General features: G+C 51.1%; 89 protein-coding genes, 17 tRNA genes, 1 rRNA gene and 2 riboswitches (1 of these 109 running past the window's edge). Of the genes, 85 read left to right on the forward strand and 22 right to left on the reverse strand.

All coding sequences use genetic code 11. The features are described from left to right. The 18 genes from GSF01_RS15440 to GSF01_RS15525 form a co-directional block, all read left to right on the forward strand. Positions 1-228: ribosomal RNA gene (locus GSF01_RS15440) — 23S ribosomal RNA — on the forward strand; the annotation flags it as partial. A gap of 102 nt (positions 229-330) precedes the next feature. Then, a tRNA-Asn gene (locus tag GSF01_RS15445) sits at positions 331-406 on the forward strand. A 3-nt stretch (positions 407-409) separates the two neighbouring features. After that, positions 410-498 (forward strand) — tRNA-Ser (locus GSF01_RS15450). A 17-nt stretch (positions 499-515) separates the two neighbouring features. Then, a tRNA-Glu gene (locus GSF01_RS15455) sits at positions 516-587 on the forward strand. Positions 588-615: 28 nt separating this feature from the next. Further along, positions 616-691, forward strand: a tRNA-Val gene (locus tag GSF01_RS15460). A gap of 19 nt (positions 692-710) precedes the next feature. After that, a tRNA-Met gene (locus tag GSF01_RS15465) sits at positions 711-787 on the forward strand. A gap of 11 nt (positions 788-798) precedes the next feature. Further along, positions 799-875, forward strand: a tRNA-Asp gene (locus tag GSF01_RS15470). A 157-nt stretch (positions 876-1,032) separates the two neighbouring features. Then, positions 1,033-1,108, forward strand: a tRNA-Phe gene (locus tag GSF01_RS15475). Between the two features lie 5 nt (positions 1,109-1,113). Then, positions 1,114-1,189, forward strand: a tRNA-Thr gene (locus tag GSF01_RS15480). An 11-nt stretch (positions 1,190-1,200) separates the two neighbouring features. Continuing rightward, positions 1,201-1,286, forward strand: a tRNA-Tyr gene (locus GSF01_RS15485). Positions 1,287-1,293: 7 nt separating this feature from the next. After that, positions 1,294-1,367 (forward strand) — tRNA-Trp (locus tag GSF01_RS15490). A 16-nt stretch (positions 1,368-1,383) separates the two neighbouring features. Then, positions 1,384-1,459 (forward strand) — tRNA-His (locus GSF01_RS15495). 15 nt (positions 1,460-1,474) lie between these two features. Then, positions 1,475-1,546, forward strand: a tRNA-Gln gene (locus GSF01_RS15500). A gap of 9 nt (positions 1,547-1,555) precedes the next feature. Further along, positions 1,556-1,630, forward strand: a tRNA-Gly gene (locus GSF01_RS15505). A gap of 7 nt (positions 1,631-1,637) precedes the next feature. Beyond that, positions 1,638-1,711, forward strand: a tRNA-Cys gene (locus GSF01_RS15510). A 7-nt stretch (positions 1,712-1,718) separates the two neighbouring features. Continuing rightward, positions 1,719-1,807, forward strand: a tRNA-Leu gene (locus tag GSF01_RS15515). Positions 1,808-1,821: 14 nt separating this feature from the next. Next, positions 1,822-1,898, forward strand: a tRNA-Arg gene (locus GSF01_RS15520). 3 nt (positions 1,899-1,901) lie between these two features. Continuing rightward, positions 1,902-1,981: transfer RNA gene (locus GSF01_RS15525), tRNA-Leu, on the forward strand. A gap of 92 nt (positions 1,982-2,073) precedes the next feature. Here the strand turns inward: GSF01_RS15525 and GSF01_RS15530 are convergent. The 3 genes from GSF01_RS15530 to glpX all read right to left on the reverse strand — a co-directional run bounded on the left by GSF01_RS15530 (position 2,074) and on the right by glpX (position 5,216). Then, positions 2,074-3,015 (reverse strand): polysaccharide deacetylase family protein, encoded by a 942-nt coding sequence (locus GSF01_RS15530; protein ID WP_159885792.1) that lies wholly within the window; start codon positions 3,013-3,015, stop codon positions 2,074-2,076. A gap of 334 nt (positions 3,016-3,349) precedes the next feature. Further along, positions 3,350-4,168: a sulfite exporter TauE/SafE family protein gene (locus GSF01_RS15535; RefSeq protein ID WP_159885569.1), complete on the reverse strand. Its 819-nt coding sequence runs from the start codon at positions 4,166-4,168 to the stop codon at positions 3,350-3,352. Positions 4,169-4,232: 64 nt separating this feature from the next. Further along, complete coding sequence (gene glpX / locus GSF01_RS15540; protein WP_159885571.1) at positions 4,233-5,216, reverse strand: class II fructose-bisphosphatase; 984 nt, start codon at positions 5,214-5,216, stop codon at positions 4,233-4,235. Between the two features lie 250 nt (positions 5,217-5,466). Between glpX and GSF01_RS15545 the strand changes: the two genes are divergently transcribed. The 3 genes from GSF01_RS15545 (at position 5,467) to moaA (ending at position 7,996) form a co-directional block, all read left to right on the forward strand. Then, positions 5,467-6,087 (forward strand): helix-turn-helix transcriptional regulator, encoded by a 621-nt coding sequence (locus GSF01_RS15545; protein ID WP_268893715.1) that lies wholly within the window; start codon positions 5,467-5,469, stop codon positions 6,085-6,087. 33 nt (positions 6,088-6,120) lie between these two features. Continuing rightward, positions 6,121-6,927, forward strand: a complete 807-nt coding sequence (locus tag GSF01_RS15550) for a pyruvate, water dikinase regulatory protein (protein WP_159885573.1) — start codon at positions 6,121-6,123, stop codon at positions 6,925-6,927. Positions 6,928-6,988: 61 nt separating this feature from the next. Next, positions 6,989-7,996: a GTP 3',8-cyclase MoaA gene (gene moaA, locus GSF01_RS15555; protein ID WP_159885574.1), complete on the forward strand. Its 1,008-nt coding sequence runs from the start codon at positions 6,989-6,991 to the stop codon at positions 7,994-7,996. 59 nt (positions 7,997-8,055) lie between these two features. Here the strand turns inward: moaA and GSF01_RS15560 are convergent, their stop codons facing one another. Then, positions 8,056-8,148 carry a YjcZ family sporulation protein gene (locus GSF01_RS15560; RefSeq protein ID WP_159885575.1) on the reverse strand — a complete coding sequence of 31 codons (93 nt, stop codon included), beginning with the start codon at positions 8,146-8,148 and terminating at the stop codon, positions 8,056-8,058. A 147-nt stretch (positions 8,149-8,295) separates the two neighbouring features. Continuing rightward, on the reverse strand, positions 8,296-9,525 hold the full coding sequence (locus tag GSF01_RS15565) for a C40 family peptidase (RefSeq protein ID WP_159885576.1): 1,230 nt from the start codon (positions 9,523-9,525) through the stop codon (positions 8,296-8,298). A gap of 444 nt (positions 9,526-9,969) precedes the next feature. Between GSF01_RS15565 and GSF01_RS15570 the strand changes: the two genes are divergently transcribed. The 8 genes from GSF01_RS15570 (at position 9,970) to GSF01_RS15605 (ending at position 16,246) form a co-directional block, all read left to right on the forward strand. Further along, positions 9,970-11,157 (forward strand): GNAT family N-acetyltransferase, encoded by a 1,188-nt coding sequence (locus tag GSF01_RS15570; protein ID WP_159885577.1) that lies wholly within the window; start codon positions 9,970-9,972, stop codon positions 11,155-11,157. A gap of 295 nt (positions 11,158-11,452) precedes the next feature. Continuing rightward, complete coding sequence (locus GSF01_RS15575; RefSeq protein ID WP_159885578.1) at positions 11,453-11,752, forward strand: LiaF transmembrane domain-containing protein; 300 nt, start codon at positions 11,453-11,455, stop codon at positions 11,750-11,752. Positions 11,753-11,793: 41 nt separating this feature from the next. Next, positions 11,794-12,474: a PspA/IM30 family protein gene (locus tag GSF01_RS15580; RefSeq protein WP_159885579.1), complete on the forward strand. Its 681-nt coding sequence runs from the start codon at positions 11,794-11,796 to the stop codon at positions 12,472-12,474. Further along, positions 12,471-13,055, forward strand: coding sequence for a PspC domain-containing protein (locus GSF01_RS15585; RefSeq protein WP_159885580.1), 585 nt, complete (start codon positions 12,471-12,473; stop codon positions 13,053-13,055). Before GSF01_RS15580 ends, GSF01_RS15585 begins: the two co-directional genes overlap by 4 nt. A gap of 2 nt (positions 13,056-13,057) precedes the next feature. After that, entirely contained in the window at positions 13,058-13,753 is a 696-nt protein-coding gene (locus tag GSF01_RS15590) for a PspA/IM30 family protein (RefSeq protein ID WP_159885582.1), read from the forward strand. Between the two features lie 120 nt (positions 13,754-13,873). Continuing rightward, on the forward strand, positions 13,874-14,524 hold the full coding sequence (gene liaF / locus GSF01_RS15595) for a cell wall-active antibiotics response protein LiaF (protein ID WP_159885584.1): 651 nt from the start codon (positions 13,874-13,876) through the stop codon (positions 14,522-14,524). Positions 14,525-14,541: 17 nt separating this feature from the next. Further along, positions 14,542-15,618 carry a sensor histidine kinase gene (locus GSF01_RS15600; RefSeq protein WP_159885586.1) on the forward strand — a complete coding sequence of 359 codons (1,077 nt, stop codon included), beginning with the start codon at positions 14,542-14,544 and terminating at the stop codon, positions 15,616-15,618. After that, on the forward strand, positions 15,599-16,246 hold the full coding sequence (locus tag GSF01_RS15605; protein ID WP_159885588.1) for a response regulator: 648 nt from the start codon (positions 15,599-15,601) through the stop codon (positions 16,244-16,246). The genes GSF01_RS15600 and GSF01_RS15605 overlap by 20 nt, the downstream gene beginning before the upstream one ends. Positions 16,247-16,378: 132 nt before the next feature. Here GSF01_RS15605 and GSF01_RS15610 read toward each other — a convergent pair whose 3' ends face one another. Both GSF01_RS15610 and GSF01_RS15615 read right to left on the reverse strand, forming a co-directional pair. Further along, positions 16,379-16,801, reverse strand: a complete 423-nt coding sequence (locus GSF01_RS15610) for a DoxX family protein (RefSeq protein ID WP_159885590.1) — start codon at positions 16,799-16,801, stop codon at positions 16,379-16,381. Positions 16,802-16,828: 27 nt separating this feature from the next. After that, a complete protein-coding gene (locus tag GSF01_RS15615; RefSeq protein ID WP_159885592.1) occupies positions 16,829-17,596 on the reverse strand; it encodes a DODA-type extradiol aromatic ring-opening family dioxygenase in 768 nt (255 codons plus the stop codon). Between the two features lie 174 nt (positions 17,597-17,770). Between GSF01_RS15615 and GSF01_RS15620 the strand changes: the two genes are divergently transcribed. Together GSF01_RS15620 and GSF01_RS15625 are read left to right on the forward strand one after the other, a co-directional pair. Beyond that, positions 17,771-18,079 carry a winged helix-turn-helix transcriptional regulator gene (locus tag GSF01_RS15620; RefSeq protein ID WP_159885594.1) on the forward strand — a complete coding sequence of 103 codons (309 nt, stop codon included), beginning with the start codon at positions 17,771-17,773 and terminating at the stop codon, positions 18,077-18,079. A gap of 140 nt (positions 18,080-18,219) precedes the next feature. Further along, positions 18,220-18,630 carry a VOC family protein gene (locus GSF01_RS15625; RefSeq protein WP_235941533.1) on the forward strand — a complete coding sequence of 137 codons (411 nt, stop codon included), beginning with the start codon at positions 18,220-18,222 and terminating at the stop codon, positions 18,628-18,630. A gap of 219 nt (positions 18,631-18,849) precedes the next feature. On the opposite strand, the gene GSF01_RS15630 is transcribed toward GSF01_RS15625, so the two are convergent. Next, entirely contained in the window at positions 18,850-19,236 is a 387-nt protein-coding gene (locus GSF01_RS15630; protein WP_159885596.1) for a hypothetical protein, read from the reverse strand. A gap of 191 nt (positions 19,237-19,427) precedes the next feature. On the opposite strand from GSF01_RS15630, the gene GSF01_RS15635 reads away from it, so the two are divergent. The 3 genes from GSF01_RS15635 to GSF01_RS15645 are packed head-to-tail and all read left to right on the forward strand — an operon-like array spanning position 19,428 to position 22,046. Beyond that, positions 19,428-20,006 (forward strand): RNA polymerase sigma factor, encoded by a 579-nt coding sequence (locus GSF01_RS15635; protein ID WP_159885598.1) that lies wholly within the window; start codon positions 19,428-19,430, stop codon positions 20,004-20,006. Next, the gene (locus GSF01_RS15640; RefSeq protein ID WP_159885600.1) at positions 19,984-21,747 is read left to right on the forward strand and encodes a DUF4179 domain-containing protein; all 1,764 of its coding nucleotides are present in this window, start codon (positions 19,984-19,986) and stop codon (positions 21,745-21,747) included. Before GSF01_RS15635 ends, GSF01_RS15640 begins: the two co-directional genes overlap by 23 nt. Further along, complete coding sequence (locus GSF01_RS15645) at positions 21,744-22,046, forward strand: hypothetical protein (RefSeq protein ID WP_159885602.1); 303 nt, start codon at positions 21,744-21,746, stop codon at positions 22,044-22,046. Before GSF01_RS15640 ends, GSF01_RS15645 begins: the two co-directional genes overlap by 4 nt. 141 nt (positions 22,047-22,187) lie before the next feature. Here GSF01_RS15645 and GSF01_RS15650 read toward each other — a convergent pair whose 3' ends face one another. Beyond that, the gene (locus tag GSF01_RS15650) at positions 22,188-22,868 is read right to left on the reverse strand and encodes a hypothetical protein (RefSeq protein ID WP_159885604.1); all 681 of its coding nucleotides are present in this window, start codon (positions 22,866-22,868) and stop codon (positions 22,188-22,190) included. Positions 22,869-23,235: 367 nt separating this feature from the next. On the opposite strand from GSF01_RS15650, the gene GSF01_RS15655 reads away from it, so the two are divergent. Continuing rightward, positions 23,236-23,700, forward strand: coding sequence for a GNAT family N-acetyltransferase (locus GSF01_RS15655; RefSeq protein ID WP_159885606.1), 465 nt, complete (start codon positions 23,236-23,238; stop codon positions 23,698-23,700). A gap of 67 nt (positions 23,701-23,767) precedes the next feature. Here the strand turns inward: GSF01_RS15655 and GSF01_RS15660 are convergent, their stop codons facing one another. Beyond that, positions 23,768-24,136 (reverse strand): hypothetical protein, encoded by a 369-nt coding sequence (locus tag GSF01_RS15660; RefSeq protein ID WP_159885608.1) that lies wholly within the window; start codon positions 24,134-24,136, stop codon positions 23,768-23,770. Between the two features lie 190 nt (positions 24,137-24,326). On the opposite strand from GSF01_RS15660, the gene GSF01_RS15665 reads away from it, so the two are divergent. From GSF01_RS15665 to GSF01_RS15690, 6 genes are all read left to right on the forward strand, one after another. Further along, positions 24,327-25,094 (forward strand): YwmB family TATA-box binding protein, encoded by a 768-nt coding sequence (locus GSF01_RS15665; RefSeq protein WP_159885610.1) that lies wholly within the window; start codon positions 24,327-24,329, stop codon positions 25,092-25,094. 94 nt (positions 25,095-25,188) lie between these two features. Then, positions 25,189-26,718: a glucose-6-phosphate dehydrogenase gene (gene zwf / locus GSF01_RS15670; RefSeq protein WP_159885612.1), complete on the forward strand. Its 1,530-nt coding sequence runs from the start codon at positions 25,189-25,191 to the stop codon at positions 26,716-26,718. Between the two features lie 243 nt (positions 26,719-26,961). Continuing rightward, complete coding sequence (locus GSF01_RS15675; protein ID WP_159885614.1) at positions 26,962-28,026, forward strand: metallophosphoesterase family protein; 1,065 nt, start codon at positions 26,962-26,964, stop codon at positions 28,024-28,026. A 34-nt stretch (positions 28,027-28,060) separates the two neighbouring features. Next, positions 28,061-29,644 (forward strand): peptide chain release factor 3, encoded by a 1,584-nt coding sequence (locus GSF01_RS15680; protein ID WP_159885616.1) that lies wholly within the window; start codon positions 28,061-28,063, stop codon positions 29,642-29,644. A 316-nt stretch (positions 29,645-29,960) separates the two neighbouring features. Next, positions 29,961-30,728, forward strand: coding sequence for a YheC/YheD family protein (locus GSF01_RS15685; protein ID WP_159885618.1), 768 nt, complete (start codon positions 29,961-29,963; stop codon positions 30,726-30,728). A 192-nt stretch (positions 30,729-30,920) separates the two neighbouring features. Next, positions 30,921-31,985 (forward strand): LacI family DNA-binding transcriptional regulator, encoded by a 1,065-nt coding sequence (locus GSF01_RS15690; protein ID WP_159885620.1) that lies wholly within the window; start codon positions 30,921-30,923, stop codon positions 31,983-31,985. Positions 31,986-32,115: 130 nt separating this feature from the next. Here the strand turns inward: GSF01_RS15690 and sspI are convergent, their stop codons facing one another. After that, entirely contained in the window at positions 32,116-32,319 is a 204-nt protein-coding gene (gene sspI, locus GSF01_RS15695) for a small acid-soluble spore protein SspI (RefSeq protein WP_159885622.1), read from the reverse strand. A gap of 177 nt (positions 32,320-32,496) precedes the next feature. Between sspI and GSF01_RS15700 the strand changes: the two genes are divergently transcribed. The 14 genes from GSF01_RS15700 to GSF01_RS15765 all read left to right on the forward strand — a co-directional run bounded on the left by GSF01_RS15700 (position 32,497) and on the right by GSF01_RS15765 (position 60,095). Next, positions 32,497-33,156 carry a potassium channel family protein gene (locus GSF01_RS15700; protein ID WP_159885624.1) on the forward strand — a complete coding sequence of 220 codons (660 nt, stop codon included), beginning with the start codon at positions 32,497-32,499 and terminating at the stop codon, positions 33,154-33,156. A gap of 21 nt (positions 33,157-33,177) precedes the next feature. After that, positions 33,178-34,005, forward strand: a complete 828-nt coding sequence (locus GSF01_RS15705; RefSeq protein WP_201305409.1) for a TrmH family RNA methyltransferase — start codon at positions 33,178-33,180, stop codon at positions 34,003-34,005. A 256-nt stretch (positions 34,006-34,261) separates the two neighbouring features. Further along, complete coding sequence (locus tag GSF01_RS15710; RefSeq protein WP_159885626.1) at positions 34,262-35,743, forward strand: sensor histidine kinase; 1,482 nt, start codon at positions 34,262-34,264, stop codon at positions 35,741-35,743. Continuing rightward, positions 35,737-37,275, forward strand: a complete 1,539-nt coding sequence (locus GSF01_RS15715; RefSeq protein ID WP_159885628.1) for a response regulator — start codon at positions 35,737-35,739, stop codon at positions 37,273-37,275. The genes GSF01_RS15710 and GSF01_RS15715 overlap by 7 nt, the downstream gene beginning before the upstream one ends. A gap of 90 nt (positions 37,276-37,365) precedes the next feature. Further along, positions 37,366-38,397, forward strand: coding sequence for a DctP family TRAP transporter solute-binding subunit (locus GSF01_RS15720; RefSeq protein WP_159885630.1), 1,032 nt, complete (start codon positions 37,366-37,368; stop codon positions 38,395-38,397). 30 nt (positions 38,398-38,427) lie between these two features. Continuing rightward, positions 38,428-39,783 (forward strand): ABC transporter substrate-binding protein, encoded by a 1,356-nt coding sequence (locus GSF01_RS15725; RefSeq protein ID WP_159885632.1) that lies wholly within the window; start codon positions 38,428-38,430, stop codon positions 39,781-39,783. Positions 39,784-39,872: 89 nt separating this feature from the next. Then, the gene (locus GSF01_RS15730) at positions 39,873-40,751 is read left to right on the forward strand and encodes a carbohydrate ABC transporter permease (RefSeq protein ID WP_159885634.1); all 879 of its coding nucleotides are present in this window, start codon (positions 39,873-39,875) and stop codon (positions 40,749-40,751) included. Next, a complete protein-coding gene (locus GSF01_RS15735) occupies positions 40,748-41,536 on the forward strand; it encodes a carbohydrate ABC transporter permease (RefSeq protein WP_159885636.1) in 789 nt (262 codons plus the stop codon). The genes GSF01_RS15730 and GSF01_RS15735 overlap by 4 nt, the downstream gene beginning before the upstream one ends. A 26-nt stretch (positions 41,537-41,562) precedes the next feature. Beyond that, on the forward strand, positions 41,563-43,041 hold the full coding sequence (locus tag GSF01_RS15740) for a sulfatase-like hydrolase/transferase (RefSeq protein ID WP_159885638.1): 1,479 nt from the start codon (positions 41,563-41,565) through the stop codon (positions 43,039-43,041). 196 nt (positions 43,042-43,237) lie between these two features. Further along, the gene (locus GSF01_RS15745) at positions 43,238-45,310 is read left to right on the forward strand and encodes an immunoglobulin domain-containing protein (protein ID WP_159885640.1); all 2,073 of its coding nucleotides are present in this window, start codon (positions 43,238-43,240) and stop codon (positions 45,308-45,310) included. Between the two features lie 470 nt (positions 45,311-45,780). Continuing rightward, positions 45,781-52,509 (forward strand): CBM96 family carbohydrate-binding protein, encoded by a 6,729-nt coding sequence (locus tag GSF01_RS15750; protein WP_159885642.1) that lies wholly within the window; start codon positions 45,781-45,783, stop codon positions 52,507-52,509. A gap of 241 nt (positions 52,510-52,750) precedes the next feature. Continuing rightward, a complete protein-coding gene (locus tag GSF01_RS30190; protein WP_159885644.1) occupies positions 52,751-54,718 on the forward strand; it encodes an alginate lyase family protein in 1,968 nt (655 codons plus the stop codon). A gap of 211 nt (positions 54,719-54,929) precedes the next feature. Continuing rightward, a complete protein-coding gene (locus GSF01_RS15760) occupies positions 54,930-57,062 on the forward strand; it encodes a glycoside hydrolase family 52 protein (protein ID WP_159885646.1) in 2,133 nt (710 codons plus the stop codon). 18 nt (positions 57,063-57,080) lie between these two features. Then, positions 57,081-60,095 (forward strand): glycoside hydrolase family 2 TIM barrel-domain containing protein, encoded by a 3,015-nt coding sequence (locus tag GSF01_RS15765; RefSeq protein ID WP_159885649.1) that lies wholly within the window; start codon positions 57,081-57,083, stop codon positions 60,093-60,095. Positions 60,096-60,158: 63 nt separating this feature from the next. Here the strand turns inward: GSF01_RS15765 and GSF01_RS15770 are convergent, their stop codons facing one another. Continuing rightward, positions 60,159-61,004 (reverse strand): AraC family transcriptional regulator, encoded by an 846-nt coding sequence (locus GSF01_RS15770; protein WP_159885651.1) that lies wholly within the window; start codon positions 61,002-61,004, stop codon positions 60,159-60,161. A 152-nt stretch (positions 61,005-61,156) separates the two neighbouring features. After that, complete coding sequence (locus GSF01_RS15775) at positions 61,157-62,473, reverse strand: ABC transporter substrate-binding protein (protein ID WP_159885653.1); 1,317 nt, start codon at positions 62,471-62,473, stop codon at positions 61,157-61,159. 230 nt (positions 62,474-62,703) lie between these two features. Between GSF01_RS15775 and GSF01_RS15780 the strand changes: the two genes are divergently transcribed. From GSF01_RS15780 to GSF01_RS15860, 17 genes are all read left to right on the forward strand, one after another. Further along, positions 62,704-63,834, forward strand: coding sequence for a glycoside hydrolase family protein (locus tag GSF01_RS15780; protein ID WP_159885655.1), 1,131 nt, complete (start codon positions 62,704-62,706; stop codon positions 63,832-63,834). A 126-nt stretch (positions 63,835-63,960) separates the two neighbouring features. Beyond that, on the forward strand, positions 63,961-64,911 hold the full coding sequence (locus tag GSF01_RS15785; protein WP_235941541.1) for an ABC transporter permease: 951 nt from the start codon (positions 63,961-63,963) through the stop codon (positions 64,909-64,911). A gap of 181 nt (positions 64,912-65,092) precedes the next feature. After that, entirely contained in the window at positions 65,093-65,785 is a 693-nt protein-coding gene (locus tag GSF01_RS15790) for a carbohydrate ABC transporter permease (protein ID WP_235941534.1), read from the forward strand. 164 nt (positions 65,786-65,949) lie between these two features. Next, the gene (locus GSF01_RS15795) at positions 65,950-67,440 is read left to right on the forward strand and encodes a type 2 periplasmic-binding domain-containing protein (protein WP_159885661.1); all 1,491 of its coding nucleotides are present in this window, start codon (positions 65,950-65,952) and stop codon (positions 67,438-67,440) included. 203 nt (positions 67,441-67,643) lie between these two features. Further along, complete coding sequence (locus GSF01_RS15800) at positions 67,644-69,419, forward strand: sensor histidine kinase (RefSeq protein WP_159885663.1); 1,776 nt, start codon at positions 67,644-67,646, stop codon at positions 69,417-69,419. 13 nt (positions 69,420-69,432) lie between these two features. Further along, the gene (locus GSF01_RS15805) at positions 69,433-71,049 is read left to right on the forward strand and encodes a response regulator (protein ID WP_159885665.1); all 1,617 of its coding nucleotides are present in this window, start codon (positions 69,433-69,435) and stop codon (positions 71,047-71,049) included. Between the two features lie 116 nt (positions 71,050-71,165). Beyond that, positions 71,166-74,261: a heparinase II/III domain-containing protein gene (locus GSF01_RS15810; RefSeq protein WP_235941535.1), complete on the forward strand. Its 3,096-nt coding sequence runs from the start codon at positions 71,166-71,168 to the stop codon at positions 74,259-74,261. A 3-nt stretch (positions 74,262-74,264) separates the two neighbouring features. Beyond that, positions 74,265-76,520 (forward strand): glycoside hydrolase family 95 protein, encoded by a 2,256-nt coding sequence (locus GSF01_RS15815; RefSeq protein WP_159885669.1) that lies wholly within the window; start codon positions 74,265-74,267, stop codon positions 76,518-76,520. 472 nt (positions 76,521-76,992) lie between these two features. Next, a complete protein-coding gene (locus GSF01_RS15820) occupies positions 76,993-78,852 on the forward strand; it encodes a sensor histidine kinase (protein ID WP_159885671.1) in 1,860 nt (619 codons plus the stop codon). After that, on the forward strand, positions 78,827-80,350 hold the full coding sequence (locus GSF01_RS15825; protein WP_159885673.1) for a response regulator transcription factor: 1,524 nt from the start codon (positions 78,827-78,829) through the stop codon (positions 80,348-80,350). The genes GSF01_RS15820 and GSF01_RS15825 overlap by 26 nt, the downstream gene beginning before the upstream one ends. A 55-nt stretch (positions 80,351-80,405) precedes the next feature. Beyond that, on the forward strand, positions 80,406-81,701 hold the full coding sequence (locus tag GSF01_RS15830) for an ABC transporter substrate-binding protein (RefSeq protein ID WP_159885675.1): 1,296 nt from the start codon (positions 80,406-80,408) through the stop codon (positions 81,699-81,701). Between the two features lie 63 nt (positions 81,702-81,764). Continuing rightward, positions 81,765-82,637, forward strand: a complete 873-nt coding sequence (locus tag GSF01_RS15835) for a carbohydrate ABC transporter permease (RefSeq protein WP_159885677.1) — start codon at positions 81,765-81,767, stop codon at positions 82,635-82,637. Between the two features lies 1 nt (position 82,638). After that, entirely contained in the window at positions 82,639-83,466 is an 828-nt protein-coding gene (locus GSF01_RS15840) for a carbohydrate ABC transporter permease (RefSeq protein WP_159885679.1), read from the forward strand. A 103-nt stretch (positions 83,467-83,569) separates the two neighbouring features. Then, positions 83,570-86,365, forward strand: a complete 2,796-nt coding sequence (locus tag GSF01_RS15845; RefSeq protein ID WP_159885681.1) for an alpha-L-rhamnosidase — start codon at positions 83,570-83,572, stop codon at positions 86,363-86,365. Positions 86,366-86,695: 330 nt separating this feature from the next. Beyond that, entirely contained in the window at positions 86,696-87,118 is a 423-nt protein-coding gene (locus GSF01_RS15850; RefSeq protein WP_159885683.1) for a BlaI/MecI/CopY family transcriptional regulator, read from the forward strand. Positions 87,119-87,124: 6 nt separating this feature from the next. Beyond that, complete coding sequence (locus GSF01_RS15855; protein ID WP_159885685.1) at positions 87,125-89,080, forward strand: M56 family metallopeptidase; 1,956 nt, start codon at positions 87,125-87,127, stop codon at positions 89,078-89,080. A gap of 58 nt (positions 89,081-89,138) precedes the next feature. After that, positions 89,139-90,437 carry a DUF4179 domain-containing protein gene (locus GSF01_RS15860; RefSeq protein WP_159885687.1) on the forward strand — a complete coding sequence of 433 codons (1,299 nt, stop codon included), beginning with the start codon at positions 89,139-89,141 and terminating at the stop codon, positions 90,435-90,437. A gap of 532 nt (positions 90,438-90,969) precedes the next feature. Here the strand turns inward: GSF01_RS15860 and GSF01_RS15865 are convergent. The 3 genes from GSF01_RS15865 to GSF01_RS15875 are packed head-to-tail and all read right to left on the reverse strand — an operon-like array spanning position 90,970 to position 94,351. Continuing rightward, a complete protein-coding gene (locus GSF01_RS15865) occupies positions 90,970-92,883 on the reverse strand; it encodes a carbohydrate-binding domain-containing protein (protein WP_159885689.1) in 1,914 nt (637 codons plus the stop codon). Positions 92,884-92,913: 30 nt separating this feature from the next. Continuing rightward, positions 92,914-93,615 carry a DUF4956 domain-containing protein gene (locus GSF01_RS15870; protein WP_159885691.1) on the reverse strand — a complete coding sequence of 234 codons (702 nt, stop codon included), beginning with the start codon at positions 93,613-93,615 and terminating at the stop codon, positions 92,914-92,916. After that, complete coding sequence (locus GSF01_RS15875; RefSeq protein WP_159885693.1) at positions 93,608-94,351, reverse strand: polyphosphate polymerase domain-containing protein; 744 nt, start codon at positions 94,349-94,351, stop codon at positions 93,608-93,610. The genes GSF01_RS15870 and GSF01_RS15875 overlap by 8 nt, the downstream gene beginning before the upstream one ends. A 209-nt stretch (positions 94,352-94,560) precedes the next feature. Here GSF01_RS15875 and GSF01_RS15880 point away from each other — a divergent pair, with 209 nt between their 5' ends. Both GSF01_RS15880 and GSF01_RS15885 read left to right on the forward strand, forming a co-directional pair. Beyond that, a complete protein-coding gene (locus GSF01_RS15880) occupies positions 94,561-95,238 on the forward strand; it encodes a response regulator transcription factor (RefSeq protein WP_159885695.1) in 678 nt (225 codons plus the stop codon). After that, positions 95,238-96,527, forward strand: a complete 1,290-nt coding sequence (locus GSF01_RS15885) for a sensor histidine kinase (RefSeq protein WP_159885697.1) — start codon at positions 95,238-95,240, stop codon at positions 96,525-96,527. The genes GSF01_RS15880 and GSF01_RS15885 overlap by 1 nt, the downstream gene beginning before the upstream one ends. A gap of 41 nt (positions 96,528-96,568) precedes the next feature. Here the strand turns inward: GSF01_RS15885 and GSF01_RS15890 are convergent, their stop codons facing one another. Beyond that, positions 96,569-96,742: a hypothetical protein gene (locus GSF01_RS15890; RefSeq protein ID WP_159885699.1), complete on the reverse strand. Its 174-nt coding sequence runs from the start codon at positions 96,740-96,742 to the stop codon at positions 96,569-96,571. Positions 96,743-97,089: 347 nt separating this feature from the next. Here GSF01_RS15890 and GSF01_RS15895 point away from each other — a divergent pair, with 347 nt between their 5' ends. The 5 genes from GSF01_RS15895 to GSF01_RS15915 all read left to right on the forward strand — a co-directional run bounded on the left by GSF01_RS15895 (position 97,090) and on the right by GSF01_RS15915 (position 103,663). Next, positions 97,090-97,392 (forward strand): helix-turn-helix transcriptional regulator, encoded by a 303-nt coding sequence (locus GSF01_RS15895; protein WP_159885701.1) that lies wholly within the window; start codon positions 97,090-97,092, stop codon positions 97,390-97,392. Between the two features lie 349 nt (positions 97,393-97,741). Beyond that, the gene (locus GSF01_RS15900; protein ID WP_235941543.1) at positions 97,742-98,671 is read left to right on the forward strand and encodes an ABC transporter permease; all 930 of its coding nucleotides are present in this window, start codon (positions 97,742-97,744) and stop codon (positions 98,669-98,671) included. A gap of 1 nt (position 98,672) precedes the next feature. After that, complete coding sequence (locus tag GSF01_RS15905) at positions 98,673-99,539, forward strand: carbohydrate ABC transporter permease (protein WP_159885705.1); 867 nt, start codon at positions 98,673-98,675, stop codon at positions 99,537-99,539. 40 nt (positions 99,540-99,579) lie between these two features. Beyond that, positions 99,580-101,124: an extracellular solute-binding protein gene (locus GSF01_RS15910; protein ID WP_159885707.1), complete on the forward strand. Its 1,545-nt coding sequence runs from the start codon at positions 99,580-99,582 to the stop codon at positions 101,122-101,124. 202 nt (positions 101,125-101,326) lie between these two features. Then, positions 101,327-103,663, forward strand: coding sequence for a helix-turn-helix domain-containing protein (locus GSF01_RS15915; protein WP_159885709.1), 2,337 nt, complete (start codon positions 101,327-101,329; stop codon positions 103,661-103,663). 156 nt (positions 103,664-103,819) lie between these two features. On the opposite strand, the gene shc is transcribed toward GSF01_RS15915, so the two are convergent. Continuing rightward, positions 103,820-105,739: a squalene--hopene cyclase gene (gene shc, locus GSF01_RS15920; protein WP_159885711.1), complete on the reverse strand. Its 1,920-nt coding sequence runs from the start codon at positions 105,737-105,739 to the stop codon at positions 103,820-103,822. 258 nt (positions 105,740-105,997) lie between these two features. Next, a riboswitch (cyclic di-AMP (ydaO/yuaA leader) is annotated at positions 105,998-106,193 on the forward strand. A gap of 90 nt (positions 106,194-106,283) precedes the next feature. Continuing rightward, positions 106,284-106,460, forward strand: a riboswitch (cyclic di-AMP (ydaO/yuaA leader). Between the two features lie 148 nt (positions 106,461-106,608). Between shc and GSF01_RS15925 the strand changes: the two genes are divergently transcribed. From GSF01_RS15925 to GSF01_RS15950, 6 genes are all read left to right on the forward strand, one after another. Then, entirely contained in the window at positions 106,609-107,415 is an 807-nt protein-coding gene (locus GSF01_RS15925; protein ID WP_268893714.1) for an alpha/beta fold hydrolase, read from the forward strand. A gap of 95 nt (positions 107,416-107,510) precedes the next feature. Beyond that, complete coding sequence (locus GSF01_RS15930) at positions 107,511-108,233, forward strand: YheC/YheD family protein (protein ID WP_159885715.1); 723 nt, start codon at positions 107,511-107,513, stop codon at positions 108,231-108,233. 261 nt (positions 108,234-108,494) lie between these two features. Next, positions 108,495-108,947 (forward strand): MarR family winged helix-turn-helix transcriptional regulator, encoded by a 453-nt coding sequence (locus GSF01_RS15935; RefSeq protein ID WP_159885717.1) that lies wholly within the window; start codon positions 108,495-108,497, stop codon positions 108,945-108,947. Positions 108,948-109,021: 74 nt separating this feature from the next. After that, positions 109,022-109,420: a DoxX family protein gene (locus tag GSF01_RS15940; protein ID WP_159885719.1), complete on the forward strand. Its 399-nt coding sequence runs from the start codon at positions 109,022-109,024 to the stop codon at positions 109,418-109,420. A gap of 95 nt (positions 109,421-109,515) precedes the next feature. Then, positions 109,516-110,466, forward strand: coding sequence for a ring-cleaving dioxygenase (locus tag GSF01_RS15945; protein ID WP_159885721.1), 951 nt, complete (start codon positions 109,516-109,518; stop codon positions 110,464-110,466). Then, positions 110,463-111,068: an alpha/beta hydrolase gene (locus tag GSF01_RS15950; protein WP_201305410.1), complete on the forward strand. Its 606-nt coding sequence runs from the start codon at positions 110,463-110,465 to the stop codon at positions 111,066-111,068. The genes GSF01_RS15945 and GSF01_RS15950 overlap by 4 nt, the downstream gene beginning before the upstream one ends. A 119-nt stretch (positions 111,069-111,187) precedes the next feature. On the opposite strand, the gene GSF01_RS15955 is transcribed toward GSF01_RS15950, so the two are convergent. The 4 genes from GSF01_RS15955 to GSF01_RS15970 all read right to left on the reverse strand — a co-directional run. Continuing rightward, a complete protein-coding gene (locus GSF01_RS15955; RefSeq protein WP_159885723.1) occupies positions 111,188-112,048 on the reverse strand; it encodes a VOC family protein in 861 nt (286 codons plus the stop codon). Between the two features lie 93 nt (positions 112,049-112,141). After that, positions 112,142-113,515, reverse strand: coding sequence for a DUF4179 domain-containing protein (locus GSF01_RS15960; protein WP_159885725.1), 1,374 nt, complete (start codon positions 113,513-113,515; stop codon positions 112,142-112,144). Continuing rightward, positions 113,512-114,048 carry an RNA polymerase sigma factor gene (locus GSF01_RS15965; RefSeq protein ID WP_159885727.1) on the reverse strand — a complete coding sequence of 179 codons (537 nt, stop codon included), beginning with the start codon at positions 114,046-114,048 and terminating at the stop codon, positions 113,512-113,514. The genes GSF01_RS15960 and GSF01_RS15965 overlap by 4 nt, the downstream gene beginning before the upstream one ends. A gap of 160 nt (positions 114,049-114,208) precedes the next feature. Continuing rightward, positions 114,209-115,343: the 3' portion of a hypothetical protein gene (locus GSF01_RS15970; RefSeq protein ID WP_159885729.1), read on the reverse strand. The gene runs 2 nt beyond the window's last position; only the last 1,135 of its 1,137 coding nucleotides appear in the window; only part of the start codon is in view: it crosses the right edge, with 1 base visible at position 115,343; its stop codon occupies positions 114,209-114,211.

A 115,343-nucleotide genomic window follows, 5' to 3' on the forward strand; every position in this document is an offset into this window, starting at 1 on the left:
GACCGGGATGGACGTACCGCTGGTGTACCAGTTGTCTCGCCAGAGGCACGGCTGGATAGCCAAGTACGGCAGGGATAAGCGCTGAAAGCATCTAAGCGTGAAGCCCCCCTCAAGATGAGATTTCCCAGTAAGTAAGACCCCTTGTAGACGACGAGGTTGATAGGTTCGGGGTGGAAGCGCGGCAACGCGTGTAGCTGACGAATACTAATCGGTCGAGGGCTTATCCAAATAGCTTTACGGAGTACACCACTTCGTAAGCGACAAGCTAACAGCATTCAGCATGCTTAGTTTCGCATCCAGTTTTCAGGGCATAAATGTCTTGAGTCATATTCCCTGATAGCTCAGTTGGTAGAGCACTCGACTGTTAATCGAGTTGTCACAGGTTCGAGTCCTGTTCGGGGAGCCATATGGAGAGGTGTCCGAGTTGGCCGAAGGAGCACGATTGGAAATCGTGTAGGCGTCACAAGCGTCTCGAGGGTTCGAATCCCTCTCTCTCCGTAGCAATACACTTAGATGGCCCGTTGGTCAAGGGGTTAAGACACCTCCCTTTCACGGAGGTAACAGGGGTTCGAATCCCCTACGGGTCATACGGTGAGCATCTTGCTCACTTCCCATGGAGGCTTAGCTCAGCTGGGAGAGCATCTGCCTTACAAGCAGAGGGTCGGCGGTTCGATCCCGTCAGCCTCCACCATAGTACTTCCAAAGAATGACGCGGGGTGGAGCAGCCCGGTAGCTCGTCGGGCTCATAACCCGAAGGCCGCAGGTTCAAATCCTGCCCCCGCAACCAATTTAATGTGTGGAGCCGTGGTGTAGAGGCCTAACATGCCTGCCTGTCACGCAGGAGACCGCGGGTTCGAATCCCGTCGGCTCCGCCATGATTTACTTCCTGTGTAAACGGGATGAGAACCATTTGGGTTCGCCGGAGCATAAGCTTCGATAGCGCTACATCGCAGTCTCGTAGTGTAACGAAGAGTATCCCGTCGGCTCCGCCATTTATTACTTCATGTTTGGACGTAACGAATCATTTCATTAGGCTCGGTAGCTCAGTCGGTAGAGCAGAGGACTGAAAATCCTCGTGTCGGCGGTTCGATTCCGTCCCGAGCCACCATCTTTGCCGCTGTAGCTCAACTGGTAGAGCAACTGACTTGTAATCAGTAGGTTGGGGGTTCAAGTCCTCTCGGCGGCACCACAGTTTCATATGGAGGCTTAGCGAAGTGGCCAAACGCAGCAGACTGTAAATCTGTTCTCTGACGAGTTCGGTGGTTCGAATCCATCAGCCTCCACCACTTTCATAGGGGCATAGTTTAAAGGTAGAACAAAGGTCTCCAAAACCTTTGGTGTGGGTTCGATTCCTGCTGCCCCTGCCAAACAAATTTTAATATGGCGGTCGTGGCGAAGGGGTTAACGCACTGGTCTGTGGCTCCAGCATTCGTGGGTTCAAGTCCCATCGATCGCCCCATTTTTATTCCTGTATTGGGGATTAGCCAAGCGGTAAGGCAACGGACTTTGACTCCGTCACGCCTAGGTTCGAATCCTAGATCCCCAGTTTTATTTTGCGGAAGTGGCTCAGCGGTAGAGCATCGCCTTGCCAAGGCGAGGGTCGCGGGTTCGATTCCCGTCTTCCGCTCCAATAATATGGCGCCATAGCCAAGTGGTAAGGCAGAGCTCTGCAAAAGCTTTACCCCCAGTTCGAGTCTGGGTGGCGCCTCCATATTTACGCCGGAGTGGCGGAATCGGCAGACGCACAGGACTTAAAATCCTGCGGTAGGTGACTACCGTACCAGTTCGACCCTGGTCTTCGGCACCACTCCAATTGCATATGTGCCCTTAGCTCAGCTGGATAGAGCGTTTGACTACGAATCAAAAGGTCAGGAGTTCGAATCTCTTAGGGCACGCCACTAGCTGGTATGGCGGAACTGGCAGACGCGCGCGACTCAAAATCGCGAGGGAAACCGTGGGGGTTCAAGTCCCTCTACCAGCATCAAGAGCACAGAGAGCGATTAATCGCTCTCTGTGCTTTTTTATGGATTAGCTTGTTTAGGAACCTAGCCGGAGCTCTCGGCAAGGTTCTTTTTATTTTTTCCCTTTGGTCACACGCAAAAGCTCAGGCAGGGTAACTATACGGAAGCCTTGCCCTTGAAGAGCTTCAATAACTTTAGGTAAAGCTTGGACGGTTCCCCTTAGGTCCTGATTGGTCCCTCCACCCGAATGCTGTAGTACGATAGAGCCGGCTTTCGCATGCTTCAAAATATTGCTCGTTACTTGAGCTTCCCCTAGCTGCTTCCAGTCAAGAGAATCTACATTCCAGTTCACCATTAAATATCCTTGTTCGGAGGCCCAAAGAAGTTGAGCTTCCTTGATTTCTCCATAGGGCGGACGTATAAGCCTGGGCGTATAGCCGACTAGAGGTTTTAGAATTTGCTGGGTTTTCTGAATCTGCTGCTGGAACCCATCCTGAGAAAGCTTCGTGAACAAAGGATGAGAATAAGAATGATTTCCGATCACGTGGCCTTCTCTAACGATTCGTTTAACGATATTCGGATATTTTTCCGCCTGAGCCCCGATCAGAAAAAATGTCGCTCTTACTTTATGCGCTTTGAGAATATCCAGAACCTGCGGTGTATAGACGGCGTCAGGAGCGTCATCGAACGTTAAAGCGATCTGCCGGCTGCTGGAACGTCCATGTAAAAGAAGAATATCAGGGTATTTTCGGGCAAGCTGGGATAAGGTTAAGCTTGGGGCTTGTGAGCCTTGACGTTTCATTTGCTTGACGCCCTGCGTAGCGATAGGCTTGGGCCTGTTAGCTTCTGCAGCCGCAGGTGCAGGTACGGAAATCGGTAGCTGCGAGGGCGGGGCCGGGGCCGGATTGGAATTTGCTAAGGGCGGTGTTGGTAATGGAGTGGGTAGCGGCGGGCCGGAAGGAACAGAGGTCTTATCAGCGGATTTCTCACTGCTAGCCATATTCCCTTCCTTATTGTTATCCAGCAGTCCGGGCTGGAGTGAAGCAGGCGGCATATGCTCCAACGTACTTTGCCTCGGTGCAGGGAGTGAGCTTATGCCTGGCGGCGCAGTTTGTATCGAAGGCGCAGGCTTCTCCGCTGTGCAGGCAGTAAGCAGCAAACAACAGGTCAGTACGCCTGCATATCGCTTGTAAGCTTGTGAAACCAAGAGGACTCCCCCTTACATCCTGTATTAAAGTTAGTTTGGGATAGGAGAGGGGGTTTTATGCTTAGCGGCATTTTTAGATTTTTCCCAATACAATAGCTTCAGTTTATTAGAGCTACCTGATGCAAACAGAAAAGCCGCTCGGTATGACCGAACGGCCTTTCTCACACAAGGAGCCCGCTATTCATAAAATATGGAGTCCTTCCAGAATCATTTTGGCGGCAATGATCACGAAAGATATGCGCAGCACCCAGAGCAGCTTGTCGCTGCTTAACATACTGGCAATTTTGGCGCCGAGCCATCCTCCGATGATTGCCGTCGGTGCCAAGTATAACACCATCCAGAGGTCGACTTGTCCAAGTGAAAGCTTGGTAAAGGATCCCATCAGCGACGAAAGCAGGATGACAAACATCGAAGTAGCCGTAGCCACGTGAGGAGGATAGCGAAACAACAGGACCATCGCAGGAACGAATAGCGATCCGCCTCCGATTCCGAACAGGCCGGATATAAACCCGACGGCCAGCCCAAGTATAAGCGCAGGGAGCAGACTGTACCCGTACTCGAAGGTTTTGCCGGTGCCGTCCGTGTAGGTGCGATTGACGTTCCAACGAACGTTCAATGGCTTCATGTAGCCACGGGCGATTAGTAGAATAGCCATAAATAGCATGAAAATACCAAAGCTGAGCTGAAAGGAATCAGCGTTCACAAACTGGGTGACATAGGAACCGAGCATGGCGCCCGGGGCACATGTCAAAATGAACAGCCAGCCGCTTTTGAAGTCGACGCGCTTTTGCTTGACGAAGGTTATTGTCGATGACAGTGCTGTAAATATAAGCACGGCAAGCGAGGTCCCTACGGCGGTTGAAACCGAGATCGATTGGCCGACAAATACAGGCCCAAGGTAAACGAGCGCAGGGACTATAATGACGCCTCCGCCAAGCCCGACAAGACTTCCGAAGGTGGCCGCGAACAAACCGACGGCCGTAAAAAACAAAATACTCATGAGGTTAACCTTCTTCCTGGTCAATAGTTTATCTAGATAGATATTAACACAGGAAGGAGCAAGATCAATGCTGCAGCTCAAGAATATCGTTCAACAGCTGTTTATTCGGCAAGTAATGACTGGATTTAATAAAGCGAATCGTGCGGGTTTTGGCACGCATGACGATGGAATGCGTCTCGGCGCGATGGTCGGACGTATAACGGATGCCGCTCAGGAATTCTCCCGCGGTGATACCGGTAGCGGCGAAGATGACATCGCCGGTCCCGACCATATCGTCCATGCTGAGCACCTTCAGCGGGTCTTGAATCCCCATAGCTAGACAGCGGGCAACTTCATCTTCATCAGCCGGCATTAATCGCCCGAGCAGCTCGCCTCCCAGGCAGCGCAGCGCCGCTGCAGCCAAGACGCCCTCAGGAGCTCCTCCGGAGCCGACATAAAGATCGATGCCGGACTCGGATAGAGCTGGAGCCATCGCTCCGGCTACATCGCCGTCACTCAGAAACTTAATGCGTACGCCTACGCGGCGCAGGGTGGCGATCCGCTCCTGATGGCGATCCCTGTCCAGGATCATCACGGTCAGATTACTGAGGGGCTTATCCAGAATATCGGCAGCCTTTTGGAGGGTCGTCTCAAGCGGATCGTCCAAGCTGAGCTTCCCCGTCAGGGCGGGGCCGACTGCGAGCTTCTCCATATACATATCGGGGGCATGCAGGAGCTGGCCTTTACCCGCGATCGCAATAACGGCTAGAGCATTATTCAAGCCTTTGGCCACCAGCTCCGTACCCTCCAGAGGGTCGACGGCCACATCCACCTCCGGACCTTGTCCGTTGCCGACAGCTTCTCCTATATAAAGCATGGGGGCTTCATCCATCTCCCCTTCGCCGATAACAACCGTTCCCCGAATAGAAACGGAATCGAACATAGCTCGCATAGCAGCGGTAGCTGCTCCGTCCGCCTGATATTTATCTCCTCGGCCCATCCAGCTCGCGGCTGATAGGGCAGCAAGCTCGGTAACTCTAACAATCTCCAGGGCTAGTTCTCTTTCCAACAGATTCCCACTCCTCTTATGTATAATGAAGGATGATAACTTCTAATATAGTATAATTAATCGATATATAATACGCAATATATACACAATAAAAATATATATTGTGCCAATCGTGCGTCATTATAGGTGAAAATAAACGGTTCTATGAGAAATGGCCGATTTTTGTTACAATTGAAGTGGCAAAGCAGCTGGAACAGGCTGCAGATATGAGGAGGGACGAGTCATCGAACTGACTGCGCGCCAATTACAGATTGTTGAGCTAGTGAAGGCACATGCGCCGATTACCGGCGAACAAATAGCGGAGCTGCTCGGCCTTAGCCGGCCAACCTTGCGGTCCGATCTCGCGCTTCTGGTCATGCTGGGCTTGATCGACGCCAAACCAAAGGTAGGTTATACCGCGGGGTCCTCAGTTAACCTAGGTTCTCATCTATCCCGTAAGCTGCTGGCTTTGAAAATACGTGATGTACAGTCCATGCCTGTCATCGTAGGAGAGCAGGCAACCGTACACGACGCGGTCGTTTCGTTATTTATGGAGAATGTAGGCAGTCTGATTGTTGTGGGAGAAGACGGCTGTCTCTCCGGAGTAATCTCCCGGAAAGATCTGTTGAAATTTACACTTGGCCATACAAATGGAGCTTCAATGCCGGTCAGCATGGTCATGACGCGAGAGCCGAATGTCGTCCACGTATCTCCCGATGAATCGATCATTGATGCGGCCCATAAAATGATCAACCATCAGGTCGACAGCCTCCCGGTCGTTATCCCTGCCAAAGCCGAGCAGTCGGGCAGCCGGGCACGCTGGGAAGTCGTCGGGCGGATTACGAAGACAATCATGACTCAGATTTTGCTCGATCTGGCTGTAGATCGATAAGCTAGGGATTCGGACATTAAGGAGAAAACCCGGATGAAGGAAGATAGGCATTATCAAATTACCATTTGCTCAGATTCAGTCGGGGAAACGGCTGAAGCTGTCGTTAAAGCGACGATTCGCCAGTTCGATGCCCACCAGGTGACGACGAAACGGATCGGTCATATCAAGAGCGAGGATGAAATCCGCTCCATCGTAGAGTCTGCAGCGCAGAAAGGCGGATTTGTCGCTTATACGCTGGTTCAACCGGAGCTGCGCGAGACTATGAAGGAAGAGGCCTTGCGTCTCGGGGTAAGAGCCATCGACATTATGGGACCTATGATGGAAGCCTTCGTCGAAACGTTCAATGACGCCCCCAGGCGCGAGCCGGGCTTGCTGCACCGGTTGGACGAGGATTATTTCCGCCGCGTGGAGGCTGTAGAGTTCGCGGTGAAGTGCGATGACGGGCGCGATACGAGCTCGCTGCTTAAAGCCCAATTGGTGCTGATCGGCGTCTCCAGAACCTCCAAAACGCCGTTAAGTATCTTCCTCGCGCATAAAGGAATCAAAGTATCTAACCTGCCACTCGTGCCGGAGGTTAAGCCTCCTAAGGAGTTGTTCCTTGTACCAGGCGACCGGATCGTGGGCTTAACGATGGATGCCGAGAAGCTGTTCAAGATCCGCACGGAACGGTTGAAGGCCGTCGGGCTTCCCTTTGGAGCTAAGTATGCGACGATGGAACGGATTGAGGAAGAGCTGGAGTATGCGCGGGTCTTGATGAAGCAGGTGGGGTGCTTGGAAATCAACGTGACGGATAAAGCGATCGAGGAAACCGCAGGCATTATTATGGGGGAATTGCGTTAGAGGAGCCGGTCTGGCTGACCCAGAACCGGACTATATTTTCAGGGAGTGGTGGTGACCGGGGATGACTCAGAACTTGGTTGATCGTTACGGTCGTGTACATGATTATCTTCGCATTTCCGTAACGGATCGCTGCAATTTGCGCTGTGTGTACTGCATGCCGGAGGAAGGCATGCAGTTCGAGCCGGAGGAGAATATTCTATCCTTCGAGGAAATTCACGAAGTGGTACGCGTACTTGCCGGCTTCGGGGTCCGGAAGTTGAGGCTGACCGGCGGAGAGCCGCTGGTGCGAAGGAATCTGGAGAGATTGGTCGGCATGCTGCATGAGATTCCCGGCATCGATGATATTGCCTTGACCACGAACGGTATTTACTTTGCTTCGCGGGCTGAAGCATTCCGGGAGGCGGGGTTGACCCGTATCAATATCAGTATGGATTCGCTTCGCGAAGACCGCTTCCGGATGATTACCCGCGGCGGAGATGTCGAGCGTGTCCTTCAATCGCTGAAGGCAGCTCGAAGAGTCGGGTTAGCCCCGATCAAGCTGAACGTCGTGCTGATGAAGGGGATCAACGAGGATGAGATCGAGGACTTCCTGCGGCTCGGCCTGGAGGATGACCTGCATGTCCGATTCATCGAGTATATGCCGATCGGTCACGACGACCAGGGCTGGAAGTCGAGATATCTACCGCTAACCGAGGTGCTTCAAAGATGTTCCGCCCAAGGCTGGACCGTGGAGGAACTGCAGGATGAGGTGCGGGGAAACGGACCTTCGCAAAATTTCCGAATCGCAGGGGCTGCAGGTTCCTTTGGGCTGATTCATCCGGTAAGCGATCATTTCTGCCAAACATGCAACCGGCTGCGCTTGACGGCGGACGGCAATATCAAGCCGTGTCTGTACTGGTCGGACGAGTTTAATGTACGCAAGGCTATCGGAGACGACCGCAAGCTGGCGGAGATGTTCTTCCGAGCGTTGGATGTGAAGCCGGAAAGCCATGAGATGGCTAAGGCGCTGGAGAATGAGAGGCAAAGCCATACGCCGACAGAGCGCCGGATGTCGCAAATCGGCGGTTAGCTCATCGGCAAACCCCCGGTAAAGCTTGGGTGAAGCTTAACCGGGGGTTTTGTCATGACTTAGATAAAGAAGGTACGCGAAACGATAACCAGCAAGATGAACAATACAAGAATCACAGCAGTAGTTGTATGAAATCCGCCGACACAGCTCATATGACATCCCCCTTTCAGAAGACATGGTACACCATATGAGGGGGGGATTTTTGCTGTATGGACCCCTGCCTGTTCCAAGTTAAAAAAGTCCGTCCTTCGGAAAGGACGGGCAAGATGAGGAGTATATAAAGGTTAGAGCTACCGCTATTAGTAGGTACTCCCTCCGAAAAGGAAGCGATATTCCCAGGCATTGCCCTGGATGGAGTCTATCCGTACCCCGCCGGATTCCTCCGAGTAGGTGTGCAGGATCTGGCCGTTGCCGAGGTAAAGACCAACATGGGTAATGGTGGCTCCAGCCTTGTCAATTCCGCTATAGCTTGACGCTGTGGAGCCTTTATAAGACATGAAAAACATCAAATCGCCCCGCTTCAATTGCCGCCAATCCTGGGAGAGCTTACCTATGGATTTGACGTAGGAGCCTTGGGTACGCGAATCGCCCGGCAGCTGTTGTTTGATGCCGTCGATGAAAGCTTGACGAACAAAATCAGAGCAATCGAAGGTGCCGGTGTCGTATCGGCTGGAGCCGAATTCGTAAGGGACGCCTATATACTTCATGCCTGCCCGGATCACCATCTCGGCTGCGTCCGCCGGATCAAGCTGTTTATAAGGTTCGACGAAGGATGTGCTTATGTATTTGGAGCTGGTGCTGATATAGCCGATGACGCCGTTTTTATCTTCGACGTTATACCAGTAATCATTGGTTTTGTCGAGCACAAATACCTTTTCACCGGCAGACAGATAGCGGATCTTGGCTTCATCCGTGCCGGGGCCGGTACGGAATGAGACGGAGCTCAGGATCGTACCGTTAGGAGTGGACTGGAACAGCTCTTCCTCTCTGTCCTCCACCGGGGAGGGCTCTGGAGTGGGCTTTGGACCGGCGGACCCCAGCTTAATGTATTGGGAGCTTGTACTCACATAGCCGATCACTTCATTCTCATCCATCACTCGGTACCAGAAGCTGTTGACTTTGTCCAGAACCAATACTTGCTCGTCTTTCTTGAGATAACGCATGCGGGCACTGGATGTATCCGGTCCTGTACGGAAGGAAACCGAGCTGACGATCGTAGCATTTGGCGCAGCCGGAACCTTAATCGTCACATCCTGCACATAGGTGGAGGATGAAGATACATATCCCGTTCGTCCGGTAGAGTCTCGTACAAGCAGCCAGCTGCCGTTATACGTGTCGACTAGATCGAGCAGTTCTCCTTTTTGAAGCATGCGAATTTTACTGCCGCCGGTCGAAGGCTGTTCCCGAAAGTTGACGCCTTGCGTAACTTTGAGCTTGGGGGCTTCCAAGTAGTAGCCGAAAGCTTGGAAAGGAATAGCGGTTGCAGATACTATAGCGCTTAAGAGAATGGCGAGCAGCTTCTTTGTCATGAGTCGTAAACCTCCAGATGTAGGAAATGGGGATGAAGAACGAAGTTTTCACGATCATGATAGCATAGGCCAATTGGAAAAATTAGCGGGAAAACTTTACAAATCCCAAGTCATCAGATGAACAAATAGGGATCAAAGGCATATTGTTTTTAGACAAAGAATCGGCATTCATAATCATCAAGGGTATAAATGATTAAATTGGGTTTAGAAATATAGGTAATATATGGGGTATTTAACGAGGCAAACGTTTAAGGGGATGAAGAATGGTAGATAAGTCACGGACAGAAATTCGATCCTGTCATCCGAAATTCGATGCTCGCCAGACAAGAAGCAGGGTCACGATTGAGGCGTTTTTTTGCAGCTTGACATGGAAAAGGGATTCCAAGTAAGGTACAATGTCTGCAGACATGGATCTATACAGGAAAAGAAGGGTGGAAACAGCCCATGCACAACGATAACCGTGTAGAAATTCGTAAAATTCAAGAGGGACAGTTTGCCGAATCGCTCGAAATGTCGGCATTCGCTTTCCAGTATGAATTGTCCGAGGAGGAACGCATGCACCGGGAGGCTCTGCTGCACGCCCAGGAGCAATGGGGTGCGTTTGTGGAGGACAAGCTTGCCGCGAAGCTCGCAATCTTTAATTTTGAGTGCTATATACAAGGGCATTCCTTGGCGATGGGCGGTATTGCCAGCGTGGCTACATGGCCGGAATATAGACGCGGGGGCCTGGTGACGCAGCTGCTCCGGCAGGCGCTTCGTTCGATGAAGGAAAAAGGGCAGATCTTTTCATTTCTGTACCCTTTCCAGTACGGTTTTTACCGTAAATTCGGCTGGGAAATGTCCGCGGAGCAAAAGCAGCTGGACATTCCGGTCCATTTGCTGCCCAAGTGGCCGGCAGGGGAAGGCAGAGTTGTGCGTACGGATCGCCACTGGGAGCTGCTGCACCGCATCTATTCGCTTTATGCCGTTCGATACAACGGGATGATGAACCGGAGCGAGGCATGGTGGAGGCATCGCATTCTGCCGAAAAAGGGAGGAACCGCAGCGGTGTACTATAATGAAGCGGGCGAGCCGACCGGATACGTTCTGTACCAGGTCAAGGAGCGATTGCTCACGGTACATGAGCTCGTCAGCTTGAATCATCAGGCTAAGCTGGGATTATGGCGTTTTCTTGCGGATCATGACTCGATGATTGAACGCCTGGTATGGAATGCGCCTGCTGACGAACCGCTGCCGTTCCTCTTGGACAACCCTCGGGTGAAGCAGGAGCTCGTTCCGACCTTTATGGCGAGGGTTGTGGATGTCCCCGCATGCTTAGAGAGGTACGCTTTCGCTTCGGGTCAGGAAGGAGCCCTTCTTCTGGACATCCAGGACCAGCATGCTCCGTGGAACCAGGGGGTCTGGCTTGCAGAGGTGGACGAATCCGGGAAAGCCGCCGTTTCCCGGCCGACCGGGGCTTTGGATCTGCCGACAATCTCCTGTTCCATTCAGACGCTGTCGGCCTTGCTGATGGGTTATCAAAGACCCCGCTTCTTACACGAGATCGGTAGGCTTGGCGGTCCGGAGGAAGCGATAGAGCTGCTGGAGCGGCTGGTAACGAACCGGACGGCGTTTATAACCGATTTTTTCTAAAATTAGGATGACAGGGTCCCGGTGCACATCGTTGTGCTCCGGGGCTTTTTTAGGTTATGGACGAAAGGCTGCCCGGTATCATGAGGATTCCGAACCGACTGCGGAGGTCTGGAAGGTTCAGCCTTCGGAAGCCGAGGACGAGGTGGCATCCGTCGTTCTGCCCCTGGCCGGGCAGGGCACTGGACTTTAGTCGAGTGGCAAAACCCGCCGCAGGTTCGTTTTGGGCGAACGTATTTTTAACTAGAATAAAGACATAAGCAAGAGACATACCAAGAGAGGCGGTGAATCGAATCACATGAGAATGAATAAGCATACCGGCATCGCATTGCTGATGATCTTCTTCGGCGTCATGATTCTGCTGAACAAGATGGGGATGCACGTAAGCGGCCATTTCATGAGCTACTTGTTCCCAATCGCTATGGTCGGCTTCGGATTCCTGGGGCTGAAAAACGGCAAGTCGGTGATCGGCCTGATCCTGATCGGAATCGGCGGCCTGCTCCTGCTAGGCAAACTATCCGGATTGATCGGACTTCTGTTCGCCGGCGCATTGATCTGGTACGGGGTTTCGCTCATCCGCAAAAAGTCGGTCTACTAAGTGCAAATTGATATCTGATAGAAAAGGTGGTTGAGTCCGATATGAGTCTAGGCAAACGATTCCGTGATATCACGGTCGCACACTTCAACGAAATGTTAGAGAACTCGGAAGATCCGGTTCGCCTGATCGACAAATACTTAAGCGCACAATCGGAGCAAATCCGTGAATCGGAGAAGCTGCTCCAGCAATGTCTAAGCCATGCCGCGTCGCTTCGGCATCAGTACAGCTCGGCGGAGCAGTTAAAGGAGCGCCGCGAGCATCAAGCGATGCTGGCGCTGCGGGCCGGCGAGGACGAGGTCGCCCGAATCGCGCTGCAGGAGAAGATGGCGCAGGAAGAGAAAGCAGCGCAATACAAAGCGCTGTATGAGCAAAGCAAGCTTGGCATCGTGGAGCTGGAGGAGCAGGTTCAGCAGTTGAAAGCCGACTTCGATGAAATTGCCTCCAAGCGCAGCTACTATATCGCAAGACTCGAATCGGTCCGTCTGCAGCAGCGGATGAACGAACGGCTCCGCAGCATGGGGGCCGGGCCGTCCCCGAGGATGTTCGACCGCCTGGATGAACGGGTGTCGGACATGGAGATGACGGCGAGAACGCTGAGGGAGGTCCGCGGACATCTTCGCGAGGCTTGGAATACGGCGAGCGGAGCGGCTTCCCAAGCGGTAGATCAGGAACTGGCTAAGCTCCGCAGTAAACTACAGCAGGAGGGATGGAATCGGCCATGACGAAATTGTACCGTTCCCGAACCGATCGTAAATTAACCGGCTTGTGCGGCGGTCTGGCTAACCTGATGGGGATCGACTCAACGCTGCTTCGGCTTATCGTCGTACTGGCGACTGTATTCACATCCGGCGTCATCCTTGCCATCTATGTGCTGGCGGCCCTCGTTATACCGAGCGAGCCGTATCCGGGCGGCCCCTACGGTCCAGGACCCGGAGGCCCCTATGGAGGACATGGCGATCACCACTTTGACAGCTGGAAGGATTGGAAGCGTGCCGAGAAGCATTACCGGAAAGCCCAGAGATACGGTTGGAGCGCCGGCGGTCAAGGCTCGAATGGCTATCGTACGTATGAAGCCGAATATGCTTCCGGCCAGCATCAGTCGAATCCTCATGCAGGCAGCTATGCGCACAACCCGAACCAATCCGACACGACTGGCAGCGACCTCGACGATATGATGAAGGACATTGAGAAAAAAGCGATGTGGAAAGAAATCGAGGAGCTTCGCGCCAAAGTCGCCAAATATGAGAAGCAGCAAGGCCAACAACCGAACCAACCAAACCAAACAACTAAAGGAGAGATCTAATCATGGGAGTATTTTCCAGAATTAAGGACATGACGAAAGCGTCGCTGCACGAGGTACTGGACAAGGTCGAGGATCCGATTATTATGCTGAACCAATATATCCGCGACATGGAAGAGGAGATTGCCCAGGCGGAAGTCACGGTAGCCCGTCAAATCGCCAGCGAGCGCAAGCTGAAAGAGCGTCTGGACGAAGCGGTACGCCTTGCCGCCCAATTCGAAGCTCAGGCGAAGGATGCTTTGAAGAACGATCAGGAAGCAACGGCTCGCCAGGCGCTGGAGCAAAAGCTGTACTACGACGGTAAAATCGTGGAGTACACGGATATGCACGAGCAGGCTAAAGCTCAGGCGGCCGAGCTGGTAGCTCAATTGCATGAAATGAAGGATTCGTTCTATCAAATGCGCAATAAGCGCAGCGAGTTGATCACACGCGCCCAACTGGCCAAAGCGAAAAAGCAAATGGCTGAGGTCACGGCAAACAATGTGATCGAGGGCGGCAGTGCGGCAAAAGGCTTCCGTCGTATGGAAGAAAAGATTATGACGCTGGAAGTGGAAGCGGAGATTGCCCGCAAGCCATATGTCGGCTCCGCTTCGTACGGCGGCTCGGTCTACAGCAACGGCGCGGCGGCCGATCCGGCCAAGCAGCAGAAGCTTGACGAGCAGCTGAACCTGCTGAAAGAAAAGATTTCCTCGGAGCAGTAAACAGCCAGTGGAGCGAAACGGACAGTTGTGATATGCTAGGTAAGGCAAAAGCCATGGGGCCAAGAACGCCACTATGGCTTTTGCCTTCAGTCGGGGAGATGCTCGAAAGGGGGCGGCAGCATGAACAGCAAAAGGAACCGCAACATTGCGATATTGTTGATTGGTGCGGGCGTGTTTTTATTGGCTGACGATCATCTTAGCTTCATGACGATTGTCGCCCTCTTTCTGCTTTTGTTCGGGGTGTACAAAATCCAGTCGGGCTCCGGGCGCAAAGGCTATGTGTTGATGATCATCGGGCTGCTCCTGCTGATCGGAGGGAATTTGCCGCTGGTCATTGCAGTCATTCTGATTTCCCTCGGATTTTTCTATAACAAGTCGCGCAAGCTCCACCGGGATGACCAGCACTACCGCAAGCAAAGCATCATCGACAGCATTCGCTGGGGACGCGAACCTTGGATTCTGCGCAATATGTCGATCTGGAACGTACTTGGCGAGATGCATATGGATCTAACCTATGCGATTCCCGAGAATAAAGAAACAACGATCTTCCTGCAAGGGGTGATCGGAGATATTGACGTCATTGTTCCCGAGGACGTGGGACTTTCCATTACCGCTTCCGTGGTGTTCGGACAAACGAACATCGGCAATGACAAAGAGGCCGGTATGATGAACAAGCTCGTGTGGCAGTCGCCCAATTACTGGACGGCAGACCGTCAGGTGAAGCTGGAGATGTCTTATGTCATCGCGGATATCGATATAAAAATCGTATAGCGCTGGAGGATTCGGATATGGACGGACATGAAAAACGTCTAACCAATATGATATGGCGGAATATGGCGGAGTCCATGGGGCTCAGCCTTGTTTTATTTGCCGTCATCGTATACTTCCTCCAGGCTAACGGGTACTTGCGGCCATTCGAATCCTGGAAGGAAGGCGTAAGCCTAAGTCTGACGCTGATCGTCATTACCGTCGTAATCGGCGCCGCCTACGGGCTATGGTCGGCCAATCGGATCAAGCGCAGGCTGGAGCTGCTGCGGGAGGTCATGCTCTCGCTGGAGAAAGGAAATCTGAGCCGCTCCGTACCGCCGCTCGGCGAGGATGAGATCGGCCGCCTCGGCGAACAGCTCAACCAGATCACGAAGAAATGGGAAGAGCAGGTTTCGTCGCTTCAGCGTCTGTCCAGCAATAATGCCCAGCTCGCCCAGCGGGCCAAGTATTCCGCTATCGTAGAAGAACGGCAGCGGCTCGCCCGCGAGCTCCACGACGCGGTCAGCCAGCAGCTATTCGCTATCTCGATGACGGCCACGGCTGTCGGTCGGACGCTGGACAAGGATTTCGATAAAGCACAGCGGCAAATATTCCTGATCGAGGAGATGGCTTCCGTAGCTCAATCGGAGATGCGGGCGCTGCTGCTCCATCTGAGGCCTGTCCATCTGGAGGGCAAGCGACTGTCGGAGGGGCTCGTCGAGCTGATGCAGGAGCTGTCGGCCAAGGTGCCGATGAAGATCGATTGGGAGTTCGCGGAAGGGATCAAGCTGCCGCGGGGCATTGAGGATCACTTGTTCCGGATCGCCCAGGAAGCGATGTCGAATGCGCTGCGGCATTCCAAGGCGTCCAGGCTTGAGGTGAGGCTGACGAAGCCGTCGCTGGATGCCGTCAAGCTTATGATCCGCGACGACGGGGTCGGGTTCGATCTGGATACGAAGAAGCAGGCCTCCTATGGGATTGTAACGATGAATGAACGTGTTAACGAGATTGGCGGATCGATGAATTTGATTACGGCCCCGGGCAAGGGGACGCGTATTGAAATCCGAATTCCGATAGTGGCGGAAGGGGGGAACCATCATGGAAGAGATGACGATTAAGGTGCTGCTGGTGGACGACCATGAGATGGTTAGGATCGGCTTGGCAGCTGTGCTCGGTACGGAGGAAGATATCGAGGTGGTAGGGGAAGCAAGCGGCGGACAGGAGGGAATCCGGCTGGCGCTTGAATACCGTCCCGATGTCGTGCTGATGGACCTGGTGATGGAAGGGATGGACGGCATCGAGACGACGCGCCGCCTGCTGGAGCAGCACCCGGATTGCAAGGTCATTGTGCTGACAAGCTTTATCGATGATGAGAAAATTTATCCGGTGATCGAAGCGGGCGCGTTCAGCTACTTGTTGAAGACGTCTCGCGCTGCAGAGATCGCTCAAGCGATCCGTTCGGCCGTCAAAGGACAATCCGTTCTCGAGTCCCAGGTTGCTTCCAAGCTGATGAACCGATTCCGCCAACCCAAGCAGGCTGCCATGCCGCATGAGGAACTGACCGAGCGGGAGATGGAGGTGCTGAGGCTTATCGCCTCCGGCAAGTCCAATCAGGATGTGGCGGACGACCTGTTCATCGGCGTGAAGACGGTCAAATTTCACGTGACTAATATTTTGGCGAAGCTTGGAGTCGAGGATCGTACCCAGGCCGCAATCTACGCTTATAAAAAGGGGCTCGTCGAGTAGGATAAATCGATGAAAAACCCCGTACAAGCACGCTCCCGGCTTAAGGGAGCTTGACTGTACGGGGTTTTGCTTGGTAACCGAATCTTACGAGGACGGACGAGTCCTGGTCGCATACTCCGTGAAGGAGCGTAATCAGGCTTCAGAGACGCTGGATTCCTCGCTTCTTGTAATCATGCGCTCAACGGCGAGCAGAGGACTGCCGGTGAATGCGAGGCCTGCAGACAAAATGAGCAGCACGAGATCGAGCTCGTAGCCAGGCGCCTCTGCACTGCCGAAGAAGCCGGCGGCCAGCTTGACTTTGAAGATAGCGACGACCATGATGATGGCGAATAGCGCGGAAATAAAGCGCGTCCCGAGTCCGAGGATGACTGCGATGCCGCCTACCAGCTCAATGACGGCGACCAGGTAAGCTGTGAAGCCCGGCAGTTGAATGCTTTGAAACCAGCCGGATATGTTGTCGATTCCTCCTGCGAACTTCTGATAGCCATGAATGGCGAAGGTGAGGCCAAGAACAACCCGGAACAGCAGCAAACCGATGTTCGTATTCAGTTTCATAATATGAAATCACTCCTAGTAGAAAATTTAAAATTCAAAGCTGGCATAGCTTAGCGTTCCAAGCTCATAGCTGCGGTGGATGACCTTAGGCTTGCTGTCGGGATCCCCGGCTCCGAGCGCGATGAAGAAGGGGACAAAGTGCTCGGGCCGAGGTACGGCCGCCCGGGCATTCGGTGCAGCTTGTTCATACTGAAACAGAGCTTGCACATCCTGCGCCTGCAGCTTCTCGATCAGCCAGTCATCGAAGGCTACGGCCCAAGGCTCCGGCGTAGTCTGGTTCCAGTTCACCATGCGCAGGTTATGCACGGTAACCCCGCTGCCGATCACCAGAATATCTTCTTCGCCCAGACCGCGCAGCGCTTCACCGATCTTGTACTGCTCTGCGGGCGGCAGGTACGGATTCACGGATAGCTGGATGACGGGGATATCGGCCTTCGGGTACATACGGTACAGCAAGGTCCACGAGCCGTGATCGAGGCCTCGGGTGTAGTCGGTATGAACGGCGATGCCCTGGGATTCCAGCCGCTGTTTAACGTCTGCGGCGATGCGGGAGGAGCCTTTGGCCGGGTAAGTCAGCGTGTACAGCTCGTCCGGGAAACCGCCGAAATCATAGATCGTCTCGTATACATCGTCGGAAGCGGAGACGGTGGTCGTCTGCGTTTCCCAGTGGGCGGTGAAGATGACGATGGCTTTAGGCTGTATCCGTCCGGCCAGCTTTTGCAGAAAGTCGGTGTATCCGGTTTGTTGAAGGGCAAGCATGGGCGAGCCATGCGCCAGGAAAAGAGAAGGTGTCATCGGTTATGTTCCTCCTGTCATTGATGAACGATAGTTTATTGGTTACTTTATGTAAGTTAGTATATGATAATAAGCTAAAAAGGTCAAGTAACTAATTTATGAATATAAACTATATAATATTTAGTTAAATTCGGTTATACTAGTTATATTAGCGAATTAGCGAGGTGAAGCCATATGAATCCACCGGGACTCTGTCCGAGGATGGAGAAGGCGACGCAAATCATCAGCAAGCGCTGGTCTATCCTTATTATGTATCAACTGCTCAACGGCCCCCAACGGTTCTGTACGATCGAGACTTCGCTGCCAATCAGCGGACGGCTGTTGTCCGAACGGTTGAAGGATCTGGAGCAGGAAGGGATTGTACGGCGCGACGTGTATCCGGAGACGCCGGTTAGAATCGAATATTCCTTGACGGAAAAAGGCTACGCGCTGGAGCCTGTGATAAGAGGTATCGAATCATGGGCACAGGCCTGGTTGCAATAGGCAAAGAGCAGGCGCCTGCAAGATGCGCTTAGGATCGTTTAGAATCGGCTAGACGGTTGCTGAATTTCCAGGTTGAGTAACTCCTTCAGACAGGCTATACTGAGGTTGATTTTAACTTGATGAAGGCAGGTGTCTGCATAGTGGGCAATTCAGTTCTACAAGGCGGCGGATTCCATCATGTAGCAATCCGAGTGTACGATTTCGAGGCGACGGTTAGCTTCTATACGGAGGTCCTCGGCTTTACGATCCGGCACCAATGGGGTGAAGCAGATGGACGCGGTATTATGCTGGATACGGGCGACGGCAATTATCTGGAGGTATTCGCGGGCGGCAAGGAAGGACCTAAGCCCGAGGGAGCCTTCTTGCATCTGGCGCTGAGAACGGAAGATGTGGATGGCGTAACCGAACGGGCACGGGCGGCAGGCGCCGAAGTTACTGTAGAGCCGAAGAACATAGATATCAATGGCATCCCGGTAAGGCTTTCTTTCTTTAAGGGACCGGATGGCGAGCTGATCGAGCTGTTCCAAAGCACCGGCGATAACAAGCTGTAAAAGCTTCTCTAGCAGTTGGATCGTTGAATCGGTGCTGAAAACGGACAGGCCCCCTCTAACGGGAATCCTCTCTAGTATGCTCGTATTCAGGTAAACGATACAGGAAAGTTGACGGGACTCATACCCGTACTCAAGTAACCAAAAAAGCGGTTAGGCCGGAAAATTCCGGTCTAACCGCTTTTTTGTCTGCCGCACATCGTATATGGGAGCTTTATTTCTTTATTTCTTGGTCTGAACCAGTTCCTTCAGACGGAACCGCAGCGCCGACCATGTATCATCGATCGCTACATTGCTCACGGGCCGGTAAGGCGTTGTATCCTGCACGAGGGCAGCCAAGATATCCCGGTTGATATCCGGCTTTACCTTGGACCCAGGAGCCTTCTTGGGATAGGCGATCCAAAATACGGCATCGTGCTCAAGCAATCCGGTTGCGGTAGGCAGCAAGTCTTCCGCCTCCCGGACCGAGCCTACGAACACGAGCAAGGAAGTGTGGAGGCCTTCCGGCGTTCCGTTACCCTCCAAGCCCAGTCCATATCCCTCCGGGGCGTTCAGGACTACGGCTTGGCCTTCCTTAAAGCGCAGTTTTTTCAGCAGCTCGTCTTTCATGAGTACCCCCGATTGGCCCGCTAAGACTATGGCCTGGATGTTTGACCTTATTATAGGCGGCCTTGGCCAAGGATTCAATCTCTAGTTCCAAAGGTGTAATTATTAACTTTTCTTAAGAAGTGAGTGATTTCAGGCCTCTAAAACGTCTATTACATATGAGGAAAATGCAGGAGAAGCGTACGGAGGCCGGAATGAAACCAATTTCCACCGACGATCAGTTGGTAAGCGAGGCGTTGGGCGGAAGTAAGGAAGCTTTCGCCGAGCTGGTAAATCGATATAAGCACAAGGTATACGGTCTGCTCCGGGGGATGGGCGCGAGCGTCCCGGACGCGCAGGATGCCGCACAGGAAACGTTCATCAAGGCTTATAAGAGCCTGCCCCGGCACGACCGGGAACGGAGCTTTGCTTCCTGGCTGTACACGATAGCAGGCAACACGCTGCGCGATGCAAGGCGGAAGAGCTCCCCGGACCCGGACAGCTGCAACGTGCCGACGCTTGCTGAGGAATCTTATGAGGAAAGCCCCGAGCAGGCTTATCTGCGGACGGAGGCCAGGGAAGAGCTGCTGCTGCAGATGCAAAGGCTGCCGGACCATTATCGGGATGCGCTGCTGCTGCGGTACACAAACGATCTGACTTACGAAGAGATGGCACAGCTGCTGGGCGTTCCGGTGGCGAAGGTGCAGAATGATTTATACCGTGCAAAAAAACGGCTGCGTTCGATATTGGAGGAAAAGGAGGCGGGAACCCTTGAAATGCTGGAGCGAGGATGAGATGGAGCGTTATGTGATGGATAGCAGGTGCGCGGAAGCGGCGTCGGATGATGCGATTGAGCATATGCGGGGTTGTTCCCGCTGCCGTTCCCTCCATGATCGCTTCATGCAGGAAGAAACACATTGGCACGCTCTCTTGTACGGAATGGAGCCGCTGCCGGACTCCTTCACGGACGACGTGATGAGGCGGCTTCAGTCTGTCGAGATGGATTTTGCAGGTACTTCGGCCGAGGCAGACGGGGGGCTGGCTGGCGCTGCGCTTGCCGAAGGCATCGCTGGCACAGCGCCGCCCCTGGCGGTCCGGGAAGATGGCGCGGCCTCCATATCCGCAGTCAGCGGAGAGGCGCCGAAGCTTGACCGGGCAGCTCCCCGCGGCAAGCGTTACCGGATTCGCTCGAGACTGGCTTTCGCTGCTATCTTCTGTTTGCTGGCAGGCGTAGCCGCCACGTTCGCCTCGCCTACGCTGGCGGATCTGGCGCGCTCCCTTTTTACCCGCGAGACGACCGATTACGGGCTACTCCGGGCGCAGGAGCTGGGACTCGTCCATTATCCCCAAGTGATGGTGAAGGACAAGGGGTATACGGTCCGCGTCGATGAGGCGGTTGCGGACGCCAGCCGGGTCGTCCTCGCTTTGCAGCTGTTCGGACCGGGGGGGAAGCATGATCGCGATCGGCTAACCTTCGGCAGGGAGAATCAGATTCGCATCAAGGACGAACAAGGCAAGGTTATCGGCCAGATGTACGATATGGGGGCAACGACCTCTTTCTATTACATGGTGGTGTTCTTCAAGGAGCCCATAACGGCCGATGTCATCACCGTCGAAGCGGACATTACGCAGCTCGGTAATTCTATGCAAAACCTGCCGCGTAAGGACGGAAACTGGAGCTTTTCATTCGATATCGACCTGACGGAAGCGAAGAAGCAGACGCGGGTGTCGCCCATTGATCAGACTTTTAGCTATCCGGCCGGCATGCAGGTTACCTTGAAGCGGCTGACGCGCACGGTGCAAGGAGTTCGTCTGGAGCTGGATACCCGGCTCTCGGAGGAGGCGCTTGTCCGCTCTCCCGGCGAGCTGTGGCAGAAGCAGGGACTTCGCTTTCACTTCGAAGACGAGGCGGGCGAGGAAATTCACAGCGTCAACAGCCGCAAGTCCCCGCATATGGATAGCTTGCAGACGTCTTCCGCCATGCCGGGCGATGAGCCGGGTCTTATGCATTGGTCCTATACGTTCCGCTACTTGCCGCCTGATGAGGATTATTATCTGGTGCCGGATGCCTATTTCGTCGCGGAGCTGGACGGCTCGTCTATCGAGCTGGAGCCCGCGAAGCTGGCTGGAGAGCCCGTATGGCTGGAGTCGAAAGGGGACCGCATCGAGATCAAGGGAAGCTCGCTGGAGGAGCCTCAGAACGGTGAAAGCGGGCAAGGGAAGAAGGAAGTTTCGCTGCACGTGAAGGGACCATTGTTCAATGAGTTTAAGGAAAATGAATGGGCTGTGGTCGATCCGGTGGGAAGGGAGTACCGGGTGGAGGAGCGCGGCGCCATCAGTACGGTAGACGGTTATCTGCAATTGGGCGGAGGACAGGTAGATCAGGATTACTTCGAGTTCCGCGTGGAGGGGCTGCAGCAGCTGCCCGAGCGATTGACTCTGATCCGCAAAGTCGTGGACCGTGTATATAACTACGAGTCTGATCAAGGAAAGGATCGGCTGCCGATCCGGGAGAGAAGAGAGGGAACGCAATGAGAGGTACGGCTATGCCTGAAACGGAGAAGGACAGGTGCGAGGAGATCAAGGGCTTGTCATTCGGTGAAAAAACCGAAATATTGAAGCGCTATGAAGCATTCAGCTATCAAATCGCTCACTACCTGCTGCAGGACGAGCGGGCTGCGCAGCTGGCCGCCGAAGGTGCGCTGCTCGAATTGTACCGGTCGGAGGACTTCTATCGCCTTCCGGTCATCGACAAAGGCGAACGGGTTCGCAAGGTGACGATGAAGCATGCCTTGCTGGTGCGCAAGGGAGCAAGCAGGGAACGCAGGGCGTAAAGCGCCGGGGGATGGAGCTTTAAGTGCCGCTGGCAGGCCCCCTCCCTGGCCCTCTGGCCTGGCAGCAACAATAGGCGGCTGTTCATGCTCGCGCATGACGGCCGCCTGTTGGGCTTCTTACTGCTTAGTATAGATAGGTTGTCACATATAGGCGTCAAGCAAGGTGCCGACCAGTGGAACGGGCAAATAGGTGCTAAGCCTGCTGCCCGGACTGACGGCATAGCTGCTCATCGCGCGCAGGGAGCCATTATGAGGGTCAAGCAGACGGGAAGGCGGCATAGCCATCAGCGTCCCGGCTGCTTCCGCCAAGCGGTCGGCGAAGCCTGACAGAGCCTGTGCCGTCTCCGCGGGCTGCTTGGCCGCTCGCTCTGCCAGTCTTGCTGCGTTCAGCACAAGAGTATCGTCGGGCTGACGCTCCAGGCCGAGCTCCTTCAGCTGCTCGAACGGCAGCTTCGAAGAAAATCGGCGGGCGGCGGAACGAAGCATAGTGCCCGTATCGCCCAGGGCGGTTATGACCTCATTGTAGCCTCGGGCAAGCTGCTCGGCGGCCTTCGCCGACGCTTCGGGTCCGCTCAGTATGCCGGTCCGTATAGACTCGGCTGCTCGCTTGGCTTGCCCGGCCTTCGCTTCGACGCTCGCGAGACCGGCGGCCGTTTGCTTAGCGAAGCGGTCAAATCGGAAGCCGGCCATTGTCGAATCCGGGAAGATCGCCCTTGTGATGCGTGAGACAGGGCTGCTCCTGGCTTGCTGCGCCTTATCGAAGGCCGCCCACTGGGCATGGGTTTCATACGTACGGAATAAGCTGCCGACCGGTGCGATCATCGTCATCCCTCCGCTCATTGTGGATTTTCTGGGAATCGCTTTCTTCCATTATAACCCGCAAAGAAGCAGACGTAAACGCATCACCCCATGGGTCTGTTCTTGACATCGCCAGACTGTATAATTTACTATGAAATATTACTTGTCAGTAGCACTAAAGCAAAGGAGCTCGCGTACGTATGGAAGGATTGCATATCATCGTGATTGTGGCGGTGCTCGTCGTTTGTGTTGCATTTTTATCGTTCGTCGGCAAAAAGTATAAGAAATAAAGGGCTTTTCTATTAACGTTTTCTCGGATCGCCACATACGCTGAAGGAAAAGCTCGGAGGCCGGCTTGCCCGGTTCCGGGCGTCTGAAAGGCGGGATGGCGATGCTCCGCAAACGCGTTCCTAAGCGCGATGACCGCGTGATTTTTGAACTTGTCGAGAAGGAACTCCTTCCTTTTGCCCGGGAGTCGATCCCTGGTCTTCAGGTAACACGCCCAGAGCTGCGCAAGCGTCTCCGGGGCTGCACCACCTTTGTCGAGCTGACGGCAGGCCGACAGGCCGCTGGCTTCATCTCGCTGCGCGCGGGCCGCGAACGGCTTACCGTCGAGCTGCTGGCCGTCCGCCCCAAGTATCAGGGACAAGGATTAGGCAAGCGGCTGATGCGGTATGCCGAGCGAAAGGCGCTTCTGCTGAAGCTGCCCGAGGTGGTGTTATGGGTGGATGAGTCCAATGAGCGGGCCCGGCGATTCTATCACAAGCTGGGTTATTCGCCCGTGTACTATGATCCAAATATTAGATGTTACTTGCTGAGCAAGCAGCTGGTTCCGCAGGTAGACGGCATCTTCTAGACAAAGCCATCGGCACGCCTTGCGTCATGTGTCCGGTGGCTTTGTCCCGTTGTACCGAAACCGGTCGTCAAATAAGGACAAACAGCAGCGCTATGAGCGCCAGATCCAGAATCAACCGGCCTCCGCCCGGAAAGAAGGGGGAGGCGGGAGTCGGGCCGTACGGATAGGCCAAGGTGTTCAAACCGCCTTTTGCCCCGGACACCCGGGCCTTCCCTTTCTTGCCTGTGCGGGCAGACAGCTTTTTGGCCTTGGATCGGGCTGTGGCCCGGGCTTCCGCCGCTGATTCGCCGCCTTCCTCCTCGCCCAGATATAACTTGCCTCCCTCTACGCGGGACAGCGTACCATAAATTTCCGTGCCGTCCTGCATCAAGATCAGAACCGGCTTCCCGCAATGCGGCTTGCACTCTTCTTCCGTGATCGGATAAATCCGCTTCATGCTCGAATCCACCTTTCGCATCCAATGGTTTGCTGCCTACACTGTCAGCTTATGCGGCTATGGCCCGTATGCTCTAGGCGTATGGCCCGGAGGCCGCCGCCTATTTTGGAGGTATAAGCTCTAGCGATCCGGGTCATACTGAGTGATAGATTGATAGACTCGGAAGACAGGGCAAAGGACGGGATACGCGATGAATCCAAGGCGGGCATTCGGATTGATGTTCATTCTCTTGATCGGCTATATGGTCATGCTGCAGGCGCAGGCGAAAGCTTGGCCGAGGTCTGCAAAAGCCGCAGCCTACGAAGATACGCGGCTGCTGCTTCAGGCTGCAGGACTTGCACTTGGACAGACGGCGACCGTCCGGCTGACGCTCAAGAAGAGCGGCGCGGTTCCTCCTGCCGCCGATGAAGCGGAGCTGCTGGAGATGGGCCGGTCCTGGAGCGGGCAGCTCGGCATGGAGCCGGCCTCGTCGCTGACGGGCCTGCCGGGGCAGGCGGTCTACCGCCAGGAGAGCGAAGCGGAAGGCTGCAAGCAAACTCTGCTGTTGACGGCGCTGCAAGAGGAAGCTTCCTATGTCATCGTACGGATCGAATGCGAACAGCTCGCGGCAGGCGATGCGGAACGCGCGGTGAAGCTGCAGCAGAGCGTCGATACGGCGCTGGCTGCCGTTCCGTGGGAGGCAGCCTGGAACGTGATCGTGCAGGGCGGACTGAAGGAACGCACAGAGAGCGAAGCCGTAGCGGCGCTGGAGAGGTCTCTCGGGAAGCTCGCTGCCCGCGAGGTTGAGCGCTATCGGGATACCGGCACGATCAGCCGATCCTACCGCTCCGAGGCGCTGAACGGGTACGTCCTCAGCGGCGGCGAGAAGGTGCATCTGCAGGCTGCTTTGCACGTTCATACGCAGGATGAGAGCTGGAGATTGACGCTTGGCACGCCTGTCATTACGACTGAGTATTGAAAGTCGTTTTCATTTTGGGTATGCTAGAGGGAACAGCAGGATAGTCGGTACTTAACCAATATCCCAAACCATATAAGAAAGAATGAGGGAAACCATGACGAATGCCGTATTTTTAATTTTCGGAGCCACAGGTGACTTAGCCAGGCGCAAGCTTTTCCCAGCTTTTTACAGCCTGTACCGGGAGCGTAAGCTTGGCGATAAGTTCGCCGTAATCGGGTTGGCGCGCCGTCCCCGCACGAATGAGGAATTCCGCGCGGATGTACTGGAGTCCATTAAAGAGTTTGCGCGGTACAACGTGACCAAGGACGAGCAGTGGGATACCTTCGCCCAGCATTTCGAATACATGTCGCTGGACATCAACAATGTGGAAGGCTTCCGCGAGCTCAGCAGCCTAACCGACAAGCTGGATGCGAAATTCGACATCGGAGGCAATCGGCTTTCTTACCTGGCGCTCTCGCCCGAGCTGTTCGGCAGCGTGTCGCATAATCTCAAGGAAGGCGGATTGCTGGAGACGACGGGCTGGCACAGGCTTGTCATCGAGAAGCCGTTCGGCTACGATCTGAAATCGGCCGAGAAGCTGAACGCGGAGATTCGTCATGTGTTCGAGGAGAAGGATATTTATCGGATCGACCACTACCTTGGAAAAGAAATGGTTCAGAATATCAATGTGGTTCGGTTCGCCAATGCGTTCTTCGAGCCGTTGTGGAACAATAAATACATAGCGAATATCCAGATCACCCTGAGCGAAACGGTCGGGGTGGAGGAACGCGGCGGTTATTACGACCGCTCCGGGGCGCTGCGCGATATGACGCAGAACCATATGCTGCAGATGCTCGCCATCATGGCGATGGAGGCTCCGAGCCGCATGCATCCGGAGAGCATCCGGGACGAGAAGGTCAAGGTGCTGCGCAGCCTGCGCGGCTTCGAGTCGACGGAGGATGTGCTGGAAAACACGGTCCGGGGCCAATATTCGGCCGGTCTGATGAAGGGACGCGAGGTTCCCGGGTACCGGCAGGAGGATAAAGTAAACCCTCTATCCAACACCGAGACATACTTCTCGGCGCGCGTGTTCGTCGATAACTTCCGCTGGGCGGGGGTGCCGTTCTATATTCGGACAGGCAAACGGCTTCCGGTCAAGACGACCGAGGTCGTCGTTGAATTCAAAAACGTACCGAACAATGTGTACCTGGCCAGGAAGCACAAGCTAGAGCCGAACCTGCTCGTCTTCCGTGTGAACCCGATGGAGGGCATTTATTTCAAAATGAATGCGAAGCAGCCGGGCTCGGAGGGAACGATCGTGCCGGTCGCGATGGATTTCTGCCAAAGCTGCCAGGTCGGTCTGAATACGCCGGAAGCATACGAGCGGCTGCTGCATGATGCAGCGCGCGGGGACTCTACTTACTTCACCCGCTGGGATGAAGTAGCCTTAGCCTGGAAGTACGTCGATCAGATCGCTGCGGCATGGGCTGAGAAAGCCGAGAACGCTGACGACCTGCAAACGTATCCGGCTGGAACCTGGGGACCGGAGCGGGCGCAGCGCCTGATCGAGGAAGACGGCTTCCGCTGGTGGCCGGTCAACGGACAGGACGAAGGCGAGGTCGCTTGGGAGTTCACGCAGCGCTAGGCGGCTAAGCAAGGCGCTCGGCCGTAAGCCTGCGGGCTTTCGTCGGGAAGCCAAAGAGGAAGCCTCCGCAGGGAGCAGCTGCGAAGACGATACGGATAGCCTCGAAGGGGCGATTTCGCCAAGGGGGCTTATCCGTGCATAAAGAGACGGTGAAGGGCAATCTGCCTGAAACCGTCTCTTTTTTTCGCTTCCCCAGTTATGATATGATGAAGAGTAAGTGTTAGGGAGCAAGGGGGAGCTTACGTGTCCAGACGCAAGTTTCTGGGTTGGCTGGTTTGGTTGTTGATATGGATCGGGGCTGCATTGTATGGACTGGTGAAGCTGCTTGAGAAATCGATAAGCACCCAGGAAGCCGCCAAAGGCTTGGAGCCGGGAGGGCTGGCTAGCCAGAAGCCAAGTCCGGAAACCGGGCCTCAGGGAGCGACGCAGGCAGATACTCCTTTATTTTCGTTTCTGATTCTGAGCGATCTGCACATTTCCCGCGACGATCCGGATACGATCCGGCGGGTAAAGTCCGCATTCGAGGATATGAGCGAATTCCAAACCCCGGTCGAGGCGCTGTTGTTCACGGGGGATTTGACGGAATACGGACGGGATAAGGATTATAAGGAATTGCGCAATCTGATGAACGGTTACGAGCTGCCGCCTGTATTCGCCAATATGGGCAACCATGACTATTACGATATTTGGATCGACAAGCAGGGCAGGTTCAAGCAGGATACGATGCCTAATGGGAAAACGGATTGGCAGTCGCGCGAGCGGTTTCAGCAATTTTTCGGACTGTCGAAGCCTTATCACGATGCTCGCGTGAAGGATCATCATCTGATCCTGCTGTCCCAGGAGACCTATGTCCAGGAGAAGCCCGATGTGGGCGAAGGGGCCTGGTATTCCGAGGAGCAGCTTACGTGGCTGGAGGAGAGACTGGCGGCCCGCCCGGACGATAAGCCAGTGTTCATCATGACGCATCAGCCGCTGCCGCCAGCAGGAAGGGACGGCAGGACCCATCAGGTGATCCCGGCGATCCGCTTTCGCCAGATTCTAAAGCCCCATAAGAACGTGTTCGTGTTTTGCGGACACTCCCATCAGGATTTCCAAGGCACAATCGAGCATTATGTGAAAGAAAGCTTCCATTACTTTCATAACTCGTCCGTCGGACGCGTGATGAACCGGAAGTATGAGACGGTGGCCCAAGACAAGGCACAGGGCATGTACGTACAGGTATATGCCGACCGAGTAACGCTGCGCGGACGGGAGTTCATAGCCCGTAAGTGGCTGAGCGAGGCTGACTGGACGGTACCCCTGAGCTAATCCATTACATGTCAAGGAAGGAACAAGAATCTACATGAGTACCGGAAATCGCGAGACTTTAGCGGGAGAGGTTGGCAAGCGACGCACGTTCGCCATCATCTCTCACCCGGACGCGGGGAAAACCACGTTAACCGAGAAGCTGCTGCTGTTCGGAGGCGCGATTCGTTTGGCCGGAACGGTCAAGGGACGTAAAGCAAACCGCCACGCGACTAGCGACTGGATGGAAATCGAAAAGCAGCGGGGCATTTCCGTAACCTCGTCCGTGATGCAGTTCGATTATGAAGGGCATCGTGTCAATATTCTGGATACGCCAGGTCACCAGGACTTTAGTGAGGATACTTACCGCACCTTGACGGCCGCTGACAGCGCCGTGATGCTGATCGACTCGGCCAAAGGGGTCGAGGTGCAGACGAAGAAGCTGTTCCAGGTATGCCGCAAGCGGGGGATTCCTATCTTTACGTTTATCAACAAGATGGACCGGGAGGGACGCAATCCGTTCGAGCTGCTGGAGGAGTTGGAGAACTTACTCGGCATCCGCTCTTACCCGATGAATTGGCCGATCGGCTCAGGTAAGCAGTTCCGAGGGGTATATGACCGGAAGCTGACCCAGGTCGAGCTGTTCCAGGGCGACGATCATAAGGAGATCGAGGTTCAGCCGGTCAGCGGCTATGACGACCCGGTGGTGAAAGAGATTGCCGGCGAGTTCTTCTACGACCAGCTGGTGCAGGATCTGGAGCTGCTGGATGTGGCTGGGGACGAGTTCGACATGGATAAGGTACGTACAGGCGAGCTGACACCGGTATTCTTCGGCAGCGCGATCAATAACTTCGGGGTGCAGACGTTCCTGGAAAATTTCCTGCAGCTGGCCCCGACGCCGACATCGCGCCGCAGCAACGAGGGCGAGATCGATCCGCTCAGCGAGAAGTTCTCGGGATATATATTCAAAATTCAGGCCAACATGAACCCGGCGCACCGCGACCGGATCGCCTTCCTGCGCATCTGCTCCGGCAAGTTCGAGCGCGGCATGAGCGTCAAGCATGTACGCGTCGGCAAGGATATCAAGCTGGCCCAGCCGCAGCAGTTTCTGGCCCAGGACCGGGATATCGTGGAGGATGCGTATCCGGGCGATATCATCGGGTTGTTCGACCCCGGAATCTTCCGGATCGGAGATACCCTCAGCCAGGTTAACGGCCTGGAGTTCGACGAGCTGCCGACCTTCTCCCCGGAGCTGTTTTCCAAGGTGACGGTCAAGAACGCTTTGAAGCACAAGCAATTCCAGAAGGGCGTCGATCAGCTGACCGAGGAGGGTACGATCCAGGTATTCAAGACGATCGGCTTCGAGGATTTGATACTGGGCGTAGTCGGACAGCTGCAGTTCGAGGTATTTGAGCATCGGATGAAAGCGGAGTACGGCGTCGACGTGCAGTTGTCGCGCATGACTTACCAGTTCGCGCGCTGGCTTGTAGGAGAGGACATCGACACGGGCAAGTTCCGCATCAACTCTCAGCTCGTGAAGGATAAGAAAGACAACTTTGTGGCGCTGTTCGAGAATGAATACGCGCTGCGGACCGCTATGGAGAAAAATCCGAATTTGACCTTTCTGGAGACGGCGCCCTAAGGGGCCGTTCCTGCACCTGCCTTCGCAGGTCCGTTTACTTGGCGGGCGGCGAAGGCTTTTTGCGTGGAAGGCTATAAAGGCGAGGGGGGCTAGAGGAGAGCTAGAGGGGGGATGCGATACGGTTGGGCATGTATCCCTTGCCGGCAAGGATATCGCGGCATACGTTAGTAAGGGCGATGAGGATAGCTATTCGCTTAGCGACATTCGGCCTGGGGAGCGGAGCCGCGATCGCATACGGGCCAGCTTGCAAGCGAGGAAGAAGGCCCTTTGTACCGCCGGCGAATCATGCCCTCCGGTATTAGGAAAGGTGGTTGACATGAGAAAGCGAACCTACAGCAGACATATAACCAGCAAGTGGGCGAAAACGAAGGCGCTGCTGGCCAACCCGTCGACAGCAAGGCATGTTCCCGATACCCGGCGGCTGACCAAGGGATCGCTGCAAGAGATGCTCCGTACGTACGGCATGGTCTATGTGAAGCCGAATAGCGGGACTTATGGAATCGGCGTTATCCGCGTCGAACAGCACGGAGAGGAGGGGAAAGCCTCCTACTCCTATCACGCCGGCACGAACATTCGCTCCTTCTCTTCCTATGACGAGCTGTATCAAGCCTTGTCCAGGCTGACCCGGCACCGGAACTATTTAGCCCAAAAAGGGATTCATCTGCTGAAGTATAAAGGCAGGCGCTTCGACCTGCGGGTTATGGTTCAGCAATCTCCAGCTAGGCGCTGGGAAACAACCGGTGTGATCGGCCGCGTGGCCGCACCTGGCAAAGCGGTGACCAATGTGCATAACGGCGGCAAGCTGAGGCCTGTCGGCTCCTTGCTGGCGCCCCATGCGGGACCTCGGGAAAAGGAGAAGGCCGTGAGAGATCTGCGCTCCCTGGGCTTGTCGGTGGCGAAGCAGCTGCACAGACGCTATCCTGGAATCAAAGAGATCGGTCTTGATGTGGCGATGGACAACAAGCTGTGCCCCTGGATTCTGGAGGTCAATACATGCCCTGATCCCTTTATTTTCCGCAAATTGAAGGATAAATCCATCTATGGCCGGATATACCGCTATGCGAAGGCTTATGGCCGGCTGTAAAAGGCGCATATGGCACTATGGCTGCTGCCGCCCGGTTCGGTTGCGTTTCCGGCGCTTGAAGCAGCAGCCTGGATTGTTCCCTGCGGCGCATAAAGGCGTATCGGACATGCAGCCGTATTGACAGCGCAGGCCGGTGCAGGAGATAATTGAGCGCGCGCTTATTTAGGAAGCGACGCGCTGGGGGTGAGACTTATGGTAACCCGTAAAGAGGTGGCGGCCATGGCCGGAGTATCCGAGGCTACCGTATCCCGGGTATTCAATGGCGTAGGACCGATGAAAGAGGCTACGAAGCAGAAGGTGCTGAAGGCGGCAGCCGAGCTGAACTATCATCCGAATGCGATCGCGCAGAACTTTGCAAGAAGGCGCAGCGGCAATATCGGCGTGGTGCTTCCTTATGTGCCTAAGGTTCATATATTTTCTACATATTATTTTGCGGAGGTCTTAAGCGGGATCGGAGAGCAGGCCAGAAATTCCGGTTACGACATGCTGCTGATGTTTCGTTCCCCGGGCGAGGGCAGCGATTACAGCGGTTTTTTCCGTTCCCATAAGGTGGATGGCTGCGTCATCCTTGGCGCTACCGATACGCCCGAGGAAAGGGCGGAGCTGCGCATGCTGCACGAGCTCGGCTACCCGTACTGCCTGGTGAATCAGCATTATCCGGGAGAGGCGTTCCAGCAGGTGGATGCGGATCATGTGCAGGGCAGCTATAAAGCGGTGCGTTATTTGATCGGACACGGAAAGCGCAGCATTGCCTTCCTCAACGGCTCTCCCGAGTATTCCAACAGCGGGGACCGCTGGGAGGGCTATAAGCGTGCGATGAAGGAAGCGGGGCTGCTCGGGCCGGAGGTGACCGAACCTCGCGATATGCCGGAAGGTTGGTACTACGAAGGGAATTACAGCCGGAAGAGCGGAATGATCGCCGCCCCAGGGCTGGGGGCTTGTCTCGGGGAGGGCTTGCTGGATGCGGTGTTCGCGTCCAATGACCGGATGGCTATCGGGCTGATCCAAGGACTGCGGGAGCAAGGCTACAAGCCCGGGGCAGATTATTCGATCATCGGCTATGACGATTCGGAGGCGGCACGGGTAACGGACCCGCCTTTGACTACGGTTGCCGTGCCATTCTTTGAGATGGGACGCTTGGCGGCCAAACGGGTGCTGGAGAGGCTTCATAGCGGGGCGGAAGCGCAGATGGGGGCAGATATGGATTCCAGGCACGATGTGCTGGAGACAAGGCTCGTCATCAGGCAGTCGGTGTAAGGGGCAGCGAAAGGGCGGCGAGAGCAGGCGCAGCAGATGTTTGCTCGTGGGACCCGCCCCGCCGCCTGATCAAAGTAGAGGGCGCCGGAAAATAAGTCCAGTACGCCCAGGTTTGTGTTGAGGCGAAATATTAATCCAAATGCTCTTTCAGAGTCGTAATCATTTGGGATTGCTGATCGGCCGCGCTGTTTTTCCAAATAATTTCAAACAGAACGCCGAGACCCGGGAGTACACGTTCCTCCCCGTCGATGGAGTCTTGAACGATGTCCAGCAGCTCGTCATTGTTTTTATCATGCATTCGTTGTACGATGGCTTGTCTTAGATTCAGATTCATGGGAGGTTCCGCCTTTCGGTTTTCATCATGGTAGTCCTTCTATACTATGCTCCGTTTGACGTCCAATCATGCTTGCCGCCCGGTCGGTTCCTTCAGTGGACTTCGCTTCGATCTTTTCTTTATAATAAAGCTAGAGACTTCGGGTTGTTCAAGATCCACGTATAAGGGGGAGAACGCATGAAAAAGCAGTTTGCCGTTATCGGGATGGGGCGATTCGGGTTCAGTGTAGCCAAAACCTTATCCAACCTCGGCTTCGAGGTGCTGGCTATCGACAGCAGCGAAGAGCGGATCCACGAAGCGGCTAATATCGTCACGCATGTGGTTCAGGCCGACTCGACCGATGAGGAAGCGATCCGTGCACTCGGGCTCCGTAACTTCGACGTGGTGGTCGTCGCGATCGGACAGGATATCCAGGCCAGCATTCTTACGACCATTATCGTCAAGGAAATTGGCGTTCCGAAGGTCATCGTCAAGGCGCAAAACGAGCTGCACGGCAAGGTGCTGCGCAAAGTGGGCGCCGATAAAGTGATCTATCCCGAGCGCGATATGGGACAGAGGGTGGCGCATCACCTGATTTCCTCCAATATTATCGACCATATCGAGCTGTCCGAGGATTATAGCATTGTGGAAATCATGGCTTCCCGGCAGATGATTGGCCGTAACCTGAGACAGCTGGATATTCGCGCCAAGTACGGCTGCAATGTGATGGGGATTAAGACCGGAGAGCAGATGAATATCGCTCCGAACGCCGAGGATTTGATCCGGGAGAGCGACGTCCTGGTCATTGTGGGGAAAAATGAAGACCTGCAGCATTTCGAAAAAACCTTCGCGGAATAGTAAAGAATAGAGGGACATTCATTGAGGGAACTTAATAAACAGCCGGAAGTTATCAGCTCCGCGCAAAATCCGCGCGTCAAGCAGTGGGCGGAGCTGCAAAGCCGCAAAGGTCGAGATAAATCGGGGCGCTTCCTCATCGAAGGCCTGCATCTGGTCGAGGAGGCGCTCGAGTCGGAGCTAATCCCGCCAGAGGTTGTCGTGTATGCCGAGGACCGGAAGTCCGTCTGTGCTTCCTTGCTGGCTAAAGCGAAAGCAGCAGGCATCGAATGTGTAGCCGTAGCCGAGTCGGTGCTCGCCAAGTGTACGGACACCCTTACGCCTCAGCCGGTATTTGCCGTCGTACCGAAGCTGCCGTGGCGGCTGTCCGATCTGATGCAGGTAAAGGCAGGGGAGCCCCCTGCTCTGGTCATCGCGATCGACGGCATGCAGGACCCAGGCAACCTGGGGACGATCATCCGCAGCGCAGATGCGGTCGGGGCCTCCGGCATCGTGCTGGGCAAGGGGACTGTCGATCTGTACAATCCGAAAACGGTCCGCTCCACGATGGGCTCGCTTTTCCATCTGCCGATCGTAGCGGCCGATCTGACGGAATGCTTGCCTCAGGCCGCGGAAGCGGGCATCCAGGTTGTCGGAACGAGCCTGCAGGGCGCGGTTCCGATGTATGAGTGCGACTTGCGCCCCGCCACCTGGATCGTGATCGGGAATGAAGGGCAAGGCGTATCCGAAGCGGTTAGCGAGCTCGTCGAGCGTCATGTGCTGATTCCGATGCAAGGACGCGCGGAGTCGCTCAATGCCGCGATGGCGGCGACGGTGATGCTATTTGAGGCCGCGCGGCAGCGGGGGATTTAATCATTCAGCTTGTTACTGATTGGATCGTAGATTTTTCATCTTAAAAGTAGCCCGATGAGTCAAAAAACTTGATTTATCGGGTTATTTTTTGTGAGCTTAAGTAGAGCTAAGTCCACATCCTGTAACAAGGTGTGGGCTATTTGACCTACTTCTCTACCTCTTTCATCAATATTCAGTATAATATCTGTAGGACGGGCAGTTGCTGGCCAGATCCGTCTAACTTGGGTGGCAGCATCCATTTACAGGGGGCGACTATGTGAGACTTCGACGTAATGAGTATTTCTTTTTTTCTCGATCGATCAAAGCTAGAATGTTAGCTATATTTATCATGATTATTGCCATGATGACCGTCGGCTTTATCATTTCATTTTACAGGCAGAGCGTAATTGCGACGGAATACAATCATTTTATTCGAAATTATTCCGATTTAAGTAGGTTGCCGATTTTTATAAATAAATCATCCAAAAATTTTGAAGCGCTTCTAATGGAAAAAAGCGAGGAAGCACTACATAATTACGAGCAGGCCAATTTGGAAATTGATACTATATTGCTTCCCATACGTAATGAAATCGGCGAAAGTGATAATAATTTAATCTATTACCGAACCTTATCCAATATGTTGGAACAGCAAAAAGCTATGGTCAAGCAAATACTGCAAAATCCGAATTATTCCGATATCACGTATCTTCGCAATTTATATGTCCAGATGAATCAGCAAGCCCAGTGGCTTACAATCTCATATTTGGATTACAGCAGCGGGCAATACGTCTTTATGCTTGAAAAAGCAAGGCAGATGGAGAAAATGGTATATCTCATCATTGTCTGTTTTAGTCTTCTTTCCATAGGAGCGGCTGTTATGCTGTCCAAGGGACTATTCGATACGATTCTGATGCTATCCAAATCGGCTAAATTGCTGTCGATGGATGCCCAATTTCATACCCCCGACTTAAAAATCGGCAAGTATATGGAGTTAAATACGGTAGTCGAGGCATTTAATAAAATGAAGAATAATATGAGATTGTACATAATCGAACTGCAGGAAAAAGTTAGAATTGAAAGCGAACTCAACAGCGAAAGATTGATAAACTTGGAAAAAGACCGTCTACTCAAAGAAACTCAGCTGCTCTCTTTACAGATGCAGATGAATCCGCATTTTTTGTTTAATACATTAAATATTATTTCACGAAAGGCTATGCTTCAAAAAACGCAAACCGCCATTGAGCTGATCCAATCGATCTCGGCCATTTTACGCTATAATCTGGACAACCAAGCGAACCCGGTACCATTAAGCGAGGAGATTCAGATACTTAACTCCTATATATTGATTCAACAAGTTCGGTTTGGGGACCGCATGAGCTTTCAGTTGCACTCGACATCCAAATCACTTGACGCATTGATTCCTCCGATGATTCTTCAGCCGGTCGTAGAGAACGCTATTGTGCATGGTATGAAAAATGTGCTAAAGGATGGGAAAATATACATTTTTCTTAATGAAGACGAAGATCATATACGCATAGAGATTACGGATAACGGAGCAGGAATGCCTGAGGAACAAATCGCTAGGCTCTTTAATGGAATTCACGAAAAGAATGGCAAAAGCATAGGTCTTCATAACGTGCGACAGCGGTTACAACTATACTTTGAGAGGGACGATCTGTTATCCGTCTCGAGTACACTCGGGTGCGGAACCAACGTGATGATCTCAATTCCAAAGAATGCGAGGATGGTCGTATGTTAACCCTGCTAATGGCTGAGGATGAGCTTATTGAAAGAGAGGCTTTAAGGTACCTTATTGAGCAGCAGTATTCGTCCAATATTAGTATTGTGTATGAAGCGTCTACCGGAAAGGAAATGCTTGAGCAGGCTCTGCGGCTGAAACCTGATATGATTATGATGGATATCCAAATGCCGGAGATGGACGGTTTATCCGCAGCAGAAATGATTAGAAACCTATTGCCGGAAACGGAAATTATTATTTTAACGGCATACAGCCATTTTGACTATGCGAAGAGAGCCATACTTATCGGTGCAAACAACTATCTGCTCAAACCGATTTCCAACCAGAGCCTGTATGAAGCCATTGACCGTATGGTTGAACGTATTCGTGAACGTAAGATAACTTCAGAGAAGCAGCAATCGATGAATAAAAGATTTGACCATTGGAAGTACCTCATGGAAAAGGAGCTCATTTTTGAAGCTCTCTATCCTTCTGTCGCTGCCACGACCCACTTAAACGACTATTTGGAATGGCTGCAGCTTGATTTTCAATCCTATTCGTTATTGATTATGGGCCAGGATCATACTCAGGAGGATATTCGGCTCATTCGTAACATAAAAAACAAATTATCCTATCACGTCACAACAACGATTGCCACCATGCTGGGGAGCAATATCGTTATGGTTTTATTTGATAAGCAGCTGCCTGAGGTCATTATATCAAGACCCTTTGCTAAGACTTTGCAAGAAGTAAAAACGATTATTCAAGAAAAGACGGGATCGGAAAGCTTCATTGGAAAGAGTCAAGTATACCAGTCGATAGAACACATGACTCAAGCGTACAGTGAAGCGATGGAAAATGCCGATCACAACCTGCGGCATCACTCCCAGGTCTCGAAAACGACTGTAGAGAGCTATCCATATGCGAAAGAGGAGCAGTTGTGTGTCTATATTCTGCAGGAGGATTATAAAGGTTCATTGGCGATTTTAAGGGAACTCCTGGAGTGGCTTGCAACAGAACGCAGGAATTTTATAGGTAATGATGTTATCCAATTATGTACACAAATCCACCGCAGCGTGCAGCAGCATTTTGGGTCGTTCCCTAACTTTCCGCTCGAGGATATTCGGTCACGCTTGGAACAGTTAAGTGGAATTCAGGAAATAGCTTTGTATATGCAAGGCTTGCTTCCTGGTTTGATCGAAGCAGTCAGCGAGCAAAAAAAATCGAGCAGGGATGATTTAATGAATTCAGTTAAGGCATACCTCGAGGAACATTTTGCCGAGGAGATCAGCTTGGAGCAAATATCGAGGCGGATCGGACTTAGTTCTTTCTACTTCAGCAAGTACTTTAAAAAAATGGCTGGCATCAATTTTAAAGAATATTTGATTCAGATTCGTATGGAAAAAGCAATGTTTTTAATGAAGAGCTTCAACAAAAGTGTGAAGGAAGTAACGTTGGAGGTTGGCTATAATGATCCGAATTATTTCAGCAAGGCCTTTAAAAAATATACCGGTTTGTCCCCGACGCAATTTATCTCGCAAAAGGACAAATAATTCTAGAAGCAGAACAACTTTTTCTCTGCTTCTTTTTTTCATTGCATGCTACCATAAAAATGCAACCAATTACGCAGGGGGGGTTGACACATGATTGAAAGGGTGATGGTTAGAAAAATACTGCTCTTTTCCTTAAGTCTTATAATGATGACTGGTTGTATGCAGACTCATGAATCCGCTGTCAATCCGTCTAATCCTTCCTCGGAACCGAAAATTGTCATTCGATTTGCTGAAATTAATACGGACTTGGATCCGATTACTTTGGCAGATAAAGAGTTCGCGAGGATTCTGAGGGAAAAGAGCAACGGCAAGATTGAAATGAAGGTATATCCGAACCGTGAGTTAGGTGATCACCAAGAGGTCATTAAGTTGCTGCAGACGGGGGCTATCGATGTGACCAGGACACAAGCTTCCTATTTGGCAGATGCAGGCGTCGGTCAGCTTAATGTATTTTCCCTGCCCTATTTATTCAGGAATGCTGATCATGCCTGGAAAGTATTAGAGGGAGAAATTGGAGATGCGTTCCTTAATAACATTCAGACCTCCGGCAATAAAATGGTTGGGATCGGGTATTATGTGACAAGCCCACGGAACTTCTTTTTTCGAGATAAGAAGGTTACCCGTTTAAGTGACATTCAGGGATTAAAGCTGCGGGTTCCGACCGGACAAATTTACAGCGACATGGTAAAAGCCTTCGGGGCTGTCCCCATGGCCACCGATTTTAGCGATTTTTATGCTGCTTTGAAAACAGGCGAAGTTGATGGCGGCGAGAATCCAATGAAAGGCTATCACAGCGGTAAATACTATTATGTTGCGAAATATTACACAATTAACCAGCATATCGCTGACCCGAGCATCATTTTGTTTTCTGAGATGACATGGAAAAATTTTGATCTAGACCAGCGGCGTCTAATTCAAGAATCATTTGCGGCAAGCGCCGAGTATTTTAAGCAGATTTCAAAGGATCAGGATGCGAAGCTGAAAAGGGAGCTTGAAGCGGAAGGGGTCCAATTTTTTGAAGTTGAAGATCCGGATGAATGGCGCGACTCGGTGAAATCGCTTTATTTGAAATATGGAAACGGATTCGAGCACTTAATTGAGAAAATTCAGAAAATCAAATAACACGATAAGTTTAGAAAGGTGGAGTACTTTTTGAAAAAATCGTTTTCTACACTATTAACATTGACGATTTTGGCAACTACCGCATTGAGCGGCTGTGCTAGCGACACGTCTTCTCCGGCAGGAAAGGATAACAAAGAGGCTAAAGATGCTTCGCAGGGAAAGAAAGTGGAAATTGAGGTTTGGTCATGGCTGCCTAAAAGTAATGAATGGCCGAAGCTGAAGGAAGCTTTTGAAAAGGCAAACCCGGATATAACGATAAAACCGGTTACCTATGAGAACAAAACGGATTATGATCAAAAGCTTAAGCTGGCTATGGCAACAAGCGAAGGACCGGATGTTATTGCAACCCAATTCGGAGCGTTCATGAACTCTATGATTAACCAAATCGAACCGCTTGAACCGTATGTTACGAAAGAATGGGGAACTGACTGGGCGAAAATGTTTAAGGATAGTGCTGTGGCTCGAATGAAATCTGCACCGGGCATACCGGGGATGCCGATCGGCTTAGTTTCCGTTCCTCTTGTTATGTACGATGCGGATATGTTTGAGAAAGCGGGAATTACGAAGCTTCCGGCGACTTATGAGGAATTGAGGCAAACACTGAAGAAGATCGAAGAAGCCAAGCTTCCCGGGGTTATGCCTAATCTTGGATTTGGAGGAAACGAATGGGGACCGCAGGTTCGTGCGCTGTACGTAAACCTGGCCAACCAAATTGCGCCGAACAAGATTTATGATGCCGATGCGGGAAAGATTCCTTTTACAGACCCCGATCTGGTTAAAGCTGCCGAACTGATGAAGAAATATGTGGACGACAACATATTCCAGCCCGGGTTTTTAGCTAACAAGTTGAATCCTGATGTTCAAAATGAACTCTTCTATAACAAGAAAGCGGTTCCAATGATCTTGATCGGCAACTGGGGCGTGTACACTTGGACAGACCGTGAAAAATATAAGATTGCAGACCGCAAGTTCGGGTACTTCCCTTTGCCGCCTAGCGTAGGAGATAAACCGAATGTTCAGGGTGACGTGAATTATAATTTGAGCATTACGAAATTCTCCAAGAAAAAAGAGGCCGCATGGGAGTTTGTTAAATTCATGAGCTCTGGCGAGTATCAGAACATGCAAGCCGTCAGCCTGGCTGAAATGCCTTCTTTGGCAAGTGTGGCAGGCTACGATAAAAGTGTACTGAAGAATAAATCAGAGCAAGACGCTTTGGATGCCATCGCGAAGATCAGCAAGGAAAATACAATCGGCTTCAGAAGCTTGGAAAACGCAGAGATTGAAACCGCACTCTTCAAAAATTTGCAAAGCATGCTGGCGGGTAAAATGTCTCCGAAAGAAGCAATGGAAAAAGTGCAAGAGGAAGCGGCTAAGAGCAAAAAGTAAGAGTAAGCCTGTTAATGAACACAGTGGAGGTAGGTTTAGCCCCCTGTGTTCATTAACAGCAAGTTTGAGTGAAGACAAGAGGTGATCCGGTGAGGACAGCTAGAATCGATTGGATGGGCTATGTATATATTTTTCCGGTGTTTTTATTCCTAGGACTTTTTGTGTTTTGGGGAATGTTCTACAATTTTTATGTCAGCTTTTTTGAATGGGACGGCATTGCGCTCGAGAAAACCTTCGTCGGCTTGGACAATTATATTCAATTATCAAAGGATTCCGACTTCCTTGATTCTCTTGGAAATACGGCGATTTTTACCGTATTATATGTAACGATCGTGATCGTGTTGGGTTTTTTCCTGTCTTATTTTTTGCATTACAATATTATCGGTAAAACGTTTATGAAAACGATGGTTTTTCTTCCTCACGTTTTTCCGGTTTCCGTCATCGCATTGTTGTTTTACGGGTTCTACGATATGAATGTCGGGCTCCTAAACGACTTATTACGTGGAATCGGCTTAGGTCAGCTGGCAGCACCCTGGCTCGGGCAAATGGAAACATCTCTATATGCGGTATTAGCCGCCTTTATTTTTGCACAGCTCGGCTTTACGTTTATGGTCTACTATACGAGCTTGTTTTCAATTAATGAAGAAGTTTTGGAAGCCTCCCATCTGGATGGATCAGGGTTTTGGAGAACAAGTATTGAGATCGTTTTCCCTATCTTAAAAGGGGTGACACTTTCCTTAGTCATTACGGGTATTATCGCTACCCTAAAAATATTCGATATTGTTTGGCTTATGACGCAGGGAGGACCAGGCAGTTCATCGGAATTGGCCTCCACCTATGTATTTAAGCAAGCCATGATGAACTATCAGCAAGGCTACGCATCCGCTATTTCTGTGGTGCTGCTCGCTATTGCCTTTGTAATTACCGCCATTAATTTATTGATCTATGTAAAGGGGGCGAAGAAATGACAAAACGAGTCCCTAAGTTTCAAGCGATCGCTTTGAATTCGTTTATGATCCTTTTCTTAATCCTATGGCTTCTTCCTTTTTATTTCTTTATTACGAGAGCTATCGGGGATGAAGGACTGGGTAATTTTAAAGCCGTGCTTTCTTTGGATTTGTTTCCCCGGTTTTATTTGAACAGTGCAATCATTGGTGTATCTGTGGTTGTGATTAAACTGCTTATTGTCATTTTTGGAGGATACGCGTTTTCACGTATGAGATTTCCTGGGAAGGAATTTCTTTTTCTGATTACGTTGACTGCCTTGATGATACCTCCGGCTGCGCTGCTGGTGCCGTTGTTCCAACTAATGTTAAAGTTTCATTGGTTGAATACTTATTTTTCCGTTATTGGACCGGAGGTGGCGATGGGATTACCCTTCGTTCTGCTGTTGGTACGGGTGGCTATGGATGAGATTCCAAAGGATTTGTTCGAGGCTGCGGAAATCGACGGCTGCGATCATATAGGGAAGCTGAGATTCGTCGCTTTGCCCGTCATCATTCCTACTTTAGCTACGGTTACCGTATTAACGTTCCTGCATGCATGGAACCAATATTTATTCCCTCTAGTATTCATGAAGGATGCAGAAATGTACACGGTAACCCTTTCGCTTAATTATTTTAAGGGCGAGTATGGCGTAGATATTGGAAAAATATTTGCAGCTATGCTGCTCATCTGTGTTCCGGTCATCGCCGTGTACCTGCTTTCCCAAAAATTTTTACAGAAGGGCCTTGTATCAGGGGCCGTCAAATAACATAAATGTAGAAGGAGAAATCAAATTTGAGCTGCGATACTCCAGGGAAAAGGCCGAACATACTCGTATTGATCACAGATCAACAAAGAGCGGATACCATTACCTCAGATACACCATGTGAAATGCCGAATATGGATATGATTAAGAAAAAGGGTGTTCAGTTTAAACGAGCTTATACGACCAATGCCATATGTTCACCTGCCAGAGCCAGCTTAATGACTGGATTGTACCCGAGCCGGCATGGAATGGTCGACTGCACGCATACCGTCGAACCTTACCGCGCCGACCTTAAGCCAAATCTCCCGATGTGGTCACAGCAGCTTAGGGAATCGGGATATACCGGTGGCTATTTCGGCAAATGGCACGTGGAAAGGACGGAGAAGCTGGACACTTTTGGGTTTGACCGATACTTATTTAACGATTCCGAGGAGTATAAAAGCTACCGCAACGGCCTCGGGATGGAGGTCAGAAATTATATCGATAAAAAGGTCGTTCATCATAACGGTTATCGGGATCGAATTTTTTACGGCGTACATGATGAACCCGAGGAGGCATCGGAGCCGTACTTCCTTTATCAACAAGGCATTTCGTTTATACAGGACATGGCCTCTTCGGATAAACCGTGGTTTTCGGTTATTAGTACATTGGAGCCCCATGATCCGTTCATTGTTCCGAAGGCGTTTTACGATAAATATGATCCCGAAAAGATATCTCTTCCAGAAAGCTATGACGACGATCTTCAAAACAAACCAGGCTTGTACCGCCGACTAAAATCGGTGTGGAAGGACCTTTCGGAAACGGATGTCCGAAAGGCTATCGCTTGCTACTACGCCTCTTGTTCCTTAATTGATTCCCAAATCGGCAGAATCCTTCAAGCTCTAAGTGAAACAGGACAGCTGGATAATACGTATATCATTTTCACATCCGACCATGGCGAATTGCTCGGGGCACACGGTTTATTTTTGAAGGGCGTACCCGCTTACGAGGAAGTATATAACATCCCATTGGTTATCTCAGGTCCCCATATCGAGCCAACGGTGTCGGAAGCTTTCGTCAGCTTAGTCGATTTGGCACCTACCATCTGTGAGGTTACCGGGAGCAATGTAATGCCACTCATCGATGGAAGCTCGCTTCAGCCATTGCTGACCGGCGAGGCGGATCTTAATGCTTTTCCATGGAACGAGGCCTATGCGGAATTCCATGGCCAGCGTTTTTTCTATACGCAGCGAATCGTTTGGCATGATAAGTTTAAATACATTTTCAACGGCTTTGATTTCGATGAGCTGTACGATCTTCAAGCAGATCCAGATGAACGGGTCAACCTGGCTGAGAATCAGGATTATTCAGATATTCTTGAAGAAATGGCCAAACGTATGTGGCGGCGAGTCTATCGTCTGGGAGACTATAATATGGCGAAGTCCGACTATGGGATGTTCTGTTTCGCACCCGTTGGACCTGACTTCGAGGAGCATGAATTTCAATTGATTGGGCCTGATTCGCAGTGAGTTCCCTACTTCTTTTATTTCGGTTTTGTTACGCTAACTACGCAGGTTGATTCTATATAAGTAGATTGTCATCCTGATTGAAAGCCCTTCATAAGGGGGGCTTCAAGACATGATCGTACTGCGCTTTTAAGGCTACCGGGAACGATTAGAGAATTTCGAAGGAACCAATTAACTAATCTTAAAAGAGGTGGTCCCTATGAAATTGAAACAGAGATTTCTTGTAACGGCAGCGATTTTAATGATGGTCGTCACTGTTTTGAACGGCACCGCAATAGCAAGCGAAAAGGAAGTAGTCACAGGCAGGGTAAATGGCAAGGCCATAGAGAGTGCGGTGCTGCAGAACTTCATTTCCGATCCAGTTGCAGGAGACAATGGGCTTCCGACATCTCCCGGGGCTAAGATGACCCGCGGAATCAATGTTGGAATTGATGTGGACGGCAACGCTATCCAGGCAGTGGACGAACAGGACCTGAGATATTTCGACGGAAAGTATTATCTCTACGGACAGTCATTCATTGATGGAGCATTCCACTACGCACCAGGTACGCAGATGACTCCGGTTCTTCCTACCAAGCCTGCTCCATCGTTCTACCGCTATAGTGGCCTTAGCATCTATACCTCTGATGACCTGATGAATTGGAAACTCGAAAAGACCGCCTTCTTACAAGACGATGAGACTGGGGAGATCTATCCGGTCAAGAAGCCGCGTGTGGTCTATTCCGAAAAGACGAGACTGTACACCATGTGGTTTCTAGTTTCACCTCCTATCGGCTGGGCAGGGATCCCCAGAGGCGGCGATATCTTCCGCTATTCACAGGCCCCGACACCTCTCGGACCTTGGGGGCCTGTCCATAAGCCTACTGTCGCAAACGATCCGACCGGAAATGCCCTCGGACCTGACTTTGAGATTGTTACTGGGCCCGACGGCACTAGCTGGATTGTCACCTCTCACAATGGTGTAAAGGTATTCAAGCTCAATGAGGAGAAGACCGGCACAGTGGAGCAGATCGATCTCGATATTGATTTCAGTGTACTCGGTGGCGGAATCGGCATCCACTACAATGACGATTGGTGGTATATCACCGGGAGCAATGGATGCGGAAACTGCATCTCTGCAAAATTCGTTTATCTGATGGCAAAGGACCCTTCAGGACCGTGGCTCAGCCCTGAGACCGGCAGCCCCGAGCTCCCTCTTCAGCCAGCCCTCCTGGCCGACAATGTAGAAAGTTCACAGGTACACGGCGCCAAATTATTGCCAGATAGCGAAGGCAAGCTGAATGTTCTCATTCCAGCAACGCATTACCGCTCTAGCCCGACCGGTGCACCAGGCGAAACCACTTCACAGCCTGGCGACAACAGTCTGGCCTTGTCCGGACACTTTTATTTCCCGCTTCAGTACGATGAAAGGGGTAGCATTCTTCCACTTGACCTCAAGGATTCCGAGGAATTCCCATTGGCGAAAAAAGTAGTTACCACTGTTCCGCCAACCTATGAAGCTCATTTGAGCATCACAAACACCAAAACCATCGAACAGTCCTGGGAAGTCAAGGCAAGTGAACCCTTGGCATCGATATTGCCTGCTGTCTTCCAACGTACTCCCGACTACAGCACGAGAGGTCTTGGACAGCGCGATGCGCTTCTTCAGGAACCGTTCGTGGATAAACCGCTTCTTGCAGAGCTCAAGCTGCCTGACGGCACTATCTACACATGGAGCATAGACCAACGAACTGTCGCATGGGCCCCTACAAAGATTGCGCTCAATCTTCCAAAAACATTTACTGGAAAGGGTCGTGTAACCCTGAAGTTGAGCACAACAGCGACAAATGGCGGCTATGGAATTGCTGTTGGAGAAAAGTCTTACCGTGTGCCCGGCGGCGAGTATGTGACGATTGAATCTGGTGCCAAGATTGTATGGCCCAAAGCGGAGATTCTGATGCAGACATCATCCGAACTCCAGTCGGCTCCGACCATCACAGTCCAACCCAAAAGTCTTCGTGTCCCTGAAGGCAGCGTTGTAGGTTTCTATGTGGAGGCTGAAGGTGTTGGTCTTGGGTACCAGTGGACACGTGACGGCAAAGTCATCTACGCCCCTGACGGATACAACGAGTCGACCGGACCAACGTTTCGCATGCAGGAGGTTACAGAAGCCGACAGCGGCACCTACATGGTCCATGTCTTTAACCAGGCCGGATCCGTGTCATCTGTACCTGTGACATTGGAAGTGATTCCTGCACCTGACGATGAAGCCTCCGCTGAAGAATTAAACTAAATTTTGTAAGTTTACAGAGTGTTTTCAGTGAAAAGGTGAATTTAACTCACAGCGAAGCCATCGCTAATGGATATATTTATCAAAAAACGGACAGTTAATCACAAATCATGATACATGAATGAGACCGAATCAATATACCTAGATGTGTCAAACTCTTGACATGTCTAGGTTCTTTGTGTTTCTACGATGTGGAGTGATCTCCTTTACCATGATTTTCGATAGAATTTCACCACCATCTGAATAGGATTTTGCCTCTTTATTATTTCGGCAAGTTCGTATAATTGGGCTGAGGCTAAAGGTTTTTGAAGGATTCATGACTTTCAAGAACTGAATCAAAGTAAAGGAGGGAAAAACTTTGATTGAAAGCGCTTGCTTTCAACTTCGTTAGCTTCATTTGCAAGAGAATGTTAACTGAGTGCATAAGAATGTCCAATAACAGAACTGCCGTTGTGAAAGGGAGGAACTACATTTTGAAAAAGCATATCGCACTGCTAATGATCATCAGTCTGCTCATTACTGTGTTTAACGGGCCTATACCGGCAAAGGCGGAAGAGTTTATGCTAACGGAAACCTATACGCTGTATCCGGAAGCAGATACCTTTGTTCGTAGTGGCGCCCCGACTCAAACCTTTGAGAATGATCCCAAATTATTGGTGAATGCCGGGCGGATTTCTTATCTTCGCTTTGATTTATCCGGGGTTATGGGTGTCGTTACGGGCGCCGCACTGCAGCTATACAAGGCTGACGCGAATACCAATACGCTCTCTGTGACCCATATTGTCTATGACGATTGGGCAACTAACATGAACTATAATAACAGGGTCAGTGTAAGGTCTGGGGCTATTGGGGATGTCCTCGTACCAGGATTTTTATCCAAAGGAAAGGACAGCACGATTAGCGTGGAGTCTGAGGCGCTGACGAGTAAGGTCATTTCCGAAAAGCAGTTGGACGGGAAGATATCCCTTATGATTGATAATGTTAGCGGTTCCAATTTTGCTAATGAGTTTTATTCCAGTCGCGGTACGAACAAGCCTGCGTTGGTGGTAACCGCAGCCCGGCCGGCTACGCCAGGCGAAGTGGCACTATGGGACTTAACAGATCTTGGCCTAGGTAGCGGCAGTGTCATCAGCCAGAACCTCCCCGTCACGGGACAGCGGGGTTCAATGATTTCTTATGTATCCAACGATGCATCTATTATAGCGGGGGATGGGACAGTGACACGTCCGCCATGGCTGGAGGGGGATAAAACCGTCCAACTGGCCGTATACTCCACATATTTGTCGGAGACCCGGACTCAAACATATCAAGTGGTTGTACCCAAGGACCCCGCCGCCGACCCGGGTTTGGTAGCAGCTGCAGATCTCGAGGCTTTAAAGCTTTACAATGGTAAATATATAACTGATGATTTACCTTCCATCGGGGCACAGGGTGCTAGATTTACTTATACATCCAGTAATCCCACCGTGATAAGCCATGAAGGTTACCTGACCAAGCCCTTGCAGAATGAAGAGGAAGCCTCTGTGCAGGTCACCGTTACAGCTACCTATATGGGAGAGATGAGAAGCAGCACTTATACTCTTGTGGCAAGCCCGCTGCAAGAGCAGGAGCCCGGTCTTCGTGACAGCCTCGCGCGGGTGATTGCAATTGCGGAGAACTACGCGGCTGCAGCTGTAGTGGGGGCTGGGGCTGGGGAAGTGACCCAGGCATCCAAGGATGCATTGACGGCCAAGATTCAGCGATCCCGTGTCAAACTGGACGATCCGCATACCGACTACCGAGCGACGATCGATAGTCTGGTTCAAGCCGGGTCCGCAATGATTCGGACCTCCGCCTTGTCCTACAAGGTGACGAATGCTCAGGCAAACACCGTAGAATATTCGGTGTACCGCCAAACCTTGCGGGACTATGTATGGCAAGCGGAAACCTTATTGGTTATTCAGCCGGAATACCATACCCAAGAGGATCAGGTGGCGCTGAAATATCAGATCGATCTCGGCAAATCGTTGCTGAGCAATACCTACAGCCTTCCTTTCGCGCATAACCGCAAGTTCAGGAATGGAAGGATAGACGATGTGATTCAAACGCAGTTAAAATATGCCACTTACGTCACAGGATATGCTTCGGATGGCGGGTACTACGGTATCATTCCTGCTGTAGAATCGTATAAAAATACGAGTTATCTCAGCAGACACTATTCGTCAACCGTCCTGTATCCGACCGATGATACATTCGTGACCGGTCTGGCACCAGGTGTGCCCCAGGGAACCAGCCAGCGGCTTCAGCTGCAGAGCATCAGCGGCTTCCGGTCTGCATTTATGAAATTCGATCTCGGCTCCATTGGCAAGGAGGTACTTAGCGCGAAGCTGAAGGTCACAAATGCCAAGTCGGACAACAAAACCGTCTACGTCAACGTTTTTGGGGATGATGCTTGGCAGGAGAACACGCTGACTCGCAACTTGCTCCCTAAGGAGAGTGATAACAGCACCTTGAAGCTAGGGCCGCAGATTCTTACCGGCAATCTGGGTGGAGTGTGGGATGTTACGGAAGCCGTAGCAGGGGAAAAGGTGAAGGACGGCATGATCACCTTCACAGTCCGGGTAGATTCAGACACCACCCACGAATTTTACTCCAAGGAAGCAACCGCTCAAGACACTTGGCCGGCAGTAACCATCATGAGTCGCAAAATAGATATGTCTAAGGTTGCCGATACTTACCAGCAGGCTGTGCAGTATGCGGAAGGACTATTGAAGGAGGCGTCGGTGGGGGGCGGTATCGGGCAATATAAGGAGCAAGCGGCGATAGATCAAGTACGTACCGTACTGGAGCAATTGAAAACCGATTATGCCTCGGCCAACCCGTACACGGTTGCCGGCACGATTGTTCGATTATACGATACAGCCCGCGAGATGCGGAGCCATCAAGTTCTTCGTCTTCAAGTGGATCCGGACTCGACCCTGTTCTACACCTCGGAAGAGATGGCAAAGCTAAGAGAAGATATTACCAAATCTCCTCTTAAGGAACAATACGAATATCTGAAATCGCTATCAGATGAAATGACGGCGGAACAGCTGCGGGAATTGAACGAGATCGGTATTACCGACAATCCCGATTACAATTTGCTCAACAGTAAGTATAAGGTATGGAGCAATATTAAGAATGTCAGCTTCACCGCACCGGAAGGTGCTAAATTCGCCAGCATGGAGATTACCCTGCTTCCAAGCTCCAATGAACAAGAGGGCTTGGGTCATGTATGGGTGGATGATATCCGAGTGTATCCTACGACGTTCTCTGGCGATTTGCAAATTCCGGACCCAAGTTTCGAGGAGAACGGTTTGTCCAATTGGAGTCCGGTGGTTGTGAAGGGCAATCCTGTACTCCAGGCGGAGCAGCGCCCTACCTATGTTGCGACGGGTAGACAATCCATCTATATAGCTAATCCGACTGCCAACGATCAAGGGAAATGGAAGCTGAACAGCGACTTCCCCCTAACCGCAACCGATAATAAATATTCACTGATCTTCAATGTGAAAATTGACGGAAGATTCAAGAATGACGCAGGAGTAGAATTGGTCTTTATCTTCAAGGATAAGGATGGCCATGTGATCCGCAATGGACTTGGCGAACCGGAAACCCGTAAGGTAACCGGAGCTACGCCATCTGCCATAGGGGTTGCGAATGCTAACTTGTATATGCAGGCAGATGCCCTGGTTTATGCGGTCACAGGTGATATCGAGTATGCGCAGAAAGCCAAGCATCGGATCAAATGGACGTTGAACGATATTCTGCAGGGAGCGGAAAACTGGAACGCAGGAGATAAGCGGCCGTTCGGGATTGATGCCTATGGTCAAGTCCAAGCGGGAAGAAATGCGACTTCCATCGCATCTGCTTATTCCATGATTAAGAATGCGCCAAGCTTATATTCAGCGGAGGAACGTCAATATTTCTATGCCCAGCTTCAATATTTGTTCGATTACTTGACTGACTTGCGTGATCGGAATGAGCTGACAGAGGAGCAGAATGCTGCGGGTACAACCAACTGGCAAACCGATATGTCGATAGGAGCGGGCCTTCTCGCACTGACGATTCCGGAATATCCTAACGCACGAGCCATCTTGGACAATTCCATGGCGCTCATCGAAGGACAATTGGTTCATCATGTTAATAGCGATGGAGGGTGGCCGGAGTCCCTTCGTTACCACTCGGCTACGCTGGGCAAGGTGGCACCGTTCGTCAGAGCCCTGCGGGTCGCATCCGGTGCCGAGTGGTTCTCCGAATATGTAACTCCCATGCTGAATTTCCTGATGCTTGTGCATACTCCTGCCTATGAGTATTTTGACAGCGAGATTGGGACTCCCGGCTTCGGAGACCATACTACGGGTAACGGGGATGTGTTTGTTCCTTTTGCCAACTATTTAGATGAAGTGGAGAAGACCGATCCTAAGCTCGCCGCCCAGTTGTACGAAACCTATATTCGTGCGGGCAAGCCGGCCGGCGGTTATCATGGAGAATCCCTGGCTATCCAGAACTTCTTCCTTCCGTCGAATACGGATAATAAGGACAATGTGGGATTGGAGCTGGGATCGTCGGCTTATACCGGAGATACCGGTTACCTGATCTTCCGCAATAATTTTAATCGTTCCAACGAAAGCTATTTGGTTCAAATGGCAAGGGAAGTGTATATGGGACACCAGCATGCGGATAACGGTTCTTTTATTCTGTATTCAGGCGGAGAACCGCTGGTTCATGATCCAGGTGTGCAAAGCTACTTTGACGGATCCACGGCTTATTACAATCAATCCAGCAACCACTCCGCAGCGACGTTCCTGAATTCAAGCGGCAGCCCGGTGAATAATCCGGATCTTGTAAAACAAGAGGATTTCTACGCTTCCCAGGCGATGGATTATTCCAGGGTGGATCTGAGTTCAGATCTGGGTACATACAAACGGCATATCGCGTATGTCAAGAACGGTATGGATGCCTATGTCATTTGGGATCAGATGAAAGGAAGCGGCAGTACTTCCGGGACCCTATACACGCTTCCGCTGGCATCCACCGGTACAAGCGTGGACGGGGTAAAAGTTGATACCTCGGGGAACGGCTTTGTCGGCGGCGGCACCAAGGTTCAAACTAGCGGTTATTACGGTACCGGATTGGAGACGACGGTGCTCGAACCGGCCCATCCAAAAATCAGCGTGAAGCAGGGCGGTTCCTCCAATATGTTCCCGGCTACGAACGGCACGTACCTTTTAGATATGTTCCGGGTTGAGGCGGCACCGGATCAGAACTTCCTGACCGTACTCTATCCGGTTGCAAGTGGAGGGGAAGGGATCAAGGAAACCTCGCTTGCTGTTGATATCGCCGGAGTGACCGCCTACAAGATAGAAATGCCTGGCGGCAAGTGGATGATCGTGGCTGCCAATAATAACGCTACTTTACAAACCGTCGATCTCCCGGTTCCCGAGAGCCTGGTCGATCTGAGAACCGGAATAGGCTATCCTGTGTCTGGAACAGCAGTTCCCGTACAAGTAGAGGGTAACGGATTGATGATTCTGAAGCCGGGAACGTTAGCGGCTCCCGTTCCGACAGACATCGAGTATACGGGTGTTACCGAGGTCGTTATACCGTCCAACGGGGTAGTGAACATTCCACTCAGAGGCATTGTGCTTGACCAGTACAACAACAATATCATCCAATGCAAGAACCGTGTGGTTGATCTGTGCGGTACGGGTACGCAGGATGTATCCCTCACATGGTCACTCACTGGCTCTCCTGAGGGGATCAGTCTTGATGAGAAAAAAGGAATTATTACCGTTACAAGCGTTGCAAAGCAATCGGAGGTTATCGTGACTGCGGCAAGTGCGGGGATTAGCCGTCCGGTTGTACTGAATCTAACCAAGCAGGATAACGGCAGCACACCCCCTGCAGATCCAACGAGTCCAACGGATCCAACAGATCCAACGGACACCACAAATCCGACACCTGTGAATCCGAGCAATTCTTCGCCACCGATAACATCGGCACCGGGAGCATCGAATGGCCAGGAAAAAGCAGTAGTAGTACCGAAGACGCCGAGTAAGGTAGGCAATGCCGCTGTTGCGACGGTGAATGCAGACGAGTGGAGGACCACATTAAGGCAGGTGAAGCAGGACGGTCTTATCCGTGTGGAGCTGGCAAAGACCGAACAAGCAACGGCATACCAGCTTGTCTTTCCATCCGAAGCCATCTCAGCACAGTCCGGTCAGACGCAGTTGGAGATCGTCACTCCGCTCGGAACGGTAAGATTCCCGAGCACACTGTTCAAATCTGGCGAATTACCCCATCAGGAACTAGTGTTTAAAATTACTGAGCATGATCCTGCCGGCTTGGACAGCATGGCAAGGCAGCAGATTGGTAATCGTCCGGTGCTTGATCTGAGCCTGATGAGCGGGGATAAAGTTGTGGAATGGAACAAACCTGATGCTCCTGTGACGGTATCTATTCCATACACGCCTACGGCCGAAGAGAAGAGTACTGAACATTTGGTTATCTGGTACTTAAATGATCAAGGGCAGATTGTCCCTGTAGTCAATAGCAAATACGTTGCTTCCACCGGCAGCGTAACCTTCAAGACCACACACTTCAGCCGTTATGCGGTAGCTTATGTGACCAAAACTTTTAACGATATCGCAGAGATGGAGTGGGCGAAAAAGCAAATCGAAGTATTAGCTTCCAGAGGTATCGTGACCGGCGTATCTGAAGCGCAGTTTCATCCAAGTGCAGAAGTCACCCGTGCGGATTTCCTCTTGCTGCTGACCAGAGTACTGGAATTGAATGCGCCTATAGGAGAAGCCTTCTCAGATGTACCGGAAGAAGCGTATTACGCGAAGGCTGTTCATATGGCGAGAACACTGGGCATAACAGAGGGTAGCGGGAATAACCAGTTCAGACCGATGGATTCCATTACACGCGAGGATATGATGGTCCTTGCGGCCAGAGCTATCCAATTGTCTAAACAGGTGAATCTGAGCTCCTCCAGCACTGCATTGTCAATGTTTAAAGACTCCGGACAGGTTGCAAGCTATGCCCAAAAGAGCGTGGACATGCTAGTTTCCTCCGGTTTGATCAGCGGATACGATGAGCGCATTCACCCTCATGCTACAACGGATCGCGCACAAGCCGCCGTGCTTATGTATCGCATTTTCAACCTGATGAGTCATTAAGATGAATTTATCGCCGCTCCCTTTAGCGTGAGGGAGCGGCGATTGTATTTGATAAAGGATCGTAGGATTTCCTGATCATCCAATTGTTTTTTGCCTGTAAGGCTTAACCTGTTTATGGTATTTTTAAAAGTGTAAGCGCTTACTAAAGGATCGTGAAAGGTGGTGATGCTCCGCCCATAGCGATAAACATTGCGGAAATCCGGATCCGCGGAAAAACTAATACTTGGAGAGGTGAATGATATTGAACAAATGGTTACAAGTAAGGGTTGCCCTCATGCTGGTGGTTTCTATCGTCGTGGCTACTGTCGGGTTCATCCAGCCGGAACGGGCCCACGCCATCACCTTCGTGCATCCGGGAATCCTGCATAGTGCAGCGGATTTGACCCGAATGAAAACCAACCAGGACACGGAGCCGTGGAAATCGGCACTGGCTGCCTTCAAGACAGATTCCAAAGCATCGTCCAGCTATGCCAAAAAGGGTCCATACAGTACCGTCTGCCGTAAAGATTCCACGTTGTCCACCTGCACCAGTGCGGACTATGGGAACAGCGCTTTGGAGAACGATGCCAGGGCCGCATATTACAATGCACTGCTCTGGAATATCACAGGAATACAAGCACATGCCAACAAGGCTATTGAGATCTTGGATGCCTGGTCAAATACACTCACAACCATCGCCGGAACAGATGCACAGCTCGCAGCAGGGGATAACGGGATTTTCTTGGCCAACGCCGGTGAATTACTCCGCTACAGTAACTCGGGATGGAGCTCGACCGGAATCACGAAGCTGTCCGACCTGTTGACGGATGTTTTCTACCCGCAAATATCCAATATCGGGGATGCCAACTGGGGGGGATCCTGCCTTAAGACGATTATTGCCATTGCCATCTTTACGAATAATTCCACCATGTTCGACTATGCAGTCAATAACTACCGGAATCATAGTTGTGCGGCACTGACTAAGAATATCATGTCCACAGGCCAGATTTCGGAATCGGGCCGTGATCAAGTGCATGCCTTAGGCGGACTCGGAAATTTGATTATGGTTGCCGAAATGGCATGGAAGCAGGGGGTTGATCTCTACAGTGATGCGGATAACCGGCTTCTGCACGGTATGGAGTATTGGACGAATTACAACCTCGGCAATACCGAAACCTCCTGGGATGCAACCTTTGGACGCTGTACAATGGGCCCATGGAGTGCGATAAACGGGACTTATCGCAGTGCAACGATTGATTGGGTGCCGGCAGAATTAATCAACGCCCACTATGTCGTACGGAAGGGGATAGCAGCTCCATTCACGACGACCTACATGAACGGTATGCCGTCAACAGATCCGGACACAGCACTTATGACCCTGGCGTATAGACATGGTACCGTCACAGATAGTACTAAACCTTCCGCCCCGTCCGGCTTAACAGCCACCCCTACATCAAACAACAAGATCAATCTGAGTTGGACAGCCTCAACGGATAACGTAGCCGTCTCCGGATACAAGATCTACCGCAATGGTACGATTGTAGGATACTCGCCTTCGACGGATTATACCGATTCAGGACTAGGCGCATCCACAGCTTATACCTATACAGTGAGCGCTTATGATGCCAAGTCCAACACCTCTGGTGTCAGTAACTCGGTTACAGCGACCACGTTGGCATCTCTGACTTCGCAGATTCCTTTTACAAGTGTAGACATCGGAAGTGTAGGAGCTGCAGGCAGCTACAGCTATAGTGGAGGAGTCTATACCTTGAAGGGCTCGGGAAGCGATATTTGGGATAAAACGGATCAATTTCGTTTCGCTTATGTTCCGCTGAAGGGCGACGGGACCTTCACCGCGCGGGTGACCGGCTTGACGAATACGCACTCATCAGCCAAAGCGGGGGTTATGATCCGGGAGAGTCTGCACGGCTACGGAAGCAATGTATTTTCTGCACTCAAGCCAACCAGCGCCATTTACCAATACCGTTCCGCACCCGGGGGAGTAACCAATTCACCTGCAGGCACCGTCGTAAATGCACCGTACTGGGTCAGGGTAATCCGCTCGGGCAACATCGTTGAGGCATATAGTTCTCCCGATGGGACTACTTGGACGAAGACGGGGGAGTCCCGCATTTCGGCAGCAGGCACCGCGTATGTAGGCCTTGCCGTGACCTCTCACGTGAATACAACCTTGGCTACCGCAACATTTGATAATGTAAGCATTCAATAATAAATTGTCCATATGTTAGGAGAAGACCGGGAGGGGCTGACCTTTCCGGTCTTTTTCTTTTATAGCGCAAAAAGTCAATAGGATTTCCTGCCGATTCAATCGTATTTTGCCTCTACAGGAAGAGAAGTTGTTGAAATAATAAGTCAAGATGCATCTCATTATTACCGGACCTGAATGAAAAAGTAACGGACTTTTGAAGGAGAAGATCACTATGAAGAATATGTTATTTAACGCCCATCATTCCCCTATGGGAGCATTCGCCAGCTTCACCCTGGGCTATCCCGGCGCCAGTGGCGGGCTAGGGTTGGAACTGGGCAAGCCGGCGGACCAGAGCATCTATATCGGGGTGCAATCGGAGGCGGGGGATTGCTATCGAGTCCTTCCTTTCTTTAATAAGGGTCAGGATGAGAGCAGCCGGTACGATGTGGAGAAACAAAATACGGCCGAAGAGAGAAGCCTGCTGGTGCCATATGCACCAGAGGAGATTTCACGGGATTTTCGCCTCGGCACGGATGAGTTTAAGGCTGGGGAATTGTCGTTTCGGATCTATTCCCAGGCTTCCCCGGTACCGGACCCATCCGCATCAAGTCCGGAAGAAATGAAAATGGCAATTGTCCCGTCCGTATTGGTGGAGTTGACGGTGGACAATACCAGCGGCCGCTCTGCTCGGCGGGCATTCTTCGGTATGGAAGGCACGGATCCTTATAGCTCCATGAGACTCATGAATGAAACTTGCAGTGGTGGAATAAAGGGAATCGGCCAAGGCAGGAATTTGGCGATCGTCTCCTTGGATGCGGATGTGAAGTCGGCATTAGGTTTTACCATGGAAAAGATTCTCCTAAATACTATAGTCTCTAATTATCACTTTGGGCTGGGGAGCGTAGGGGCGCTACTCATGGAGATTCCCGCCGGAACCAAGCGAACGTTCCGTTTTGCGGTATGCTTCCATCGTGGAGGCATGGTGACGGCCGGGTTGGACGCAACCTACTACTACACTCGATACTTTCCGTCCATCGAGGAGGTCGCTGCCTATTCCCTGGAACACTTCGAGGACATTGCGGAGCTGTGCCGGTCAACCAATGCCCTGGTTGATGGATCAAGGCTAACGGATGACCAGAGGTTCATGCTGACCCATGCCATCAAGAGCTATTACGGCAGCACGGAGTTTCTGGAGTATCAGGGCGAACCGTTATGGGTAGTGAACGAAGGCGAGTACCGGATGATGAATACTTTCGATCTCACCGTGGATATGCTGTTCTACGAGCTGCGCATGAACGCATGGACTGTTCGGAATGTACTGGATTTATTCACGAAGCGTTACTCTTATGAGGATCATATCTTCTTCCCGGGGGACAACAATCTTTACCCAGGAGGCATCAGTTTCACCCATGATATGGGGGTGGCCAATGTATTCTCCAGGAGCGGCTATTCTGCTTACGAGCTAGCTGGTCTAAAGGGCTGCTTCTCGCATATGACCCACGAACAGCTGGTCAATTGGGTTCTCTGTGCTGCAGCCTATGTGGAGCATACCGGGGATGAAGCGTGGTTGTCGGCGAACGGCCGTATTTTCGAACAGTGCTTCGCGAGTATGCTCAATCGGGATCATCCCGATCCTACGCAGCGTAACGGTGTTATGGGGCTTGACAGCTTCAGAACCGAATACGGTGCGGAAATCACCACGTACGATAGCTTGGATGAGTCATTGGGCCAGGCTCGAAACAATCTCTATCTTGCCGTAAAATGCTGGGCTACTTATGTGGCTTTGGAGCGGGTCTTCATGAAGCTGGGCCTACGGGAGCTGTCTTTGAAGGCGGGACTTCAGGCGGAGAAATCAGCGGCAACGATCCTCTCATACCAAATGCCCGAGGGAAGCATTCCAGCTATTATGGGAGAACACCATAACTCTTACATCATTCCTGCAATAGAAGGACTCGTATTCCCGTACGTAACCGGCTGCAAGGAGGCTTTGGACCCCGAAGGGCGTTTTGGCCCACTTATTACAGGGTTGAAGAGGCATCTCCGGTCGGTACTGCAACCAGGTATATGCCTGTTTCAGGATGGAGGCTGGAAGCTCTCTTCCACCAGCAATAACTCTTGGCTCAGCAAAATATACCTTTGCCAATTCGTGGCCCGGCAGATCCTCGGGCTGGAGTGGGATCAAGCTGGACTTGCGGCAGACAGCATCCATACGGAGTGGTTAACCCATCCTGAGCATTCGTATTGGAGTTGGAGTGATCAGATCATCTCCGGCGTCATCCATGGCAGTAAATACTATCCGCGTGGAGTAACGGCCATACTTTGGTTGCTGGAGGAGGCAGAGTCGGCCATTCACCAGGGTACATAAATGTTAGGAGTGAGACAAATGATTCAGGTAGAAAAGTACTGGGAAGATCTCGAGATCATGCACGTGAATCGGGAAAAGCCAAGAGCTTATTACATCCCACATGACAGCCGCGCTGCAGTAAGCAGCGGCAAACGAGGCGCCTCTCCTTATTACCGGACCTTAAACGGAAACTGGAAATTCGCTTACTATCCATCTGTAAGCGATGTTAATAACGACTTCTATACAGAAGAAGCGGATGTATCCTCGTGGGACGATCTATCTGTTCCTTCCTGCTGGCAAACCCAAGGGTACGATCAACTGCAATATGTGAATTACAACTATCCTTTCCCATGCGATCCTCCTTATATGCCGAAAAATAACCCGACAGGACTCTATGTCCGGGAATTTAAGGTTTCTGAGGATTGGCTTGAAAAAGAATCCTTCGTTGTGTTCGAGGGAGTGATATCCTGTTTTTATCTATGGGTTAACGGGACATTCGTCGGTTACAGCCAAGGCAGCCGAATGCCTTCCGAATTTCGCATCACACCCTACTTGCGAGGCGGGAAAAACCGCATGGCCGTGATGGTGTTAAAGTGGTGTGACGGTACGTATTTGGAAGGGCAGGATATGTGGAGATATTCCGGTATATTCAGGGATGTTTATCTGCTTGCGCGGGATCAAGTGCATATTCGAGATGTGTTCAACAAGCAATCGCTGTCGGCGGACTTTTCTAAAGCTGGTCTTTCGTGCGAACTGGACACGACTGGTGTTCTGGAGGTTAAGGCGGAGCTGCTGGACGCATCGGGTCTGCAGGTCGGCCACACGACGGCACGGATCGAAGGCAGAGGCTCACTCCAATTCGAGGTAAATTGCCCTAAGCTTTGGAATGCGGAAATGCCTTATCTTTATACCCTAAATCTGTACAGTGGCAGCGAGGTATTAAGCTTCTCGGTCGGTTTTCGAACCGTTGACGCGAAGGATGGCGTTTTCCGGATTAACGGGCAGCCTGCGAAGCTTAAGGGAGTGAATCGGCATGATTCACATCCGGAGCTCGGTCACACTGTTCCCTTGAAGCATATGGTACAAGACCTCATATTGATGAAACGGCATAATATCAATACGATCCGCACAGCTCATTATCCGAATGACCCACGCTTTCTGGAGCTTTGCAACCGGTATGGTTTCTATGTGATAGACGAAGCGGACCTGGAGTGTCATGGAGTGCTTAGCGCGGGAGAATACAATATTCTTAGCAGGAATCCCGATTGGAAAATGAGCTTCATGGATCGGATCGTAAGGCTTGTCGAAAGGGATAAAAATCATGCTTCGGTAATGATGTGGTCATTAGGTAACGAGTCGGGCTACGAGGTGAATCATATCGCTATGGCGGAGTGGGCGAAGAACAGGGATGCCTCGAGACTGGTTCACTATGAGGGTGCACTTTATCCAAGGTTCAATTGCAATCCGTATGAGGAGTGTCTGGATATCGAGAGCCGCATGTATGACACTCCGGAGTCTATTGAGCAATACGCTCTGGAAGAGAAGAACATCAAGCCGTTATTCCTCTGTGAGTACAGTCATGCCATGGGCAACGGTCCGGGGGATCTGAAGGACTATTGGGAGCTGATCTACAAGTATCCGAAGCTGATGGGCGGCTGCGTATGGGAATGGTGCGATCACGGAATCCAAACCAGAACACCGGAAGGAGTACCATACTTTGCTTATGGCGGGGACTTCGGAGAAGGCTTGCATGACGGTAATTATTGCATAGACGGGCTCGTTACACCGGACCGCAAGCCGCATACCGGATTGCTCGAGATGAAGCAAATCATAGCTCCGGTTCGCATTGAAGCAGTGGATCTACGTTCGGGCACTGTGAAGATAACGAATTTATACGATTTTAGCGATCTATCGCATCTATCCTTTCAATGGAAGGTCGAGCAGGACGGGCATACCCTGCAACAGGGGCGGGTAGAATCGTTACAGCTGGATCCTCATAAGGAAATGCTGTTAAACATCCCCTACAAGCTTCCAGCTCAGGCTGTATGCGGGTATGATCTCACAATATCTTGCCGGTTGTCGGTGGATACCCTATGGGCAGAAGCAGGATACGAAGTTGCCTTCAAGCAGCTTGAGCTGCCTGTCGAAGTGATCCCGGCAGAGGTGTCGGCGATCTCCTGCCCCATTCAGGTTTCACGGGAGGATCACATTGTTAGGATAGAAGGACTGGATTTTGTACATGAATTCGATCTATTCGAAGGTGCGCTGACTGGACTATCGAAGCACGGCGTGAAGCTGCTTGGGGCGCCGTCAGCATTCAGCCTGTGGAGAGCCCCAACGGATAACGATGTGCACATCAAGAAGGCATGGTTGAAGGAAGGCTATGACCAAGCGGCAATGAGGGTTTACCGTTCCGAAATCTTGGAACAGACGGAGAGTCTGGCTGTCATTTCCGTTGATTTTTCCCTGGGCGGCCTCATTCGATATCCGATCCTGCATGGTCAGGCTGTCTGGCGCTTCGACGGAACGGGACAAATAACGCTCAAGGTCAATGTCAAGATAAGGGAAGATATTCCCTATTTACCAAGATTCGGCCTCCGGCTCATCATGAATGAAGGGGCGGATAAGGTGGAATATTTCGGTTACGGTCCGCATGAGAGTTACATCGACAAACGGTATAGCACCCGAAGGGGCAGATATTCCGCAACGGTTGATGAATTATTTGAGCCGTATATTCGGCCGCAGGAAAATGGTTCCCATTATGGTACGGAATGGGTTGTGGTAACGAACATTTTGGGGATAGGTCTCCGGTTTACAAGCACTAGTAGCGATTTTTCCTTCAACGCTGCCCATTACACGCCGGAGGATCTTGCGGCAGCCACGCATCACCATAAGCTGATCAAGAGGAAGGAAACTATTATCCATCTGGATTACAAGATGAGTGGCGTAGGCTCCAGCGCCTGCGGTCCGGAATTGATGAAGCCCTATCGTTTGGAGGAGAAGGAGTTCGAATATCTGCTTAACCTAAAGCCGGTATGTATGGAAGATGAATGACTCAGTTATGAACCTTAGCGGTGTGATAAGCCTGTCTAAGGTTCATTTTCATATATTTTAGAATTACGGGATTTCCTTGTGCTTACGTAACGAAGAGGGAGCTTCTCCAAGCACTGCCTTGAAGGATCGATTAAAGGAGCGAACGCTTTCAAAGCCGCAATGAAATGCAATGGAGCATAAGGATTCGTTGGTTGTTTTAATCAACTGCTCGGCCTGCAGGATACGAAGACGATTCAGATAAGAACGAAAATTCATGCCTACGCACTTGTTGAACAAGCGGGAAAGGTGGTAAGGACTGACGTTAAAGGTTTTTGAAAGGGTCATAAGTGAATTTTCGTGGTTGTAGTTTTGCTCGAGGTAGCGCAGCACCTGCTGGATGATTTCAGAGCTTTCTACTTCCGCGAACTTATCTTGAAAATGCGGCTGTACATTCGGTTGATGCCGGGTTAGGGTACCGCAAATTCGATTGATTTCCGAAACGGTATACATTTCCCAAGCCTCGGATTGAAGGGTGAATTCCTCGAGCGCTCTTCTGAAGCCTGCCACGAGTTCTGCCCTCTTCTCGTCGTCGAAATGCTCCAGCTTCACAATATGGTTGTAAACGGAAAAAGGGGAACGTTCCCCCGCTTTGATGCCTATCAGCTTCGGATGAAACAGCAACAGGATCGCCTTGGCGGATGAGCTTCCGCTGCCGTGATAATGATGAATATCGCCGCTGTCGCATATCGCGATGTCCCCAGGTTGAAGCTGGTACATCTTCTGACCGATGGTCATGGTAAAGGTCCCCTGCAGCACATACAACATCTCAATTTCCGTATGCCAATGGGGCAGATAGTGGAAGCCGCCGCTTTTGAGATAACAACTAAACGGGAATTCATCGGGGTATTTCCGGTATTCGCGGTATGCCAAAACCAATCCTCCTCCAAATGGATCATATGAAAATGGGTAACTACTCATCATTATGAATAATGAGCAGGATCCGGGCAAACGGAATATCTATGATAAATAACAAAAAAGCTGCTTTTATCTGACGATAAGCAGCCATTTTGCTAGCGAAAGGTTTATTTCTTTGCAGCCTTCAGTTCATTAATTTTTTGAATGGATTCTTCCTCTACCGTACGAAGTGCCGTAACCACGTCCTTTTGTTCCTTCAGGATCAGATCAAATACACGCGTCATGTTGGGATTATGAATAACCAGACCGCTTTTCCGTGCGGGAGGTGGACTTGCGTTCTTCAGAGCAAAGATTGCTTTGGTATTCATTCCTTTTAAGTGTGGATAATCCTGACCATATTTTTCACGAACTTCTTGCTTCAATAGTGGAGTGATCCAGCCGCTCTTGGACAACTCGGTTTGAACCTCATCGGACAATAGATGCGCGATCACCTCAAACGCTTGTTCCTTATATTTCGATTGGCTTGTTATAAAAAAGGACTGTGAATTGGGCATAAAGCCCGTTCCCGGTGCTTCCTTGAAGGTGGGTGTCGTAACGGCATCGAAATCCAAGGCGGTGTTGGCATTATACCAGTGGACAATCTTCTCCGTCGTATGAAGCGCCATCGCCATTTCACCCTTAGGAAACTCATCGATGAAGGTGTAAGGATTATTTTCCAGTTGAAAAAAACGGGCGTAATTTTCTACCAACTTCCTCCAAGGCTCTGTATTAAGAGTCGGTTTATCCTCGGTAGCGGACATATTGGAGAGCGAGAGCTGGTTGAAGCCGGCCATAATTCCCGTGTGTGCTTGAAAGCCTTTATATACAACCCCGTTATCGGTTTTGGACAGCTTCTTGGCAAGCTCATATACTTCGTCATACGTCATGCCATCCTTAGGATACGGCACTCCGAAGCGGTCGAAGATCGATTTATTATAAAACAGAAGGAAGCTGCCCGTATTAAAAGGAATTCCGTAGATTTTGTTATCCTGATTGGAATTTTTAACGTCCTCAATCACAGCGGGGTTTAAACGGCCCATATCAAAGTTGTAATGTTTGATCAAGCCTGAAAGGTCGTAATGCAGGTCGTTCGTAATGATATTGCGTTCCGCCCAGCTGGTGGTTTCGTAAATAATGTCGGGAATGTTTCCTGCTGCAATGAGATCCGTATATTCCTGTCCCTTCCCTTTATGAACATGCTCGATAGTAACGTGAGGAAATTTGGCCTTAATGAATCTGCCGATGTCTTTATCGAACGTATCCTCATTGACATACGGGCCTTGGGCGGTATAAATCTTGAGTGTTACCGGATCGCTCTTGGGTGTGGGCGGACCGCTATTTTCCGAAGCAATGGTACTACCGGGTGCTCCCTCCCCACCACAAGCTGTAGTGAGCAGAAGCATGGATGATATGGCAAACATGGACAGCTTCTTCCAATGATGCATTCAAATGACCTCCCCTGAGAATTTATGTAAGCATTTACATTTTGCATCGTATCAAGATTTCATTACATCATCTCGCCAGAAATTGCTGTTGTGTAGACAATTTTTGTGATTTGGCAAGGAACATAGGATTTCCTGATTTAAAAGTAGTATCCTCCCTCCATGAGTGGAAATTGGTCATGTTATTGTAAAGACTGGAGTATAGAAGATAAATAGGAGAGAGAGGCAAAGAGATGTTGAACGCCAGCGAACAACAATGGGTAGAAGCTGTATTGAACAAGCTTGTAACTAAGATGGAGTGGGTCAGTGACAAATCAAGAGACAAAATTCCGTATACGACTATAAACGGAACCCATGACGATCGTTCGCTTACGGATATTGATTGGTGGACCAACGGCATTTGGGGCGGCATGATGTGGCTGATGCACCACGTAACAGGCGATAACAAATACAAAGAAATCGCTGAAATTTCGGAAGATAAGCTGGATGAGTGCTTTCGGCGATTCTATGGCTTGCACCACGATGTAGGGTTTATGTGGTTGCCAACCAGTGTAGCTCGTTATAGAGTGACGAACCATCCGGAGTCACGAAAAAGAGCGCTGCATGCGGCCAACCTGCTGGCCGGACGGTTTAATTTGGCCGGGGGCTTTATTCGTGCCTGGAATGATATCGATGGAGAAGACTGCCGGGGCTGGGCTATCATCGATTGTATGCTCAATCTCCCCTTGCTTTATTGGGCCTCCAAGGAATCGGGCGATCCTCGCTTCACCCAAATCGCAATGAAGCATGCCGATACGGCTATGATCGCCTTCGTAAGACCGGACGGGTCGGTGCATCATATTGTGGAATTTGATCCGTTCCAAGGTGGAGTAGTAAGAACACATGGCGGACAAGGATACGGAGTAGACTCCTCGTGGACAAGAGGACAAGCCTGGGGATTATACGGATTTATAATGAGCTATCTCCATACACAGAAGGAACAATATCTGCATACGTCCCAGAGGATTGCGCATTACTTTATGTCTAATATACCGGATAATGGGATCATTCCGATTGATTTCAGGCAGCCAAAGGAGCCAGCTTATGAAGATTCTACGGCCGCCGCTATCGCAGCGTGCGGGTTGATCGAGATCGCCAAGGTGGTGCCGCCGTTGGAGCAAGATACCTATGTAAAGGCTGCACTAAAGCTGCTGAAAACCTTGGACGATCACCGCTGCGACTGGACAGCAAGCACCGACAGTATCCTGCTGAAAGGCTCCGAAGCCTATCATCGAGAAAACCATCATTCTGCAATCATTTATGGTGATTACTTTTTTATGGAGGCTGTAATGAAACTGAAGGGCAACGATTTGTACCTCTGGTGAGGATCAGCCTAAATCGTAGGATTTAACCACTTACAGCATAGAATCTTGCCTCTACGATCGATCAATAACACCTTATAATCATATTACAAGGTGATCAGCAAACTAAAGGAGTGAACACCGTTGGAAGTGCAAACCGAAATCACGATCAAACGTACCCAGGCAGCAACGGGACTATCGCTTGTATGGTCCAAGCTGAAAAGGGACCGTTTCCTCTACTTATTATTAATACCGTTCCTTCTATGGTATGCGATGTTTGTTTTCAAGCCCATGTACGGAATCCAGATCGCGTTTAAGGACTACAGTGTATTTCGAGGTATAGAAGGAAGTCCATGGGTCGGGTTAAAGCACTTCGAGCAATTTCTAGGTAGCGACTACTTTCTGCGTATTCTCAAAAATACGCTTATGATCAGTCTCTACAGCATCATCTTTGCTTTTCCAGTGCCCATCCTCCTAGCATTATTAATGAACGAAGTAAAAAATGCTTTTTTTAAGAAAACGGTTCAGACGTTTACTTATATGCCTCACTTTATTTCGATTGTGATCGTCAGCGGAATTGTTACGAACTTCCTGTCCCCCAGCAACGGCCTGGTCAATCAGGTCATCGAGATGTTGGGAGGAGAAAAGATCTACTTCCTGGCGATCCCCGAATATTTCCGTACCATCCTGATTTCTATGGGAATCTGGCAGGAGGCGGGCTTCTCAGCCATTATCTACCTGGCAGCCCTTGCGGGTATCAACTCGGAGCTGTATGAAGCGGCTGTGATCGACGGTGCGAACAAGTGGAAGCGTACGTTGCATATTACGCTGCCGGGCATTTTGCCGACGGTCATGATCCTGCTGATTCTCAAGGTGGGAGGACTGCTAGAGGTAGGCTATGAGGCGATTATCCTGCTCTACCAACCGGCTACCTACAATACGGCGGACGTTATCAGCACTTATGTGTATCGTGAAGGTATTGTTAACGGACGTTATGATATGGCAGCGGCGGTGGGACTGTTCAACTCCATTGTCGGCTTTCTCCTAATTATGTTCTCTAATTGGCTTAGTAAAAAATATACCGACAACGGATTATGGTAGGTGAAGGGCAATGCTGGAAAGTCGCGGGGAAAAAATATTCTATGCATGTAACTATGTGCTGCTTTCAATCTTGGCACTGCTTGCATTATATCCGTTTGTATATGTGCTGTCTGCATCCATTAGCTCGCCTCAGGCGGTCGTTACGGGGAAAGTACTGTTGTGGCCAAGAGAAATTACCTTTATGGCATATCAGGCAGTTTTTGCTGAAAAGGGCATCATTACGGGATACTTGAACACCATTTATTATACCGTAGTCGGGACGTTCGTCAGCCTCGTGCTGACCGTTTGCGGGGCTTATGCTCTCTCCAAGAAGCGGTTGATGGGCCGGACCTTTTTTAATCTGCTGATCTCCTTCACACTCATCTTCGGTCCCGGCACGATTCCCATGTATTTGAACTTTAGGGACCTCCATTTAATTGACACCAGAATGGCTATCATTATCGGTTTTGCCATTAGTACCTTTAATTTTATTATTCTTCGGACGTTCTTCCAGTCGATCCCTGAGGAGCTGGAGGAAGCTGCACGGATCGACGGGGCCGGAGATGCTTCCATCCTGTTTCGAATTGTTATACCGTTATCCAAAGCTTCCATTGCAACCATCGGTCTCTTCTATGCCGTATCCAGATGGAACGGGTATTTCTGGGCGATGGTGCTGCTGAAGGATCCGGATAAACTGCCGCTGCAGGTGCTGCTGAACCGGCTGGTCGTTCAGATGAAGCCCTCCGAATCCATGATGGCTGACGCTTCTTTTTCCGTAGGTGAAACGATTATATATGCGACGATTATCGTGGCCATTATCCCCATCATAGCAGTTTACCCGTTTATTCAGAAGTATTTCGTCAAGGGCGTCATGATCGGCTCCTTGAAAGGATAACGTTTGGTCCACGGTGCTTTCGGGAATGACCTACTGTTTGCCCCGATCACATATAGGAACATAGAAAAGGGAGGAAGAAAGACATGAAAAAAAGAATGATGGCTTTTACATCTTTGCTGTTGTGTACAGCCCTGGTCTCAGCTTGTACCAAGAGTGAGCCACCGATGTCCAAGCAGGGAGAAGCTGCTCCGGCACCTACAAGCGGTTCACAGGCCAGCACAAGCCCTGTAACCTTAAAAATCTTTTACTTCGATGCATCAGGAAACTTCAAAGCCGATTTGCCGATATTTAAGAAGGCCGCAGAAAAAACGAATGTGAGTCTGTCCAATGTGGCCCCGACCGGTGGTGACGAGAAGCAGGCCTATAACCTGATGCTCGCCTCGGGAGATATTCCGGATCTTATCAGCTATAAGCTTGGGGATTTAAATGCGATTGCAGCGCAGGGAGCCTTGCAGCCTCTGAACGAGCTGATCGATAAACATGCACCGAATTTGAAGAAATTTTTAGAGCAGCGTTCAGATGTCAGGCAAGCCATTACATCACCCGACGGGAAGATTTATACGGTTCCTTTCGTAGCTGACGGTAAAGCTACAACCGGGTGGTTCATCCGCAAGGACTGGCTGGATAAGCTGGGTTTACAAGCTCCGAAGACGGTCGACGAGTATTATCAAGTATTGAAGGCGTTTAAAGAAAAGGATCCTAACGGTAACGGTAAGCCGGATGAAGTGCCCTATTTCAACCGTTATACGGACACCGGAGCTTACCAGTTGCTTCCGCTGTGGGATGCTTACCATACGCTTTACATTAAGGATAACAAGATCGTTTTCGGACCCTACGAAGAACAGTATAAGACAGGCATTGCGAATATTGCCAAGTGGTACAAAGAAGGCTTGATCGATCAAGAAATCTATACGCGGGGTGGAAAAACAAGGGATATTCTTCTTGCGAACAATATTGGGGGCTCCACCCATGACTGGTTTGCAAGCACGTCCAATTACAATACCTCCCTCAAGAAGGATGTACCCGATTTGAACTTCATCCCTGTGGCCCCACCGGCAAGCACATCCGGCAAAGTGGTGGAACCGGGATTGCGAGCGGCGCTTAGTGGGAACGGCTGGGCGATATCCGCCAAAACGAAGGATCCTGTTATGGCCATCAAGTATTTCGATTACTGGTTTACAGAGGAAGGAAGAAGACTGTGGAACTTCGGTGTAGAAGGTCAGTCCTATACAATGGTAAACGGCAAACCGACGTTTACTGAGCAGGTGTTGAGCCAGCCTAACGTATTGGGGCATCTTCAGCAAGTCTATGGTGCTCAGAGCTCTTCGATGGGAGTGTGGCAGGACTTCAGCTACGAAGAGCAGTGGACGAACAAGATTGCTCTCGCAGGAATTAAGGAATATCAAGACAACAACTATATCTCATCCAACTACACGCTTCCTACATTAACCTTTACCGAGAGCGAGCAAAAGCGTATCAACGAATTAAAGCCTTCCATTGACACATATGTAACTGAAGTCAGCCAAAAATGGGTGATGGGCGGAGAGGGTGTTGACGCCAACTTCGCAAGCTACATCGATCAGCTGAAGAAGAAAAATGTCGACGAGTTGCTTAAAACTTATCAAGCGGCATACGACCGCTATAAGAGCAAGTAATGATTGGAATCGGGAGGGACGAGACGTCATCTCCCTTTTTATGTCATATATAAATGTATTTCGCTGGTCTCATGCTGCTTCGCATGACCATCGGTAAACGCGCCGCCCAATGGACGGCGAAGCCGTTTATCCTAGTCTTGTATTTGTGACCCGGCCTACAGTAAGATCGTAGTAACAATCGGTCTGAGGAGCGTTGACATCATATGAAATCTTGGTTGTATTCAAGCTCGTTCAAGACACGGGTATGGCTGGCGCTTGTTTTTTTCACATTAACGGCCATCTGGGTCTCCGGTACGACTTCGTATTATATTGCATCCGTTATGATGGAACGCAAAGCGTATGCTCTCAGCCAAAATACGGTGAATAAATCGGCACAAGCCTTGGAGGAGAAGCTTCGCAAAATCAGATTGGCCGTTCTTACCTTCATGTCGAGTCAGTCGTTCAACGATGTGCTCACGATGGCCTCCTCGAAGGAGGAGGTCCTTTATTACGATTATTTTAAGCTGCTTAACCAGCTGCAAACCTCTATTTTCCAAATGAAGCTTATCGAATCCTCTATAGAGTCGATATTGATTCATACTCCCGCAGGAGAGTTTTACGCTACCAACGATGACAGGTTGAAGGAAGTACCCTTTAAGGGAAGTCCGATTTATGAGCAATATAATGACAAGAGGCTTCCGGGCTGGCTTGAGGCCCACACGGATCCTTTCTTTGGGGGGAATAAAAAGGTTCTGAGTCTGATGCTGCAGCCGCTTTGGCAGCAGCCCGTTAGGGATACGCAAATTCTAGTGAATGTAGGAGAAAGCTCCATTAGCGGGTATTTAACAGAGAATACGGGTAACGAAGACGGAGCCACTATTGTGTTCAACGAGAGCCGTAAGCTTGCGTTTGAAACAGGGAGCCCTTTGGATGGGGTGGGAAGAGATCCTGCATTCATGGAGCAGCTGATCTCCGATCGGGGTAACTTTGAATATACCTTTAAGGACGTAGATTACTTTGTCAATTATTCCGCCGTTTCGTTCCCGGATCGTTGGATGGTCGTCACGTTACAGTCGAAAGCCAAGCTGCTCGAGGATATCCAGTTAATAAAATGGATGACGATGGGCACCATGCTGATCTTCATGCTGTTTGCCCTCTGGTTCACTCCGAAGGTAACAAGGACGCTGCTGATTCCTTTGAATAAGCTTCAATTCTTGATGAAGCGTGTTGAGCAGGACGATCTAACTGTTCGTTTCTCCAGCAAATATCAGGATGAAATGACCCAAGTAGGCTGGCGCTTCAACTCGATGCTTGATCGTATTCAACAGTTGATTCTGGAGGTCATGGAGGTAGAGAATCAGAAGCGTCTTGCGGAAATTAAAGCTCTTCAGGCGCAGATCGATCCTCATTTTTTGTATAACACGTTAAATATGATCCTATGGAAGTCAGAGTACAACGATCAGGAAAATGTGAGAAATATGATCATTTCATTGTCTCTTCTGTTTCGACTCGGTCTTAATAACGGCAACGAGCTGACTACAGTGGAGAGAGAATTAGAGCATGTAATACAATATTTACGAATTCAGGAGCAGTGTTACGAGGATCTGTTTGAATACTCGGTTCATGTCGAGGAAGAAGTGAAGAGTCTGCCGGTGCTCAAGCTGCTTCTACAACCGCTAGTTGAGAATGTGATCATTCACGGCTTGAAGGATGTCGATTATAAAGGGGAGATTAACCTCTCCTTAACCAGCACCTCTACTCATTTACTGATGTCGGTAAGAGATAATGGAAGAGGTTTTGACACATCGGCTATATGGGTGGAACTCACAGACCCGCTGAACAAGAGCAAAAGTTATGCACTAAGAAACATATATAACAGGCTCATTCTTTACTATGGTGACGAGGCATCCATGTATATGAACAGCGTTCCCTTTCAGAGCACGATGATCGAATTAAGAATTCCACTTCATACCACAGGAAAAACTTTCATCCAGAATTAGGAGCGAAGCCTTTATGGAACAAACGTATTCCATGGTAGTTATCGACGATATGAAAGCAGTGGTCAACGGGATCGCAGACCGAATCGACTGGGAAAGCATAGGGATTCGGGTTGCGGGCACTGCCTATAACGGAGAGGAAGGACTCCGTCTGCTACAAGAAACGAAGCCTGATATTATCATTACGGATATACGTATGCCTAAGCTCAGCGGCATCGAAATGGTGGAGAACGTACTTTCGCTGTTGCCGAATTCTAAAATCATCTTTATTAGCGGTCATACGGACTTTGAGCAAGCTCAATCTGCGATTCGAATGGGTGCCTTCGATTACGTGCTCAAGCCTTTTGCTCCTCAACAGATTATCGATCTGGCGATGAAAGCCAAATCTCTTCTTGATCAACAGCACGAGCAGCGGCTTCACACCATAGAGCTCGAACGGAAGGTAAGGGAAAGCATGCCTCTGCTTCGGCAGGAATATCTCTATCTTCTGGTACGGTACTCCTCGAATCCCCAGAACGTAAAGAAACGCTGGGACTTTCTTCAAATGGATATGGACGCAAAAAACTGCGCCATATTGGTGGTAGAGATCGACCATTTTTATGATAATAACCTGGCGCTGCCCGTTAATGAAATCGAACTGATACGGTTTTCCGTACAGAACATCCTGGAAGAGACCGTTCGAAGCTTTACGACGGGCATTGTATTCCGGGACGGGGTCAATCGGCTGGTGTGTATATTGAATTCGGATAACCCTGACAAATCTATCCGGATTGCGGAAGCCTGCTGTGCGAATGTAGCATCCTACTCCAAATGTACGGTGTCTACCGGGATCAGCATGACAGCTGCTGATTTGCATGAGCTGCCAATCGCGTATCAGCAAGCGATGACAGCACTTTCTTACAGCTTTCACACCGGGGGAAACAGCTATTTTTATTATGGTGATACCATTCGGCTTCAATCAGCGGTTGATGTGAGGTATCCGGCGGAGAAAGAAAAGGAGTTGTTCTACTGCATCCGTTCGGGAAATGCGGAGAAAACGGTGGAGGCTCTTGAGCAAGTGTTCTCGGAATGGGATTATCTGGAGCGTCTTCCGTCTCCGGATAAGACGAAGCGGTTATATATGGAACTGGTGTTATCCTGCAACCGTTCCATCGGTGAAGTGGAGAACAAGGAAGACAGGCAATTTATTGAACATAAGCTGCAGGAGCTAAGCTCCCCAACCTCGTCCCATGTCGGCAGTATGCGGAAGCTGGTCACGGATATTTGCTTGTTTTATTGTAAGCTGTTTCACAATCAACAAGTCCAAGAAGCGCAAGGGGCCATTACGAGCTCCATAGCTTATATACGGGACCACCTTCATCTTAACGAATCGGTAAGCGATTATGCCCGTCAAGTTCATCTAAGCGCAAGCTATTACGCCAATTTGTTTAAGAAGGTAACAGGGCAGTCCGTCATGCAGTTCGTTGTCAATGAAAAGATCGATAAGGCGAAGCTTCTGCTTCTCGAAGGGGCGCCGCTGCAGGATGTGGCAAGTGCCGTCGGCTATGAAGAGAAGTCCTATTTCAGCGATGTCTTTAAGAAAAAAACGGGCATGACCCCTACGGAGTTCCGAACATTGTATGTGTCTAAATAATATCGTTGGATTTCTAAACGATAAAGTTGTTTTTCACCTCAACCGGCTCTGTGGTTCGTGGTAAGGTATGGGTGAAAATGCGGAACGTACAATCGGGATACGGAGTTGAGGATAGGGTGACGAAAAATCAAGAATATTTGCAATCGCTGGTCCATCGATCGAGGGAGCTTCTGGATCATGAGGGTGAATTTTTCACGGAAGGTGCGAAGCTGGCACTGACGGACATGGTCGAGTCTGCCGTCTGTGTCTTAGAGGGAAAGGGACAGCTCCCCTTTACAAGAAACCGGCAATTTTATGCTCCGCGTGAAGAAGAAGATGTACTCTTTGCTACGAAAAGGTACACCAGGGCGCCCTCCTACAACGGTGAACAGGGATATCACGAATATGGTCTTGAGGCAGCTTTGGCTTGCTTTGAACAGCAGGATGTCCGGAACTGGGATGCGGACCAGCTGACTGGCCATGCAGGTATGATTATTGCTAAAGCAGAGGAGCTGCTTGCCTCGGCTGTCATCGGCAAAGAAGTGGGACATGTCGATGCGGCCGCTAAGGATAACCTGCTTAAAGCCATTGACCGCTTAAGTTCGGCTGCTTCTCGAAAGGACGACCCGCAAGGAATGAGTGAGCTCGCGCTTGCTGTTGTAAACGGGTTTAACTGTCTACGGGATTTTCGGCATTCGAGAATACTTCGGACAGAAATTGATCCTGCCTCCAACTTATATGTAACGCAGGAAGCCATGAAGAGAATCCAGTCGAACATAGCGAGGAGCCCTGTGCTTCAAGAGCTGGCTAGCCGTGTGAAAAGTATATCGGACCGATATAGTCTGTCCTACATAGAGAAGGCATCGGCCTTAATCATGAAGGAACATGCGGATTACGAGGAGATCAATCGGCATTTTTATGTATGGAGCTCTACGGATAAAATTGTTAATTTTACTGTACCGGAGCAAGCGGTATCGGCAGAGCTTCACTTCCTTTTGCCATCTGAGGAGAATGAACAGGATGGTCTTGGGCATGTGTGGATTGACAATGTTGAAATTAGCTCGGCGCAGGGGGAAAGCCTGGACATTCGCAATAGCGGCTTTGAGAGAGGGGATAAAGGACCGCTTTACTGGAAGCCTGAAGCCCGAAAGGGCTGTCCCATCCTGAAGTGGGAAGGGACGTACCCTTATTCCGGAGGCGGAGAAAGAACGGATGTTTCTATAGATTCAAAAATGAACATGCGTTCGATTTATATCTGTAACCCTACATGCCATGATGAGGGAGCGTGGACTTACACGGAGGACCTGTCCGTCGAAGCTGGAGGACGGTACACGTTAACCTTCGCCGCCAAGCTTGACGGAAAACTAAGGAAGGGCCTTCAAGCTGAGCTCGTTTTTAAAAATGCCGTCGGCATGGAAGTTGACCGGTTTATCTATTCCTTTAACCGGAAGTCGTCTCTCCCCAATTTTTGCTTCCTGCTAACCATGCAATGCGACTCGATTCAATATGCTTTTACCGGTGACATCACCTACGCACAGAAAGCGAAGCATCAGCTCTTGTACACGTTGAATGACTTCTGTCAAGGGGCGGAGCATTGGCTCGTCACCAATCTGAGACCGCAGGGAAGTGATTCGTACGGAGCCGTACAGGGAGGCCGGATGCTATGCAGCGCGGCGACAACCTATTCCCTAATCAAATGCGCCGGCGTGTTCTCACCCGAGGAGAAGCAGCAATTCTATGCTCTCGTTCAGTATGTGCTGAGATACATGCTTGACCTCAGAGACCGTACGGAGCTGCTGCCCGAAGAAGCTGAGCATGGCTGCAGCAACTGGCAGACGGATATGTGTGTCGGGACGGCTTATATGATGCTCGTACTGGACGATTTCCCGCATCGGAAGGCGTGGCTTTATAATGCGCATAGGGTACTGGAAGCACAGCTGAAGCTGAACGTGAATCCGGATCATTCTTGGCCGGAGTCCATTCGCTACCATCATGCGGCGCTGGAGCGCTTCGCAGGGTATGCGAAAGTCGTTCAGCACATGATGGGTGAGGACTGGTTTTCTACTACGCCACTCGCTGGTATGTTCGAATTCGCAGTGCAGACGCAAACACCGGCTTATCGTTATTTCGATAATCGGATTGCGACTCCGCCGTTTGGGGACCATGCACTAGGGGACGGCTCGGAGTTTGCGTACTTCAGTACTTATCTCGCCGATATTGCAAGGCTGGATAAGCCATTGGCCGATCGGATGTATCTCACCTGGCGCTGTGCGGGGTCACCCGTTCAAAGACTTTGGGGAGAAGCCATAGTGTTTAACAATTTTCTTAGTATCGCCGATGAGTACGAGCCTCGAGAGCAGCTTATGCTGGAATCAACGGACAAGCTGAAGCAGTCCGGTATCTACATATTCAGAAAAGGCTTCGGCACGGAGAAGCAAAGCTATTTTTCCATCATGTCGAGTCCCGAGAAGATTGGTCATGGTCATCTGGACCAGGGTTCTTTTATCCTCTACAAGGATTCAGTTCCTCTTGTCATGGATTCCGGAATCGAAGGGTATTTCAATAGCAGCACAAGCTGGCACTTAAGCTCTTATTCCCATGCTTGCCTGCAGTTTTCTACCAAGCGGCAAGTCGTAGAAAAGGACGGCGGCGGGATGATTAATCTTACTGCCGGAACATACAGCCTTGAGCGGGGCTGGGTTGATGGGCCGAGCTCGAGTCGTGTTTTACATACCAGCGTGGGAGGCGAGCTGGAAAGCATCACCATCGAAATTGTGAATCCGGAAAGCAGCGGCAGACACATTCGCAGGGTCTGGTACTTGCGTCAGCCTGACGTCTATGTCATTCAAGACCAGGTTGAGGAATTCCAAGGTGAGGTTCTGTTCAGTTTACCGGTCGCCTCCAAACGATCGATAATAGACGGGAAACGCATTTATTCCGAGGGAGTATACGATGTTGATTTGGAAACGATCTTCTTGGGTGACGTGAAACGAATTTGGCTCGAAAAGGGACGTTCCACCCCATTCTTCGATAGCGGACATCCGGAGGTAAGTATGATGGATTATATACGGGCAACGGCAGATGCCGAGCACGGCTTCTTGACTGTATTATATCCAAAACGAAGGGAGCAAGCTCCTATTCACGCCGTGTTGCAAGGACAAAGCTTATCCATTGCGGTTGATGGAGACAGCTATACAATTCTTATTTTGGATAATAACTTAAAGGAGGCCTAACAGATGCCATCAACGGAGCAAACGAAGAAGGAAGACGGCTTAACCCTTTGGTATAGGCAGCCGGCCGCGGAGTGGAACGAAGCGCTGCCCATAGGGAACGGGCGGCTCGGCGCCATGGTGTTCGGGCAAGTAGAGAAGGAGCGTATCCAGCTTAATGAAGACTCGGTCTGGTATGGCGGGCCGCGAGATCGCAACAATCCGGATGCGCTGCCGAATCTACCCAGGATTCGGGAATTGATCTTGGCCGGCAGGCTGAGAGAGGCTCAGGAGCTGGCTTCGCTGGCCTTGCCCGGCTTGCCTGAGTGTCAGCGGCATTATTTGCCTCTGGGGGACTTGCAGTTGTTCTTCCCGGGGACGGGACAGGAGGCTGCCGGTTACCGAAGAGTGCTGGATCTGAATCGAGGAACGGCAACGGTTTGTTATGAGCTTGATGGAGTCCGGTACTTTCGGGAAATGTTCGCAAGCTATCCTGATCAAGTCATGGTTATCAGGATCCGTGCGGATAAGCCGGGAAGCATTTCCTTGCAAGCGCGTTTTAACCGGAATCGGTGGAAGTACCTGGAGCGGACCGACAAGTGGGGTCAAGATGGACTGGTTATGAGAGGAAACTGCGGGGGCGCAGGCGGGGGCGAGTTCGTTGCCGTCATGAAATCCGTCCAGGAAGGGGGCAGCGTACGTACGATCGGTGAGCACTTGGTAATCGAGCAGGCGGATCAAGTGACTTTGGTAATTGCAGGCGCAACCACCTTACGCTTTGATGATCCTGAGAAGGCAGGGAAGGAGATTGCTCTAGCGGCATCCGGCAGGGCCTATCCAGAACTGCTGGAGCGTCATCTCGTGGATTATAGTTCCTTATTCAGCAGGGTGGAGCTTAGCCTTGGCGGGGCTGATTCGTCAACTAGCTCATTACCAACGGACGAACGACTGGAGCTTGTGAAGCAAGGAAAGGACGATCCTGGACTTGTGGCCCTTTACTTCCAATTCGGAAGGTATCTTCTAATGTCCTCGAGTCGTCCCGGGTCTCTTCCTGCCAATCTTCAGGGGATTTGGAATGAAAGCTTTCTTCCTCCATGGGACAGCAAATTCACGATCAACATTAACACCCAGATGAACTATTGGCTGGCGGAGAACTGTAACTTGGCAGAGTGTCATCTTCCCTTGTTCGATATGATTGAAAAGATGCGTGAGCCGGGGCGAGTGTCGGCGCAGGTCATGTACGGCTGCCGCGGCTTCACGGCTCATCATAACACCGATGTGTGGGCGGATACAGCCCCTCAAGACACCTACTTGCCTGCTTCCTTCTGGCCAATGGGTGCGGCATGGTTATGCCTTCACCTTTGGGAGCATTACCGGTTTGGGCAAGATGAAGTGTTTCTTCGGGACGCTTACCCAACGATGAAAGAAGCTGCTCTTTTTCTGATGGATTATTTGATAGAAGGTTCGAATGGCCATTTGATTACCTGTCCGTCCGTATCTCCGGAGAATACCTATCTTCTCCCGAATGGAGAATCAGGAGTCATGTGTGCCGGGGCTTCCATGGACTTTCAGATTATCCATGCCTTAATCAGTGCGTGTATCGAAAGTGCGGAGATTCTTGACAGTGATGAGTTGTTACGTAAGGAATGGCAGGAAATATTGACGCGGTTGCCGGCTCCGGCCATCGGCAAGCACGGACAAATTCAGGAGTGGATGGAGGATTACGAGGAGCTGGAGCCCGGTCATCGTCATATTTCCCACTTGTTCGGCTTGTATCCCGGAGAGCAGTTTACGGTGGAGGAGACGCCCGAATTTGCGGCTGCTGCCCGCGTAACGCTGGAACGCAGGCTGGCCAACGGCGGTGGACACACGGGGTGGAGTCGGGCTTGGATCATCAACTTCTGGGCCAGATTGCAGGATGCCAAGAAATCACGTGAGAATGTGATGGCTTTGCTTAGTCATTCCACCTTGCCGAATTTGTTCGACAACCATCCACCTTTCCAAATTGACGGTAACTTTGGGGGAACTGCAGGTATCGCGGAGATGCTCCTTCAAAGTCACTCGGGTGTCCTTCATCTGCTCCCGGCTTTGCCGGAGGAGTGGGCGAACGGTCATATACGCGGCTTAAGGGCTCGCGGCGGATATACAGTTCATATGGTCTGGAAGGATGGGAAGCTGCTTGAGGCCAGCATCACGGCATCGAAGAGCGGGATTTGTCGTATTCGAGTGGGGGAAACAGTAATAGAGCTTCAAGTGGAAGCAGGGAAGCGTTATACTTTATAGACAACTGTCGGAGCTATTTTATGGCTCCGATTTTTTATTTGCAACGTTTTTAATATGGATTGATTTCGATAAGTTTCCGACTGAAGTCGTGTTTTAGGCCGAGAGCTTTATATGACGCAAAATGTCGAGGAGAGGCTTCTTATCCAAGGCTTGTTGGTAAACATAAACGATGAATTGCCCGAAGCTTTTGGCTTAGATGAGGTCCTGTCCCTTCTCCAAATTCAGTACATCCTGTGGGGGCACAGTGCTTGCCGGAAACGTTCAAGAAAGAAGCCGGTTCCAACTTTACGGATGATGTCGTATCCCTTAGAATGAAGAAACCCAGCTCGAAGTTGGATGCTCTAATCCGAAAGCGCTTTCCATCTGCAAGACGACGAACCGCTCGGGGTTCTTGTCACGGGACTTGAGCAATGCGACATGTGCCACTTATATTTCCGGCAATCCCATAATAAACAATAGGAGACAACTTGCGATGATGCATTGGGCCAACTGGCGATTAAAAAATAAAATTGCCGCCGCCATATCCATTATGTTCTGCTTCAGCCTTATCGTGATCGGCACCTTGGTATATTACAAAATGGCAAAGGACTACGAACAACGGACGCTTAATTTAATGGATACCACGATCCGTCAGATGAATATAACGATGGATGTCCACATGCAGAATATCGAAAGATTATCCGTGTCCATTCTAAGCGATCCCATCATACAAAGAGTTCTCAGAAAACCGTCGGAGCTCGGGGTGCAGGAAGATAACAACGAAATGAACTATCGAATGCTGCTGCTGTCTTCGCCGTGGCCTTATATCCAAGGGGTAAATATCTTCTCGGAAGACGGCCGGGTTTTCAATTTTTCTCGCGGTGATGATCTCGGGTCGAAGTTTTATGTCCGAGATGAGCCGTGGTACGATTTGATGTCAAGCACCAGCGCTCCCGTTCTGCTTTATATGCCGACGGGATCGGCATCCGCTTCGATTGCGAATCCGGAGACGGTTTTTTCGTTAATTCGCCCGATCAACGATTTGGATACCGGGAAGCGTCTGGCATTCATGAAAATCGACTTGAAAACCGAGCTTTTTGGGTCCATTACCGTAAACAATTCGCAGTTGGATCAGCAATTAAAGATAAGGTACATCGTGCTGCAGGACCGGAACGTAATGTTTGACAGCCACCACCGACTGACTGGACAGAAGCTGGATGATGCGGCGGTTCAGAGCTCTAACGGAAAGTCGGGTCTTATGGTGTGGGACGGGGAGCGATACATATACTCCGCCTTCGAATCGTCAGGCACGCATTGGAAAACGGTATCCATCCTGCCGTATTCAGACTCGGTCAAGGAATCGGTAAAAATAAGAAACCTTCTGATAGGGCTCGGGATTTCCTTTCTCATCATCATCGCGGTAGTCTCCTATTATCTTGCCTCAAGAATGGTCCGGCCGTTATCCAAAGTTATGGTGACAATGAAACGGGTTGAGATGGGAGATTTTAAAGTGCGCTTATATGAGAGAGGCAACCGGGATGAGATCGGACAGCTTTCCCGCATTTTTAACATGATGCTGGAAAGTGTGGATCATCTGATTCATCGGGTGTACCAGGCGGAGCTTCGGGAAAAAGATGCGCAGCTTCAGGCGCTCCAGGCGCAGATAAATCCACATATGCTGTTTAACACCTTGAATCTTATGAAGGCGCTCTGCCGTAAGCGGGAAGTTCCGGATGTGGCGCTCATGGCCGAATCTTTAGCCGATTTGTTTCGTTATTGCCTGCAGGATTGGAAAAGAACGGTAACCTTGAGCGAAGAGATCGGGCATATCCGAAATTATATGCGCATTCAGGAACTGCGTTTTCCTAACAAATTGGAATTCCGCTGCCATGTGCCCGAGACGTTGATGCGGTCCCAGGTTGTCCGGCTTTCCATCCAACCGTTAGTGGAAAATGCGGTGATTTACGGTGTCGAACAATCGTTGGACAGATGTAAGGTTGAAGTTACGGCACGGCACGGAAAGATCTGGAGCGAAGACGGGCAGCAAAGCATAGAAACGGTTGTCATCTCTGTTATGGACACGGGGCCGGGTATTCCGAAGGCGCGGCTGAAGAGGATCCGGCGCCACCTTGCGGGCAGCGGTGACGATCTTTCGGATGCGCCGGAAAAACTCGGCATCGGCCTTATGAATGTACAAAAGAGGCTGCAGCTGCTGTTTGGCACTACGTTTGGACTTCGCATTCAAAGCGCCTCGGGCATCGGGACAAGAGTTGTTTTAACGGTACCATATTCAGATTATATCGTGGACATGGAGGGAAGGCAGAATAATGAATATTTTGGTAGCGGAAGATGAACTGATAGCCTTGGAGGAAATCGAATACATGCTTCAGGCGTATAAGGACCGCCATTCCGTTTATACTGCTCAAAACGCCTTTAAGATTTTGGAACGATGCCGGGAAGTTCGGCCCGACGTTCTCATTACCGATATTCGGATGCCCCAAATGGACGGGCTGGAGCTGATCGGAGCCTTAAAGCGGCAATTTCCCGACATGGCGGCGATCATCATAAGCGGCTATGACGATTTCACCTATGCCCGCAAAGGAATGCAGCTCGGCGTAAAAGAGTATTTGCTTAAACCGCTTAAAGATAGCGCTCTTCATCAGGCAGTGGATAAAGCGATTTGCGAGCTTCAGGAGGAAATGGCGAAGAAACAGAAGCTAAGCGATTGGACATTGATCAGAGAGCTGCTTGGACAAGCAAGCGATGCGTCGGAAAATTTGGCAGGCGAGCCATGCGGCATGGTGATGTCCTTTTTGGGGAATGAAGGTAGCTCCGAGGTATGGGATCCTGATCTGCAAATTCAAGCCGGCGACATGGAGGGGCTTCCTTCCAAAACCCGCATCGTATACCCCGATTCCAAAAGACAATGCGTGATTGTACCGTGTCGGTCTAACGATGCCATCGTCCATCAGCTTGGCGGCTGGGCGAGAAAAATCCATGAGGCGGCCTTGCGCCGAGCCAGCACTTCCGTTCATACAACTTCGTTCATCAAGGAAAGCGACGAGACTTTTCATTCTGCCTATGCGTCGGGAGTTCAGAGAATCGAACAGCAACTGAGGCTCGATTCCAGTACGATCACGGACGTTTATTCCCGGCACACTCATCCTGATCTCACGCGAACGTGGGAGAAGGTAAGAATGCTCGAAATTTACTTAACCAAAAGAGAACTGCAAAAAGTCAGGCCCGAAATCGACAATATGATAAATGAGCTGAGGATCCGCCAGCTGACCGTAAAAGAGCTAGTGATCTTCATAACGGATATGCTCACTGCCTTGCAGTACAATTTGACTCAGTCTCTTAGCAAAAAAATTGCAGAGGTTGACGACATTACAGCGTCTATCAAAAAAATGACATCCTACACCGAGCTGGGAGATTGGCTTCATCAGCAATTGTTTGAGTACTTGAATAAACTCGGAACGAACAATCTGGATGCGAGGGAGCTCGTGCAAATGCTGATGCATCAAGTCAAACATAGCTTTGAAGCGCCTGATTCCCTACAGCAATTCGCCAAGGAGCATCATGTGAGCTCCGGCTATTTGTCCAGAATGTTCAAAACGGTACTTGGCATCAATTTCTCCGACTATTTGCTTGAGATCCGTATGGAACGGGCCAGGTCTCTGCTCGATATCGGAACGCTGAGCCTTGCGGAAGTGAGTCATCGCGTCGGTTATGACGATCCCAAGTATTTCAGCCAATTGTTTAAGAAAAACTTCGGGATAACTCCCAGCGAGTACGGCAAACAGAAAAAAAATCCCCCCGTATCGGAAAAAAATTATAACGTCAACCTATGAAGATATCTTTAAAATAAGAGATGTGTTAAAGACAAAAGGGGAGGTTAACTTGAAAATGAGACCGTTTCCATGCTTCAAAAAAATGTCCATGCTCTCGGCCATGGCGGCGTTGGCTTTAACGACAACGGCGTGCGGCGGAGCGGGAGAGACCGGCGGCACAGCCGGAACGCCTGCCGACAAGCAGAAAGAGCCGGTTACCTTGAAATTGTATATGGCCAATACTTCGGATATGGCGGTAATGCCGGAAGTGAACCGCATCTTCGAAGAACAAAATCCCGGCATCAAAATCGATTTGCAAACCGCGCCGGTCGACCAGTTCGAAACCGTCATCAAAACAAAACTCGCTTCGGGAGATGCACCGGATATTTTCACCATTTATTCCGGAACGAAAAAAGACTCCTTTGTGAAAGCCGGCTATCTCATGGATTTAAGCGACCAGCCATGGGTCAGCCGATTAACGGACGGGGCGAAAGAAGTTTCCAGCAAGGATGGCAAAGTGTATGGTCTGCCTAACAGACAAAACGTAATTGGCGTCATCTACAACAAAAAAATATTCAACAATCTGGGAATTGCCATACCGACCAATTGGGACGAGTTTCTGGCGGCGTGTCAAAAAATCAAGGATGCCGGGATCACTCCGCTCGGGCTTGGAATGAAGGATCAATTCGTAACCCAGCTTATTCCGTACGCGATGGCGCCTTCGGCTATTTACCGGAATCAACCGGATTTCGACAACAACATGTACGCAGGGAAGGTAACGTTTACAGGCTCCCCCTGGGAACAAATGATGAAAGATTACTTGGAGCTTAATGAAAAAGGATATTTCAACAAAGATCCGCTCGGGACTTCCAATGACCTGGTGATGCAAACGATGGCTTCGGAAAAAATCGCAATGACGGTTACGCTGCATGGCCGTATTGCTGCGCTGCGAACGGCAAATTCCAATCTTGAACTGGGAATGTTCTCGCTCCCTTATGTCAAGGCTGGGGAGAAAATATGGGTATCGTCGATGCCGGCAATCTATGGCGGGATTTATGCAAAGACGAAACATCCCGCGGAAGCGAAAAAATATTTCGAGTTTCTGGCCAGTCAGGAGATCGCACAAACGATCCTGAAGGCGACGAATTCCTTTTCGGTTTATAAAGATGTAACTGCCGAACTTGATCCGGCGCTTAAAGATATTACGGAGGAGTTGAAGGTAGGAAGTTATGCCTTCCTAGATTCCGTATGGCCGAACACGGTTCAGCCGATTATGTTCCAACAAATCCAAAACGTATTTGCGGGCAAGAAAATTGCAGAAATGTTAACTGCCATGGATAAAGCGTTCAAGGATGGGGCAGCTCTGCAGTAATGCGGGCGAGAAAGCGGGGCCGGGCGCAGATTTGCGTCCGGTATTTTTGTAGGAGGGAATACGTTGAGAAGATACTGGGTAGACGGAACGTTTATTCTTCCGGCATTCATTGTTTTTACTGTGTTTCTGGTCATCCCGGTCCTTAGCAGCTTTTATTACAGCTTGACGGATTGGAACGGGCTGAATCCGGAAACTAAATTTGTCGGATTAAGCAATTATGTCAAGCTGCTGACCGATCAGGATGTGTGGAACGCGCTTAAAAACACGTTCCTAATTGCCATTTGCCTTACGGTTGGGAAAAATGTATTGGGACTGACTCTGGCCCTCGGACTTCAGGGGACGGGTAGAATCCATCGAATATTGCGGGTCTGGTATTTGATTCCGGTTATGCTGAGCGCTCTGGCCATCGGGTACATCTGGGCTTACATGTATAGCCCGTCCGACGGCGTAATCAATACGCTGTTGAGCATGCTCCATCTGGACGATCTCGCCCGGGACTGGCTTGGCGATAACAGTATTGCCATCTACAGCATCATCTTTGTAAGTATCTGGCATTTTGTCGGCTTCACCATGATTATTTATGTTGCCGGGCTCCAATCAGTCCCTTCCGAAGTTTACGAAGCGGCGTATATCGATGGTGCAGGAAGATGGAGCATGTTCAAAAATATCACGTTTCCGCTTATTGCGCCGTCTTTTACGGTGAATATGATTGTCAACATGATTGTAGGCATCAAAATATTCGATACGATCTTTGTCATGACAAACGGAGGGCCGGGCACTTCGACCGAGAATCTCTCCATCCTGCTTTACCGGCAGGCGTTCAGCTTTGACCGGATGGGGTATGCGAGCGCGATTGCCGTCGTGATGTTCACGACCATCCTGATCTTATCGATTGTGCAAATTTCTTTGCTTAGAAAAAGGGAGGTCGAGTACTGATATGGGTCTCTACAATCGAAATAGCCTTTTGACCCGGTTCATTTTGACCTTTTGGGCGATCGTTGTGCTGATTCCGATCCTGATCGTCGTATTCGTCGCAATAAAGGCGCCTTCCGAACTGGCCCAAGGTCCTTTGAGTATGCCAGCCTCCTTGGAATGGTCGAATTTTGCCGCCGCATGGAATAAAGGCGCAATGAGCACCTCGCTGATGAATAGCATCGCGATAGCCGGTACTTCCGTAATTACGATCATTCTGCTCAGCTCGGCGGCGGCCTACCCGCTGTCCCGCCGAAAAAAGAAATGGGCAACGGTCACGTATCTGTACTTTCTTGCCGGCATGATGATTCCGTTTCAAATGACCATGATTCCGTTATACAAGCTGCTGGGCCAATTGAACCTGATAGGCAAATACGCGGGGCCCATTTTTATCTACATCGCCCTCGGCCTGCCATTCTCCATTTTTTTGTATACGGCATTTTTCAAGTCTATCCCGCAAGAGATTGAGGAATCCGCTTTGATCGATGGCTGCGGCCCTTATCGAACGTTTTGGTCGATCTTGTTTCCTTTGCTGAAGCCGGTCACTTCGACATTATTAATCATGAACACGCTGACCATATGGAACGATTTCTTCGTTCCGCTGCTTTTCCTGCAAAGCAAACAAGCCAGGACGATTCCGCTTTCGATCTATTCCTTCACGGGAGAATTCGTCAATCAATGGAACCTGATTTTTGCGGCGGTCATCATAGGCTCTCTGCCTCTCATCTTGCTGTTCCTTGTTCTGCAAAAACAATTTATACAAGGCATGGCTAGCGGAGCTGTTAAAGGATGAGCGGATGAGCTTTGATAAAGCTTTGTCCCAAAGGTCACATTCGATTCGGATAATCATGGGGTTAGAACGTACGGAAACCAAGTTTACTTAGGAGGGTGAACATATGGCAACTGGGGATTTGGAGACGCGACAGCTATTATGCGAATCGATGGTAAACCCGGTAGGCATCGACATATTGGCCCCGCGTTTTAGCTGGCAGCTGAAGTCGGAGCGGCGCGGAGTGCTTCAAGCGGCTTATCGTATTATGGTGGCGAACAGCGAAGAAAACCTGTTGCGAGGCTCCGATCTTTGCTGGGATTCGGGCAAGGTGCATTCCGATGAGTCGGTATTTTGCACGTATGAGGGCGAACCTCTAACTTCCCGAGGGAGGTATTACTGGCGCGTGAAAGTATGGGACCAGTCAGGAGCCGAATCGGATTGGAGTACGGTCGCTTATTGGGAGATGGGACTGCTGCGACGGGAGGATTGGAAGGCACTGTGGATCGAGCCGAAGCAAGAGCCTGTGGCGGAGGATCCTATCCTAAGCTTACGCGAAGCGCTGCAGTGCGATAAGCCGACAGATACGTCCATCTTGCACCCATGCCCTTATCTGCGCAAAACATTTACCGCTTCATCCGCTGTACGCAAGGCACGGCTGTATGCAACCGCGCACGGCGTCTATGTATTTGAGATCAATGGCCAAAAAGCGGGCAACCAGGAACTTGCGCCCGAGTTTACATCGTACGACCGCTACCTTCAATATCAAACTTACGAAGTGACGGATTTGGTGAAGAACGGAGAGAATGCCATCGGCGCTATTTTGGCGGACGGCTGGTATGCGGGGCGAATCGGTCTTGCCGGAAACAGCTGCCAATATGGTGACAAGTTAGGGCTGTTGTTCCAGCTGGAGCTCGAATACGAAGACGGAACGCAGGAGATCATTGTCTCTGATCAGCAAGTCAAATGTTCGACCGGTCATCTTGTTTACTCGGATATATTCATTGGCGAAAAAGTGGATGCCAGACGGGTCAAGGACGGGTGGACACTTCCGGATTACGATGACTCCGCATGGGATCCCGTTAATGTCGCTCATTGCGAAATGTCGGGCCTGGTTGCGCATTATGGCGAGCCTGTGCGGGTTGTGGAAACATTGCCTGCCGTTCGGGTGATAATGACTCCTAAAGGCGAAACGGTCATCGATTTCGGTCAGGTGATAGCGGGGCGAGTTTCCATGAGAGTGGAAGGGCCGGCGGGCACCGAAATCGTCCTGGAACATTCGGAAGTGCTCGATGAACACGGGAATTTTCTGAACAATATTAAGGGAAGACATAAAGATCAAAAGGATATCTATATTCTCCGCGGAGGGGAACCGGAAACGTTCGAGCCTTTGTTCACGTTTCACGGGTTCCGTTATGTGAAGGTATCAGGTTATCCCGGCGTCGTTTTGCCCGAACGCTTTACGGCAGCTGTGCTATCTTCGGACATGAGATACACCGGCTCGTTCGAATGCTCCGATACACGAATTAACCGGTTGCAGATGAACATTATGTGGAGTCAAAAAACGAATATGCTGTCGATCCCGATGGATTGTCCGCAAAGGGAGCGCGCCGGTTGGACCGGGGATATCCAAGTATTTGCTCCCACCTCGGCATTCAATATGGACGTGCTCGCCTTTTTAACGCGCTGGCTCCGCAACCTTGCACTCGAGCAGATGCCGAACGGAGAGGTGCCGAATGGCGTCCCTTATCATAAAAGCTTTATACATATCGGCCACACCTTGATGGGAAAAGATTCTTCGGCAGGCTGGGGCGATGCCGTGATCATCGTTCCTTGGGCATTGTACGAGGCGTATGGCGATATCAAGATGCTTGAGGAATTTTATGAGCCGATGGTTAAATGGATCGATTACATCCGCCGGACCGCGGAAAACGAGATGCCGGACAACTATGAGCAGATGGACGATGTCCAAAAGGAACGGCAGAAATATTTGTGGAACACCGGATATCATTTCGGCGATTGGCTGATGCCAAGCGCATCTAGCCCCCAGGATAGCGCTCAGAAGACCAAAGAGCCGGTAGCGACATGCTTCTACGCTTATTCTACGGCGCTGCTTTCCCAAATTGCGGCTATACTCGGCAAGCACTCGGATGCAAACTACTATTCCGACTTGAACCGGCATATTCGGAAAGCATTCTCGGAACAATATTTGCATCATGACGGGACATTGTCGGCTCATTTCCAAGGCGCTTATGTGCTCGCCCTGCAGTTCGATCTTATTCCGGAAGAGGCTCGTGGCAAAGTGGCGGAGCAATTGGCCCGTCTCATCGAAGAAAATGGCTGCAGGCTCGATACGGGGTTCGTCTCCGTACCGTTCCTGCTGGATGTACTCTGCAAATACGGCAAACGGGAGCTGGCATACAAGCTTTTATTCCAAACGGAATGCCCTTCATGGCTGTATGCAGTGGAGCGGGGCGCAACGACCATGTGGGAAGCTTGGGATGCCATTAAACCGGACGGCACCGTTTCTACGGCGTCCTTTAACCATTATGCGTTCGGCTGCGTCGGCGATTGGCTGTACCGGGAAGTTGCGGGTCTTCAGAAGGGGCAAGCGGGATATAAGAAAATCAACATCCAGCCGGATATGGATTGCGGGCTGTCCCATGCGTCGGCGAATTATGAATCGCGTTATGGGACCATCGTGTCGGGTTGGAGCAAAAACGGGCGGCAGTTAGTCATTAACGCCAGCATACCGCCCAATACAACAGGGACCGTAGTGCTTCAAGGCGCAAACCATCAAAGTGTAAAGGAATCCGGCGTATCTTTAAATGAAGCATCGGGGATTGTTTCGTATCGGCAAACCGATGTGGGGGTAACGGTGCATCTCGGAAGCGGGAGTTACCAGTTTACTTATGTGCTTTGAATAATGGGTGGCAGGGATTAATCAAAGAACAACGCATCGGAAATACGGATCGTACCCCTGCGGCAGACGCGGAAGGTTACCACATGCGGCTGGTCGGCGAGACCGTTAAAGTCCTAATAGTTCAGTTATTTGCAACGCAAAGGCTCTCTCAAATAGACATAAGAATAGCCCATACCAAGTAGGTAGGGCGCTTATGTCTTTTTTGTATTGCTTATCTTCCTGTTTTTTATAGAGGAATATATTGACAAACAACTATTACGGATGTAATATTAACTTCGCGGGGGTTATATTACAGTTGTAATAGTTTATTTGGAAAGGAGGGAGAGAAGCATGAGCAACGTTCCCAAAATATCGGAAGCCGAATGGGAAATTATGAAGGTTATATGGAAGCAAAATCCGTTGACCGCGGAGCAAATCGTACTCCAACTGCCAGGCGGAATCGAATGGAGCGATCAGACGGTACGGACGTTCATTAACAGGCTAATGAAAAAAAAGGCGATCGATTTTGAGAAATCGGGAAGGAGCTACTTGTATTTTCCGTTAGTGTCTGAGAAAGAATGCGTTCGGGCTGAAAGTCAATCGTTTCTCAAAAGGGTGTTTAACGGAGCGGCCGACATCATGGTTACGAATTTTTTAGCGGAAACCGATTTGTCGCAGCAGGAGCTTGACAATCTTCAAAGGCTTTTGACGGAGAAAAAGGAGCGAAAGACCAAGGAACGAGGATCTGATGAAGAACATCAGATAGAGAGGTAATCGCGCATGCATATGGTGAGCGGCATTTTTTTATGGTTTTGTTACGCGACATTGGCGGCAAGCGCCGTCGGGCTGCTGGTTATGGCGATTCAAGCGTTATTCCATCGGCATATGAGCCCGCGAATGCGGCATGCGCTGTGGCTGATTGTGCTGATCCGGCTGCTTCTGCCCGATTTCCCGAGCAGTCCTGTAAGTTTGTTTAACGCTTTGCCATTGGCGTCAGGCACAGAAAAGGCGGCTGCGGAAACTCAACATTTGGAAGTAAGTGAACCGCCCGCAAGGATATCTCAACAACACCCGGAGAAACAGCTTCCTGTTCAGAAGGAGAACAACTTGCCGCTGCAGAACCATGCTCCGTTTCCGATAGCCCTACCGCTTCAAGAAACGGAAACCGCGGCACCGTCTTCCGCAAATAAATACCCGCTGGCTTTACAAATCATTTCGGCCATATGGCTTGCAGGAGCGGTTGCCATCCTTCTTTACTTGTTATTTTATATGTGGAAGCTAAGAAGCAACCGCAAGGCGTTCCAGATGGTAACAGATCCTCGTATCCTATCCGTTATGAACGATTGCAGGAAAAAATTCGGCATTAAGCAGCCCATTCCGCTGTATTCGGGGCACGAAATGAAAAGCCCCTATATATCTGGAATCGTTGCTCCGTGGATTTACATTCCAGAGGCGCTGAGGAACCAACTGAATGATGCCCAGCTTTACCATCTTTTCTCTCATGAATTGGCTCATTACAAAAGAAAAGATATCGCCTGGAATACGATCGGCAGCTTCGTTCTGGCGATTCACTGGATGAATCCTTTCATCTGGATATGCATCGCGAAAATGAAAGCAGACAGAGAGCTGGCCTGCGATGCCTATGCCTTGGAAGTTCTTGGAGAAGCGGAAGCCATACCGTATGGAATGACGATTGTTGAGTTTTTGAAGCTCTATTCCGCCAAGCGCCATCAGCCGGACCTGCTATATTTCAATGGATCGAACAATCGGAATCTGGCGATAAGGAGAATTACGATGATCAAATCGTTCAAGAAAGGAACGTATAAGTTTTCAACCATTGCCGTATTATGCGTCGCCGTCATGAGTGTCATGTCGCTAACGAATGCGGCAGAGCCGGCTACTCCGAAGAAATATGTCGAAGGCGCTCCATCGCCGAATTTGACCGATAACCGGGATAATGCGGTGCGGGCTGCAGGCGCTATGGGATGGAAGATTCCTGAAACTATGTCTACGGAACCCCGTCGTGAAGAGGTTAAGGCTCATGAGGAAAGGAACCTGACCGAAGCCAGACCGTATGCCGAAGGCGCGGCAGAAGCCGCTAAGGAAGGAAATGCCGTTCCTTCGCCAAACTTGGCCGACAATTCGGAGCAACGGATGCGTGCAGTCGAACTGCATGCCGAAAGTGCAGCGGAAGCCGCCAAAGAAGAGCAAGCCGCTCCTCCTCCCGCCCCGGCAGCAAACCGTTTGGAGAAAGCAGTTCAAGACGCCGGCTTTACATTTAAAGTTCCGGATGCCACGCCTGCAGGGTACCGCATGGAACAGGTCAATGTTAATACGAAAGAAGTTCATGGAAGCAATCGTACCGAAGCGGCAATACGCTTCGTTCAGCGCAAAGGAGAGTCGGTTGCCGGAAATTTGGAGTTTTTCGCCATTGTTGGCGGCGACGACTTGAAAACGGTATACAAACATATTGAACAATCAGCGGATAAAAGCGGCGAATGGTCGGTAAACGCAACGCTACTGCAGATGAAGGATCAGTATGCGATGAAGGTGACTGAGGCTGTCTCGGGTCAAAGTGAAAAGCGGTACTATATTTGGGAAGATCAAGGCGTACAGTATCAAATTCAAGTAACGGGCAGCGTAACGGATCAAGAAATCATAACGATCGTATCCTCTATGAAACAGCCGAATGCAGATATGTATAAACGATATGCAGACGATCAACATTCCGCTTAAGGCGAAGAGAATGAAAGAATGGCCAGCAAACAAACCCGTCAGGAAAGGATTGTTGTAAATGATACCTGTCTTCCATGCAACGAAAATTAAAGTAGGCCGTTTGGTCACAATTTCTGCGGCTGCCCTGATCGCTTTTACCTCATTTGGGGTCTTTTCCGTTACGCCTACAGCGGTAGCAGCAGAAGCTTCCGCCTCGGTGTCTCCGTTTCAGTGTTTATTCGAACGCGAGCAGGATCTTCTTGGAGAGAATGGGAAGATGTCTCCCTTTCATCATTCCATGGACTGCGAGCTGAAACAAGCCGTCAAAAACGAGACGGTGTCCCAGATCAATCAAAGCGTTACTAAAAACGGCGTTAAGATTACCGTGAAGGAAATATTGTTCGATGATGCGCGATTGTCTGTTGGTTATGTGGAGCATCATGGTCAAGAGCCTGCTTCGACAAATCCGTTGATTATGCTTGACGGCAAAGAGATCGGAAGCACTATTCGCCACTCGTCCGAGCCGATTGACAAACAAACCACGATGCATAGCGTAACCTGGGCCAATGCCGGCCGGTTTCCCGATGAATTCGAGATGAGATTCCAGGATTACCGTTCTCTGCACCAAACTTCGCCGAACCGTACGCCGGAGCCGTGGGAACTAAGGATTCCTGTCAAGAAATCCGTTTACAAAGAAACCAAGGTACTTAAGCCGATGATCATAAAGAAGTCGGGCGAATTCACATACACGCTCAAGGAGATAGCGATGACCCCGAACATGACCGCGGTCAGGTATGAGGTTAGCTTTCCGAAGCATTTGAATAGCGGTTTTTATCAGAATCATATGAGAATAGAAGATGGGAAAGGAACGGAGTACCTGCCGGTAGGAGGCATAGTCAAGTTCACACCTACAGGAACCGGATATTCCGTAGAATCTATTGATTCATTTAGCCCATTCCAGACGTTACCCGAATCGATCAAGATTGGATTTACCCGAGAAGAGTCGGAGTTTAAATTACCAGTGTTTCATAAGGCGGCAGTCGAGTATAAACCGACAGCGGAGAAGCCCATTGTACTGAAAAGAAGTACGTCGGGATTGGTGAAAGTTACGGATATCCGCTATGGTAGCGATAAAACTGAGGTTCGTTTGCAAACGGAAGGTCCTCACCCCTATAATTTGGATTTATATATGGAAGACGGGTCTGGACAGAAATTGTATGGGCAAAGAAGACTGATTGATAGGAAAACCAACACGTACGTTGCGGACTATCCTGCCATCGATCCTAAATCGAATCTAACGTTCGTAACAGCCGTCTACGAAAACAATGATCCGAAGTATGATCCGAAGCTGGAAATCACGCTTCCTGTCAAACCTTAATCTGTTGGCTGTCCCGATTGCGGGGCAGCTTTTTTGTATTGTACGCCCAGCATGGGGCGTCATCTTTCGGGTGAAATACGTTTGGTCGAGTGTGAGCAAAATGGGAGAAACAATGTATCGTAAAAAATTTTTATTGTTAAGAGTAGCCGGCTCCCTTACAACTACACATGTTGCCTTGCATAAGCTAGATGTGACATACAAAATAAAAAAAGGACAACCAATGTATATTTAGGGTGTCAACAGCTTTGGCATGTTTCCGGCCCAGAAGGGGGACTGAGAGTGACTGCCTGCTACCATGAATACGATTCTTTAGTTCAACTCTGCCCCGGTTACCGAGAATTACACCACAAAATTAAAAGTGGTCAACCAGTAAAACTGGCTGAGCTCCTAATACGAAGTGTGACACCATAGCACACTATCACAAGGACGGGAGAGCCGCCTCAGATCGAGGTGGCTCTCTTCGTTGCCGCGGCGAACCGGACAGGGATACCTCTAAATGAATCTACTCAGAACCAACCTCACTCCGGTGAATTCACCGCTTCGGCATTTGTCCTCCTTCGGGTCTTGCACCACCGCCGCCAAAGCCCGCGCCGCCGCCGCCGGGTCTCATCCCGCCGCCCATACCGCCGAAGCCGGCAGGGGCATCGGTTACGCCTGATTCGTTAACCCAGGTGACGGAGCCGGTCGTTTCGAATTGGACAAGCTGGGAGTTGCCGGAAGTAAGGCTGTACGAGCTGCCGGCTTTCACTTCAGACGAGCTGAAGAGCACCATTTGATAGTCCTTTACCGATGTGATCGTCATGATCGCTTTGCCGTCAGAGGATATCAGCGAAACAGGTGTTCCGGCGGATTGCGTCTGGCTGAAGCTCATGGCAACGGTAGCTTGAGCGGATTCCTTGGATGGCGCCATGGCCATTCCAGAGCTGCCGGCCACAGCCAATGTGCCACCGCTTAGCAGGAAGGTGTTGTCGTAGTCCAGCGCGCCGTTGCCGTTGCCGGTCGGCCCATACACGAGGACGGTGCCGCCGCTCATTTCGATGGATCCGTTCGCGTCCAAGCCGTCTCCATCGGCATTTACCGTAAGGGCGCCGCCGCTGATGATCAGCTTGTTGTCGCCGGCAGCTGCGAACTGATCTGGTTTGAGACCGGGGGCGTTGGTGTTTCCATCGTTGCCTCCGGCGACATTAACGCCGTCGTCCGTTGAGACAATGTTGATTTCTCCGCCTGCGATCGAGATGAGCGAGCTTTCAATGCCTTCATAGCTTTTGGCAATGTCAAGCGTACCACCGTTAATCGTTAACGAAGCGTCGGCGTGAATACCGTCATCTCCCGTTTCGATATTCATTTTCCCGCCGCTGATGACAATAGAGCCATTGCTATGCACTGCGTCATCGGCCGAGTTGATGCGGAAGTCGCCGCCGTTGACTGCGATGACAGCTGCAGCTTTCAGCCCCTTCGTACTTGGGGTATCGGTGCTAGCGGTCGAAGCCGCGGCCGCTTCAGTCGCAGGGGTCCGTTGTTGCGCAGCTCCCCTCGGTCCGCGTCCCCATGGTTCATTATCGGTCTTTGCTGCTGCGTTAACGCTGCCTCCGCCTGCAACGATATCGAAGGTTCCGCCGTCCACCCGGATCGATACGGCCGATTGCAGTCCATCGCTTCCCGCATGAATTGTAAACGCTCCGCCTTCGATCGCGATGTTTCCTTTACCTTCCGCCGAGGCATTCGTCGATTTCAAGCCGTCTCCGCCTGCTTCAAGAGAGATTGCTCCGTCCTTCACAGCGAGTAAATCCCGTCCAACCAGAGCATCGTCGACCGCATGAATGTCAAGGGTCCCGCTAACGATTTTCAAGTCGTCTTTGCTCGCAATGCCATCCTTATATTGCCCTTCTACCGTGAGAGCGCCTGTGCCGTTAATAATGAGATCCGCTTTGCTGTATACGGCCGCGGTCGGCGCTTCGTCTGTTGTATCCGCATAAGCCGTGCCATCGGAGACGACATTATGTGTGCCCTCCGCAAGCGTAATAATTACTTTGTCACCTTCTTTAATGTCAATCGCCGGCCCGGTCGAATTATGAATGTCCGCACCGTTTAATACGAGACGGACTTTATCCTTCTTCGTCACCTCGACGATTACGCCTCCGTCGCGCAGGCTGCCGCTTAGCACATACGTTCCAGCCGCTGTTAGAGTCAAAGGCCCGTTATGACTGTCCAGATCCATAGGCGTAAGATTCTCTCCTCTCCAGTCAGCGGACGTATCCTCCTCCTTATATTCTGCTTTAGCGGGGAGCTCGGAGGTGGTCGCAGCCGAACTGGTCGAAGCCTTTACAATTTCGTTGACCGAGGGGCTGCTCGCAGCGTTTTCCACATCGCTCGTGCTGCAGGCTGATAGAAGAGCCATACTCATCATGACGATCCAAATAGTTTTCAGTCCGTTTTGTGTTTTCATATTGATTTATCCTCTCGTTAGTAGTTTCAATTAATAATCTGACGCTGTCGGGGCCATCGTTAACGTAATGTCCAAGTTCCCGTTCCGGCATCGGACCGCGTCGAGAAACGACTTCTGATCGATCTGATTGTCCATCGTGACGGCGTACACCAACTCATACAAACTGCCTAGCTCGGTCGTACGAACCTTCCTCAGCTCATAAGTGACATCGAAAGTCTTAAACACTTCGGCGAAAGCTTCTTCATAGCTCAAGTCTTCCGGAATCGTTACTTTAAGCAAACGTTCCGTCGATTTTTTTTGGCCGAATTTGAAATGGTTCAGGACAAACATGAGCACGCATAGCAAGATGGTGAACAGCATGGCGTAGCCGAAGCTGCCGACGCCGACCGCTAAGCCCGCAGCCATCGTGAACAGGACGTAGGCGATATCCTTCGGGTCCCCGGGCGCGCTGCGGAAGCGGATGATCGAGAAGGCCCCCGCAAGGCTGAAGGCTCTTGCGATATTGCTGCCGATGAGCAGAATAATTATGGCGACGATGGCAGGCAAGAGCATCATCGTTAAGGCGAAATTTTGCGAGTAGGCATGGCGGCTGCTCGTTTTCATATAGGTAAAGCTGATCAATGCGCCAAGCAAAATGGAGGTTGCAATCGTTAGCAAAGAATGAGACAGGGTTAACTGGGCCGTCCCCGTGTCAGCGGTTGAAGTAAATAGTAAGTCGATAAAGTCAGGCATAAATGAAGTCCTCCTTGAGCATCTTTGAATTAGCTATATATTTCTTATATTCATTGCCGTATTTGGAGAAGCTGGTACGAAACATTTGATGCTCCGAAAGCATCCGGGACAGCCAGATCGGAATCGTTTTTTCCGCCTTCACTTCCATTAGCCATCGCCCGGACTCCAGTAAAGGCTCGCCATAATCTCCGCTTTCCAGCCTCAGATCGAAGCGCCGCGAGCGAATATTCGTATCGAACGTGATGCGGAGGTCGCGTCCGTTCTTATCGAACAGCGCTCTCCGGTCGTAAGCGAGATAAACTTTGGGCTCCAGCTCGTAGCGGGTCAGAAAATATTGAATTTCATTCAGCACCTGTTTGTTCATATAGTCCTGTTCGTCCGGCTTGACGCCGGTTCGCACGAACTCGTACGCTTCATCGAGCTGCAGCGCGGTTCTCCGTTTGTTCACCAAGCCGAACACTTTTTTCTTAAGCTCCAAGTATCCCTTCGCACCCGGCTGCGGCACGCCGTAGGCCCGCAGACGCAGCTTTTCCTTGTACTTCGGCTTGGCGATGCTTTTACGAATCAGCGCATGATTCGCCGTATCGAAATAAATATTGCTTATGGAATAGAACGGATGCTGCTTGTTGTAGTCGTCCAGCTCCATATAGTCAAGCAGCCGTTCATAAAATCGGTGATAGGCTTCATCGTCAAGCAAGTATTTGTTCTCGTATCGATTAAACACCTCAATCGCCATCTCTGCTTCCCCCCTCGTCGTGTTTCGTATGCGCTTCGTTCACTGTGGCTATCTTACCGAGTGAACCTTTAACGAAGCTTAAATGTTTACGAAAGCTTTACATGTTTGTAGAGCGAAGGATTCTTAAGCTTGGCTAAAGGTTGGCTTGCTATGATTAACGCATTCCGTATAACCTAATGAAAGAATAGGAAAGAGGGCTACCTTAAACCATGAGAATATTAATCGTAGAAGATGAAACGCATTTGGCGGAAGCCTTGGTCCAAATATTAAAAAAGCATCACTATTCCGTGGATGCGGTTCATGATGGAACGCCCGGCTTGGATAACGCGCTCAGCGGTATATACGACCTGATTTTGCTTGATGTCATGTTGCCGGGAATGGACGGCATGTCGGTATTGAGATCGCTTCGGACGGAAGGCGTGATGACTCCGGTCATCATGCTGACGGCCAAAGGCGAAATAACCGACAAGGTAGCCGGCCTCGACTATGGAGCGGATGACTACATCCCTAAGCCCTTCTCAACGGAAGAGCTGCTAGCGCGGATTCGGGCTGCTTTAAGACGAAGAAATGAGGTTTTGCAGGAGGATGCGTTAAAGTACGGAGATATTGAATTGAATATGGCTAATCTGAAGCTGTCAGGGAACGGCAAGGAAATTAAGCTGATCTTGAAGGAAAGCGAGCTTATGGAACTGCTGATGACTCGCAAAAGCGCGGTAACCTCCAAGGACCAAATGATTGAGAAGCTTTGGGGCTTTGATTCCGAGGCCGAAAGCAATAATGTGGAGGTCTATATATCCTTCCTTCGAAAGAAGCTCGCATTCCTGCAATCCTCCGTTAAGATTAATACGATCAGAGGCGTAGGATACGTGCTGGAGGTGACGTCCTGATGTTCAGGAAGCTTCGCAACCGGTTCTTGCTTCTGAACCTGATCATTATATCGGTGATGATGCTACTTGCTTTTACGGCGATCTTTACGATTATGCATCGGAATGTACAAGCCGATATCGAGATGGAATTGCACCGAATCGACGAATTTTACGGTAAACCGAATGGACCGCGCAATCAGCCCAAGCCGTTTCCGGACGGAGAGTTTGGAGAGGTCAAGAAAAATCCGCGAGCGGACGAGGAGTTTGAGCCGCGGTTTGATCGGTCCGTATCATTAGCGGTCGTCGTCGATGAGGCTTGGAACGTAGTAAGCATCGACTCCCGATTCGACATGGACGATGCCTTCTATGAGCAAGCGGTTCGTTCCGCCGCTCTCGAGAAGAATAATATCGGAGAGACGCGTATCGATGGAGCGGATTGGGCTTTTACCGTGCGGAAGACGGGTAACGGAAACCGCATTGTGTTCCTGGATGTGACGGAGCGCCAAAACATTTTGACGACACTGATCTATACGTTCTTGATCGTAGGCGCGATGATGCTGGTCGTCATCTTCTTCATCAGCCGATTTTTTGCGAATCGGTCGATTGCGCCGGTACAGGACGCTTTTGATAAACAGAAGCAATTTATCGCGGACGCGTCCCATGAATTAAAAACGCCGCTCGCGATTATACAGACGAATGCCGACGTTCTGCTGGCGAATAAGGAGGAGACGATCGCAAGCCAGATCAAATGGCTGCATTATATGAAGTCGGAGACGGAGCGAATGTCGAAGCTTACCGGAGACCTGCTGTATTTGACCCGTATGGAGGATGCGGCGGAAGCGGCCGCCATTACGGCATTATTCTCGGCAAGCGAAGCCGCAGAGAACGTCATTCTTACCATGGAAGCCGTTATATTCGAGAAGCGGATTTCGCTGGAGTATGACATTGAACCGAATGTGTTCGTCAGGGGCAATGCCGAGCAGTTCAAGCAAGTCGTTATGATTCTTTTGGACAATGCGATCAAATATACGAATCCGGAAGGGGCGATTCGCGTCATCCTGAAAAAGCAGCATCACGATGTGATGCTCTCCGTAGGGAATACGGGGGAAGGCATTGCGCCCGAGCATCTGGACAGAATCTTTGATCGATTTTACCGGACGGATCCGTCCAGAACGCGTGCCCTTGGCGGTTACGGTCTAGGCCTGTCGATCGCCAAGGCCATCGTCGAGCAGCACAAGGGGAAGCTGTTCGCCAAGAGTGTCCGAAATGAATGGACGACTTTCCATGCGCATTTCCCCGCAGCCTCATAAAGACAAGACAAGGACGCCTCAGGTTGGGCGTCCTTGTTTCATTATAACCAATCCTCCCTGTTCCCGTTCAACCAGGAAGCAGGGGTGCTGCGAAACAAATATTGAAATCTTCCTTCCGTTTGGGGATTAGTAATAAGCTTTATCTTCCAGATTCCCTCCAGAGGCTTGCTTACAAATTCATTCATGTACGTATTGTCGCTAGTCGCTTTATCCATAAAAACACGCTCTCCTTGAGGATTCCATATCTTGTGGCGCTGATTATTTATTATGTCAAGTTAATGAAGCTATTCCTCAGAAAACACATTTAAATAAGACGATCATCTAAAGCATTTAGCCTATCCTGGATGGGACAGAATCCCGTATAATAAATCAAATAAAGTTTCCCCCGTGGGAGGGGCTATGAAGCAGAGAACCGTCTTTCGCCGCATCATGATGCTGATCATCTGTCTGTTTGATCCCATATTAGGCGTCTATACGTACTCCAACTATCAGACTCAGGCCACTTTGACAACTAATCCGGCAGGCTCTCGAGGTAGACGAGACCGATGAGCGCAGCCGGATCGTGGAGAAGATCCAGCAGTATGTGGAGACGCATCTAAGCGAGGACGTCTCGCTGCAGGTGCTGGCCGATCATGTGTACCTCCACCCGGCTTACTCGTCTTCGGTCTACAAGGATTCTACCGGTGAAGGCGTAAGCAGCTACATTTACCGGCGCAAAATGGAGCATGCAGCGGAGCTGTTGAGGCGGAGCCCCCTCAAGATTGCCTCTATTGCCGAAGAAGTCGGCTACCAGAATACGTCCTATTTTATCCGCGTGTCCAAGAAATATTACGCCTGCACGCCGCAGAAATACCGAGAAATGTAATGAAGCTGTTCTATGTTATGAGCCTTCTACCGCAACAAGGGTAGAAGGTTTTTTAGTTTTAACGCAGGCTGACATGAGCGCAGCAGGTGCTCCACATAAGGACCCGAACTCGAACAAAAAAAGTTAATCCGTGCAAAATAGTGTAGTTGAGCTTGAGTTATATGGAGGAATGGCTGATGCAAGAAAGTATACTTGTATGCACAATCCAGATGTTTTACGTTGGATACATGGAAGACTAGCAAGGTGACGGGACGTAAGCGCAGCCTGCCAAGCGCGAACATGACACGAGCCACTGCATAAGAGAAAGGGGATGCGCCGTATGGCGGAAGCCAAATCATCATCCGGAGCGATGCCGCTCAACAAAACGAAGAACAAGTCGCAGCTCTGGTTTGATCTCAAGCGGGATCGATATTTATATCTGCTCGCCCTGCCGGGATTAGTGTTCTTCCTGATTTTCAAGTACGTGCCGATGTGGGGGGTTGTCATTGCCTTCCAAAACTATTCCCCTTATATGGGCGTGTTCCAAAGCGAGTGGGTAGGTTTTGAGCACTTTAGCGCATTTTTTTCGAATCCCGACTTCCTCATTCTGTTTCGCAATACGATGGCGATCAACCTGATGAGCTTGATCTTGTTTTTCCCGCTGCCGATCCTGCTGTCTCTTCTGCTGAACGAGGTGCGGTCGGAGGCATACAAAAGGATCGTCCAATCCATCGTATATATGCCGCATTTCTTATCCTGGGTCATCATCGCCGGATTAACCTTCCTGCTCTTCGCCAAGGGCGAAGGCTTGGTCAATCACCTTCTAGAGGAAGGCGGCTTCGAGAGGATGGACTTCCTGACGAATCCGAGCGGCTTCTGGTTCATGCTGACCGTGCAAACGATCTGGAAGGAAGCAGGCTGGGGGACGATCATTTTCCTCGCGGCGATTGCGGGAGTAGATCCGCAGCTGTATGAAGCGGCTAGAATGGACGGCGCAGGCCGCATTCGCCAAATGTGGCACGTGACCTTGCCGGCCATACGTAACGTCATCGTCATTTTGCTCATTCTGAGGCTCGGCCATATGATGGATGTCGGCTTCGAGCAAGTGTTCCTGATGTATAATGGAGCGGTATCCGAAGTAGCCGAGGTGTTCGATACTTATGTATACCGGATAGGCATTCAGCAAGGTCAGTTCAGCTTCAGTACAGCAGCAGGCTTATTTAAGTCGCTCGTAGGACTTCTGCTGGTCGTAGGCGCCAACAAGCTGGCGAAAAAAATGGGCGAGGGGGGCGTGTACTAAGATGATCAGTTCCTTAGGAGACCGCATATTCAACGCTTTCAATATCGTAATACTCGCCCTCGTGGCTATCGTGACGTTCTTCCCGGTGTACTATGTGTTCATCGTATCGTTCGTCGATCCGGTGGAGTATATCACCAGACCCTTCATTCTTTGGCCGGAGAAATGGTCCCTCGATTCCTATAAGTACCTGCTCTCGACCAAATCATTCGTCGGCGCCTTGTACAACAGTACGTTTCTAGCCGTCGTAGGTACGATTTGCAGCTTGATCGTCACCGCCTCGCTGGCCTATTCCTTATCAAGAAAGCGCTTGCGTGGGCGCCAGACGATTCTGATGCTCATTCTCTTTACTATCTTGTTCAGCCCGGGCATCATCCCTCATTATTTGCTGGTGCGGGACCTGCATCTGATCAACAGCATCTGGTCCTTGATCCTGCCGGCGCTTGCCAGCGGCTGGAACGTCATTCTCATGAAGGGCTTCTTCGACAGTATTCCGGTGGAGCTTGAAGAATCCGCTGCCATGGACGGGTGCCATGATATCTCGATTTTCATCCGAATTATTTTACCGTTGTCCCTGCCGTCCTTGGCTGCATTCGGTTTGTTCTATGCCGTGGGCTACTGGAACCAATTCTTTAACGCGCTGCTGTACTTAAACGATCCGTCGAAGTGGCCGATTCAGGTGCTGCTGCAGAACCTGCTCATCTCTTCGTCCAACAGCGAGCTGACGTCGGAGGTCTTCGTGAAGGCTCCGCCGACGGAGACGCTCAAAATGGCTGCCGTAATTATCGCTACCGTGCCGATCCTTCTGGTGTACCCGTTCCTGCAAAAGCATTTTGCCAAGGGTGCCATGGTTGGCTCGGTCAAGGGATAATGATAGATAATTTCATTAAACTAAAGGAGAGGGTCTACACATGAAGAACGCCAAAACAACACTTAGCTTGTTTCTCGCTTTATCGACGCTGCTTGCCGCTTGCGGTCAAAGCAGCACGCCACCGGCGGCAAGTGGGGAGAAAGCCGCAGCCGATAAGGAAGAGGCGCCTGTAGAGATCAGTGTCATGGTGCACTTCCTGCAGCAGCAGCCGATGGCTGAGGATAACGCCGTCAAGCAAGCGATCGAGAAGGCAACGAACAGCAAGCTGAAGATTCAGTGGGTATCCTCAAATAACTATAATGACAAGCTGAATGTGACGCTCGCCTCCGGGGACCTTCCGGATCTGACTTACATCGGCGACCCGTTCGTGTCGGTATTTCGCAACTTGGCGGCTCAAGGCGCATTCTGGGAAGTCGGTCCTTACATCAAGGATTACCCCAATCTGGCGAACGGTATTTCGAAAACGGCATGGGATCTCACCAAGATGCAGGATGGCAAGAACTACGTAATTCCAAGACCGCGTCCTTCCGAAGCGGATTCGTTCTTCATTCTCCGCAAGGACTGGCTGGACAAAGTAGGGCTGAAGGTACCGACAACCACAGATGAGCTGTATCAGGTTATGAAAGCCTTTACAGAGAAGGATCCGGATGGCAACGGCAAGGCGGATACCATCGGCTTCGCCGCCAATACGGACGCGGGCAATACGGCAAGCCCCTATGGCGTGCTGGGCCATATCGACAGCATCTTCACCGGGGTGAACGGTAAGTATAAATGGGAAAATAACCAAATGACGCATACCGCGCTGCTGCCTGAGTCGCGCAAGGCGCTGGAATTCGCGGTAAAGGCCAACCAGGAGAAGCTGATACCAGCGGATTTCGCATCGCTGAAAGGCACGCAAATTCGTGATATGTTCGATGGCGGCAAAGCGGGTATCATCATTGAAAAGGCCGGGACGATGAAGGAGCACTTCGATAAGCTGAAGAGCATCGATCCGAACTTCAAGGAAAGCGATTTTTATCCTGTAACGAATATTAACGGTTATAATCCGAAGGGTCCCGGTTTCGCAGGGGCGCTGGCGATTTCGAAGAAGGTGCCGGAAGAGAAGATGAAGCGCATTCTGAAGGTGCTCGACACTTGGATGAAGCCGGAAATTTTCGCCTATAACACCTATGGTCTGGAGGGCGTGCATCACACCGTGAAGGATGGCCAGAAGGTCCTCAATACCGAGAAGATGCTGGCGGACAGCGTAGCTGACCTGAACCAAATTCTTTATGTTGCCGACCCTTACGCGAGCTCGACCAAGCCAGCCTTCCCGAAAGAGGTCAACGAGCTGTATGCGAAGATTCAAGACGAACGCGCCAAGACTAGCGTGGCGGACATCACCGTCGGCCTTTATTCCCCGACACTGCAGAAGGCAGGACCGGACCTGGAGAAGAAAATCGCCGATCTGAAGACGAAGATCATCTTGGGTCGCGAACCGATTACAGCATGGGATGACCTCGTCGCCAAGCTGAAAACGGATGCCGACCTGCAGAAGATCAGTCAAGAACTTACAGAGGCTTACAAGAAACGGATCGGTCAATAATCCGTGCGGTTGGATTCACGAATCAGCAAGTAAGTAGTGGCCGGGGATGGATTCCAACAAGATCCGTCTCCGGCCTATGTGGGTTTGACTGGAAGGCTAGGGAGCGATATGGATATTGACAACAGGCAGATTAGTCTTCATCATGAAGCTGAGCCTTGCCTCCTAGGGAAGGGCATAACAGCAATTGAACGGAGGGCAATCTATGCTGCAGACCCTAAGAAACTGGCTGAGAATGGGGATGGAAAGCAGGCGGTCCAAACGGTTTTTCTGGAGGAGCCTGGCCTTGTTTCTAATGGTCACCTGTATCCCGGGGATGGTCACGGGCATTGTTATCTATTGGGCCACAACGAATCAGATCGAGAGCGAGCTTCAGAAGATTCACGGGCAGCAGGTACAGCAGCGGGCGGAAAATATAGACGAGCAGTTGTCCTACATGGAAATGCTGTTTACGCAGTGGGCGTTCGACACCCAGTTCGATAGCAAGCTCAAGCAGCTTGACTTTGTATTTAACTACAATCAGGTGCATGATATTTACCGGACGCTGTTCATTATGGAGGGCGCGCATCCGTTAATCTCCAATGTGGAATTGGTTTTGAAGCATCCGGTGCAGCTTGTCTTTAATAAAGAGGTATATTTGGATATAAGCGACCCTAAGATAAATGAGCGGTTCGATGCTCTGCTGCAGCATTCCAAGTTCACCTACTGGACGGAAACGTATGAGCGGTTTGACGGCAGGACTTGGAGTCCTTCTGCCCTTGCGCTGGTGAACAAAGTGCCTGGCGGGAGCACAGAGCCGCTCGGGTATCTCATCGCCTCGGTCGATAAGAAGAAGCTAAACAAGCTTCTACAGACCTTGACACCGTATAGTGACGGGGCCACCTTCCTTTTATCGGCAGGGGGAGAACGCTTCATAGCCCAAGACGGGGAGCAACGCGGCGGACTTGAGCTTGCTTTAAGAGAGGTTATCACCGACGGCCGGCATAAGGCCGATTCGTTTCTCTTTGATTATAGCGGAGCGACGTATTCCGTTTCGATCGGTCAGTTCTCGCGCATCGGCGAAGAGTGGACCTACGTATCCGCTGCCCCGCTATCGGCGGTTACCGCCCCGATGCTCTTCGTCTCCAAGCTGATCCTGATCATCAGCGGTGCCGGCTTCATCCTGGCGCTGCTTCTCTCATTGGGCGCTTCCTACCGGTTATACACGCCGATAGGAAAGCTGGTCCGACTGCTGCCGAAGGAAGAGGGCCATCGGGATGAATTCGAGCTGATCGAGCGGCAGTGGCTGGATCTGACGAATGAGCGGGTTACGCTGCAGAGCCGACTGGAGACACAACTGCCGCAAATGCGCGAAGGCTTCATGCTTCAGCTGGTACAGGGGCATCTGTTCTCAATGACGGAGAAGGATATCAGGGAACGTTTGCTGCATTACGGCTGGGAAACGGAAGGCAAGCAGTTTGTTGCCGTCATGATTGAGCTTGGGGGATTTTCCAGCCAAGTAGGACGATTTAAGCAAGGCGATGAAAGTCTCGTGACCTTCGCGGCAGCGAACATTGTTGCCGAGCGATCGGAGTCGCTGTCGTTTCAGCTTCTGAATTTTCATGATCTGACACTGGGACTGCTGATAGCCTTTCCTGAGGAAATGCCGATCAAAGAACTGCAGGCTATCCTGAACCGCTTGGGTGAGGACTGGATTCATTCCGTTGGCCGGGTGCTCAAGATGCGCATGACCATTGCGATCAGCAAGCCTGCCTTCCATGTGAGACACAGCTCGCTGCAGTTCGAGGAAGCGCGCCAGGCGCTCAGCTATGCCGACCTGGGCAGCGAAAGTCAGATCATCGATTCCGATAGGATCGATAAACGCAATTCGGCCATGGAATTCCGATATCCCTTCACGCTGGAGAAGGAGATTATCCAAGCCGTCCGCATGGGCTCGGAGGAAGAGGCGGCCCAGCTTATCGGGCGCTTTCTGAAGGAACTCACGCTGGATGGTACGGCGAAGCTCGTCGTGCAGCAAGGGATGATGCAGCTGCTGGGAAGTTTGCTTCATGCGATGCTGCATTCCGGGACGAACCCGATGCAGCTCTTTGAAGGAGTGAACCTATACGAGCAGCTCAGCAACTGCCATGAGCCGGAAGACATACTCCGTTGGTTCCGCAGCAAGGTCGTCGGCCCTTATGTACATGAGCTGATCAGCAAGCAGGACCATCATCTGAAGCAAATGGTGGAGAAGACCATCATGCTCATCAACGCGCATTACAAGAGCTCGGACTTGTCGCTTGAATGGTGCGCGGATCAATTCAGCACCAGTCCTTATACCCTAAGCCGTGCGTTTAAGCAGATTGCTGGCGTTAACTTCATTGATTTCGTGACCAATACGCGCCTCGAGAAGGCCAAGGAACTGCTCCGCGAGACGAATATGAAGATTAACGATGTGGCCGCCAGCGTGAGCTACCAGCATACGTATTTCCACCGCATTTTCAAAAAATACCAGGGCATCACGCCTAGTCAATACAGGGACATGCACCAGGACAACGGATGAAACGGTTGAAAATAAGAAGGCGGTATCTGCGCTTGGACATGCGGGCGCAGTTACCGCCTTTTGTAACGCTTGTGCAAAAAAAGGAGCTTCAGCTGCTGACGGAAGGGAGAAGACATAGGGTCATCTCCCTTCCGGCGCCATCTGTACAGATCGCGCCTATAACCCTAGCTTCCCATACTTCTGCTTATAGTGGCTGAGCGTCAGCAGCGGCCATATGTACCGGTAACTGTGGTAATGGGAATAGAAGAAACCGGGCAAGCCGGCTCCTGTCGGATAGCGGGTGGTCCAATCGTCCTTGTGCAGGAGGGCAGCCAGCAGCTGGATGCCTTTCTCGATAGCGGGCACGGGTCGCTCATATACAGCGATAAGGGCATCCAGCGCCCAGGCGGTCTGGGAAGGGGTGCTTGCACCTAGCGGTACGTACCGCTTCACGCGGTCGCTGGAGCAGGATTCGCCCCACCCGCCATCCGGGTTCTGGATGCTTAGCAGCCAGCGGACGGCTTTGCTCACGACCGGGTGCTCCGCTTCTTCACCGACCGCCCTCATACCCGTTAGGGCCCCCCAGGTTCCGTAAATATAACAGACTCCCCAACGCCCGAACCACGAACCGTCCTCCTCCTGATGCTTCTCCAGCCATTCCACTCCTCTCCTGATGAAAGCGTGATTCCGCCCAAGACAAGCCGTATTTCCCAGAAATTCCAGCGTTCTTCCCGTCAGGTCGGCCGTGGAGGGATCGATCGAGGCTGAAGGGGCTCCATCAATGGGGAACAAAGCAAGCAGCTCCTTCGTAACGCCTTTCTCGAAAGCCGGCCAGCCGCCATCCTTGTTCTGCATGGCCAACACCCAGTTCAAGCCGCGGTTCCAGGCATCCCGACGGGAGGGATGACGCCGCGCCGTGTGCCGAAGCGCGCGCAATGCGGCCGTAGTATCGTCTACATCCGGGTTGATCGTATTGGACTCCGAAAACCCCCATCCGCCTGCGACCGTATCCGGCATACGGAGAGCCCAATCTCCTTGCCGGCTGTGCTGCTTGCCGAGCAGGTAAGCGGAAGATTGACGAAGGACGGCGCTCTCTGGAGAAACGCCGGCCTGCTGCAGGGCATCGGACAGCAAGGCCGTATCCCAAATATCGGACGGCGAATTCTGGAGGTGAGCGTGGCCGCCGATGTTCCAAAGCATCCCGACCAGCCCGTCTATCGCAGCTAAGAGGATAGGATGCCTCTTAGGGTAACCGAGCGACAAGAACGCCATAATCATCAGCAGGGTGCTGGTGGCATAGCTGTACAGCGTCCCGTCAGGCTCGATTCGATCGAGCATATACTGCTCCGCCCGCTTTAGGGCACGCTGGTGAAGCTGTCCAGGGAGGCTGGCGAGCTGTTTGATCCCCTCTTGCATCTCATCAAGCAGCTGCTGAAACCCTCGTGAAGGACCGAGGTCTCCCGATAGGCTCTGCCCAGGCGGATCTGTCATCCTGCCGGTATCCTTCAAGTCCGACAGGTCGGGGGTGGCATCGTTTCTCTCGACAAACCGGCGGCTGGCCATAATCATAATAGGAATCATGTGTACGCGCGCGTAGCCGGAGAAGTCAAACATGTTTAAGGGAGAGGAAGCTGGGAGCAGCAGAACCTCAAGCGGAATGATCAGCGAGGGAGGCCAAGGGTACGAGCCGGTGGCGGCGAGGAATACCTTGGTGAGCACGGACTCCGCCCGCTTGATTCCTCCCTTGGCGGCGATGAAGCGGGCCGCTTTGCGCATGGCTTCATCCGAGTGGCGGCTGTATCCGGAATACAGCATCGCATAATACGCATCTACGGTAGCAGCCAGGTTGCCCTCGTCTTCATCCGGGTATACCTTCCAGGCTCCATTGTCCTGCTGCCGCTCGGCAATCCGGTCGTGCAAACTTCGAATCAAGGCCTCATAGGGAAGCTCCAGGGTGCGAAGAACCACAATCATATAGGCATCCGTCGAGGTGCCGTTTTCAAAACAAAATCGCCATGACCCGTCCTCGCGCTGCAAGTCTGCGAGCTTTTTAGTCAGAAGTTGAATTTCTTCATTGACTCTGTTCCCAAGACTCATGGACAGACCCCCTGCCATCTCCGGCGAATGTTATGCTTACCTACAACATATGTGGGGAAAGTCGTCTCCATGCCTTGGATAAGATTTAGAGAACTCAAGAGATCAAGCGAAATGAAGAGGTTGGAGAAGAACGAATGCCTTGGAAGCGCTTTAAGCGAAGGCGGCAGCGTTTTTCCTGCGGATTCGTAGCCCGGTCCGGCTTTACACTTCTTCATTCTGGGAGTATGATTCATATCATGCTGTAATCAAGCAGCACCATTTTTTTGATCGCTGAGTTTCCGCCTGGGGCGGAAAGCGGGGGAACCAAGAAGCGTTGCAGGTATCCGATGTGAGAGTCGGGGAAAGCAGCGCAGGGGTGAATCGTTGCATGGGTGCATGAACCTCATGCAAGGTAGGGCGACTCTCACCGCCCGAATCCGACAGCTAACCTCGTAAGCGCAGGTAGGGAGAGGAATGGCGAAACCGGTGATCGATTAGCATCGACCACAGAGCGTCCCGAGCCTCTGTGGTTTTTTGTCGTTTTTTAAAAGGTGAATTCAAACACTTGATCTATTCGCTGAATTCTGCGTAAGCGCAGAAACGGGGGAACCAATGGCTTCTTCGTCTAGGGATGAAGAGGCTCTCCAGGGGTGAATCGCCCGGCATGCGCCATGCCGGGGGTAGGGCGACTCTCGCGCCCGAATCCGGCAGCTAACCTCGTAAGCGTACTGGGAGAGGCAACACTTATCGCGAGCCGATCGGGGATTATCGTTATCCGGTACCGGGAAGCCGTGGGAAAAGGTTCCTCTTTTCCTGCGGTTTTTTTTGTTAACCGGCAAGATGTCACGATGCTCCCTAAGTATCATCATTCTTACAAAGAGGTGTTGGCTGTGCCTGTTGCGAAGCTGAACGGAACTTCGCTCTATTATGAAATACAAGGTACCGGCATTCCTATCCTGTTTATTCATGGGCACGGGTTTACACACCATATGTTCAAGCCCCAGCTCGACTATTTCTCCGCCAAATACAAGGTGATTCTGTGCGATTTGCGGGGGAACGGCAAGTCCGGCAAGCTGTTGCAGCCCCCGGACGAAATTATCGAGACCCAGTGTCTGGACCTGATTATGCTGATGAACGATCTGAACATCCGCGAAGCGGTTTTTGTCGGCATATCGTATGGAGGGCTGATCGCGCAGCACATGGCCAAGCAATATCCGGAGCGGGTCAGGGCGCTTGTCATTGCCGACAGCTTCTGCCGAAGCGAAGCCTCGACGTTCCTGGGAAAGCTCCAGCTGGCGGCGGCTTATTGCAGCTGCTTGACCTATTACGCCCCGGGTGAGCTTATGCTGCCATCGCTTCGCTTGATCTATAAGCGCTGGGGGCTGGCTTACAGGGAGATCCGCAGAAGCTTGTTGGACAAACGTCCGGGAGAGCTGTACAAGCAGAGGCTGGCCATGCGATTTATCGATTATTCCGCCTGTCTGAGGACCTTCCAGCGGCCTGCCTTGTGTATTGTCGGAGACTTCAGGGAATTTGGCGTCGATTGCATGAAGGATGTCGTATCCCGGTTGCCCCATGCCCAATTGGCCATCATTCCCGATGCCTTCGATCCCAGCAATCTGTGCCAGCCGGAGATGTTCAATGCGGTTGTCCAGCAGTTCCTGGATACTCAGCAGGATATTCAACATATCGGTTAGAAAGGATCGCGAGCGGGACAAAAGCCCAAACCGAAACCGGGTGACCATCATATAACTAAAGGGTCTGAATACAGGACCGACGGGAGATGATGGGCTTGGTTTACGGGAATAACAAGCTGGGCAAATACCGTGCGCTGCTGAAGCGCAGGGAGTTAGCCGTCCACCTGCCTCCAACGAAGCGTGCGGAGAAAGCAAATGTACGGAGCATGCTGGCGGCATATGGAGAGGTATATTTGAAACCAAACCTCGGTACCGGGGGCTTCGGTATATATAAGCTTTCTCGCGCAGCCCGCGGCTATCGGCTCCAGGGCGGCACGGAAAGCCGGACGTTCAAGTCCTTTGACGGGGCGTATGCCCACTTTGCCAGAGTGGCCCGTAAGAAAACTTACCTGGTGCAAAAAGGCATCCCTCTGCTCCGCTATCAGGATCGGCCTTTCGATCTGCGCATCATGGTGCAGCGCAGTCCGAGTCGCAAGTGGGAGGTGACGGGTATGATGGGAAGGCTGGCCCGGCCTCATAAAGTCGTGACGAATTACCATAACGGCGGCAGGCCGATGCCGGTGAACGATCTGGTGGCCCCGTACATCCCCCGAGCGAAGCAAGGCCCCTACATGGGACGGCTGAAAGCGTTGGCCCTCCGGACAAGCGGACATTTGAGCGGTATTTTCCCCCGCTTCCGGGCCTATGGACTGGATATAGGGATGGATAAGGGGATGAAGCCCTGGATCATAGAAGTCAATACGAAGCCCGACAAGTACATCTTCAAAGCGCTTGCCGATAAGCGGATGTTCCGTAAAATCATGCGGTACGCCAGATGACCCAAGCCGCCGTTGCCCATAGCTGAATCGGCTGAATCGCCAATTCATAGATGTGCTTATTCTGCATCTGTCTATTCCTTTTATGTTGCGGCTTACAACATGAAAGGAGTAGCAGATGCTTTTTATTTCAGTCAACGTGCTAATGGGACATTGTTAATTTCCGGGAGGCTGGTCGTTAGCGGAGACTATTGACGGCCGCCGCCGAATGATGTATCTTTAAACCAAGATAATGAAATCAAAGATAAACAGGAGGTGAACAAGATGACGGGTCGAATCGACGAGGATCATGCGGCTTCCCTTAAAGCTTTCGTAGTTCTATCCAAGGCTTACAAGACGGTTATGGACCGGGCAGTGAAGGATATGAAGCAATATGGCTTGTCACCCTCCGAATTTATGATACTCGAGGTGCTGTACACCAAGGGGCGGATTCCTTTACAGCAGATCGGCGAGAAGGTGTTAGTAACAAGCGGAAGCATCACCTACAATGTCGACAAGCTGGAGAAGAAGGGCTTTCTGAAGCGCATCCCTTGCGAGGAAGATCGAAGGGTCATCTATGCAGACATAACGGCGAAAGGCCGGGAACAGTTTGACCTTATTTTTCCCAAGCACACCTCTACTATTCATAGCTTAGCCCGGGGACTGTCGCTGGAGGAGAAGCGTGAAGTAATTGAGCTGCTTAAGAAGTGGGGGAAAGGTGCGGAGCATGACAACTAGTGCCGCGGGATATTTTTTTGATTATTATCTTTAATTCAAGAATATTAAATTAAAACAAATGGAGGATGAAGAACATGATGGAAGTTGGATTGTTCCTAATACGTGTGGTAGTGGGGCTGTTGTTTGTAGGGCATGGCGCTCAGAAATTATTCGGCTGGTTTGGCGGTTACGGTCCGAAAGGCACCGGAGGCTGGATGGAGTCGATCGGGATCAAGCCGGGCGTAGCAATGGCCGTCCTGGCGGGATTGATGGAGCTTGTCGGAGGAGCGTTGTTTACCGCCGGACTGTTTACTCCGCTTGCTGCGGTGCTCCTTGCGCTGACTATGCTGGGAGCCATCGCCAAGGTGCATGGCAAGAACGGACCTTGGGCAACGGCTAACGGATACGAATATCCGCTTGTTCTTATTGCTGTGGTTGTTGGAGTCGCCTTGACCGGAGCGGGAGACATTTCGCTGGACGCACTGCTGAAATAATCTCGGGTTCAAATAAATAAAGCTACGGGGTAAAACAATATAAAGGAGCTAGCTCCGGCGAAGGATTGCCGGACTCCCAAAGGAGGAACTTTACGATGTCTCAGCAAACGGCAGGCATTCATCACATTACGGCATTTGCCCGCGATCCTCAAGCCAACGTTGACTTTTACGCCGGTATCCTCGGCCTTCGGCTGGTGAAGAAAACGATTAATTTCGATGCTCCGGAAGTGTATCACTTGTATTTCGGCAACGAGTCCGGAAGCCCCGGCACGATCATCACCTTTTTTCCAGCGCCAGGGTCGTCTCGGGGCCGGATCGGAGGAGGCCAGGTAGGGATCACCTCTTATGTCGTGCCGCCCGGTTCGCTGGACTTCTGGGAAGCTCGTCTGAAGCGATTCGGGATTACGATAGAGAGAGCGACCCGGTTCGGGGAACCGTATGTGCAATTCTCGGATAATGAGGGCTTGCGTCTGGAGCTCGTCGAGCGCGAGGCGGGAGAGCCCAGCAGTTGGTCATGGGACGGTATATCGGCGGATCAGGCGATCAAGGGATTTGGAGGAGCGGTGCTGTACAGTGTCAATCCGCCAAGCACGATGGCTGCGCTGCAGCGGACGCTGGGGCTTGATAAGGTGGGAGAGGACGCAGATTATGCCCGGTTCCAGGCCCCTGGCGATATCGGGAACATCATCGACGTACCGCTGTCCCGTATGGAATGGGGAGTGGGCGGAGCCGGGACCGTGCATCATATCGCCTGGCGCGCCAAAGATTTCGATGATCATGTTCGATGGCAGCAATTCGTGATGGAGCAGGGTTACCGTCCGACGCAAATTATCGACCGCCAGTATTTCAATGCGATTTATTTCAGGGAAGGCGGCGGTATTTTGTTTGAAATTGCGACAGACCCGCCAGGATTTGCTACGGATGAGCAGGCGGAGCGCTTAGGGGAGAAGCTGATGCTGCCGGAATGGTACGAGAAGCATCGCTCCCAGATCGAAGCGAACCTGCAGCCGATTCAAGTGAGAGTATTGGAGGGAGAATCCGAGTGAAGCATATTTTTGAGCAAGGCATCCGGCCCGATGCGCCTACGCTTGTTCTTTTCCACGGTACGGGAGGCACGGAGCAGGATCTGCTGCCGCTGGCAAAACGGATTTCTCCGGAATCCTCCGTTCTTAGCTTGAGGGGGAATGTGCTGGAGAACGGGATGCCCCGTTTTTTTCGAAGGCTGGCGGAAGGCGTATTCGATGAGGAGGATCTGATTTTCCGCACGAAGGAGGTCTATGATTTCCTTGATGAAGCCGCCGTTCAGTATGGGCTGGACCGCCGCAATCTGGTAGCGGTAGGCTACTCCAACGGGGCCAATCTGGCGGGGAGCCTGCTCTTCCATCATCCGCAGGCGCTTCGGGCAGCTATTCTTCATCATCCGATGGTGCCGCGGCGGGGTCTGGCGCTTCCGGACTTGAGCGGCACGCCGATCTTTATCGGAGCAGGCAGCAACGATCCGATATGTTCGGCCGAGGAGACAGAGGAGCTGCAATGGATGCTAACCGAGGCCGGGGCTGCGGTAGACGTTCACTGGGAGCGCTTCGGGCATCAGTTGACGGCTAGCGAGGTCGCAGCGGCTGCGGATTGGTTTCGGGACCAGTTGTAACAGCTGCTTCAAGGAGAAATAGTCAGGGGCTGTCCCTAAGAAAGCAGACACTTTGCTGACAAGCAGAGGTTTTGCTTCTAGGGACAGCCCCTTTTCGTGGTTGCTGATAGACTGCTCGGTTAAGCGGAGACCATACGCAAGGTAATGCCCGAAGGATCGACCGCATAGAAGCCATCCGGCTTCTCGGAGATCGGGACGGCCTCGCTGCGAAGCCGGCCGAGTGCTTGCTGCAAGGAAGAGGAATCCGGGAAGGCGACGGTATAATACGCCAATCCGGTTGCATTCGCAGCCGGAAGCGGGGCATTCTCACCCGCCCAGATGTTCAGGCCGATATGATGGTGGTAGCCTCCGGCCGATACGAACAGCGCCCCGCGGGAGCTGACATCCGCCGCGATATCGAAGCCCAGTACCTCGCAATAAAAGTGTTTGGATTTTTGCAAGCTTTGAACGTGGAAATGAATATGCCCCATCGTCGTTCCCGGCGGCAAGCCCTCCCACTCCACATCTTGGGCCAAAGCCAGCAGGCCATCCCAATCGATAGGGTCGGTAGCCATGATGTAGTTACCCTGCGCATCGCGCCGCCATGTGTCGCGGGGGCGATCACAATAGATTTCGATCCCGTTATGATCGGGATCGGCAATGTACAGCGCCTCGCTGACAAGATGATCCGCTTGGCCGATATGAATGCCTGCCCGGATGAGATTATGCAGAGCAGCGCCCAGATCCTTCCGGCTCGGGAGCAGAATAGCAAAATGATACAGCCCGGCCACAGAACGCCGAGGAGTTACCTGCGCATCCGCCAGCTCCTCCAGGATGACCAGCGGCGTATGGCCGTCGGCGGTCAGATGAACGATGCCCTCGCCCGTTTGAAGCAGTCCCAGGCCGACTACTTCCCTATAGAACGCTAAGGAACGGGACAAATCGGAAACCTTAAGCTTAACAGGTCCGAGCTTAAGATCATAAGGTAAGGAAGGGGACATACGATAGACGCTCCTTTAGTTACTATTTGTAATTAAATATATATTGGTTATTATGTGCTGTCAAATTTCCGTTCTCCGAAACCGTTCCTGTCCTCACTCTGTTGCCTCCCAATCGATCGGAATCTTGATCTTAACCGGCTTCTTCCGTTCCCTTGCAAACTCGTTCACGCTTATCAAAAACTTTAATCCGGGCGCGGGGGAGAGCTTGGGATATTCTATCCGGTAAGAAAAAGAATCCTTGGATATACGCACGGCTTCCTTGGTGGGAATGTATCGTTCACCCGCCGAGTCCTCGAACATAAGAAATGGAATCTGTGCCGCCGCATGACTTGCTTCGTAAAAAACGACCGTGGAATTCTCCGAATATTGAACCTGGGTTATGGTAACCGTTCCTCCCTGATCCCCCTTTAAGGTGACCGGCACTTGGTCGGCGTTGGCATATTCCTCACGCTGTGTCACGGTATTGGATGCTTCGGCTTCCATATCCCTGACTACCAGCGTTACATATGCAGGCTTCGGGTTAAGCTCGGACGGAGGACCGAAGTTCATTCGGCCTCCAACACTTCCACCGTGCGAGAAAGGGGTTTCCAGATCGTCCTCCAGCTTAAACGACAGGTTCGAGTCCGGATCTTTATGGACGACGACTTGAGTGGTAACAGGAGTCAGCATAAGCTGTTCAACGAAAAAAGCTTTATCTCCACTCGAAGCGGCGATCTGAGGACGGACTATTTTGGTCAAGGGCGCGCTTTTTTCAACCGTTAGCGGCACCGTGACATCCCAATTTCCCTGGGTAGCTCCGATCTGGCGGATCACGATGTTCAGCAAGGGCTCCTCCGGCAGTGTGCCAACATTAAATACCGTTGTTCCTACAAAGCTATGGTCCCCCGTTATGGTAAATTCATGAGTGCCAATCATCGTTGGGCGAGCTTTGACAAACTCATAGTTGTAATAAATGGCGGCTTCGTCTTTACTAATAATAGTAGTCTGTTTGAGATAATCAACCTCATAATTAATCACAAACTGTGCCCCATCATAGAAGACATCGGCAACATTCAATCGTATATTCTGGTCCGTAACCGATAGGTTGATTGGGGTACTCAGATTGTTCGGCTCGATCCGAGCTAATCCGTTGTTTATCCCGGTGCCGACTTTTTTGTAAAACAGCTCGATAAAAAAAACTTTCTTTAGGGCATTGCCTAACGTTGGATAATAGAAGCTGATTCCCCCAAGCAATATTACACACAGAACGGCAGCCTGGCCCGCCAGGACCCATTTTTTTCGGGTGCTCGCTCGCCGGAGATCGGAAGGACTATCCTGCTTAGCCGCCGCTCTCTGGTGAAGCTGCCACAGCTCCTCGAACGTAAAGGAAGGGGTTAGCTGGCGAATCCTGTTCTGAACGGCTTTGGGTGGTTCCATTTTTTCTGTAAATCCGGGTTCTTTTCCCTTCGAGTCGGTTCGCAAGGTCATTTAAGCCCCTCCTTAATAGAGGAGAGCTGATAGCTCTCCGCCTCACTCTGTCTTAACTGCTGTAATGCAGCATGAAGCCTCGATTTGCAGGTCCCCGGACGAATGTTAAGCAGGGAAGCGGCCTCCCGCAAAGGCAAACCAACGTAGTACACGAGAATGATAACCTCTCTTCTCTTGGAGGATAGCCTGTCGACCAGCTGCCATAATTCCCGCTCGCTTTCGGATTTCATGATCAGATCTTCGACGGTATCCGATCCGGCTTCAACAGGTATCTGGCCCAGCAAGCTAAGCCAGCGCTGCTTGCGAAGCGTGCTTCGCACCATATTCAAGGTGATCCGGTAAAGCCACGGGCGCAAGGGCTTGGCTGGGTCATAGAGATGGAATTTCTTATAGGCACGGAGAAAGGTATCCTGAGTAATGTCATCAGCCAGCACGGCTGACTTCGTCATCATCCGGGCAATCCCGTACACATACGGAGCGTGCTCTTCAAATAGGGCTCGGGATTGCTCTTCCGAGATTGAGTATTCCTTCACTGCATGGTCCTCCGTTCCTGTATTCAAAGTAAATACGCTTTGATATCGAAAATAGTTCGATGAAGGCGAAAAGAAAGTTTCAGGCCCTCTCTAAAAAAGGTGCACAAATAGGGAACCATCCGTGTAAGATGGTTCCCTCGAATTGGGGGCAATACCACAGTTAGTCTCTGTCTACCGATTCCATATACCAGCCATCGGCTGGGGATAGTCGTCGGAGCCGGAAAACAAAGGTTTTCCGCTCCGGACGATGCCCCTTGCGCACCAGATCCACGGGAATGGAAAGGTCGATGGCCAGCGGATCGGCTCCTGTAATCCGCTTATGCCCGCCTTTCCCCTTGGCAGGGATGCGGCGGATCGAAGACAGCTCCTTCATCCATAGCAGAGTGGAGTCCAGCTCCCGATGCTTCAGGCTGCCCAAACTCAGCTTAAGCAGTTGGGAGTCCTTAAGGTGGACGGCCGCGAGATAAGTGTCCACGATCTCGTCAGGTCCGGCTTGCTCCAGGTACTCCTGCAGCCTTCCCCCGGCCTTATAGACCATCAATTGATGCTCAGGGTCGACCTGACGGGAGCGGTGGGTGGAGCTCCCGAGAAAATGAAGACAGAAATGTCCGGAAAAATCGTTATCGGGGATTCCGTCTCCGCCATGCGGCATCCCGGCCATCGAGGCAGCGAGCGGTCTTCCGTCCTTGCCTTGCACCAGCACGGCCCTTCGATTCCAGCTCCACGTGCCCTGATAGATTCGTTTCATGATGGCGGTATCGGCTTTGGTGAGCGGCTGTACGTCCGCATGCTGATTCCCCGCTCTTCGCTGCACGTGAAAGGAAAGTCCGGTTTCGATGTCGGTTATGGCGAACTTCTCTAGCCTGGGAAGAAGGGTCCTTACTTGCCCCCACGGTACAATGGCGCCATAATGCGAGTCTCGTAGCTTGCCGGCCTGTTCCCTCAGGTATGCCCTCGCTTTGGAGTCGGGAACAAGCAGCTGATTCGTCTGTTCGTCGTAGAGGCTGCCGTTCCGAGTCAGCAGATACGTGTTTTCTTGTCCTTTGCTAACCAGCTTCAGGTAGCTGTCTCCCGCCTGTAGGTGCGAGGCATCAGCCTGCTGAGCGGGCGCTGTTCGAATGGAGCGAAGGATGCGCGGAGCATCCAAAGACAGCCGGGATTCCCTGACGGAGTCGGCGGATGACTTCATGATCAAGACAGCATCGGGCCCGGCTGCGGCCCGTGTGGTCGATTCGGTAACGGCTATAAGCAAAATCAAGGCTGCCAGTCTGATCAGCCATCCAGATGTGCGTCCC

The sequence above is a fragment of the Paenibacillus puerhi genome (assembly GCF_009846885.1).
GTDB lineage: Bacteria > Bacillota > Bacilli > Paenibacillales > NBRC-103111 > Paenibacillus_G > Paenibacillus_G puerhi.

Coding starts and splice junctions, on each gene's coding strand:
- GSF01_RS15780 (WP_159885655.1), top strand. CDS start 62,704: ATGTTGAACGCCAGCGAACAACAATGGGTAGAAGCTGTATTGAACAAG.
- GSF01_RS15800 (WP_159885663.1), top strand. CDS start 67,644: ATGAAATCTTGGTTGTATTCAAGCTCGTTCAAGACACGGGTATGGCTG.
- GSF01_RS15815 (WP_159885669.1), top strand. CDS start 74,265: ATGCCATCAACGGAGCAAACGAAGAAGGAAGACGGCTTAACCCTTTGG.
- GSF01_RS15860 (WP_159885687.1), top strand. CDS start 89,139: ATGATACCTGTCTTCCATGCAACGAAAATTAAAGTAGGCCGTTTGGTC.
- GSF01_RS15795 (WP_159885661.1), top strand. CDS start 65,950: ATGTCCAAGCAGGGAGAAGCTGCTCCGGCACCTACAAGCGGTTCACAG.
- GSF01_RS15590 (WP_159885582.1), top strand. CDS start 13,058: ATGGGAGTATTTTCCAGAATTAAGGACATGACGAAAGCGTCGCTGCAC.
- GSF01_RS15650 (WP_159885604.1), bottom strand. CDS start 22,868: ATGATCGCACCGGTCGGCAGCTTATTCCGTACGTATGAAACCCATGCC.
- GSF01_RS15605 (WP_159885588.1), top strand. CDS start 15,599: ATGGAAGAGATGACGATTAAGGTGCTGCTGGTGGACGACCATGAGATG.
- GSF01_RS15935 (WP_159885717.1), top strand. CDS start 108,495: ATGACGGGTCGAATCGACGAGGATCATGCGGCTTCCCTTAAAGCTTTC.
- GSF01_RS15665 (WP_159885610.1), top strand. CDS start 24,327: ATGAATCCAAGGCGGGCATTCGGATTGATGTTCATTCTCTTGATCGGC.
- GSF01_RS15735 (WP_159885636.1), top strand. CDS start 40,748: ATGACAAAACGAGTCCCTAAGTTTCAAGCGATCGCTTTGAATTCGTTT.
- GSF01_RS15580 (WP_159885579.1), top strand. CDS start 11,794: ATGAGTCTAGGCAAACGATTCCGTGATATCACGGTCGCACACTTCAAC.
- GSF01_RS15905 (WP_159885705.1), top strand. CDS start 98,673: ATGATCAGTTCCTTAGGAGACCGCATATTCAACGCTTTCAATATCGTA.
- GSF01_RS15885 (WP_159885697.1), top strand. CDS start 95,238: ATGTTCAGGAAGCTTCGCAACCGGTTCTTGCTTCTGAACCTGATCATT.
- GSF01_RS15790 (WP_235941534.1), top strand. CDS start 65,093: ATGGCATATCAGGCAGTTTTTGCTGAAAAGGGCATCATTACGGGATAC.
- GSF01_RS15775 (WP_159885653.1), bottom strand. CDS start 62,473: ATGCATCATTGGAAGAAGCTGTCCATGTTTGCCATATCATCCATGCTT.
- GSF01_RS15825 (WP_159885673.1), top strand. CDS start 78,827: ATGAATATTTTGGTAGCGGAAGATGAACTGATAGCCTTGGAGGAAATC.
- GSF01_RS15900 (WP_235941543.1), top strand. CDS start 97,742: ATGCCGCTCAACAAAACGAAGAACAAGTCGCAGCTCTGGTTTGATCTC.
- GSF01_RS15915 (WP_159885709.1), top strand. CDS start 101,327: ATGCTGCAGACCCTAAGAAACTGGCTGAGAATGGGGATGGAAAGCAGG.
- GSF01_RS15945 (WP_159885721.1), top strand. CDS start 109,516: ATGTCTCAGCAAACGGCAGGCATTCATCACATTACGGCATTTGCCCGC.
- sspI (WP_159885622.1), bottom strand. CDS start 32,319: ATGAATCTGAATCTAAGACAAGCCATCGTACAACGAATGCATGATAAA.
- GSF01_RS15910 (WP_159885707.1), top strand. CDS start 99,580: ATGAAGAACGCCAAAACAACACTTAGCTTGTTTCTCGCTTTATCGACG.
- GSF01_RS15940 (WP_159885719.1), top strand. CDS start 109,022: ATGATGGAAGTTGGATTGTTCCTAATACGTGTGGTAGTGGGGCTGTTG.
- GSF01_RS15630 (WP_159885596.1), bottom strand. CDS start 19,236: ATGAAAGACGAGCTGCTGAAAAAACTGCGCTTTAAGGAAGGCCAAGCC.
- GSF01_RS15890 (WP_159885699.1), bottom strand. CDS start 96,742: ATGGATAAAGCGACTAGCGACAATACGTACATGAATGAATTTGTAAGC.
- GSF01_RS15875 (WP_159885693.1), bottom strand. CDS start 94,351: ATGGCGATTGAGGTGTTTAATCGATACGAGAACAAATACTTGCTTGAC.
- GSF01_RS15610 (WP_159885590.1), bottom strand. CDS start 16,801: ATGAAACTGAATACGAACATCGGTTTGCTGCTGTTCCGGGTTGTTCTT.
- GSF01_RS15645 (WP_159885602.1), top strand. CDS start 21,744: ATGAGAGGTACGGCTATGCCTGAAACGGAGAAGGACAGGTGCGAGGAG.
- GSF01_RS15685 (WP_159885618.1), top strand. CDS start 29,961: ATGAGAAAGCGAACCTACAGCAGACATATAACCAGCAAGTGGGCGAAA.
- GSF01_RS15840 (WP_159885679.1), top strand. CDS start 82,639: ATGGGTCTCTACAATCGAAATAGCCTTTTGACCCGGTTCATTTTGACC.
- GSF01_RS15565 (WP_159885576.1), bottom strand. CDS start 9,525: ATGACAAAGAAGCTGCTCGCCATTCTCTTAAGCGCTATAGTATCTGCA.
- GSF01_RS15745 (WP_159885640.1), top strand. CDS start 43,238: ATGAAATTGAAACAGAGATTTCTTGTAACGGCAGCGATTTTAATGATG.
- GSF01_RS15680 (WP_159885616.1), top strand. CDS start 28,061: ATGAGTACCGGAAATCGCGAGACTTTAGCGGGAGAGGTTGGCAAGCGA.
- zwf (WP_159885612.1), top strand. CDS start 25,189: ATGACGAATGCCGTATTTTTAATTTTCGGAGCCACAGGTGACTTAGCC.
- GSF01_RS15870 (WP_159885691.1), bottom strand. CDS start 93,615: ATGCCTGACTTTATCGACTTACTATTTACTTCAACCGCTGACACGGGG.
- GSF01_RS15880 (WP_159885695.1), top strand. CDS start 94,561: ATGAGAATATTAATCGTAGAAGATGAAACGCATTTGGCGGAAGCCTTG.
- GSF01_RS15850 (WP_159885683.1), top strand. CDS start 86,696: ATGAGCAACGTTCCCAAAATATCGGAAGCCGAATGGGAAATTATGAAG.
- GSF01_RS15635 (WP_159885598.1), top strand. CDS start 19,428: ATGAAACCAATTTCCACCGACGATCAGTTGGTAAGCGAGGCGTTGGGC.
- GSF01_RS15550 (WP_159885573.1), top strand. CDS start 6,121: ATGAAGGAAGATAGGCATTATCAAATTACCATTTGCTCAGATTCAGTC.
- GSF01_RS15855 (WP_159885685.1), top strand. CDS start 87,125: ATGCATATGGTGAGCGGCATTTTTTTATGGTTTTGTTACGCGACATTG.
- GSF01_RS15535 (WP_159885569.1), bottom strand. CDS start 4,168: ATGAGTATTTTGTTTTTTACGGCCGTCGGTTTGTTCGCGGCCACCTTC.
- GSF01_RS15655 (WP_159885606.1), top strand. CDS start 23,236: ATGCTCCGCAAACGCGTTCCTAAGCGCGATGACCGCGTGATTTTTGAA.
- GSF01_RS15530 (WP_159885792.1), bottom strand. CDS start 3,015: ATGCCGCCTGCTTCACTCCAGCCCGGACTGCTGGATAACAATAAGGAA.
- GSF01_RS15830 (WP_159885675.1), top strand. CDS start 80,406: ATGAGACCGTTTCCATGCTTCAAAAAAATGTCCATGCTCTCGGCCATG.
- GSF01_RS15690 (WP_159885620.1), top strand. CDS start 30,921: ATGGTAACCCGTAAAGAGGTGGCGGCCATGGCCGGAGTATCCGAGGCT.
- GSF01_RS15560 (WP_159885575.1), bottom strand. CDS start 8,148: ATGAGCTGTGTCGGCGGATTTCATACAACTACTGCTGTGATTCTTGTA.
- GSF01_RS15765 (WP_159885649.1), top strand. CDS start 57,081: ATGATTCAGGTAGAAAAGTACTGGGAAGATCTCGAGATCATGCACGTG.
- GSF01_RS15570 (WP_159885577.1), top strand. CDS start 9,970: ATGCACAACGATAACCGTGTAGAAATTCGTAAAATTCAAGAGGGACAG.
- GSF01_RS15955 (WP_159885723.1), bottom strand. CDS start 112,048: ATGTCCCCTTCCTTACCTTATGATCTTAAGCTCGGACCTGTTAAGCTT.
- GSF01_RS15845 (WP_159885681.1), top strand. CDS start 83,570: ATGGCAACTGGGGATTTGGAGACGCGACAGCTATTATGCGAATCGATG.
- GSF01_RS15575 (WP_159885578.1), top strand. CDS start 11,453: ATGAGAATGAATAAGCATACCGGCATCGCATTGCTGATGATCTTCTTC.
- GSF01_RS15865 (WP_159885689.1), bottom strand. CDS start 92,883: ATGAAAACACAAAACGGACTGAAAACTATTTGGATCGTCATGATGAGT.
- liaF (WP_159885584.1), top strand. CDS start 13,874: ATGAACAGCAAAAGGAACCGCAACATTGCGATATTGTTGATTGGTGCG.
- GSF01_RS15820 (WP_159885671.1), top strand. CDS start 76,993: ATGATGCATTGGGCCAACTGGCGATTAAAAAATAAAATTGCCGCCGCC.
- GSF01_RS15960 (WP_159885725.1), bottom strand. CDS start 113,515: ATGACCTTGCGAACCGACTCGAAGGGAAAAGAACCCGGATTTACAGAA.
- moaA (WP_159885574.1), top strand. CDS start 6,989: ATGACTCAGAACTTGGTTGATCGTTACGGTCGTGTACATGATTATCTT.
- GSF01_RS15615 (WP_159885592.1), bottom strand. CDS start 17,596: ATGACACCTTCTCTTTTCCTGGCGCATGGCTCGCCCATGCTTGCCCTT.
- GSF01_RS15660 (WP_159885608.1), bottom strand. CDS start 24,136: ATGAAGCGGATTTATCCGATCACGGAAGAAGAGTGCAAGCCGCATTGC.
- GSF01_RS15720 (WP_159885630.1), top strand. CDS start 37,366: ATGATTGAAAGGGTGATGGTTAGAAAAATACTGCTCTTTTCCTTAAGT.
- GSF01_RS15805 (WP_159885665.1), top strand. CDS start 69,433: ATGGAACAAACGTATTCCATGGTAGTTATCGACGATATGAAAGCAGTG.
- GSF01_RS15760 (WP_159885646.1), top strand. CDS start 54,930: ATGAAGAATATGTTATTTAACGCCCATCATTCCCCTATGGGAGCATTC.
- GSF01_RS15700 (WP_159885624.1), top strand. CDS start 32,497: ATGAAAAAGCAGTTTGCCGTTATCGGGATGGGGCGATTCGGGTTCAGT.
- shc (WP_159885711.1), bottom strand. CDS start 105,739: ATGAGTCTTGGGAACAGAGTCAATGAAGAAATTCAACTTCTGACTAAA.
- GSF01_RS15715 (WP_159885628.1), top strand. CDS start 35,737: ATGTTAACCCTGCTAATGGCTGAGGATGAGCTTATTGAAAGAGAGGCT.
- GSF01_RS15600 (WP_159885586.1), top strand. CDS start 14,542: ATGGACGGACATGAAAAACGTCTAACCAATATGATATGGCGGAATATG.
- GSF01_RS15585 (WP_159885580.1), top strand. CDS start 12,471: ATGACGAAATTGTACCGTTCCCGAACCGATCGTAAATTAACCGGCTTG.
- GSF01_RS15620 (WP_159885594.1), top strand. CDS start 17,771: ATGAATCCACCGGGACTCTGTCCGAGGATGGAGAAGGCGACGCAAATC.